Raw genomic sequence first — 111,663 nt, 5'->3', positions numbered from 1 at the left:
ATTCCAGACGCAGGTTCATGGTGTTTCTCGGGTTCCAGGGCATGAACGGCTCCAGGCCAATCACTCGCCCGAAGTGTTACCCATGTCCCCGCACACCTGTTACCCATGTCTCCGGTCCATACACCGCCGCAAAGAAAGTAGGTGCCGCCCCGCACAGGGGCAACGCATGCATACCGACGCGAAAACAAGGAAAGGCCCAAAAAAGCGCCCAACCGGCAAAAAAAGTCAATGCAACGAACCACTAACACCCACCTCAGCAAGCGCAGCACCCCCCTGCAATAGCGCATCGAGATCCGCCAACTGCACCGCATCCTGCCCACTACGTTGCGCACGAAACATAACCGGCGGCACCCCGAACTGCTTGCGAAACTCACGCCCAAGATGCGAAGCATCCGAAAACCCGCAACTAGAAGCAATATCAGCAACGGTGCGATCCGAACTCGTGAGTAACCAGGCGGCCGTCCGCAGACGCAACGCATTGGCAAACGCGCGCGGACTCTTCCCCGTCTCCGCCTTGAAAAGGCGTTCGAGTTGCCGCGGCGAGAGGTTCAGCTTGCAGGCCAGTTCTTCCAGCGGCACGTTGCGGCCAACCTGCTGCTCCATCAACAGTACGGCGCGCTTCACCTTCGGGTGCGTGGCAGGCTCGAGACCGGGCGGATGAGGCTGAGGCGCATTGCCCTTTTGCATTTCGCCGACCAGCAAAATGCGCAGCGCCTTCTGCACAGTCGCATGATCGAAGTGGCGCAGCAAAATGGCAGCGGCGACGTCGATCGACGCGCGGCCGCCCGAGCAGGTAATGCGGCGCCGGTCGATCGCGAACAGACGGTCGGCGACGATGGCATCGGCATTGACGTTGGGGAAGCGCTCGATGAAGTCCCAATAGTGGAACCAGCTCACGCAAATACGGTGACCATCGAGCACGCCGGCGCGCATGAGCGCGAAAACGCCTGTGCAGATCCCGACGACTGTCGTCTCGCCGCCGGCCGCGCGACGGATGTACTGAAGCGTCGCTTCGCTGGCGTGCGGGCCGGAGTGCAGCAGTCCGCCCACGACCACGAGATAGTCGACCGGTTCGGCTTCGGCGAAGGTTTCCCAAGGCGCGATCTGGATGCCGCAACTCGCACGCACGGGTGCGAGCGTTTCGCCGATCACGCGCCACGAGCAGCGCACGGGCTTGCTGTAGTCGCCTTCGTCGGCAGACAGACGCAGCATGTCGACGAAACCCGAGAACGCGGTCAGCGTGAAGTTCGGCAGCAGCACGATGCCGAAACGGATGCGCTCCTTGGAAGCGGCGTCGATGGAAACGGCGGTGGCGAGTGTGTCGGACATGGAGGCACAGGAAAGCGACGATGCGGTTTTAGCCAAGCTTCCCCGATAAGGCCCCGAGGCGCTTGTCGATTTCCGCCATCGATCTTCGCAAAAGCGAAGTTTTGAAGGAATACACGCAGCATGGCGGGGCGGTTCCGCCGCTCTGGCGCGTTCATTCTAGCGGCGGCGCCGCCGCTTTGGTCAACTCCCTAGCGGGCACACGCCCCACGCTGCCCCCGTCCACGAGGCCTGCTGTCATGCCGCGCACCGCAACCGTCGAACTCAACAAACGCGCCTGTCACGGCGACGCCGAAGCCGCGCTCGCCCTGCTGGAGCAGAGCATGGCGCGCGGACACGGGCGTATCGGGCTGCTGCGCTATCTGCAGGCGCGTTGCGTGGGCGCGCCGCTCGCGCAGCGGCATCACGACTATGCAGAGCGGGTGGCGAGCAGGATGAGCGAGGGCGCGTTCGCGGCGCTCGCGGCACAGGCGCAGCGCCGCCACAGCATGGCGGCGTGAACGCTCATACGCTTGCTTACAGTACGACGGTGCGGCCGTCGTTGATGAAGACCCGGCGCTCGAGAAATACGCGCACGGCGCGCGCGAGCGTCACGCATTCCACGTCTCGGCCGACGGCCAGCAGGCGCTCGGGGTTCAGCGAGTGGTCCACCCGCTGCACTTCCTGCTCGATGATCGGGCCTTCGTCGAGATCGTCGGTGACGAAGTGCGCCGTCGCGCCGATCAGCTTGACCCCGCGCACGTGCGCCTGGTGATACGGGCGCGCGCCCTTGAAGCCGGGCAGGAAGGAATGGTGGATGTTGATGGCGCGGCCGGCCAGCTTCCGACTCGTTTCGTCTGAAAGAATCTGCATGTAGCGCGCGAGAATCAGCAGTTCCGAACCGGTCGAATCGAACAAGTCGAGGATGGCGGCTTCCTGTTCACGCCGCGTTTCAGGCGTGACGGGGAGATAGTGAAACGGCAGGTCATGCTGTTTTGCGAGCGGCTCGAAATCGCGGTGATTCGAGGCAATGCCCGCAATGTCCATCTGCAGCTCGCCCATGCGCCAGCGAAACAGCAGGTCGGCGAGGCAGTGTTCGAGCTTGGACACCATGATGAGCACTTTGGGACGCACCCGCAGGTCGTGAATGGCCCAGGTCATTTCGTGCTTGCGCGCGACGCTCGCGAACTCGTCCCGCAGGCCCGCGAGATCGAAGCGCTCGCCCGCGCCGGGCTGCACGACCTCGTGAAAGACGCAGCGCAGGAAGAAGCGCGTGCTGATGTCGTCGTCGAATACCGTGAGCTCGTCGATATAGCCGCGGTGCGCGTCGAGAAAGCCGGCGACCGCGGCAACCTGCCCCGCGGCGGCGGGGCAGGATAGCGTGAGCACGTAGCGGTGCTGCGGGTCTTCGGTGGGCATGCGCGTTCTCCTCGTGTCGTGGTGCGCCCGCTGCATCTTGCGCGTCGTGCGGGGGCGCTGGCTTGATGGCGCAAGTAAGCCACCAATCGGCATGCCGCACATAGAACCCACGCGCTGTATCGAGAGAATGAATACGCCAACCCGGCGCCAAACCTGCACCAGCAACAAGAAGGTCGTTTTTGCCCCTATGGCTGTCGCGTTCCTCCTATCCGCCGCTTTTTTCTCCGGCAAGCATGGGCTGCGGCGATACGGGAGCGGAGATGGAGAGTTATCTGGGTCTGCAGGCTAGGGCGTTGAACGGGCAGTGTGCCGCGCTTTTTCGCGTGCGCACATCGGTCACCGATGTGTATATGTCGGTGAGCCGCTCAAACTACGGCAACGACGAACGGGCCGTGGTCGAAGTCGACTGCGCGCGCTTCCTGAGGCACTGGCGTGCCGACCCGCGCAGCGAGCACGCCGGGCTCGCAGACGGCAATCCGCAAATATGGCGTGCCGACCCGCGCTTCGAACTGGCGGCCGAAGGTTTCAGTTTCGGCGAAGAAGATCCGGTGCCGCTTGCGGAAGTCAGTTGCCCGGCGAGCGCCGCCGTGCCGTATGTTGCGTTCACCGATGGCGTGATGCGGACCCTCTGGCTAGCCGCTTACTCAGCGAAGTCCTTTCCGGTGGAATGCGGCGTGAAAGACGCCGAGGCGCTGCAGCGCCTGGCTGGCACGCCTGGCAGCCGCTGGTTCAGCGTTGCCGAACTCGTTCCGCCGCAAGCCGCTCGAGCCCGGGAATGACGCGATAGCGTCAGTGCGCGAGCGCCCACATGAGCGACACGGAGAAGGCGCCCACCACGACGGACGCGCAGCGCTGGAAGAACGCGGGACGAATGAACGGTGCACGACCGTTGCGCGGCGCGGCGCCAATGGCGATCCACGTCAGGCCGATGGGAATCAGCAAGACCGCGAAGATCGCCATGGCCTGGAACCACGTGATGACGCTCGCGAACGCCGCGGGCGGGAAAATCGAGCCCGCGAACAAAATGGCCTTGGGATTGAGCACCGTGGCGCTGAACAGCGTGCGCGTGCTCACTACGCCCCTGGCCGAGGTTTCGATCGAGTTGGCCGTGAACCAGAGGCGCAAGGCGAGCCACGCCAGATAGAGGCTGCTGGCCACACGCAGCACCTTCGGCAGCCAGCCCAGCGAATGCGATGCATGGGTGAAGCAAAGCCCCCAGACTGTAATCGACACCAGGTAGCCGGCCAGTTCGGCTGCGGTCAGATGCGCGGAGCGGCGCAGGCCCTGCCGCAACCCGGCGGCAGCGAGCAGCGTGTTGGTCGGCCCCGGCATGAGCAGCACGATCGCAGAGCCCGAGACCATCAGCCCGATGGTGGAAATGGAAAGCATGGGAGCGACTGGGGAATAGGGTGTTCGGATGATTGAAAGCAAACTGTAGGGCGTTATGGCAGCCAGTGACGAAAACTGTCCCGCGGCGTCCGCATTCTACGGCTTGCGCCGATATATGCCTATTTCAGCCGGGTTCGATGCGCTAAACCATCGGCCGATATTCGTCATGCTGAGAGCGGCATCTGCTGTGTCCAAATGCGTGCTTATGTCGCGCGCCTAAATGATTGATTTCAATGCATCTCTTGATGCGTAACAAATCATTTCAAAATATTTCGTGCTCCACCCTAAATAACTCGCGATTCCCGCCGTTAAAGTACGCACGAGAACTCTGCCCAGAAAATTTACGGGCCGAGGAAGAATAAACACACGCCGTCCGGGGTCGAGAGCCCGCACGCTGCGGCCGCCGTTATCAACCCCTATGCCTGATTTGTCGTGGACCATGCCCGTGGCGCGCTGGTCCTTCTGGTCTTCCGCATCGGAAAGTGTGCCTGAGGTTGCGTTCGTCGATCCGATGATGCGCCGCCGCCTGAGCGCGCTTTCGCGGATGGCGCTGAAGGTGGCGGGCGACTGCGTCGATGCGCAAACCAGGCCGCGCCTGGTCTTCGCATCACGGCACGGCGAGTTGCGCCGCACAACGGACATTCTGCGCGACATCGAGGCAAACAAGCCCGTTTCACCGAACGCCTTCAGCCTTTCCGTGCTCAATGCGATGACGGGGCTGTTCGGCATCGTGCGGGGCGACCGTTCGCCGGCTACGGCCCTCTCGGCAGGGGCACAGACGCTGGGCTACGCGCTGCTCGAAGGCCATGCGCTGCATACGGAAGACCCCGAAAGCCCGGTCCTGGTCGTCTACGCCGACGAACCCGCCGACGCGCGCTACGGCACGGTCGAGCAGGAAGTGCAGCGCGGCGCGTTCGCGTTGCTGCTCGATGCGAGCGAGGCGCCGCAAGGCCGGCTCGCGTGCTCCATCGCGGAAAACAAGCCGGGCTCGGCAGCACAGGCACGCCAATTCGCTACGCAAAGTGAAGCGCTGCATCACTGCTTGAGCGGCGGCGAAAGCGCCGCGTGGCAGGGCAGCGGCGGCACATGGCAATGGAGCTGGCATGTCGGCTCGGCTTGATTATGGCTGGCGGCTCTTCGCCACCGGCTTCAGTCTCGCGTTTTTCGGCGCGTGCGGGCTGCTCTTCTCGGTGATCGTATTTCCGCTCGCAGCGGTCTGGCCGCATCGCGCTTCGCGGCAACGCGCGGTCACCACGGTCATTCACTGGTTTTTCCGCTCGCTCGTGGCCGCCTTGCAGCGCGCGGGCGTCATGAAGCTCGACGTGGCCGGCGCAAACGCGCTGCGCTCGGGCGCACCCGCCATCGTTGTCGCGAACCATCCCACCTATCTCGACGTGGTGGTGCTGCTCGCGCTCACGCCTTCGGCCTGTTGCGTCGTGAAGAACGCGCACTGGCGCAACCCGTGCTTCTGGGGCATCGTGCGCGCGGCCGAGTACGTGAGCAACGCCGATCCCACAGGCTTCGTGCAGGACTGCGCGCGCCAGCTCGCGAACGGCTACAGCATGATCATTTTTCCCGAAGGCTCACGCAGCCCCGCGCCGAATCGCCTGCATGCGTTCTCGCGCGGCTTCGCGCATACGGCGCTCGAGGCCGGCGCGCCGGTTCTGCCTGTACTCATGCACTGCGATCCGCCCGCCTTCACCAAGCAGATGCGCTGGTATCACGTTCCGCAGCGGCCCTTCCGCATGAGCGTGAACGTGCTGGCGCCCATCGGCGTCCAGCCGCTCGCGCCGCGCGACATGCCTTCCGCACTCGCCGCGCGCAACGTTACGCGCACCATCGAGGCGCAAATCACACAGCACCTGTTTGACTATGGATACTTTAAAACTGGAAATTAAGCGGCTCCTGATCGAGGCGCTCGATCTCGAGCATCTCACGCCCGCCGATATCGACGACGACGCGCCGCTGTTCGACACCGACGGCGTGGGGCTCGACTCGATCGACGCACTGGAGATCGGCATCGTGCTGCGCCAGCGCTATCAACTGACCATCAACGCCGACGACGAAAACGTGCGCGGCTACTTCCGGTCGATCAACACGCTCGCGGCGCTCGTCGCGGGGCACACAAACGAAAACGAGGCGCTGGAAGCCACTGCAGGGAAAGGGGATTGAATCATGAACGAAGCTGAAATTCTCGACCGTATCCGCGAGATCTTTCACGAGAACTTCGATATCGATCCGGCGCGCGTCACGCCGGAGGCGCACCTGTTCGAGGAACTGGATCTGGACAGCATCGATGCCGTCGATCTGGCCATCAAGCTCCAGGAAATGACGGGCCGCCGCATCAAGCCGGAAGAGTTCAAGCAGGTGCGCACCGTGGGCGACGTGATCGTCGCGGTCGAGACGCTGCTCGTGACCCAGGCTTGAGGCGATTCGTGACGGTTCTTCGCGGGCACGGCGCGGCTGAGCCTGCCGGTGCAGGTGAAAGCGACGCAGCAGCTGGCCGGGCACGCAGCAAGTGGCGGTTGCTGGCCAGTCTCGCCTACCCGGTCGTGATCCTCTGCGCGTGGCGCTGGGATTCGCCGCGCTTCGTGGGCTTGCTGCTGCTCGTTCTGCTCTGGATGCAGCGCGTGGCCGGCACGGGCGCGCTCGCCGCAACGCTGCGCAAGCTCACGCCGGTGGACTGGGCCGTTGCCGTCATGCTCAATGTCGCCTCGGTGGCGATCGTCATCACCAATAGCGAACGGCTCATGCGCCTGTATCCTTCGCTCGTGAATATCGGGCTGCTCGTCGCCTTCGGCGCGACCCTCGTGAAGGGCCCGTCGATGGTCGAAAAATTCGCACGCCTGACCTATCCCGATCCGCCCGCGCACATCGTGCGCTATACGCACCGCGTCACGCAGCTCTGGTGTATTTTCTTCGCTTTGAACAGTGCGTTTTCTGCCTGGACGGCGCTTGCCTGGCCCACGCGCGCCTGGTCGGTCTACAACGGCATGCTCTCCTATCTGATCATCGGTGCGCTGCTCGCCGGCGAGTTCGTCTGGCGCAAATGGATCATGCTGCCGCGTGCTGCGCGACGGGAGGCGGTGTGATCGCATTGCACGAGCTTCTCGTGGCGCGTTGCCGCGAGCCGCGCAGCGCCGTTTGCGTCGATGGCGCGACCGTAACGGACTTCGATACGTTCCGTGCGCATGCGCTTGGCATCGCTGAGCGCCTGCGCATGCGGCCGGGCCTGCGCTTCGCGCTCTGGAGCGACGACCCGTATCTGTTCGCCTGCGCTTTGTTCGGGCTGCTTGCGGCCGGCAAGGTGCCCGTGATTCCGGCGAACGCGACGCCGGGCTATCTCGCCGAACTGAGCGACGCGTACGACGCGGTGCTCGACGAAAACGAGCTTGCCGCCTGGTGTGCCGATACCCCTGCGGTTCAACCCGTCGAGCCCGGCATGGCGATCGACGCGAACGCATTGCTCACGCTCTTCACGTCGGGCAGCAGCGGCACGCCGAAGCCCGTACACAAGACGCTCGCGCAGTTCGACGCGGAAGTGCATACGCTCGAAGCCGCGTGGGGCACGCTGCTGGGCGACGCGGCCGTGCTCGCGAGCGTGCCGCATCACCACATTTACGGGTTACTGTTCCGCGTCTTCTGGCCGCTGGCCGCGGGCAGGCCGTTCGCCCGCGCGACCTGTGCCGACCCCGCTCAATTGCAGGCGCGTATCGCCGAATGTTCGGCGCAATGTGCCGCGACTGTCGTCGTCTCGACGCCTGCACAGCTCTCGCGCTGGCCCGATCTGCCGGGGTTCGCGACGCTCGCTGCGCAGCCGCGCGCGTTTTTCTCGTCGGGCGGCCCGCTGCCGCTCGACACGGCGAAGCAATATGCCGCCACGTTCGGCGCCGCGCCGCTGGAGATCTACGGCAGTACGGAAACGGGCGGCATCGCCTGGCGCAGACAAACCGAAGCGCAAGCGTGGACGCCCATGCCGGGCATCGCCGTGCGCGCGGCCGCAGCGGAAGAGGGCGGCGCGCTCGAAGTGCGCTCGCCGCACCTCGGCCACGACGGCTGGCATCGCACCGACGACAAGGCCGCGTTCGATGAATACGGCCGCTTCGTGCTGCAAGGGCGGCTCGACCGCGTGGTCAAGCTCGACGGCAAGCGTGTGTCGCTCAGCGAGATGGAGAGCAAACTGCTGCTGCATCCCGGCGTTGCCGAAGTGAGGGCGGTACTGCTCGAAGGCGGCTCGCGCGAGCGCATCGGCGCGCTCGTGGTGCTCACCGCAGAGGGCCGCGAAACGCTGCGTCGCGACGGCCGCGTTCTGCTCCTGAAAGCATTGCGCCGCCATCTCGCCGCCTGGTTCGACACTGTCGTTCTGCCGCGCCACTGGCGCATTCATCGCGCGCTGCCAGCCGACTCGCGCGGCAAGGTTCAGGCACAAGCGGTTGCCCGCGCGTTCGCGGCCAGCGAAGAAGGGTTCGAGCTGCTCGCTCAATGGGACGACGCAGAAGGGCGGGCATTCGAATTACGCGTGCCGCACACGCTCGTTCATTTCGCGGGCCACTTTCCGGGCCTGCCGATTTTGCCGGGCGTCGTGCAGGTGGACTGGGCGATGCGTTTCGCGCGCGACTGGGTGCCCGGCGTGCGCGCGCTCGCCTCGATCGATCAACTGAAATTCACCATGCCGGTGCCGCCGGGCGTGCTGCTCAAGCTCGTGCTCAAGCACGACGCCGTGCGCCGCCGCGTAGCGTTCGCGTGGCGCGTCGGCGAGCGTGACTGCGCGTCCGGCGCTTTCGTATACAGGGAGCCCGCATGAGCCTCGCGGCCTGTATCGTCATTCCGATCTACAACCACAAGGACGCGATCGGCGGCACCGTGGCGAATCTGATGGTCCACGGCCTGCCGCTCATCGTCGTGGACGACGGCAGCGACGAAGCCACCCAGCAGGTGCTGGCGGACCTCGCGCGCCGCTACGCCGGCAAGCTCACGCTGCGGCGCCTGCCCGTGAACGGCGGCAAGGGCGCGGCGGTGATGGCGGGGCTGCGCGTCGCGCGCGACGCCGGCTATACGCACGCGCTGCAGATCGACGCCGACGGCCAGCACGACGCCGCGGACGTCCCGCGCTTTCTCGCCGCCGCGCAGGCCAATCCGCGCGCGGTCGTGATCGGCCAGCCCGTGTACGACGAGAGTGTGCCGAAAGCGCGCCTCTATGGGCGCTATCTGACCCACGTGTGGGTGTGGATCGAGACGCTCTCGTTCACGATTCGCGATTCGATGTGCGGCTTTCGCCTCTATCCGCTCGACCTCGCGTGCGCGCTGATCGACAGCGTGAAGCTGCCCGAGCGCATGGACTTCGACATCGAGATTCTCGTGCGCCTGCACTGGCGGCGCGTGGCGTTCGTCTCGATTCCGACCGCCGTCACCTACGCGGCCGATGGCGTCTCGCATTTCGACGTGCTGTGGGACAACGTGCGTATCAGCCGCAGCCATACGCGGCTCGTCGCAGGCATGCTCGCGCGTCTGCCGCTGCTGCTCGTGCATAAGGTCCTGCCGCAGGTTCTGGCACGGACGGCGGCTGCGGGCGACGGCAACGACCCGTGGTGGCGCACTGCCGAACGCGGCAGCCGGCTCGGCATGGCGCTGCTCGCCTGGAGTTGCGGCCTGTTCGGGCGGCGCTTCACCGCGCTTTGGCTGCATCCGATCGTCGCGTACTTCCTCGTGACGGGCCGCCCCGCACGGGACGCCTCGCGGCGCTATTTCGACCGGCTGCAGCAGTGTTCTCCGGAGCGCGAGACGCCGCGCCCCGGCTGGTTCACGGCCTACCGCCATATGCTCTCGTTCGCGCAATCGGGCTTCGACAAGCTGGCCGCCTGGACGGGCCGCGTCGGTCCGGCCGACGTGGAGATCGACGACCCACGCGCGTTCGACGCGTTGATCGCGAGCGGCCGCGGCGCGCTCGTGATCGGCTCGCACCACGGCAACCTCGAGATGGCGCGGGCGCTGGCCGTGCGCGGCGCGCAGACGAAGGTGACGGCCATCGTCTACACGGAGCACGCGAAACGCTTCAACAGCGTGCTGGCTACCGCCCATCACGATTTCGCGCAGCATCTCGTGCCGGTGAGCGACTTCGGCCCGCAAACGGCGCTGATGATGCAGGAGCGCATCGAGCGCGGCGAGCTGCTCGTCATCGTCGGCGACCGCACGCCTGCGCGCGAAACGGGCCGTACCACCGAGGCGCAATTCCTCGGCGAGACCGCCGCGTTTGCTCAGGGACCCTATGTATTGGCGCATGCGCTCGCGTGCCCCGTTTATCTGTTGTTCTGCCTGAAAGAGCGCACGGGCTACCGGCTTTACTTCGAGCCGTTTGCCGAGCGTATCGAGCTGCCGCGGCGTGGCCGCGCCGAGCATATTGCGGCATGGGCGCAGCGCTTCGCGTCGCGCCTCGAACACTATTGCCGCAAGGCGCCTTACCAATGGTTCAACTTCTACGATTTCTGGGCGCGCCCCAGTGGGGGAGCGAATGGCAGAGACTGACCTGAAGGATGCCGGAGTCAAGGCGGATGCCGTGGTATTCGGCGGCCGCCATTTGACGATCGAGGACGTCGTGGCGGTGGCGCGTGGCGGCGCCGCCGTGCGGCTCAACGATGACCCGGCCTGGCGCGAACGCATCGCTCGCGGCGCGGAGTTTTTGCGCCGCCATCTCGAAGCCGGTGCGACCGTGTACGGTGTCAATACGGGCTACGGCGACGCCTGCGTCGTCGACGTGCCGATGGCGCTCGTCGAGGCCCTGCCGCTGCAGCTCACGCGCTATCACGGCTGCGGCATGGGCGAGTATCTCGACGACGCCTCGGCGCTCGCCGTGATCGCCGCGCGTCTGAATTCGCTGGCGTTCGGGCTTTCGGGCGTGCGACCGGTGCTGCTCGAACGTCTCGCCGATCTCATCAATCATCGCGTGTTGCCGCGGATTCCCGCCGAAGGCTCGGTGGGCGCAAGCGGCGACCTCACGCCGCTTTCGTATGTCGCAGCGGCGCTGGTTGGCGAGCGCGGCGTGCAGTTTCGCGGCGCGCCCTGCGAGGCACGCGACGCGTGGTTCGCGCTTGGCCGCGAACCGCTCACGCTCGCGCCCAAGGAAGGCCTCGCGCTGATGAACGGCACGGCGGTCATGACGGGCCTCGCCTGTCTCGCGGTCACGCGCGCGGCGCAGCTCTCGCGCCTCGCCGCGCGCCTCACCGCGCTCGCAACTGTAGCGCTCGACGGGCGAGCCGCGCATTTCGACGCGTTCATCTTCGAAGCCAAGCCGCACGCCGGGCAGGGCGAAGCGGCGGCCTGGATCCGCGCTGACCTGGCCGGCCGACCGGACACGCCGGGCCACCGATTGCAGGACCGCTATTCGATCCGTTGCGCGCCGCATGTAATCGGCGTCGCGAACGACGCGCTCACGTGGATGCGCCGCGACATCGAGAACGAACTGAACAGCGCCAACGACAATCCGCTGATCGATCCCGACGGCGAGCGCGTGCTGCACGGCGGCAACTTCTACGGCGGCCATATTGCGTTCGCCATGGACGGCCTGAAGACGGCCGTGGCGAATCTTGCCGACCTGATGGACCGGCAGCTCGCCTTGCTCGTCGACGACAAGTTCAACAACGGCCTACCGCGCAACCTCACGGGCGCGACGAGTGCGCGCGCGCCGATCAATCACGGCTTCAAGGCCGTGCAGATTTCGTCGTCGGCGTGGACGGCGGAGGCGCTCAAGCACACGATGCCCGCGAGCGTGTTTTCCCGCTCGACGGAAGCACACAATCAGGACAAGGTGAGCATGGGGACGATCGCGGCGCGCGACTGCTTGCGCGTGCTGCAACTCACGGAGCAGGTCGCGGCTGCCCATGCGCTCGCCACCGTGCAGGCCGCGCGACTGCGACTGCGCGGCAATGCCGAGACCGTCATTCCCGAGCCGCTTGCCGCATTCATGGAAGACGTGGCCGCGACGTCGCCATTCGTCGACGAGGACCGCGCGCTCGAACACGAACTGCGCGCCATGACGGAGCGAATCGCAACCGGCGAATTCCTCGGGCCGAACGCGGAGGGCAGGCCATGAGCGAATCACGCAAGGTTGCGCCGATGTTGAGCGCGAGCGCGAATGTGGAAGTGCCGTTCCATGACGTGGACGCGATGAATGTCTGCTGGCACGGCCACTATCTGAAGTATTTCGAATTCGGCCGCGCGGCGCTGCTGCGCAAGTTCGACTACGACTATCGCGAGATGCAGGCGTCGGGCTACGTGTGGCCCGTGGTCGAAGCGCATTTGAAGTATGTGCGGCCCGCCGTTTATGGGCAGCAGCTCGAAGTCTGCGCACATCTGCTCGAGTACGAAAATCGCCTGAAAATCGGCTACGAAGTCTACGATCGCGAATCGCGCACGCGGCTCACGAAGGGCTACACGATCCAGGTCGCCGTGAGCGCCGCCACGCAGGAGCTGCAGTTCGTCTCGCCGCCTGTCGTGTTCGAAAAGCTGGAGCGTGCATGGGCGCGTTGAAACGATGCGCGGCGGTGGCCGCACTGCTTGCGCTTCAGTCGATGTGGATGCCGGCGCAGGCCGCGACGGCGCCCGTGAACCTGAGCACGGACGCCGGCGACGCGGCACTCGTCTCGCAGATCGCGTCGCGTCTTGCGCGCGCGAACGGCGTGCGTGCGCATTTCACGCAAACGCAGACGCTTGCCGCGATGAAAGCCCCGCTCGTCAGCACGGGCTCGCTGCTGTTCTTTCGCGAGCGCGGCGTGATCTGGCAGGTCGAAACGCCGTACAGGAAAACGTGGGTCATGCGCGACAGCGGTGTCACCGTGATCGATGCCAACGGTCAACCCGATCAGCGCACCCGGAACGGCGGCGCGCAGGGCGCGCGCGGTGCGGCAGAGATTGCGAAGATGATGCGGGCGATGCTCGGCGGCGACCTGAGCGGGTTGTACTCGCAATTCGACGTAGCGGCGCGCGGCACGCCTTCGCAATGGCAGATGCGCCTCGTGCCGCGCCAGCCGCAGATCGCGCAGGCGCTGCGCGGCATCGAGATGGAAGGCGGCGACTTCCTGCACAGCTTGCGCATCACGTTCGCCAACGGCGACGTCACGCAGTATGACTTTAGCGGCAGCGCGCAGGTGTCCGAACTCTTGCCCGCCGACCAGAAACTTTTCGGAACGCCATAGTGAGTTCCTCGGAGCTTCGCACCGCAACCCAGCCGAGGCGGCAGTGGACACTGCGAGCCGCGTGGGTGCTGCTGGCGCTCGCGGCGGCGTTGTATTGCGCCTGGCGCTTTGCGGGGCCGACGCCCCTGCAGACGAACCTGCTCGCACTGCTGCCGGCAACCGAGGCCGACTCCGTGGCCGAAGAGGCCGTGGACCAACTCGCGAGCGCGCTCGGCAACCGCGCCGTGCTGCTCGTGTCGAGCAGCGACGCGGCGCACGCGAAAGCGGCAGCGGGCCAACTGGGCGCGGTGCTGAGCGCGAGCCACGCGTTCGCCTCGGTGACGGCACAAGTTCCGCCATTCGATCTCGGCCGCATTACGCGTTTCTACCTGCCATACCGCTTTGGCCTGCTGACCGCGCAAGACCGCGCGACTGCCTCGGGGAGCACAGAAACGCTGCGCGGCGCGCTCGCCGAGCGCCTCTATGGCCTGCCGAACGCGGGTCTCGCAACGTCGCTCGCCGACGATCCGTTCGGCTGGCTTCAGCACTGGCTCGCAGGGCTGCCGCTCGCGGCATCGAATCTCACCATCGAGGACGGTTTCCTCGTTGCGCATCGCGGCGACACCACGAGCGTGCTCGTGATCGGCACGCTGCCTGGGTCTGCCTACGAATCCGACGTTCAACGGGGCGTGCTGCTTGCCGTCGCAAACGGCGAAGCGGCGCTCAAGACGTCGTGGCCCGACGTCACGGTCGCGCGCACGGGCGCCGTGTTCTATGCCGAGTCTGCGCGGCGCGCCTCGGAGCGCGACGTCCATGTGATCGGCATCGTTTCGGCCGTGGGCATCGCGCTGCTCATGCTCTGGATCTTCCGCTCGCCTCGGCTGATCCTGCTCGGTTTCGTTTCCACCGCGCTCGGCATCGTCTGCGCGCTCGCGGCCACGATGCTCGTCTTCGGCAAGCTGCATCTGCTGACGCTGGTGTTCGGCGCGAGCCTGATCGGCGAGGCGGTCGATTACTCCATTCAGTACTTCGTCGTGTACCTCGGCACGCGGCACGGCTGGGATTCGCGGCGCGGCGCGCGGGAGGTGCTGCCCGCGCTCACGGTGGCGCTCAGCACGAGCCTGCTTGGCTACGCCATTCTGACGTTCGCGCCGTTTCCGGCGCTCAGGCAGATCGCGTGCTTCGCCATCGTCGGCATCTTCACGGCTTTCGCTTCTGTTGTCTGGCTGCTGCCGAGCCTCTTGACGCAGCCCGCGCGCCGCAGTCCGCATACGCTCTTCGCGGTGGCCGCGGCCTCGCTCGCGAAATGGCAGGCGCTGATCGGCGGCCGTCGCGCGTGGGGCGTCGCGCTGGCGCTCGTTGTCATCGCCGTGCCGGGCTGGCTGCAACTGCGCAGCGATGACGACATTCATCTACTGATCCAACGGGATCCGGCGCTCGTCGCGCAGGAGCGCGTGGTGTCTAGCGCGGTGGGGGCCGACAACAGCGCGCAGTTCTTCGTCGTGCGCGGCGCGTCGCCCGAGGCCGTGCTCGAGCGCACCGACGCGTTGTGCGCGCGGCTCGGCACGCTCACGGGCGCGTCCGCGCTGAGCGGCTGGCAATCGGTGACATCGTTCGTGCCGTCCGAAGCGCGGCAGCGGGCCGATCGCGCACTGCTCGGCGCGCATGTGTTCGCCGATCCCGCCGCCTTGCGCTCGCTGCTGGGCGCAGCGGGCTTTCGTGACGAGGTGGCGCAAACGTGGCTCGATGCCTGGGCGCACTCGCGCGCTTCCATGCTGCACGTGGACGACTGGCTTGCCGAACCCTGGTCGCAGCCGTTCCGCCACTTGTGGCTCGGCCGTTCCGCGAGCACGCCCGGTGCATTCGCGGCGATCGTGATTCCGCAGGGTGTGTCCGCTGCGAACGCGCCTGCGCTGCTCGACGTCGCGCACGCGTTGCCCGGCGTGAGCTTCGTCGACAAGGCGGCGAGCGTGTCGCGGCTCTTCGGCGTGTATCGACAGGACGGCGCGATCTGGCTCGCGGGCGCGCTCACGCTCGTGCTCGCGCTGCTGATGTTCCGCTATGGCTGGCGCGGGGCGATCGCGGTCGCGCTTCCGGTATGGCTCGCCATCGGCGTCACGCTCGCAGCGTTCGGCTATGCGCACGTGCGCATCAATCTCTTCAACATGCTGGCGCTGATGCTCGTGCTCGGCGTGGGTGCGAACTATGCCGTCTTTCTGCGCGAAGGCGCGATGCGCGCTGCCACCGATCGCGGCGCCGTATGGACGGGGGTGCTGCTGTCCGCCGCGACCACGCTGCTCTCGTTCGGCATGCTCGGCATGAGTTCCATGCCCGCGCTCAAGAGCTTCGGCGCCACCCTGTCGCTCGGCATCATGGTGTCCGTCATGCTCGCGCCTATCGGCATAAGCGGAACAAGCGGCATGCCCACGAATCAACGGAGAAAGGCCTGATGGCGCTCCCTGTCTATTTGCATGCGCTCGGCATGGTCAACGCGCTCGGCGACGACGTACCTGCGATCGTCGCAGCGCTCGCGCGCGGCGAGGCGCCCGGCATGGGGCCGATCGCGACACGCACCGGTACGGCGTTCGCGGGCAGCGTGAAGGCGCCGCTCGACATCGCGCCGCCCGCATCGCTCGCCTGCTACGACTGCCGCAACAACCGGCTTCTGCTCGCTGCACTGGCACAGATCCGCAGCGCCATCGAAGCCGCGCGCGAACGCTTTGGCGCGGGCCGTATCGGCGTCGTGCTGGGTACGAGCACGTCGGGCATCAGCGCCGCGGAAACGATGTTCACGCAGCCTGCGCATCAAGAAGCCGCTTCGACGTTCGATTACCGCCAGATGGAGATCGGCACGGCCGCGCCGTTCGCCGCCGCGGCGCTCGATCTGCGCGGCCCGGCGTACACGATCTCCACGGCGTGCACGTCGAGCGCCAAGGCGTTCGCCGCCGCACGCCGTCTGCTGCGGGCGAACCTTTGCGATGCCGTCGTCGTGGGCGGCGTCGATTCGCTTTGCGAACTCACGCTGCAAGGCTTCGCCTCGCTCGAATCGACCAGCCCCGTGCGAACCAATCCGATGAGCGCGCAGCGTCGCGGCATCAACATCGGCGAAGGCGCGGCGGTGTTCCTGATGACCCGCGAGGAAGGGCCGGTGATGCTCGCGGGCGCGGGCGAGTCGAGCGACGCCCACCATATTTCCGCGCCCGACCCGCAGGGCACGGGCGGCGAACTTGCATTGCGCGCGGCCCTCGCCGACGCGGGCATCGGCGCGGCCGCGATCGGCTACGTCAACCTGCACGCAACGGCCACGATCAAGAACGACCAGATGGAAGCGCATCTGATGGCGCGCGTGTTCCCCGACGGCGTGGCCGCGAGCGGCACGAAGCCGCTCACGGGCCATACGCTCGGCGCGGCGGGCGCGAGCGAACTGGGCCTGGCATGGCTCGCGCTCGCTCGCGACGACGTCGCGCTGCCGCGCCATCTGTGGGACGGACAAGCCGACCCGGCGCTGCCCGCGCTCGACCTGATCGAAGGCGTGCGGCATTTGCCGCGCAACGGCGTGCGCCAATACGTGATGAGCAACTCTTTCGCGTTTGGCGGCAGCAACGTTTCACTCATACTCGGACGGTGATCGAGGCCATGAATTCCGCTCTTTCCTCCCCGACGGATGCGTTCCCGCCGATCGAGACGATCATCCCGCACCGCGGCACGATGCTGCTGCTCGATTCGGTCGCCGCATGCAGCGACGAATCGCTCACGGCGCTTGCCAGCGTGCGCGCCGATGCATGGTACGCCGACGAGCAGGGCGCGATGCCCGCATGGATCGGCATCGAACTGATGGCGCAGGCGATCGCCGCCCACGTCGGCCTGCTGTCGATGCGCGAAGGCAAGCCCGCGCGCCCAGGCGTGCTGCTCGGCACGCGCCGCTATGAGGCGGCTCAAGCTGCGTTCGCAGGCGGCGCGCCACTCAGCGTGACGGTTAGCGAACTGCTGCGCAGCGAAGAAGGCCACGGCGCATACGGCTGCAGCATCAATCAGGAAGACAAGCTATTGGCCGAGGCCACCGTGAAGGTGTATCAGCCGCGCGATTTCCAGACTTTCATCGAGGAGAATTCCAGATCATGAGCCGGCGTGTTCTCGTTACCGGCGCGAGCCGCGGCATTGGTCGCGCGATCGCCTACCATCTTGCCGCGGACGGCTTTGCCGTCACCGTGCATTGCCGCACGGGCCGCAACGAAGCGGATGCCGTCACTGCAGGCATCGTCGCACAGGGCGGCACGGCCAGCGTGCTGCAGTTCGACGTGCGTGACCGCACCGCATGCCGCGCGGCGCTGGAAGACGACGTGGCGGCGCACGGCGCCTACTACGGCATCGTCTGCTGCGCGGGCGTGACGCGCGACGCCGCGTTCCCCGCACTGACCGACGAAGACTGGGACATCGTGCTCGAAACGGGCCTCGACGCGTTCTACAACGTCGTCCATCCGCTCGTCATGCCGATGGTGCGTGCGCGCAAGGGCGGCCGGATCGTGACGGTGGCGTCCGTGTCGGGCGTGACGGGCAATCGCGGGCAGGTCAACTACAGTGCCGCCAAGGCGGGGCTGATCGGCGCGACGAAGGCGCTCGCGGTGGAACTGGCCACCCGCAACATCACAGTCAACAGCGTCGCGCCCGGGCTCGTCGATACGGGCATGCTCGACGACGTGCCGCTCGAACACGCGCTCAAGGCCGTGCCGATGAATCGCGTGGGGCAGCCCGCCGAAGTCGCGGCCGTGGTCGGCTTCCTCATGTCCGACGCGGCGTCTTATGTCACGCGCCAGGTCATCGGCGTCAACGGCGGGATGGTCTGATGAAGCGCGTCGTCATTACCGGCATGGGCGGCGTGACCGCGCTCGGCGATCAGTGGGCGCAGGTCGAAGCCGCGCTCAAGGGCGGCGTCAACGCCGTCAAGCGCGTGCACGACTGGGACTATATCGAGGCGCTGCATACGCGCCTTGCGTGCCCGCTGCCGGCGTTCACTGCGCCTGACTATTACCCGCGCAAGAAAACGCGTTCGATGGGCCCGGTCTCGCTCTACGCCGTGCGTGCGAGCGAGCACGCGCTGGCCGACGCGGGCCTGCTCGACGATGCGTCGATCAAGGACGGCCGCATGGGGGTGGCGTACGGGTCCTCGGCGGGTTCGGTCGAGCCGGTGCGCGCGTTCGGCAAGATGCTCGAAACGGGCTCGATGAGCGATGTGACGTCGAACAGCTACGTGCAGATGATGCCGCACACCACGGCCGTGAACGTGAGCCTCTTCTGGGACCTCAAGGGGCGCATCGTGCCGACGTCGTGCGCGTGCGCTTCGGGCAGCCAGGCAATCGGCTACGCCTACGAGATGATCGCGAACGGCAAACAGACGCTGATGCTCGCGGGCGGCGCCGAGGAACTCTCGGGGCCCGGCGTGGCGGTGTTCGACATGCTCTATGCCACGAGCACGCGCAACGACGAGCCGCAACTCACGCCACGTCCGTTCGATGCCGCGCGCGACGGGCTCGTGGTGGGCGAGGGCGCGGCGACGCTCGTGCTCGAGGAATACGAGCATGCCGTGGCGCGCGGCGCGCGCATTCATGCGGAAGTGGTGGGCTTCGGCTGCAATTCGGATGGCGCGCATATCACGCAGCCCACGGCGGCGACGATGGCGGTCGCGATGCGCCAGGCGCTCGCCGACGCGCAGTTGGCCCCCGAAGCGATCGCGTATGTGAATGCGCACGGCACCTCCACGGATCGCGGCGACGTGGCCGAAAGTCAGGCCACGGCGGAGACCTTCGGTGCGCGCATGCCGATCAGCTCGCTCAAGAGCTATATCGGCCACACGCTCGGCGCCTGTGGCGCGATCGAGGCGTGGTGGACGATCGAGATGATGAAGCGCAACTGGTACGCGCCCACGCTCAACCTGACCGAGGTCGATCCGGCCTGCGCGCCGCTCGACTACATCCGGGGCGAGGCGCGCACGATAGACGCCGAATACGTGATGAGCAACAACTTCGCGTTCGGCGGCGTGAACACGTCGCTGATCTTCCGGCGCGCGCGTTGAGCATGCGGACATCGCTATCAGCGCGCAGCTTGCAGCGCGTCGTCGTGACGGGCATGGGCATCGTCTCGTGCCTCGGCAATACGCTCGACGGCGTTTCCTCGCGCTTGCGCGACGGACGCGGCGGCATCACGCGCGTTCAGGCGTGGCGCGACCGTGGTTTCGCGAGCCAGGTGGCGGCCGTGGCTTCGGTTGCGGGCGAAACGCCGTTCGAGCGCAAGGCCGAACGCTTCATGGGCGACACGGCGCGCTTCGCCTGCCACGCCGCACGCAGCGCCATCGCCGATGCCGCTCTCGACGCACACGCGCTGCTCAGCCCTCGGGCCGGCGCGGTGGTGGGCTCGGGCGTCGGAACGATGTCCGCGTACGACGCGGCCATGGAAAGCGCGAACACCCGAGGGGTCGACCGCGTGCCGCCCTATACGGTGCCGCAGGCGATGAGCAGCACGACATCGGCGAATCTTGCGCACGTATTCGGAATGGAAGGCGTCACGTATTCGCCTTCGTCGGCGTGCACGACTTCCGCGCTCGCGATCGGCCAGGCCATGCAGCTGATCCAGACGGGCCGCCAGGACATCGTGCTCGCGGGCGGCGCCGAAGGCTTGCACGACAACATGACGCTGATGTTCGACGCGATGGGCGCACTCTCGCGCGGCTTCAACGACACGCCGGAGCGGGCGTCGAGGCCCTATGACGCGCAGCGTGACGGCTTCGTGATCGGCTCGGGCGCTGGCATCCTCGTGCTCGAATCGCTCGCGCATGCGCAGGCGCGCAACGCGCGCATCTACGCGGAGCTGACCGGCTACGGCCAGTGCACCGACGGTGCGCAGATGGTCGCGCCGCAGGCGGCCGGTATTGCGCGCGCAATGCGCGAGGCGCTCGCCGAGGCCGGCTGCCGCCCGGACTACATCAACACCCATGCGCCTTCGACGCCATCTGGCGATGTCGAGGAGCTGCTCGCGTTGCGCGCCGTGTTTGGCGGCGAGGTGCCTGCGTTCTCGTCGACGAAGGCGCTCAGCGGCCATCCGCTCGGCGCGTGCGGTGCGCACGAAGCCATTTACACGCTGCTGATGATGCGCGATCGCCGGATTGCGGGTGCCGTGGGCATCGAGGCACTCGATGCGGCTGCCGCCGGCATGCCGCTCGTGCGTGAAACGCGCGACGCACGCATCGATACGGCGATGTCGGTTTCATTCGGGTTCGGCGGCAGTTGCGCCAGCCTGGTGTTTCGCGCCTGGAATGCAGTCTGAAGTTTCGGGCAACCCTGAAGATAATGAGGATTCCAATGAAAAAGACTTACCTCACGCTGAGCATGGCCGCGATCGTCAGCCTGACGTTGTCCGCTTGCGGATCGCAGCGCCTCACGCTGCCGATCCAGCCCGCAGCTTCGCTCTCGACGGCGAAAGCCGCGTCCAGCGCGGACCCCGCCGCGAAAATCGCCGTGTATTTCGGTGCGCAGCCGCATCCGGAAGTGGTGCGCCACGTCGGTGATGCCTCGCACTCCTTGCGTGTCGCCCGCGCGACCGACGGCGCCGAGGCCAGCTGCAACAAGGTGCTCGCCATGGCACTCGACAAGCTGCGCGCGGACGCCCACAACAAGGGCGCCAACGCCGTCATCAACGTGACCACGCGCTTTCACGGCAGCGAAACCGGGTCGGCCACCGAATACACCTGCGGCGTGAGCCAGAGTGCAGCGGCCATCGCCGTCACAGGCGACCTCGTGGTGCTGCAAGCGAACTGAACCAACGGAGAAAAGCAATGAAGAAATTGTGGATGTTCGCCGCGCTGTGCGCGGCCTTCGCGACGTCGCACGCCTACGCACGCAATACCGTCGACACCTATTCGGTGGATGTGGCGCTGCAGAGCGAGCCCGGCAAGGTAAGCGACGACATTGCGTTGTACTTTGCGGGCCAACCGCATCCGGCGGTGAAGAAGACGCTGGGCCAGTTCTCCACGAACAAGAAAACGAACGCATTTGGCAAGAGCGACGAAGCGGCCTGCCAGCACGTGTTCCTTTCGGCCGTGCAGGAGTTGCAGGAACGCGCGCGCAAGGAAGGCGGCAACGCGGTCATCAACATCAAGAGCAACTACAAGAACGAACTGCGCGAGAGTGCCACGGAGTTCACCTGCGGCGCGGGCGCGATGATCGCCGGCGTGGCGCTCGTCGGCGACGTGGTGACGCTCAAGGGCGGCAAGTAGCCCGCAGCAGGCGGCGGCGGGCGACCCGGCTCACGCCGCCTTCATGCCGCCTTCACGGCGGCGACGTTGACCAGGGTTTCGCGCCGCTTCCCAGGCTTGGGATGATGCAGGCCGAGGCGCTCGAAGAGACCGAAATCGGCGGCACGGCTCCACCACAGATAGGGCAGCGAAACATTGCGCTCCGAAAAACGGAAACCCGCTGCGCGAATCATTTCGAGGTAGCCGTTGGCGCTCTTCTGCACGTGCATGGGATGGCGGAACAGCAGGCGGATGACCCACGAGCGGATATAAGCTTCAGTGGATTCGGCGAAGAGCAGCACGCCGCCCGGCTTGAGCACGCGGTGGAATTCCGCGAGCGCGCGTTCCTGCTCGACGAGGTGATGGAAAGTCTGGTGGCAGAAGACGATGTCCGCGCTGGCCGTGGGTAACGGCAGGCTCGCGCAATCGCCGTGCAGCAGTTCGAACGCGGTTTGCGTCTGCAATTCGTCCTGGCACGTGCGTGCCGCACGCGCCGCCAGTTCGAGCGACGCCTCGTGATAGTCGATCCCGACGATGCGACGCGGGCGGAAAGCCTCGGCCAGCAGGCGGAACGACTTGCCCTGGCCGCAGCCGACATCGACGATTTCGGGCGCGTCGGGCAACGGCACGTCGACGAGCCGCTTGAGGTCTTTGATCGCCACGCGCAGCACGTGGTGCTCCCACGTATGGGTGCGGAGAAACCAGATACCGAAGGCCGTTTCCGGGACGAACGGCACGTAATTTGATTCGGAAACCGACATATTTTTTCACCCGTTGCGAATGCGGTCATGGACGCGAATGGGCATTGTAAATGCAAGGGCGCAGCGAGGGGTGTCAGAATCACGGTTTCGCGCAGCAAAGTGCGCTTGCATTGGGCATACAGTCGTAACAGGACGTGACAGGACGTAACAGAGCGCGTCAGGACGCAGAGAAGGGAAAGGACTATGGAAAAGAGCATTGGAGAAGCCGTTACGCCGTCCACGCGACGCGAAACCGTCGACGTGGCGATCATCGGCGCGGGCCCCTCGGGCGCGGTCGCTGCGGCCCTATTGCGCAAGGCCGGACGCTCGGTGCTCGTACTGGAGCGCCAGCATTTCCCGCGCTTTTCGATCGGCGAGAGCCTCTTGCCGCAAAGCATGGCGTACCTGGAAGAGGCCGGCATGCTGCAGGCGGTGGTGGAAGCCGGCTTTCAGTACAAGAATGGCGCGCATTTCGTGTGGCGCGACGAGGTATCGTCGTACGACTTCCGCGACAAACACTCAGAGGGCTGGGGCACGACCTACCAGGTCGAGCGCGCGAAGTTCGACGATCTGTTGATCGGCTGCGCCGCGAAGCAGGGCGCCGAGGTGCGCTTCGGCCACACGGTGACGGGCATGCGCACGGGCGACGCGCCGGTGCTGGAGGCGATCGACGAAAACCAGGCGCGCTATGAAGTGCACGCGCGTTTCGTGCTCGACGCGAGCGGATTTGGCCGCGTGCTACCGCGCCTCCTGGATCTGGAGGCGCCCACCGGCATGCCGACGCGTGCCGCGATCTTCAGCCACGTGCGCGACGGGCTGCCGCTTGACGTCTTCGACCGCAACAAGATTTGCATCGCGACACACCCCGAGCACCGCGACGTCTGGTTCTGGATGATCCCGCTCGCGGGCGGGCGCTCGTCGGTGGGCTGTGTTGCCGATGCCGCTTTCCTCGACATGCCGCAAGCGGAACGCGAGGCGCGGCTGCGCGCGCTCATTCGCGAGGAGCCGACACTGAACCGCCTGATCGGCGACGCGCCGTTTCTCATGCCGGTGAACCAGATTGGCGGTTATTCGGCCAACGTCGAACGATTGCATGGCCCGGGCTTCGCGCTGCTCGGCAACGCGGGCGAGTTTCTTGACCCGGTGTTTTCTTCGGGCGTCACCATCGCGCTGCGTTCGGCGCACCTGGCCGTGAAGGTACTCGAGCGCGCGCTCGGCGGCGCGGCCGTGGACTGGCAGGCCGAATACGACGTGCCGCTGCGCAAGGGGATCGACACGTTCCGCGCCTTCGTCGAGCGCTGGTACACGGGCGAGCTGCAGGACATCATTTACTACCCGCGCCAAACACCCTTGATCCGTCGGATGATTAGCTCGGTGCTGGCGGGCTACGCATGGGACGAGAGCAACCCTTATGTAGCGGAGCCCGTGCGCAGACTCACTTCGCTGCATGAGGCGTGCAAGCTGTCGTTGTAACGAGCGAAGAGGGGCGCACTGGGTTGGTCCCGCAGCGGGACGCGGGACCAACCAGGTTATCGCGGTTTCACTGGCCCGGTGGAGGAACCGCGCCCAGCTGGATCATCAGCCCGAGCGTGTCCATGAGGAGGCGGGTTTCCTTGATCCTGCCGTCCTGAAAGCGATCGATGACCATGCCCCAGACCTTGACGGCGCGCCCCGTAGCTTCCACGCCGAGGAACGCTCCCCTGTGCGTGCCCGTCCACTCGAAGCGGGTCAGCACGCGGTCGCCTTCCGTGAGTTGTTCCTCGACGCGCCAATGCATGTCCGGGAACGCGGCTCGCATCCCTCGTACGACATCCTTGAGGCCCTCGATACCGGGACCCTGGCCGGGGAACGGCACCTGCTCGACCATGTCCTCCCAGAAAAACCGCTCTGCGGCGTCGATCTGCCCTTGATTCAGGACTTCCTCGATGAACGCGCGAACCCTATCGCTTGTTTCATGCATGGAATGAACGTCTCCTGGTTGGCGAAATTGGGAAGTGAAAGCCGGTTGCTGCAGAGTAGACGGCCAAGCGCGACGACGTGCGTCGGAGTCACGCGAGAACGTGCGGTGGCGCACATTTCCAGGTTTGACTGTCAATGACTTTCATCAGGCTACGTGGCCGATGGCTGCGTTGCCTGTGAGCTTCGCGCGCCGGCGGACGGCATTCACCTCTTTGGGCGTCAGCCCGAGCGAAGCCAGAAACGCTGCATGCGAGTCGGGGCTTTCTGCCTCGAACTCTGCATGCCACCTGTCCATCTCCGCATCGTCGAAGCCGGCGCTACGCAGCATCGCCACCCACGCGTCTTTGCCACGCTTCCTTCCTCTCCGACGAAACGATGGTTGCGCGAGCAACGTCGCAATTGCATTCTGACGCTGTTTGAGACGCGCGATTTCCTCCGTTAGCACCATCAAATGCCTTTCAAGGATCTGGGCGGCTGCGTCTGCCTCGTTCGCGAGGACGTCGCGTATTGCGGCTAGTGGTAATCCGGCGGCCCGGTACGCGCAGATTGCGCGTAGACGTTCGCGTTGCGTCTCATCGTAGAGCCGGTAGCCCGCGGTGCTGCGTGCGACCGGCACGAGCAAGCCCAGCGTTTCATAGTGCAGCAGCGAGGAACGCGAGAGTCCCGCCTCGCGTGCCAGTCGTCCGAGAGTGAAACGAGCGAGACGTGTCATGACGGCAAGGGAAGTCTATCGGGTGAGAGAAAGAACAAGCGCGCTTCGGGCCGGTTCAGCTTGGCGGGCGAATAGTACGCGGCGACAAGCGCGCGGCAATCGCCGGAAAAGGCTGGTGCGTGTGCGAGAAACTCATCGAACGTGTGCAATGAATCCGATGCGCCGGCATGCGCCATCAGCCGGACCAAGGCTTCCGTAATTGTACGGTGGTATCGGCCCGGCGCGCCGAGATGCGTGGCGTATTGCGCGATACCGGCACAGGTGCGCTCGATCGCCTGGTCCAGCGGGAAGCGCTGCAGGTGTATCCACGCCACGCGCAGATGATTGCGATGATTGAACGCGGCCGGTGGCAACCTGCAGCTTAGAAAGGCTTCGAGGAAGGCGTCGTCGGTGAGATCGCGGGCGGTTTCCATTTCGATCGATACCCTGTCCGTTGAACAGGGTATCGATCGTGAAGGTGACTACGGTAGTCGAGTCAAGCGCCTTCGTGCCGCTTTGGCTCACTGGTGCCGTCGAACGCTCAGGCTCAATGTGTTGCATGAGGCGTGAAAGGCCTTCCAGCCCATCGAAAGGGGCGCATGGCGGATTGTTGGCTGCAAGCGCCCCATGTCTGGTCTGAAGGAGCGATGAAGCTGTATGTCAAGCGGCTCTCGACTAAAAGTTGGTATAGGTCTCGCCAAGAATGTCGGCCTCAACGGCACCACTAAATTTAACGCCGGAGACTGAAACGGTTTCGTGCTTTTTCGAGTCATGCCAATTCGTACCCGCAAAGCAATGGACCTTGGCGTTTTGACTATGCTCCCCCTTATGAGGCTTGAACGCCGGATTGCCCTTGATCGCGTTCTCGATCGCGGCCGCCAATCAAAAATTGCCGAAGAACCCGCGCGCCGCGACCATGCAGAACGGCGCGACGATGTCGGCGTGGTAGACCTGAAGCACTGCGGAAAGCCCACCATCCGTTGCACCACCCTGAACCGCCTGCGCGGCGACTGCCGCCTTGGCCTGAGCGAAGCCAGCTTTGACCGCGGCAAACGGATCGTTCGCGCCTGGCGCCGAGTCGACGTCGAGCACGCTGGTCAGGCCCGGCGCGACGTTGGCGTGCTTCCAGTAGGCCTCCTCGATCGCCGCATTGAAAAAGAACACCATTGGGTCGAGGTGGCCGCCGCATAGCAGCACGGGCGAGCGCGGCACCCAGTTGCGCAGATCGTTGCGCCTGAACGCCTGGCGCAGCGGCTGGGCCGGGCTCGCAGCGGGGGCCATCGCGGCGGTCGGCGTGGGAAAGGCGCCATCGGGATTGGCGATGGCGTCTTCGAGCATGCTCAGGCGATAGGCATTGCGCACGAGATTCGCGGTGCCGAATCCCATCGCGAAGAGCGGCGTCAATTCAGCGGGCGCCAGGGGCGGCGCGAGAGGCGGCGTCAACGAAGCGAACTGTGGCGCAGGCGGCGTGCTGCTGAAGAGCTGCGTTGCGGGCAGTTTGCCTTTGGCGAATAGCGTGTCCATTGACGTGACGCTCGGCAGCAGGTTCTCTATCCCAGGGGCATAGGGCGCCTCGAAAAAGTCGCCCGGCTTGCGATAGATATTGCCGTAGGCGTGCTGGTAGCTCGTGGTCACCAGCACCGTAAAGATCGTCGAGCCGAGGTCGACCTCGCCCTGGACGAGGGCATCGGCCATGGCGCCCAGCGCATACGGACCCGAGCCCGGCGCGGAAGCCGTGACGTTGATGCCGGCCGCCTGCAGCGCGCGGTGGGTCGCGAGCGCCACGTAGCCGCCTTGCGAATATCCAGTGACGAACAGCTTGCCGTTCTCACGCGTCTTGTTTGCCGGGTCGGGAAGGGCCATGGCGAATCGGGCCGCGCGCAATGAGTCGATCATGTCGGCGGATTGCTGGTCGCCGTTCAGATAGGGGTGATACGGCAAGGGGGAGCCCGAGTAGCCGGCATAGTTGCTAGCCACGACGAGATAACCTTGCGCCGCGTAGATCGCCGCCACCGCAATGCCTTCGCCCGCGCCGTCACCGTTGGCCGGGTCCGCTTGAGTAATGTCGGCGATGTTGTAGTTGCGGTAGGTCGTAGTGCCGTGTGCGTACAGCATGAGCGGACGCGGCCCCGTACACGAGGCGCCGCCGCCGGGGATCATCAGCGCGGCGCTCGACATGGTGGGTTCGCCTGCGCCGCCTATCGTGAGGTAGCGGAAGTACTTGATTTCGATGTCGCAGCGCGGCGTGCCGGCGACTTGCAGCAATTGCTGACCCGTTGCGTTCGTGTTTAGCAGTTTCGTGAAGTCGCTTGCGCTCAGGCGCAAGCTTGTTCTCTGCTCGACTAGCTGGCCGCGGAAAAAACAACTCAAGCCGCTGCATGTCGAGGCGGCCTGCACGACAACACTGGCACTCGACAAAAGGAAAGTCAGCAGTAGCCAACCCGTCTTAAGCATCGCTCCTCGCATTTCACGCTCCGTTTTTGCTGGTGTTCGGAAAATGGGTCTGCCTTGCAGAGTCAAACGAGTATAGGTAAACGAATTCGGCATTTGCTACTGGTTGTGGGAACAATTTTCCAGTGAAGTGCTTGATGAAGAGTGTGCGCAGGTGTTTTCCGGATGATTGGGATCCTATGTAATAAAACGTCTATTGTTCATAAAATAAAAGGCGAATTGCGATCCGACGGGCTACTATCTACTCAGAAGGATCACACATTCAACTACCAGGAGATTGGCAATGCCTCTCGTTTTCTCGAACATCAAGACAGACTGGGACAATGCGGTCGCATTAGGCGGAATCCTCCCCGCGGCAGCTACCTACGATGACGCGACAGACGAAGGCGGCACCCTTATTTACTTGCCATTCGAGATTCAGAACGAGGAGTATCACATCACCGTACCGCTCGCGAATGGTGGCGTGGCGAATTCCTGCCACGTAACCGCAGAGCGGCCGGCACCTATTCATCTCGATACCAAAAAAGGGAGGAAAGCCGGGACGACATACACCGTGAAGAACAAGCCGAGCGCGTATTACGATTTTGTTATTAGTGGGGGAGCGGTGCCGAATGTCGTGTTTTCGCACACAAGCAAAGTCGAGATCCTCGGAAAGGGGCCTCAGAAAGTCTTCAGTGCTAGTTTTACAGGCGTCCTGACCAACGCGGTGCAGGATATCATGCGCGCCTTTGCGCTACATATGCTCGGCCTCGGATCGGCGCACGCAACGCCGGGCTGACATTCAGATCGAAGCGAGCGATTTCGGACGTATCGCTTTCCCTTTGGCGTAGCGCCGGGCGTCCTTGCGTCGCCGACCGCGCCCTACGGCACAAGCGTAGTTACCTGCCCCGGCTGCACCACTTTGATCACGCCGCCCCAAATGCAAACGAGCGTACCTTGAGTATCCAGCGCCGGCATGGCGCCCAGCGTCACGGTTGGCGCACCGCCGGGAATCCACGGCGACGGTGTAGCCGGAACGCAGGGCATCGGCGTAAACACACCCAGCGCCGCGGCGGTCGCGGCGATCACTGTGGGATTCGCCGGGCTTTGGCACAGCGCGAACGGCGTGATATTGGCGACGGGAATCGAGTCGGCAATCGTCGCGGCGGGCACGCCGCTCACTAGCACGCGATTGACGGGGAGAACGTTCAGCGTGCCCGGCGCGCCGCCGAACGAGCATTGCAATGTGGCACCGGCGCAGACTTGCGGACTGGTCATGATGTACCTCCTTGTGCGTTGCCTGCGCGAGGATCAGGCCGAAGACGGATTGGCGAGCGACTGCCACCATTGTTTCCAACGCGGCAGCGGCTTGCCGTCCGCCGCTAGCGGGCGGTTGTCGTCGGTATAACGTTTCGCCGCTTCGAGCGGTTTTCCGGCATTGAACGACTGCCGCAGCGCGAGGCAACCATTCGGATGGAATCGTTGCAAGACCCCATGCAGCTTGCCGTTGCGGTAATGCGCTTCTTCGAGCAGCGTGCCGTCGGCCAGCCAGGTGCGCGATACGCCGTGCAGCACGCCGTTCGCGTAGTGCTCCTCGCGCTGGATCTTTCCATCGGGGTGGTAGAAAAGCGCCTTGCCGTCGAGCTTTCCGTTCGCATACTGCACTTGCGCTGAGGAATTGCCCTCAGGATAGAAATAGGTGGCCGGGCCGCTGAGCACGCCGTTCGCGTAACGCATCATCGCGACGGGGCGTCCTTCCGTCTCGATGCGCACGGGGCCGTGCAGCGCGCCGCCCAGCGTCGCGCCTTCAATGCGCGTGTCGTCGCGTTCTATCGTGACCGGTCGAATCGTCTCCATGCTCGCCTCAGTTGATCTTCACGATGCCGCCCTTGACCACCAGCATGCCGCCGCCGTCCACCGTCTGCTGCACGGCGCCCTTGTTCGTCACGCTCTGCGCCTCGTTCGAAAGCGTGCCGTCCGACTTGTTGGTCAGCGACGTCCCGGCCTGATTCGTGAGCGACACGGCGGCCTGATTCGTCAGCGACGCGTCGCTCTTCGCCGTGAGGTTGCCCGTGCTCTGCAGCGTTAGCGTGCCGCTCACCTTGATGGTGAGGTTGCCGTCCACAGTGAGCGTCATGTTGCCCGTCACTGTCTGATCGAGATTGCCGCCCACGGTCCGCGTCTCGTTGCCGCCGGCTTTCACGGTGCGTGCGCCTTTGATGTCGACGGTTTCGTCGCCCGTCTTGACGGTCGTGATGCGGTTGCCCTGTTCGACCGTGAGCGTATCGTTGCCTTCCTTGATCGTATGCGCGCGGTCGTTCTTGATCGTGCTCGTTTCGTTGTGGTCTATGGTCCACGTCGCGTCGTTGATCACCTTGGCGTTCAGGTCCTTTTGCGCCTGCAGGAAGATTTCCTCGCTGTCCTGTTTGTCTTCGAAACGCAATTCGTTGAAACCGTTGCCGCCTTTCGAGGTATTCGTCTTGATGCCGGATTGCGTCTGGTTGTCGGGCAGCGTATAAGGCGGCAGGTTCGCGCCGTTATACACGCTGCCCGTAATGAGCGGCCGGTCCGGATCGCCGTCGATGAAAGTCACCACGACTTCGTCGCCCACGCGCGGCATGAACTGCATGCCAAAGCGCTTGCTCGCCCATGGCTGTGCCACGCGAATCCAGCACGAACTCTGTTCGTCGTTCTGGCCGTCGCGGTCCCAGTGAAACTGAACCTTCACGCGGCCGTACTGATCCGTCCACAACTCCTCGCCGCTTTTGCCCACCACCGTCGCGGTCTGCGTGGGCATGAAGGGGCGCGGCGTGATACGCGCGGGCCGCCATGTCGTCGCGAACGGAAACGCTTCGAAGCGGTTGCGATAACGGTTGTGGTCGGCTTCGTGAATCACGCTGCGTACGACCCATTCGATGTTGGCGTCGCTCGATTCGTGATCGGCCAGCGTAAAGCGGCAACCCGGCGCCAGCGCGCGGCAGTCGCTTTCGCCAATGAGGATTCGTGTGGGTGCACGCAGCGCGTCTACGCGGTGCCTGGAGAGTGTGGAGCCATCGCCACTGGTGGCATAGCGCCCTGGGTACTCGTACACGCTATGCCCGTTCGACGCCGCCTGTGCCTGCGAATAGAGCTGCGCGGTCGGCGTCTCCCACGCGTAGTCGGTATGCGAGAAGAGCCCGGTGGCCGTCTCTTCGACGACCTCGCAATGGACGATCTGCGTCGATTCGCGTGTGCCGCTCGTGCCGCCTGTGTAGTGCAGTGTTGCGTCGCCGGGCAAGGGCGTGAAGGCGTCGTTGCTGTCGGCAATGACGAGCGTATGGCTGCCCGTATCGTGGCGGAAGAAATAGAACCAGCCTTCCTCTTCGCAAAGGCGGCTCACGAACGCAAAATCCGATTCCGCGTACTGCACGCACCATTCGCGCGTAGCCGGCGTGCCCGTGATGGAGATGGAGTAGTCCGTCAAGCTGTGCCCCCCGAATACGGCCTGGATGATCTCCTGCGCGTTTTTGCCCTGAAATATGCGGTTGTTTCGCGAGAGGGTGAGCAGCCACAACCACGAACGCAGTTCCAGGGTGAAGTGGCTGGCATCTATCGTCGAGGGCAACTGCGCGGCGCGCGTGCAAACGGCGTCGATGAGCCGAGGCGATTCGCCCCACGCGAGCGAGAGCGTTGCATGGTTGGCCGTCATGCCCGAGGGCGCGGGCGGCGGCAATCCGCCGTGAGCGTGCAGCGTCAGCGTGGTGGGAGCGTCCAGTGCCTCGCGCGCCTCGAAGCTGGCGGGAAAGAGGGTGCTGAACGCGCTGCCGGTGAGGCTGATGCGCGCATCGGTGTCGGCGGAGATGGGGCGGTTCATCGCGAGGGTAGTGTTTCGTGGCTGGTGGTGTGCATCGTCATTCGAGCGCCCACTGCGCGAGCGTGCCGACCAGCTCGTTCATCAGCACGTTGTCGATCTCGCGCGCACCACCCGCGGCGCGGCAGCGCGCGAGCACGGCGTCGATGATCCTGCTGTCGAAGGCGAACTGTTTGCCCGTCGCATCGCGGTACCGTATGCGCAGTTGTTCGAGCTTCTTTTCGATGATGGCGCGCAGCACCGTGTCGTCGAGCGCCGCATAAGGCACGGCGGTCATGCGCGCGAGAAACGCCGGGCGAAACGCGTGCAGCAGTTCTTCGTGCAGCCGCCGCGCAAAGGCATCGGTGGCAAGCGTTGCGGCAGGCGTATTGAGCAGCAATTCGGCGCCGACGTTGCTGGTGGCGAGGATCACCGTGTTGCGAAAATCCACCACGAGCCCGGTGCCGTCTTCCATGACGCCCTTGTCGAAGACGTTGTAGAAGGCTTCGAGCACGTCGACATGCGCTTTTTCGATTTCGTCGAGCAGGACGACGCTATAAGGGCGCCTGCGCACCGCCTCGGTGAGCTGGCCGCCGCTCGCATAGCCCACATAGCCCGGCGGCGCGCCGCGCAGCTGCGAGACGGCATGCGCTTCCTGATACGCGGCGAGGTCGATCACGATGAGATTGCGCTCGCCGCCATAGAGTGCATCCGCAAGGGCGTAGGCCGTCTCTGTCTTGCCGACCCCCGTTGGTCCCACGAGCAGGAAAACGCCTACCGGGCGCAACGGGTCGGCGAGCCCCGCGCGCCAGGCCTGGATGCGCATGGCGATGCGGTCGAGCGCCGCGTCTTGCCCCACGATACGCTGCGCGAGACGGCCCTTGAGCGTGCGCACGGCGTGCGCTTCGTCAGCGAGCATCTTGCCCACGGGAATGCCGGTCCAGCTTGCGATCACGGCGGCGATGGTTTTCGAGTCCACGCAAACCGGCACCATGGGGTCGTCGTCGCGAATCGCTTCGAGGCCGCTTTCGAGGCGCGCCAGTTCAGCGGCGAGGTCTTCGCGCGGGTCCGCGGCCTCGTTGTTCTCGTTCGCGTCCGCGTTTTCTGGCGGTTCGTGCGTGCCTTCGTTGAAAGCATCGCGAGGCGCCGCGTCGAGGGCGGCCAGACTCGCGCGTACCGCGAGAATCTCACGCACGGTAGCGGCTTCGTCACGCCAGCGTCCCTCAAGCGTCTCGACAAGCGTGGCGTTGTGCGCATGTTCGGCTTCGAGCGCGGCGAGACGCTGCGTGTGATTCGCGCCGAGTACCGTTTCCGTGCGCAGGCGCAGCAGCTCGTCGTCGAGCGCGCGCTGCCGGTGCCTGGCCGCTTCGAGTTGCGGCGGCGTGTCGTGCTGCGCCAGCGCCACGCGCGCGCAAGCGGTATCGAGCACGGCGATCGCCTTGTCGGGCAACTGGCGCGCGGAGATGTACCGGTGCGAGAGTTTCACCGCATCGACGATGGCGGCGTCGAGGATCGTCACGTTGTGATGCGCTTCGAACTTTTGCGCCAGCGCGCGCAGCATCGCGATGGCCGTCGGCTCGTCGGGCGCCTCGATCTGCACGAGCTGGAAGCGCCGCGCGAGCGCGGGGTCGCGCTCGAAGTACTTCTTGTATTCGAGCCACGTCGTGGCCGCGATCGTGCGCAGCTCGCCGCGCGCAAGGGCGGGCTTGAGCAGATTGGCGGCGTCGCTGCCGCCTTCCGCGCCGCCTGCGCCGATCATCGTATGGGCCTCGTCGATGAAGAGCACCACCGGTCGCGGCGAGTGCCGCGCTTCATCGATCACGGCGCGCAGACGCCGCTCGAACTCGCCTTTCAGGCCCGCACCCGCCTGCAGCAGCGCGAGGTCGAGCATGCGCAGCGAGACTTCCGCAAGCGGCGGCGGCACGTCGCCCGCCGCGATGCGCAGCGCGAGACCTTCGACCACGGCCGTCTTGCCCACGCCCGGCGCGCCCACGAGCAACGGGTTGTTCTGTCGCCGCCGCAACAGGATGTCGAGCGTTTGGCGAATCTCCGCATTGCGTCCGATGATCGGGTCGATGCGTCCGGCCCGCGCTTCGGCGGTGAGGTCGAGCGTGTATTGGTCGAGCAGGGCGGGCGCTGGCGCCTCGGGCTTGAGGGCACCGGTCAGCACGGGAAGGCTCGCGCTGTCGTCCATGGCCGCTTCGAGCGGTGCGATCGGCAATGTCGAGGCAAGCGGCGACATCGCTTCGATAGGCGCGAGCCAGACACTCATATTGGCGCGCAGCGCGGCGCTCGCCACGCGCAGCAGCGTGGGCGCCCCATGCACGGCGCGGGCGCGCAGCGTGTCGTTTTCGAGCAGGGCGATAAGCAGCGTCGCCGCGCGCACGCGCGGTTGCTGGAGCACGACGGTGGATTGCACGAGCGCGTCCTGGAGCCACACGAGCAGGTCGGGCGAGAACGACGGCATGCCCGTGTTGCCGCGCTTGAAGCGCGCGATCGTCATGCGGATCTCGGCGCCGAGCGCGGCGCGGTCCACGCCGAAGTGCGGCAGCACGCACGCGAGATCGCCGCCCTCGGGTTCGGCGAGCGCGAGCAGCCAGTGTTCGATTTCGACCACGAAATGCGTCTCGCGCAGGCATTGCTGCGCGGCGCGTTCGAGGGCTTCGCGCGGCTCGCGCTCGAGGCGCGCAACGAGCGTCTTGAGATCGAGCGTCACGGCCCGGTACGCCCCGGAACGTCTTCGGGCGCGAGGCGCGTGAGGCGCGCGGGCGCCGATTCCGCGGCGCCGGCCCAGGCGGTCCAGCCGAGCTTCGGCGGCGCGTGCCGCGAGAGGCGCGCGCGCGGCAATTCGCCCGCGGCGAGCTGCAGTTCGAGATGCACCTTGAGTTCGGCGCCGAACCATTCGGCGGCCAGCGAATTCAGTGCTTCGTGAGCGGGCGCGCCGGGCAGGAAGGCTTCGTACTGCGCACGCCTGAGCGGACCCAGCCGCACGCGTATGCCCTGGTGTTCGTCCCAGATCCTCGTGCCCGCTACGGCATCCTGACCGAGCCGCCGGTTGCGTCCACCGGAGCCGATCGCCGTGCGGCTCGCCGGAGGCAGCGTGCGCCAGCCGCCTTCGAACGGCGTCGAGCGCACGTGCACGCGGAAATGATGCAGCACCATGACGTCGAAACCCGCGATCGAGCGTCGACGGTTCGCGAAGAGGCCCGCGCGCGCCAGCACGGCGCGCAGGTCGAGCGGCTCGGGCGGTATTGCGGCTTCCTGCCCCGCGCGGTTGTACGAGGCGCGCGAGTTCAGCGAGGCGTTGCCCGTCAGCGCGCGCAGCACGACATCGGCCGAGCGCTGCGTCGTGGCGGGCAGCGGCTCGGCGCTGCGGTACTTGCGCTGTGCGCGATAGAGCAGCGCCAGCAGCCGGTGCTGGAAGATGTCGAGAAACGCCGCCGCCGAGCGGTCCTTGCGGCGCAGACGGTCCTGCAGCCATTCCTGCCATGCACCGGGTAAGGGGCCGTTCGGGCCGCCGAGCGCGAACGCGTTAACCTGGAGCTGGGGCGGTCCCGCATGTCCGGATTGTGCGGAAGCTTCTTCGCCCGCCTGAGGCGCAAAAGCGAGCGAGCGCGGTAAGCCGCGCCGCAATGGCCCGAGCGCGCTCGCCGGAAACGCGGGAGACAGATTGCCGCTCAACGCGAGCGCTTCCTGGCCGGGGTCGAGCCCGGTCCCGAGCGGCTGCGCGTGCGGCTGCAACAACTCGAGCAGGCGCACGGCCTGCGTGAATTCGAACGCGTGCGGTTCGTCGAACAGCCTCTGCGTCAGAGAACGAGCGGGCTGCCCATCGTCGGCCGCCATGTGCGGATCTCCCGACCGTCGCGCACGAGCGAGGTCTGTACGAAACGGTTGACGCTCGCATAGAGCGAGAAGAATTGCGCGAGCACGCCGGAAAAGAGCACGGTGCTCGCGCCCACGAAGCTCGCTTCGTCGAGTTCGATCCGCACGCCGAGTCCATTGCGCCAGCCGCGCCAGCGGTCCGTACCGACATGCGCGACGATGGGTTCGCTCGACACGGCCACGAGCCCCGCGATCTGGCGCTGCGACGGGGCATGCGCGCCGAGATTGTGGAGCATCAGCATTTCGCGCAGCGACTGCAGCGCTTGCGGGCCTTCCACGATCGACGTGTGATTGAGGACGAGCTGCGACACGAGGCGCCAGCGCGACGTGCCGTCGAGCGCGGCCACGATCTGCGGCGTGGGCCGATGCGCAATGCGCACGCTCGCCACGGGGCCCGGCACTTCGAACGACAGCGCGGCGCCCGGCGCGAGCCGGTGGGCCAGATGACGATTGGTACACAGCAGATCCGCAGTGAGCGTGCGCGCTGCGGGCGCGGCGGGATTGAAGCGCGTATCGACGAATGTGAGCATGACATCGCTGCCGGGACGTGACGGATGCAGCCCGCTCACGCGCCGCGCGTACCAGTACACAGCCGAATCCGCGCCGTGCATCGAGCCGTACCAGGGCGGCACGTCCGTGACCGTGCGGCCCGCCACGGCGCGCACGTTGCGCACGGCGTAGATCTCGGTGCTCGATTCGCGGTGCGCGTCGGGGCTCACGCGCATTTCACGCGCCGTCCCGTCGGGCCGCAAGGGTTCGGAGGTGCGCGCGAACAGATTGAGCGCGCTCGCGCAGCCGAGCTGGATATCCTGCGTATGCAGCGTGAAGCGCCCGCGCGGGGCGGCCGTGAAGCCGATCACGAGATCGAGGCTGTCGAGTGCATCGGCCGGCGGCTTGAACGGCAGATCGAAGAACGCGAACTTCTCGGGAAAGGCGAAGTACTCGACGAGCAGTCGGCAGGCCGGATGCGCACCGTCTTCGAGCGGCAGCAGCGCGTCTTCCTCGTCGAAGCCAACCGGGGAGGGCAGGCCGCGTTGCGCCTGTAACGTACCCTCGGGGGTCTGCAGCCAGGTGGCGGCGCTGTGTGCGCCGAGCAGGTCGTAGAGCGCGGCGGAGGTGACGGGCGACCCCGTGAGGCGCACGCGCAAGCGCTCGATCGGCAGCGCGCCCAGCTTGTGCGGCCCGATGCCCCGCAGCGTGAGCCGCAGTGCCGATTGCAGCGACGCGTTGCCGGTGAGCGCCTGGGCTTCCTCGGCGTCGAGCAACTGGGCGGCGGCGAGGGTGATCGGCCAGAGCGTCACGTCGCTGCACGTGCGCCAGTGGATCGTCGCGCCGCTCGCGTCCACGTGCATGAGGGTCGTGTCGCGCGGCACGCGATAGCCCGCGGCGATGCTGCCTTGCGTGGGATCGGGCTCGAACTGCACGATCGTCATGGAAGGCACCGGCCGCGACGCGTAGGGATAAAACTGTTCGAGAAGGCCGTCCGTGAGCGTGGTGTATTCGTCGTCGAGCGTGCGCTGGAGGCGAGCGGTTAGCACCGCGAAGCTTTCGATCAGGCGTTCGACGTTCGGATCGGCGCTCTCGCCGGGGCCGAGTTCGAGCCGCCGGGCGATCTTCGGATAACGCTGCGCAAAGCCTTCGCTCGCGCGGCGCAGATAAGTCAGCTCGCGCTGGTAGTAGTCGAGCAGTTGCGCATCAAGCGAGTCGTTCATCGACGATCCCGATGGACTGCGTTTCGCCATCCTGCCCGGCGACATAGGTGACGACGTGCTCCACGCCGTCGCTGCCGCGCAGCGTTCCCCGAATGCGCAGGCACAGCCGCCATGGCGCGGCGGCGTCCGCTTCGATTTTCACGCGCGGCTCGCGAAGGCGCGGCTCGAACGCGCGAATCGCCTCGGCCACTTCGCGCTCGATCACCGCCCGGTCCTCCGCGCGTGCCGCGCTTTGGCCGCTCCAGTCGGGCAGGCCGTAAAGCAGGACGTCCGGCGCGCGCGGCAGGCGTGGCGTGCCGCGGCGCGTGTTGAGAAGGCGCAGCAACTCCGCGCGCACCGACGCGCGCAAGCCGGCCGCGTCCAGTGTGCGCGCGGCGAGCTCGTCGACGGACTCGTGCGCGTCGAAGGGCGCGTCGTCGGCCAGCCGCTCGAAGAGCGGCATGGGCGCGATGGCGATGAAGGCGCGGACGTTCGCCATAGGCGGTGCGCGCTAGGCTGCTGCCTTCACGACCTTGTTCGCGGCCAGGTCCCACGTCGTGGCCGCGGTGCCTTCCTTGGTGGCGTCGTCCTTCTGCGCGGTGAGTTCCCACTTGATCTTCGTGAAGTTCAGCGAGAGGGTTTCCACGGGCTTGCCACCCGCGCCGCCCGACACGCTCACGTTGCTCAGCACGACGTTGTTCAGCGTATAGGTGATGAACGGCATGATCTTGCCGTCGCTTTCGGCGGCGTTGCGGCCCACCACGATGGTCGCGCTCGCGATGGCCTTGCCGGAGCAACAATATTCGTTGAGCGTGGGCGTGGCGACGTCGACGAACTTCGTCACGGTGAATTCGCCGAGATGGGGCTTGCCCGAGGTGCGCTCCGAGTTGCTGACGTCGTTGGTGACCTGCATCGCCACGTTGTGGCTGTACGACATCAACTCGATCTTGTCGGTATAGCCTTCCAGCGTGCACTCGCCTTTGATGTCGCTGCCGAGGTCGAGAATGATCGAATCCATGGTTTGCTGCTCCCGAAGCAGTAAAGAACCGCGCGGGCCGCGTGCGCGGCGCCAGGCGCGTTCAGGGACCAGGGGCGCTCATGCGCCGCCTGGCCGTCGTCTGTTCATCGAATCGCTTTTTTGCGGGTGGATCAGGCGGCCGCCGGCGGCGGCAGCGTCGCCACGAGCCGGATCGAGGCAGTGAGTTCCTCGAGCTGGAAGTGCGGCCTCAGGAATACCGTCGCGCGGTACGCGCCGGGTTTGCCCGGCACATCTGTCACGTCCACGCGCGCCTCGCGCAGCGGATACTGGGCCTTGATTTCCTGTGGCGCGTTGTCGTTCACGAGCACGTAGTCGGCAATCCACGTGTTGAGATAGGCGCGCACGTTATCGCGCGTCATGAAACTGCCGACCTTGTCGCGCATGATCGCCTTGATGTAGTGCGCAAAGCGCGACGCCGCGAGGATATACGGCAGCATGGCCGAAATGCGCGCGTTCGCCGTGGCCTCGGGCGTGTTGTAGAGCGCCGGCTTGCAGGCAGTCTGGCCGCCGAAGAACACCGCGAGCCCTTCGTTCTTCTTGTGCACGAGTGCAATGAAGCCGAGCGAATCGAGCTCCTTTTCGCGGCGGTCGGTGATCGCCACTTCCGTGGGGCACTTCATGGCTTTGTCGCCCGAAGCCGTCTGAAAGATATGGTCCGGCAGGCGCTCGACCGCGCCGCCGCCTTCCACGCCGCGAATCGCGGCGCACCAGCTGTACTGCGCGAACGCGTTGGTGATCCGTTGCGCGAGGGCATAGGCGGAGTTGCCCCACAGGTACTTCGAGTGGTCGGTGCCGTCGACATCTTCGAAGAAGTTCATGCCCTCCACCGGATTGCTGTCCGGATGATAAGGACGCCGCATCAGGATGTGCGGGAGCGTGAGCGCAACATAGCGCGAGTCTTCGCTCTTGCGGAATTCGCGCCAGCGCGCCATGTCGATCGTCTCGAAGACCTTCGAGAGATCGCGCGGCACGCCCAGCTCCGTGAAGCTCGACATGTCGAACAGCTGCGGGTGTGCCGCCGAAATGAACGGCGCGTGCGCGGCAGCGGCCACGGAGGCGAGCTTTTCGAGCAGGCTCACGTCAGGCGTCTGGCGCGTGAAGTAGTAGTCGCCCACCAGCACGCTGAAAGGAAAACCGCCGAACGTGCCGTATTCCTCTTCGTAGATCTTCTTGAAGAGCGCGCTCGTGTCGACGTCGATGGCCTTCTCGAGATCGTTTTGCAGGTCTTTCTTCGAAGCGTTCAACAGGCGCAGTTTCAGGCGCGTGCCCGTTTCGGAGCCCTTCACCAGAAAATGCAGTCCGCGCCACGACGACTCCAGCGCCTGCATGTCGGGGTGATGCAGCACCTCGTTGAGTTGCTCGCTGATCAGCTCGTCGATCTTGCGGATGTGATCGTTGATCATCGCCACCGTGTCGCGGCTGATGGTCATGTTCTTGTCGAGCACCTGCAGCGCGAACTCGGCGAGCAGTTCGCGCGCGTGCTGCTGCTGCTCCTCGTATTGCGCCATGCGTCCTTCGTGCACGATGCGGTCGAGCAGCGTGACCGTACCCGCCTGCGCGGTCGCGGCGGCCTGTATATCGGACATGATTGTCTCCTCGCGTTGGGCTTAGCTGGCCGGCGTGTCACTGGAAGGGCTGGCGGGTGCAGCGGCGTCGCCCGCGGGCGGCGGCAGCTGCGCAGTCGGCGTGTCCAGCGGGTGGGCCGAGCGGATTTCGCTCAACCCCTTCGGGTCATGGACCACTTCCTGGAGCAGCTTGTCCAGTTCGTCGTTGCCGTCGAGCTTGGTGAGGAGGTCGCGCAGGCGCAGCCGCGCGTCGTAGAGCTGTTTGAGCGGGCCGATCTGCTGGACGATGCTCACAGGATCGAAGTCGTCGATATGCTCGAACTTCAGCTCGACGTTGATCTTGCTGCTGTCGGCAGCGAGCGTATTGTCGACCTGCAGCGTCACGCGCGGCCCGATCGACTTCATCACGTCGTTGAAATTGTCGCGGTCGATGTCGACGAAGCGGCGCTCCGTCATTTTCGGCAACGGCTCGACAGGCTTGCCGGACAAGTCGGCAAGGATGCCCACGACGAGCGGCAGTTCACGCTTTTCGATGGCATTGCCCGTTTCGACGTCGTACGTGATCTGGACACGCGGCGGTCGGTTCCGTTCGAACCAGTGCTGGGTACTGTCGGCCATGGTCACCTCGGTGGCGGTCGTTCTTCTATTGCATTGTGTAACGGGAGAGATGCACGTTTGTCGTCAATCTAGCCTTTTCATGATGCGTTTTCTTTAAGACGACAATGCCCCGCAAAACGTAATTAAACGATTGCCAGGTGTATTCCCGGTCCTTCAGAAAAAGCACAGCTAAAGCATGCCCCGGATTCGTCAGACGAGAGCATTCACGGCGTCAGGCGTTCGCGCTGCGTGCGGCTTAACCTTGTCCTTCGTCGCGTACGTCGTGAAGATAGACGGTCACGACTTTAGGACAGTAAACGCGGAATTTCAAAGTATATTTACGGCGCATAGACTCATTTCCTTTCAAGTTTATTTGCGCATTGTTTTTGAATTGATCGATTAGAAAATCGTTATTGCAATTTTGCGTGGGGCGCTTGTAGACTACGCGCGAAACAGCTTGCGCTGCAGAACATGCGCCTTGATTAGAAATACGAACTAGCATGAGCTATCCTGCGCGCGGGCAGGAGGCATCGCGGACAAGAGGCGACGCACACAATGGGGATTGCGCAGTGATCACCACGTTATTCGCCGGCGCGTCGCGCGCCGCGAAGCCGTGCGGCTGGCGTGCCGCCGCGCTGGCGTTCGCGCTCGCGCAGGTGCTCGCGGCGTGTTCGTCGCTGCCCAAGGTACAGGTAGATACCCTGGCCATTGCCGTCTCCACTCAGGCGAATCAGGACACGCCCATTGCCGTGGACGCCGTGCTCGTGCGCAATCAGCAACTGCTCGACGCGTTGCTCGGCCTGCCTTCGGCGAAGTGGTTCGCTCAGCGCGATCAATGGCGCCGCGATCATCCCGAAGACATCACGGTCGTGTCGTTCGAAGTCGTGCCGGGTCAACAGATCGCGGCGGCGCCGTTTCCGTTTGGCGGCAAGCGGGGCGCAGGCGTGGTGGTGTTCGCCGACTACCAGACTCCGGGCGCGCACCGCGTGAGGCTCGATACGGGGCCCGCTCACGCGCTGCTGCTGCTCGGCGACCAGGATCTGAGCGTGCAGGCCGCACATTGAGCAGCCAAACGGTGTGACGCAACGGTGTCATGTAGTGGCGCGCCAACACTGAACGACGAAACGTTTAGCAATAGAAAGCAAACACATCATGCGTACTTCGTTTCCCGATCCGGTCTGCTGGTTCGACGGCATGCCCTTGCTGCCGCAACATTTCCAGACCCAGGCGCTGCACGCGGCGGGGCACGCCGCCTTGCTCGCCGGCGCCGCGCGCGCGCATTACTGGGGCGTGCTCTCCCTGGAGCACGACGCCGCGGGGCTCGCCCAGGGGCTCGTGCGCATCAGCGCGCTCGAGGCGATTCTGGCCGACGGCCTCGCCATTCGCCACACGCCGCACGATCCCGTGCTGGAGATCGACGTAAGCCACGCGTTCAGCGCGCCGGACGAGGAAGTCACGATCTATCTCGCGGTACCACCGCTGTATCGCGGCGGGCAGCTCGATCCGCAGGCCGGGCGCTACACCCAGCGCGAGAGTCCGGATGTTCCCGATCTTGTCTCGGGTGGCGAGCCGGCTTCGATCACGACGTGGACGCCGCGGCTGCATCTCATGACGGATCTCGGCCGTCACGAATTCGACCGCCTGCCGCTCATGCGCGTGAGGCAGCAGGGCGGCGGCGTGGCGATTGCGGACTACGCGCCGCCTTGTCCGTTCGTGCGCGCCGACTCGGTGCTCGGGCAACGCGTCATGCAGCTGCTGCTGCGCGTGCGCGAAAAGTGCGTGTTCCTGGCCGGACGTCTGCAGGCCGCGCAACGCGCGGAAGAGCGCGACGATTCGGCCCAGATCGAGCGCCAGCTTTGCGCGCTCTGGAGCCGTCTGCCCGAAGTGGAGGCGACGCTCGTCACCGGCATCGCGCATCCCGCCGAACTGTATCGCGCCGTTGCGGGCATGACAGGCGCGCTCGCGGCGCTGCGTCCCGCGCGCGGCGTGCCCGCCTTCGCGACGTTCGATTACATGGCGCTGCTCGCGTCGTTCGATCCGCTGCTCGCATGGGCGGACGAAGCGCTCGCGACAATCCGCCAGGGGTATCGCGTACGCGCGTTCACCGAGGAAGGCGGCAGTTTCTGGATTGCGCCGCCGTTCGAAAGTGGCGGCAACGTGGCGCGCGAACTCGTGATCGGTTTGCGCATGCCGCCCGACGCGGGCGAGCACGACGCGAGCGTGTGGCTCGATCATGCCGTCGTCGCGTCGCGGCCCTACGTGCCCACGCTCGCGCGCCAACGCATGCGCGGCCTCGCGCGCCGGCGGCTCGCGCGCGAGGAGCGCGCGGCCTACGCGACGGGCGACGACACGACGCTCTTCGCGGTGGCCGTGGAGGATGCGTGGTTCGACCGCGCGCAGCCGTTGTGCATCGAAGTCCGTACGACCGTACCGGGCCGCGCGCCCTGGGCGGTGCAACTCTTCACGCCCACGGGCGACGCCGCCGACGACGCACGCCAGGGGGGAGCCGATCATGCTTGATGCCAGCGACCCGACCGACGAGCGCCTGCCGCTCATGCGCGCGTTCGTCGTGGCGTTCGCGTTTGCGGAGAACGCGCGCTTGCGCGCGGTTGCGCAGGCGGCGAATGCAGCCAGCGCCGCGAATGCCGCGAGCGCAGAGACGCCCGCCGATCCCCAGCGCGATGCCGACGCGCTCGCCACGCAACTGCAGTCCGCCACACGCAAGCTCGCGCGCGATGCGATGGCCTGGACCGGCGCGGCGGCCGAAGCGGACATCGCCGCCGCGCAGTACGCCTATGTCGCGCTGCTCGACGAATTGCTGCTGTTTTCGGCGTGGAATGGCGCGAGCGCATGGGAAACGCATCCGCTCGAAGCGCGCATTTTCGGCACGCGTGCGGCGGGCGAGCGCATTCCGGCCGCCATCGAAACCTTGCTTGCGCAGCGCGATCCGGCGCAGCGCGATCTCGCCAACGTCTATCTCGCCTGCCTCACGCTAGGCTTTCGTGGCCGCCTGCGCGGCGAGGCGGGCGCCTTGCGTCACGACCAGTTGCGCCACGCGCTGTTCGCGTTCGCCATGCAGCGCGACCCCGAGCCCGACCGGCTTGGCGCGCCGCTCGAACGCGCCGCGCTGGCGCCGCGCGAAACCCGTCTGCTCACGCAGATGTTTCCAGACCGCGCACGGCTCGCGCTATTCGTGGGCGGCGGATTCGCGGTGCTGCTCGGTATCTCACAGTTGCTGTGGCTCTACGCGACGGCGCCCGTGCGGCCATCGCTCGAACAGTTCGAAACGGTCTCGTTGGCGCAAGGGCGTCCGGCGCAGGCGAGCCATACGAGTACCACGGGCATGGTGCTGCCGCGCGCACGGACGGTGCACAGGCTGCGTCCGGTGGTTCCGCCAGGCGACGTTCAGGCTGCCATGCCGCAAAGTCAGGACATGCCCGCGGCGGCTACGGTCTCCATGACGCCGCCCGCCACGCTCGCACTCGCCGCACGGCGCATCGTCACGGTGAGCGCGCAGAACGCCGGCGAAGGCAGCGAAGACAGCCCGGGCGCCACGCCGCGCGGAGCACGGCCATGACGACCACACTCGTAGTGGTCCTGATCGTCCTCATCGCGCTGTTGATCGTGGGGCTCGCGGCCGTGCTCGTCGTGCGCTGGCTGCGCGGGCGCGACGAACGCAGGCCGCTGCGCAACTTCTCCGCGATGATGCGCACGGCGCACAACGCGATGGGCGTGCACGATCCATACTCGGTGCCGCGCGTGCTGGCCACGGGCGCACCGGCGGCGCTCGACGCGCTGGCGCTCAGCTGGCGTCTCACGCCCGTTGGCGAGCCGGCGTGGTTCGGCAGGCTTTGGCATGACGCCGAAGGCATTCTGATCGCAGAGCCAGGCGAGTCGCTCGGTGCGCGTGCGGCCGCCGAGCGCCGGCGCGGCTCGACCGGCGGGCGTTTGCTGCGCGGTCTGCTGCGCAACCGGCCGGGCCGGCCGCTCGACGCGCTCGTGTGGGTGATCGCGCTCGATACGCTCATCGACGAAAACGGGACCGCGCGCGCGGACACCGACGCGGCGCTCGAAGCCTCGCGCACGGTGCTCGCGCTGCAGCGTCAACTGGGCCAGATGCTGCCGCTCTACGTGGTGGTGACGGGCTGCGACGCGCTGCCGGGCTTCGATGCGCTCGCGGCCAGGCTGCGCCGCGAACGCATCGAAACGCCGCTGGGCTGGGCCTCGCCGTATGCGCCGCGGCGCGCCTTCGAAGCCGCGTGGGTGGACGAAGCCTTCGCCGACATGAGCCGCGCGCTCGCGGCGACGGTCACCGAAATGGGCACGCTCGACGGCGCGCTGGACGGCGACGTCTTCCTGTTGCCGCAGCGCATCGACACCCTGCGCGAGCCGTTGCGCGAGCACATCGAGCCCACCTTGCGCGGCGCAGCCGACGGCACCGCGCCGCTCCTGCGCGGCATCTGGTGCGTGGGAGCGATGCCGCAGGCGCAGGAGCGCGAGGAGCCCGCCATCACGAACGCGGCGCGCAGGGAGGCGCGCGCCGCGGTGGCGCCGGCCTTCGCGTCGCGCCTGTGGCACGACTTGCTGATGCCGGGGCAGGGGCTCGCGCTCGCCATTCCGCGCGTGCTGGCGCTGCGCATGCGTCGCTACCGTGTCGCCACGTTCGCAGCGATCGCGTTGGGCGTGTGCTGGTGCGTGGGCCTGGGCGTCGCCACCTGGCACGTGCGCAGCGACGCACGCTTGCTCGCGAGCAGTTACGACGCGCTCGCGCTCGCCAGCGTCGCCTGGCACGAAACGGGCACGAGCAGCAGCGAAACGGCGGCGGCGAACGCGCTGGGCAGCGCGGCGAACGCCTTCGTCAAGGTGCCGCGCTGGCAGCTCGCCACGCCGTTCATGCCGCTGTCGTATTTCGGCCTGCACCGCCGGCTCGACGACGCGCAATACCACGTGCTGAGCGGGCTCGTGTTCTCGCCGCTGCGCGCGCGGCTCGTCAGCCGTCTCGCAGAACTGAACTGCGACGGCGCCAACGAGTCGGGCGACAACGCGAGCCTCGTGGCCGCCGCGCGGCGTCCCCAGGACCTGCCCGAGTACACGCAGGGCACACGGCTCGTCACGAACGCGGCGCAGACCGAGCGGCTGATCACGAACTACAACGAACTAGTGGAACGCGATTCGGGCAACACCGTGATGCTCGCTCAACTCATGCGCGGTGCGGTGGGCGTGAGCTTTTCCCCCGATCATGTGGCCGACCGCGCGGGTCTGGACGACGCCGTGCGCGCGACTGCAGTGGAAGGCGGCGAACTGTCGTTCGACGGCACCGAGGCGCGCGCCGCGCACGCACGGGCGAGCGTGTGCTTCGAGGAGACCTTCGATCGCTGGTTCGACGACATCTATCAGGACTCCTCGCTCACGACGAACGCCGCGCAAATCCAGGCCATGCTCGCCGATCTCAAGGCGCCCGGCGCCGTGCCGACCACCGCCTCGCTCTCCGAACTGGCCACGCGCATCGACGCGCTCGCGATCCAGGTCGACACCGCGGACCACGGCTGGGCGGGCACGCACGGCCAGGAACTCGTGCCGGGACTCACGGCGACCTTCGACACCGCAAAGGGGCTGCGCCTGATCGGCGCGACTCCCGTGGCGAGCGTGCTGGAGCACGAACAGAGCGAACAAAGCGCGTTCGCGGCGCGCTGGCTCGCGAGCGGCAACCTGCCTGGCGTGCTGGCCTCCAATCCCCCCACAGGGCTGCAACTGGCCTCGGACCTGCTGCCGCTGCGCGACGCGTTGCGCACGCTGCTCGGCCAGTCGTTCGTCGCGGGCGAAGGCAGCGCGACGGCCGAAATTCGCGGCGTCGATGCCGGCTCGGCGCAGCGCGCGCTGGCGATCCTGCCCGCCTACAAGCAATACTCCGCAGGGCTTCTTGCGCAGGCGCCCGAGGCGTGGCGCGGCGCGCTGCTCGCCGCGGCGGGCAACGCGACCGTGCACAGCATGGTGGCCGCACTGTCGGCACCTGTTGCAACAGCGGCAACGTCAGCAGGCGGGGCTCGCAACGTCGCCTACGCGCCGCAGACGCAGGGCGCGTCCTTCGACATGCTGCGCAAGAATGCGACCGATCTCGTGGAAGCGTTCGACTCGCTCGGCCGCGCCGATCTCGCGCAAGCCGTCGCCCTGCGCGTGAGCGATGCCGCGCTCGATGTGCTGCGCTCGACCGATGTCCAGTTGCAATCGCTCGAACCGTTCCGCCCGCTGCGCGGCGACTTCTCGGCGTGGAACGGCAACGCCGGCGGGGCGATGCGCGCATTCGGCGCCGCTACGCCCGAAGCGCTGCAAACCTACCTTGCCGCGCAGTCGAGTGCGGTGGCGGACACGGCCACGTTAGCGTCGAGCGCGCTCGACTGGCTGACCACGCAGAATCCGCCGCTCTCCGCTGCGGACGCTCGGCTCGTGGCGCGCTGGAAGGCGCTCTTCGCGGACCTCGCGCAATACCGCGCGCGCAGCCCGGCGAGCGCACTGGTGGCGGTGCCGTCGATCATCTCCAACCAGCTCGACAAGATGGACCTCGACACCTGCAGCGCTTCGCTCGCGCAGGTGGACGTGCCGGGCTCGGGCGATATCGTTGCGAGCGCGGGCATGCGGCTCGTCTCGTCGGCGCGCGAACGCTGCTACCGGCTGCAGATCGGCACCGGCGGGGAGGCCTACGAACAGTTGCGCAACTATTTTGCGCGCTACCTGGCCGGCCGCTTCCCGTTCTCAGCGGATGCAAACGCCCAGGCCGCCGACCTGCGCCAGACGGCGGCCTTCGTGGCGCTGCTCGACGCGAAGCTCGCGGACGCGCAACGCGGCATGAGCGCCGCGGTGGCGAGCGGCGGCCCGCAAGCGGGCGCGCAGCAGTTTCTGGCGAAGCTCGCGCGCGCTAAGCCCTGGCTCGACGCGCTGGTGGCGCGCGGCGCTGACGGGGCGCTCGTGGGTGTGGACGTGGCGGTGGATTGGCGTATCGATCGCGCCGACGAAGCCGGTGCGGACCAGGTCATCCAGTGGTCGCTCGCGAGCGGCAGCCAGACGCTCGCCTGGCCCGCCGCGGCGGGAACGCCGCTGCGCTGGGCGCCGGGCCAGCCCGCCGCGCTGAGCCTGCGCTGGGCGAAAGACGGCCCGTGGCGGCCCATGCAGGACGCGTCGCAGCCGACGCTCTCGGTCGACGGCGAAGCGGTCACATGGGCGGCAAACGACACGTGGTCGCTATTGCGCCTCGTGCGCCTGCATGCGGTGCCGGACGACGGCGTCGATACCGGCACGGGCGCGGGCAACGCGCGTATGGTGCTGAGCGTGCCGGTGCGCGACCGCAACGGCGGCACGCAAACGGCGCGCATGTTCATGCGTGTGGGCATGACGGGCGCGTCGAAAACGGCGCTCGCGTGGCCTGACCTGCCGTATGCGGCGCCGGGCTACAGCGCATACGGCAGCCCAGCGTTCACCTATGGACCGTATCCGTCGAGCACACAAGCGGGGCGCGGATGAACCCGGCATTCGACATCGAAGCACTCGTTCAACCGATACCGGGGGGCGCGCCGGCCGGCGTTTCGCTCCTGCACGACGCCGCCTTCGACGCGATCAAGGCGGCGCGACGCGAGGACGATCCGGCATTGCCTGCGGGCATCTGGCAAACCGCGCTCAAGGTCGCGGACTGGGCCGCCGTGGAAGCGGGCTGCGAGGACCTCCTCGCTCGCCGTAGCAAGGATTTGACGCTCGCTGCATGGCTGGGCGAGAGCTGGCTGCATCGATACGGATGTGTTGCCTTGCCGGATTGCTTCGTCTTGCTGAGTGAATTGTGTGTGCGCTATTGGGACGACATTCATCCGTTGCCGCGCGATGGCGATTTGGGCTTTCGGGCCGCGCCGCTCGCCTGGGTGGCCCAGCAGTTTCCGACCTTGCTCGGTGGGCGGATCGCGTTGTGCGCGGGGCCGGATGGATCTGCGCTGACGCTTGCGCGCTGGCAGGGTGCGCAGCGCGAGGCGGTGGCGGTGAAGGACCGCAAAGACGTGCCGGCCGCGAAGCGCGAGGAGGCTGCACGCGTGGCGCAGGCGTTGGCTCAGGCTGCGCATGCGGCGGAGCCTGCCGCGTTGCGCGATCAGTTGCAGGCGCTGCGCGCGGCGCGGGCGCCCATAGCGAAACTCGATGCGTGGTGCACGCAGCGGCTCGGCGCGGAGGCGCCGTCGTTCGGGGTGCTGCTGGAAACGCTGGAACGCATGGAGAGCGTCTTGCGCGACTGGCTCACGACGCATCCCGAGTGGGAGGACGTACCAATGGTTGACGTTGCAACGATTCAGGAGAATGCGGTGGTCGAGCCTGCAATGATTCAGGTTGCTGCGGCTGTAGGGGTGCCGGAGCCGGCCGTGCCGAGGAGACTGGATGCGCCGCAGTCGCGTGATGAGGCGTATCGGTTGCTCGCTATCGTGGCGGACTATCTCATGCGCTATGAGCCGCATAGTCCTGTGCCTTATATGCTCAAGCGGGCGCTTGATTGGGGCGGGAAACCGTTGCCTGAGTTGCTCGCCGAGTTGATGGCCGGTGAGCGTGGCAGGGCGCTGGGGGCGGCGCTTGGGTTGTTGCCTGAGAGTGGACAAACGCAGTAGGCGAGGCGTGTACCCGATTCATGATTGGAGATGACCGAAATGTCCAAATATGCTGCGCAGATCATCATCAATGTCCTGTCTGGTAACAACGACGGCACCATTCTGAACGGAACCCAATCGATCGTGGCCAAGGGCGTTAGCCAAGGGGTGCCGACTCACGTCTTTACGGCAAACACGGATAGCCCGCAGGCGGTGTCCCAGGCGGCGGCTAACCTGATGCAGCCGTGGCGCCTCTATATACGCGGTCACGGATCCGTTTCGAGGCAAACGCTGGGCGGGGTGGACGCTGCGCTGTTAGCCCAGTACCTTTCGCAATGCGGACTGGCCGGCAACTTGCCGGCCATCGTTTCGGTCACGGCTTGCAGGCTGGCATTGGGAAAGGATCAGGCGAAGGACCAGATTCCGTACGTTGCCTCCGGAAACAGCTACGTTGGCGACCTGCACCGGATTCTCGGTCAAACACACGGAATCTACGTGAGCGCGAGCGGACGCACGATGAACAATGCGGTGATCAATCAGGGGGCGCAGATCGGAAGGAAACTCACGAAGAATCCGGTCACAAACCAGCGGCACCACAATCAGCTCTTTTCCAAGGTCGTCTTCTATTGGGACGAGCAACGCGCGCAGCGCTTCGGATTTGCACGCACGGAAATGGATATCGACGAAGACGCGGACTATATGGATATCGATGAGGACATGATGGACATTGGCTAGGGCCGCCAGGCCTCGCCCTCTGGGAAGGTGTGCTTCTCGAGTGAGTCCAGCTTCATCTCGATGCTATACCCAGGCTTCTGAGGCGGCATATACCGCCCATTCCGGATCACAACAGGATCAACAAAATGCTCATGCAAATGATCGACATACTCGAGCACGCGATTCTCGAGCGAAGCCGAAACACACAAATAATCGAACAGTGAAATATGCTGCACATACTCGCACAGCCCAACGCCGCCCGCATGCGGGCAAACAGGCACACCAAACTTCGCCGCCATCAGCAAAACGACGATGACTTCGTTAAGTCCACCTAACCGACAAGCATCCACCTGACAAAAATCGATCGCCTGCGCCTGCAACAGCTGCTTGAACATCACGCGATTGTGACAGTGTTCACCCGTGGCAACCCCAATCGACCCCAAACGCCGGCGAATCTCCGCATGGCCGAGAATATCGTCGGGGCTCGTCGGCTCCTCGATCCACCACGGATCGAATTCTGCGAGCCGCCGCATGTTCGCCACCGCTTCGTCCACGTCCCACACCTGGTTGGCGTCCATCATCAGCTTCAGGTTTTCGCCGATCTCCTCGCGCAGAATACGCGCGCGCCGCACGTCTTCGTCGAGATTGCCGCCCACTTTCTGCTTGAAATGCGTCCAGCCAAGCGCGACGCCTTCCCGTGCGAGGCGCCGGATCTTGTCGTCGTCGTAGCCCAGCCAGCCGGCCGAAGTCGTATAGGCGGGGTAGCCCTGCGCGAGCATTTCCACTTCGCGCGCGCCCTTGGTCTTCGCGTGGCGATGCAGAATGGCCAACGCTTCGTAAGGCGTAATCGCATCGGTCACGTAGCGAAAATCCAGGCAGCGCACGAGTTCCTCCGGACTCATGTCCGCGAGCAGTTTCCATACGGGCTTGCCAACCGATTTGGCCCACAGGTCCCACACCGCATTGACGACTGCCGCCGTTGCCAGATGAATCGCGCCCTTGTCAGGGCCGATCCAACGTAGTTGGCTATCCGAAGTAAACGCGCGCCAGAATGCGCCCATGTTCGCCGTAATGTCTTCGAGCCGCTTGCCGACGATGAGCGGCGCCAGCGCGTTGACCGCCGTCACGCAGATTTCATTACCGCGCCCGATCGTGAATGTGAGCCCGTGCCCCGTGAATCTGTCTGGAGAATCGGTTTCGAGCGTGACGTAAGTGGCGGAGTAGTCCGGCGCGGCATTCATGGCGTCGGAACCGTCGAGCGAACGCGAAGTGGGAAAGCGGATGTCGCGAACGGATAGCTTGCTGATCGTAGTCATTCGAACTCCCCGGTGAAGGGACGGCTTTCGGTAGGGGAAAACCAGACGTTTGCACGCGTTGACAACGCTGAATCTGCTACCTAGCATGCTAGCATGTCTTCTTAAAATCAAGCGTGCCGTGAACTCTTCATCCGAAATGGCGAGTGTTGGCGATCCTTATGTCGCACTGCAAAAGATTAGAGGCGGCGAGCGCGGCAGCCTGACCGATGCAGTCGAGCACGCACTGAGAGAAGCGATTGTGACGCTCGCGCTGGAACCCGGGATGATGATCGACAAGATGGCGGTCTGCGAACGCATGGGCGTGTCGCGCTTTCCGGTTTCCGCCGCGCTCGCGAAGCTCGCGCATGCGGGTCTCGTCGAGGTTTTGCCGCAGCGCGGCACGCGCGTCAAACCGATCGCGCTCGACGATATTCGCCAGCATCTGTTCATTCGCAGCGCGCTCGAAGTCGAAACGGTGCGCGGAGTCGCGCGCATGAAGGACCGTGCCACGATCGACGCACTGGCAGCCAATCTCGATGAGCAGCGCAAGATTGCCGGTAATGGCCAGCGTCTCGAGTTTCATGAGCTCGATCTGGCGTTTCATGAAATCCTGTTAGACGCGGTGAACCTGCCGCGCGTGAAAGAGATCGTCGCGGTGTCGCGCAACGCGCTGGACCGCGCGAGGCAACTGCTGGCGAGTCCCGAGCGTCTCGTGCACACGCTCGAGGAGCACGAACGGATTTTCGAAGCCATTCGCGCCGGCCGTGCCGACGCAGCGGCCAAAGCAATGCACGACCATCTCGATCAGGTCATCGAGGAATTGCGCCGGTCCGCGAAAGAACGGCCAGATCTCTTTGCACCTTGAGCACTTTGGTCGTACGTCGAGCAATGCCCATCCTTCAACCCCCTTTGTGCAGCGCTGCAAGCCACGCCGCGCACGCAATCAAGAGGCCCCGGTAATGTGTCTGGCTTTTCTTCGCGGATCAGCGCCATGACGCCGCTCATCTCCGTCAACAAGCTGAGCAAGAGTTTTCCCGGCGTGAGAGCGCTTCACGAAGTGCAATTCGATCTCATGGCGGGCGAAGTGCACGCGCTGATGGGCGAGAACGGCGCGGGCAAGTCGACCCTGATGAAGATTCTCGCGGGCGTGTATACGCGCGACTCGGGCGACATTCTCTACGATGGCCAGCCCATCGCGTTCGCGAGTCCGGGCGAGGCCCAGGCCGTGGGCGTCGGCATCATTCATCAGGAACTCCAGCTGATGAATCATTTGACCGTCGCGCAGAACATGTTCATCGGCCGCGAACCGCGCGGGCGCCTCGGGCTCTTTCTCGACGAAGACAAGCTCAATGCGCAGGCGCGCGAGATTCTCGCCCGCATGCACGTGCACCTCGATCCGCGCACCGTGGTCGGCTCGCTCACGGTGGCAAGCCAGCAGATGGTCGAAATCGCCAAGGCGCTGTCGTTCGATTCGCGCGTGCTCATCATGGACGAGCCGACTTCCGCGCTCAACGACGCGGAAATCGCCGAGCTTTTCCGCATCATTCGCCAGTTGAAAGAGCGGGGCGTGGGCATTGTCTACATCTCGCACAAGATGGACGAGCTCAAGCAGATCGCCGATCGCGTCACCGTGCTGCGCGATGGCGAGTACGTCGCCACCGTCGCCGCCGCCGATACGAGCGTGCAGGCCATCATCAGCATGATGGTCGGCAGAACACTCGCCGATGTTGCACCGTACCAGGGGCCGGCGCACCAGGGCGAAGTCGCGCTCGACGTGAAGCACCTGAATGCGGGCCCGCTCGTGCGGGATGTGAGCTTCACGTTGCGCAAAGGCGAAATACTGGGCTTTGCGGGACTCATGGGCGCGGGCCGCACTGAGGTCGCGCGCGCCGTGTTCGGCGCGGACCCGGTCGAATCCGGCGACATCTTCGTGAAAGGCGCGAAGGTATCGATCAAAACGCCGAGCGATGCGGTCGCGCACAGCATCGGGTATCTCTCCGAGGACCGCAAGCGCTTTGGTCTCGCGACCGGCATGGACGTCGAATCGAACATCGTGATGTCCAATCTCGGCAAGTTCCTCTCGCTGAACGTGTTTCTGCGCCGCATGCAAATCCGCAAGACGGCGGCGCATTTCATCAGCCTGCTCGCCATCCGCACGCCTTCCGCTACGCAGCCGGTGCGTCTGCTGTCGGGCGGCAACCAGCAGAAGATCGTCATTGCGAAGTGGCTGGAGCGCGACTGCGACGTGCTTTTCTTCGACGAGCCCACGCGCGGCATCGATGTCGGCGCGAAAAGCGAGATCTACAAGCTGTTGCGGGCGCTCGCCGAACAAGGCAAGGCGATCGTGATGATCTCGTCGGAACTTCCGGAAATCCTGCGCATGAGCGACCGGATCGTAGTGATGTGCGAAGGCCGTATCACTGGCGAACTCTCCGCCAGCGAGGCGACCCAGGAGCGCATCATGCATCTCGCGACCCAGCGCGAAACCCTGCAAGCGGCATGAGCCTCAAGAGGTCGAATCCATGACTATGCAATCGGATACTGCGGCGCTGACCGACCAGAAACGGTCGTCCGGCATCAAGGCGCGCATTTTCTCGCCCACTGCGCTGCAGAAAATGCTCGCGTTCGCGAGCCTGATCCTGCTGCTGATCTTTTTCAGCTTCGCTTCGCCTGCCTTCATGCAGATGGACAACATCCTCGGCATTCTGCAGGCCACCGCCGTGAACGGCGTGCTCGCCATTGCCAGCACGTTCGTCATCATCACGGGCGGCATCGATTTGTCGGTTGGCACGCTGATGACCTTTACCGCGGTGATTTGCGGCGTTTTCCTGACCTACTGGCATTTGCCGATGTGGATCGGCGTACTGGCGGCAATCGGCACGGGGGCGGTGTGCGGCACCATTTCCGGCACGCTCACGGCGAAGATGAAGATCCCGCCGTTCATCGCCACGCTGGGCATGATGCTGCTGCTCAAGGGGCTCTCGCTCGTCGTCTCGTCCGACAAGCCGATCTATTTCACCGACACCGAAAACTTCTACATGATTTCGCAGGACTCGCTGATCGGCTATTTTCTGCCCAGCGTGCCCGTACCGAACGCCGTGTTGATTCTGTTCGTGCTAGCCATTGTGAGCTCGATCACGCTGAACCGAACGGCGCTCGGACGCTATACGTTCGCGCTCGGCAGCAACGAAGAGGCCGTGCGCCTTTCAGGCGTGAATGTCGATCGCTGGAAGATCGCCATTTATGGCCTTGGCGGTGCGATTTGCGGCATTGCGGGACTCTTGATCGCTTCGCGCCTGAACTCGGCGCAACCGGCACTTGGCCAGGGCTACGAGCTGGAAGCCATTGCGGCCGTGGTGATCGGCGGCACGTCGCTGAGCGGCGGCTCGGGCACGATACTCGGCACCATCATCGGCGCGTTCATCATGAGTGTGCTGACCAATGGCTTGCGCATCATGTCGGTCGCACAGGAATGGCAGATCGTGGTGACGGGTCTCATCATCATCCTCGCGGTTTACGCGGATATCCTGCGCCGCAAGAAGACTTAGAAGAGGAGACGGAAGAAGCACGGAGAGAACGGGGAGTAAAACAAGGCTCCCTCAACGGCTGGAGGTCTATGGCCCACCTTAGGAGGAGAAATGTCATGTTGAAAAGAAAACTGATCAGTGCCGTAATCGGAGTGGGCGCGCTCGTGGGCACGTCCAGCTTGGCCTATGCTGAGGAACCCTACATTCCGATCATTTCGAAGGGCTTTCAGCATCAGTTCTGGCAGGCCGTGAAATCCGGCGCGGAACAATCGGCGACGGCGAACAACGTCAGGATCACGTTCGAAGGCCCTGAAACCGAGGCCATGGTCGACAAGCAGATCGACATGCTTTCGGCCGCGCTCGCCAAGAAACCGCAGGCGCTCGGCATCGCCGCGCTCGACAGCAAGGCCGCCGTTCCGCTGCTCAAACGCGCGCAGTCCAGCAAGATCCCTGTGATCGCGTTCGACTCGGGCGTCGACAGCGATATTCCGCTCACGACCTGCGCCACGGACAACCTCGCCGCCGCCGCGCTCGCCGCCGACAAGATGGCGGAGATGATCGGCAATTCCGGCGAAGTCGGCGTGATCGTGCATGACCAGACGAGCCGCACGGGTATCGACCGCCGCGACGGCTTCGTCAACGAGATAAAGACGAAGCACACGGGCATCAAGATCGTTTCCGTGCAGTACGGCGCGGGCGACCACCTGAAGTCGGCGGAAATCGCCAAGGCCATGATTCAGGCGAACCCGAACCTCAAGGGCATTTTCGGCGCCAATGAAGGCTCGGCGGAAGGCGCGGCGATCGGCGTGAAGGAGTCGGGCAAGAAGCTGGTGCTGATTGGCTTCGACTCGGGCAAGGAGCAGAAGGAGGCCATCATGTCCGGCCTGATGGCGGGCGCGATTACGCAGAACCCGGTCGGTATCGGCAAGTGCGTCGTCGATTCCGCGGCGAAGGCGTTGAAGGGCGAAACACTGCCCAAGAAAATCGACACGGGCTTTTACTGGTACGACAAGACCAATATGAACGACCCGAAGATCGCGGCGGTGCTTTACAACTGATTGATATCGGTGTGAGCCATGTGCAGGGAAAAAGGAAGAGCCGAGGCTCTTCCTTTTCGTTTTACGCGTCTGCGGCGCACTTCACTCGGAAACCGCCGCCCCAACCGGCGAGCGCCGGGGAGTACGCGAACCGTCTTTCGAAGCGAACACGTAGTAGGTCAGCGCTGTCGCGACGAGGCCAACCATCCACGAGACATCGGCGCCGCCGACGATCGACGCCAGCGGGCCGTGGAAAAAGCTCTCCGCCATGAACGGCACCTGCACCGCAATGCCGAAGAGATAAATCGCGATGGCCTTGAAGTTGAAGGAGCCATACACGCCGCCGTGGCTGCTCACGATTTCCGCGACGCGATAGCGCCGGTGGTTGATCAGATAAAAGTCGACCAGATTGATCGCGACCCACGGCGCGAGGACGATGCGCATGGCAAAGATCGCCGTCAGGAAGATCGCGATGAAATTGCTCGAGGCCCACAACGCCGTGACGGTAGAGGCGACCAGCAGCGCGCTCGAAAAGACGATGCGCACCGCGCGGCCAGGCACCCAGTCGGGGCGGAAGGTCTGTGCGGCGGTAATGAACGACAGCACCCCGCCATACAGATTCATGCCGTTGTGGCCAATGATGTTGACCAGGAAGAGGAAGATCAGCACATAGCCGAACATGCCCGTTTGCGTGCGGATGGCTTGCATGGCGTCGATGGAATGACCGGTGCTGACCGCGAGCACGCCAAAGAGAAACGCGAAGATGGTGCCGAGCGAGGTGCCGAAATACGTGAACGCAAAGGTCTTCGCAAAGCCCGCCGAGGTCGGCAGGTAGCGCGAATAGTCGGACGTGTAGGGCGCGAAGCTGATTTGCCAGACGGCGCACAGCCCGAACATCGCGAACCAGTTCGACACGTCGAAATGACCCTGCTGCAGGATTTGCGCGTCAAGACCGGGGGCCATCATGATCATGCCGATCAGGAGCGCGCCGCCCATGAACCACGCGCCAATCTTGTTGAAGCGGTGAATGAAGTGATAGCCGATCACGCCGACGAGCGTCGCGAGAATCGCGCCGAGCACGGTGCCTACCGGCACGGGCACCGCGGGCGCGGCGGTGTGAAGCGTCTTGCCCGCGAGGATGATGTTCGAGACGAAGAAGCCGAGATAGATCAGTGTGGTGAAGCTGACCACGAGCAGCGAGCCATAGCGGCCGAATTGCGCGCGGCTTTGAATCATCTGCGGCACGCCGACGAGCGGGCCTTGCGCAGAGGTGAGGGCGTGAAAAATGGCGCCAAAGAATTGCCCGGCGACGATGGCGAGAATCGCGCTCATCACGTCGAGGTGAAAGACCAGGACCGAAGTCGCACCGGATATCACCGCAAGTGGCGCGACATTCGTGCAGAACCACAACGTGAACAAATCGACTGGCTTGCCATGCCGATGCTCGGGAGCGACATACTCGATCGAGTTGCTTTCAATGGTCAGAACGCTGTTGTCGTTCGCCGGGTTTTTCATAGTGTCTCCATCTTTATTGCACAGGCCGAGCCACGCCACGAAGGTGGCGCGGCATGGCCTTGAACGGCTTTGAAGCGGCTTTGGAACGGCTTTGGAACGGCTTTGAAGCGGTGCAGCGGGGAACGGATCAGCGCATCGCGAACGGATCGCTGATCGGTTCGTCCGAGGTGCGCAGCCACACGGACTTCGTCGTCGTGTATTCGAGCGCGGCAGCCATGCCGCCCTCGCGGCCGTGCCCGGAAAGCCCGAAACCGCCGAACGGCACGAGCGGCGACACCGCCCGATAGGTGTTGATCCAGACGATCCCCGAGCGCACGCGCCGCGAAACGCGATGTGCCCGCGTGAGGTTGGTGGTGAAGATGCCCGCCGCGAGTCCGTAGGCGGTGCTGTTCGCCTTCTCGATGGCTTCCTGTTCGGAAGCGAACGTATCCACCGAAAGCACGGGGCCGAACAACTCCGTCGTGATGCTGTCCGCGTTGCTCACGCCCGAGCAGTCCAGAATTGTCGGCGCGTAGTAGTAGCCGTCGCGCCCCAGCGCCTTGCCGCCCGCGAGCACCTTTGCCCCCTGGCTCACGGAACTCGCGACGATCTTCTCGATGTTGCGCAGTTGCCTTTCGGTGCAGAGCGGCCCGTATTCCGTCGTCATCTCGTTGGGCGAACCCACGCGAATGCGCGAGACGCGTTCGACAAGCAACGCGAGGAATTCGTCCTTGACGGATGCCTCGATCAAAAGACGCGAGCCCGCCACGCAGCTTTGGCCGCTTGCCGCAAAAATCGCCGCGACTTGCGCATTCACCGCGCTCTGGATATCGGTATCGGCGAACACGATGAATGGCGACTTGCCGCCCAGTTCGAGCGAGACCTTGGCAAGATTGTTCGAGGTGTTCCTGACGATATGCCGCGCGGTTTCGGGGCCGCCCGTGAAGGCCACCTTGTCCACCCTGGGATGGCTGCTGAGCACCGCGCCGCATTCCGGCCCGAAGCCGGTGATCACGTTGACGACGCCCGGCGGAAATCCTGCCTCGTGCACGAGCCGCGCGAATTCGAGCAACGGGCCGGGCGCTTCCTCGGAAGCCTTCAGAACGACCGTGCAACCGGCGGCGAGCGCCGGCCCGACCTTCACGGCGGAAAGAAACAACTGGCTGTTCCATGGAACGATGGCGGCGACCACGCCGACGGGCTGCCGTTCGAGCCAGACCTGCATGTCCGGCTTGTCGACGGGAATGTGGCTGCCTTCGATCTTGTCGGCGATTCCCGCGTAGTAGCGGTAGTATTCGGCCACGTAAGCGATCTGGCTCGACGTTTCGCGAATGATCTTGCCGGTGTCGTTCGTTTCAATTTCAGCGAGCCGCGGCGCAGCCTTTTCGACGAGCCCGGCCAGCTTGTGCAACAGCTTGCCGCGCGCCGAGGCCGTGAGGCCGGCCCACGCGGAATCGGTCAACGCGCGGTTGGCCGCTTCGACGGCGCGGTTGACCTGCTCCGTGCGCGCTTCGGGCATTTGCGCCCACACGTTGCCCGTGGCCGGGTTCACGCTGTCGAACGTCGCGGCGCCCGGTTCGAACTGGCCGTCGATATACAGCTGAAAATGAAAGTCCATGGAATCCGCCCCTTACCTGAATGCAGGCATGACGTCGTTGATCATGCGCTCGAGTGACGCCTTCTTGCGCTCGAAGCTCATGCCCGTATCGATCCAGAACGAGTACTCGTCGAAGCCGAGTTTCTCGTAGGCCCGCAGACGCCCGATCACTTCCTCGGGCGCGCCGATGACGTTGTTCTTGCGCATCGCCTCGGGCGTATAGAACGGGTGAGCGGCGATCTCTTCCTTCGTGAGGGGCTTGATCATGCCGCGGCTCACAGGGCGCTCATTCTTGAACCACGCGCCGAAGTAGTTGTAGAACGTGTTCACTTCGTCGGCGGCGATCTGCGCGTCGTCCTCGCTGCTCGCCACGTACGTGTGGCGCAGCAGCATGATCTGCGGGCGCGGCACGTTGCTGAACTTCTCGCACGCGGCGTTGAAGTGGCCGACGAGCTTCTCGACTTCTTCGTCGCCGAAATGCAGCGGCGTGACTTGCACGTTGCAACCGTTGGACACGGCAAATTCGTGGCTGTTCGGATCGCGCGCGGCTACCCAGATCGGCGGATGTGGGCGCTGCAGCGGCAACGGCGACGACGTCGTCGAGGGGAATTTCCAGAATTCGCCTTCGTGCGCGTAATCACCTTCCCACAGCTTTTTCACGGCCGGAATGAGTTCGCGCATGCGTTGGCCCGCGCCCCACGCGTCGAGCCCCGGCATCAGGCGTTCGTACTCGAACGAGTATGCGCCTCGTGCAATGCCCAGATCCAGACGGCCGTTCGAGATGATGTCGGTCATCGCGGCTTCGCCGGCGAGCTTGATCGGGTGCCAGAAGGGCGCAATGACCGTGCCCGTGCCGAGCCTCACGTTCTTCGTCTTGTTGGCGAGGTCCGCGATGTTGAGGAACGGATTGGGCGCGATCGTGAAGTCCATGGCGTGGTGCTCGCCGGTCCAGATCGCATGCATGCCGCCGCGATCGGCGATCTGGCACAGCTCGATCATTTCGTCATACAACTGCTTCTGACTGGTCTGATCGGAGACGCGCTCCATGTGAACGAAAAGTGAGAATCGCATGATGGAACCTTTCAGGAATGAAGCGGGCGGACTGTGCCGTTGCTATGGTCGCCGAAGTACATCCCGTAGCTCTTCAGTTCGCTTTCCTTGCGGTAGCGCTGGAGCATGCTGGCAAGTGCGCTGTCCTGGAACGCTTGCGTTTGCACGTCTTCCAGACTAACGAATTGTGCCGAGGCGTCGCCCGCTGCGGCGAGTTCATCCGGCGCGCTGCACAGGAACGAGATGTACTGGTAATGGGTTTCGGTATTGTTGTAGACCGAATAGATGAAGCTTGCCGATGCATCGGGCTGGTACTTCGTGAAGATCTCGGCGAGCGCCTTGTCGGCGCCTTCCTTGCCGATCTCTTTCGAAGGCAGGCCCCATTTGCCGTCTGCGTTTTTCACGAGCAGCACCTTGTCCTCGCGCGCGATGATCGCGCTCACGATGACTTTCGGACCCGCGATGACTTCCGCCGATACCCTGGCCGGCGTGAAATAACCGCCGCGATAGTAGCCGAGGCCAGCGAACCCCGCGGAATGAAACGCCTCGACCCGGCCGACGATCAGCGCGTGGTCGCCCGCGTCGATCACGGCGTGCGTCGTGCAGTCGAACCAGGCGCTGACGTCGCCAATGAGCGGGTTGCGGTTGGCGCTCAATTGCCAGTTCACGTTGGCGAAGCGGTCGTCGCTCGGCCGCGCGAACGTGTTGGACAAATCCTTTTGTCCTTCCGCGAGGATGTTGATGGCGAAGTGGCCCGCAGTGGAAAACGTCTGGTAATTGCTCGACGTCTTCGCAATGCTCACCAGCAGCAGCGCGGGGTCGAGCGAAACGGACGAAAACGAATTGGCGGTGAAGCCGAGCGGCTTGCCGTCGTCCGTCGCGGTCGTCACGATCGTCACGCCCGTCATGAACGCGCCGAACGCGTCGCGCAGCTCGCGCGTGTTGATCTTCGCGGCTTGCGGGTTAACTACCTGGCTCGTGTCTTGGCTCATTTCACACTTCCACTTCGTGGTTTTCCGCCTGCGGCTCCGTCTGCAACCAGGCACGCAGCGCGCGATTGACTTCGTCGGGCGCGGTGAGGTTCACCATGTGGCGTTCGTTTTCGATCACCACGGCCGTGCCGTTGTGCGCGGCTTGCGCCATCTGTCTCGCCATCTCCGGCGTCGAGTTCGGATCGTCGGCGCCGGTCAGGACGAGAGCAGGGCAGCGAATCGTTTGCCAGCCGTCGGCGTACACGTCGTCGCCGCCCGCGAACGCCGTGTAGGCCGTCGCGTAACCCGCAAGGTTCACCGACTTCAGCCACGACTCGACCTTTTGCGCCGCCACTTGCTGGGCTTCGTCCGCGTTGAACCAGCGTCGCAGCGGCGTATCCACGTCGATGGTGCCCGAGCGCAACTCGGCGGCGCGCTGCAGCACGGCTTCGCGCGCCGCTTCGGTACGCCGGTACACACCGTTCAGGACTGCCACACGCTTGACCAGATCGGGACGCGTGACCGCGACGCCAGCCGCGATCAACGAACCCATCGAGTGCCCCGCCAGATTGACGGGACCCACGTGCAGCGCCTCGACGAAACTGGTTGCCCACTCAACGAACTGCGGCAAGCCGGCGCCCGCTTCGAGCGCATCGCTTCGACCGTGGCCCGGCATGTCGACCGAGATCACGCGGAATTCGGCCGAGAGGTCTTCGATCTGCGGATACCACGCGCTCGCCTGCATGCCCACGCCGTGAATCAGCACGAGCGGTTCGCCCGCGCCTTGCTCCAGATAGTGCGCGACGCGCTTATTTGACAGCTGCAGGGTTCTTGACGTCATTTCCGAGCTCTGCGAGGTCTTTGTAGCGATCGCCAATGCGGTGATGCGGGCGGCCACCCGTTGCGGCGCCAATAGCGACCACGAGTTCGTCGGCGGCCGGTGCATCGGCAATCGAGAACTGGAGCGTGAGATAGTGCGAGCGGCGGCCTTCGTCGTTCTTGTCCATCATCGGGATGAGCAGCGGCGCATTGGCCGGGCCACGCGTGTTGTTGAACGCGAGATACGACTTCGCGCCCACCGCCGAGCGATAGATATTGCCGAAGTGCAGGGTGTGGATGAGCGCGGACGCATGCTCCAGTTCGCCCGCAAGACCCACGATGGCGCTCTTGCCGAACGCTTCGACCGCTTCGCCCGAACCGGCTTCGTCGATGATGAGCTTCGTGAGGTGCTCGCTCAGTTGCGGCGCGATTGCGCGAATCTCGGGCGAGAGGTCTTCCACGTAACCGCGGCCCGCCCACGGGTTCTTGATCACCGCGACCGCGCCGATCATTTTCAGCGGCTTCGCAGCGGCCTTGTCGCCGTCTACGAAGACGTTCTCGACATGGAGGATGGATTTGCGAATCAGGCTCATGGCAACTTCCTTCGTACGTTGATTGTGTGAAGCATTTTGGTATACCATGTTACGGCATGCCATGAGTGTTAACCCGATAGCTCACTGTGAACCCCGTCTGCCAAGGGATTGCCGCTTTTTCTTGATGAATCCGACGATGAAAAACGAGGAGGAGAGATGACTGCATACTGGATTGCACATGTCACCGTGCTGGACGCCGCGAAGTACAAGGACTACATGGACATCGCGCCGCTGGCGTTCAAGAAGTTCGGCGCCGTATTCCTCGCGCGCGGTGGTGCGGCGCAGGTGCTGGAAGGCGAGCCGTTTGCGCGGCACGTCGTGATCCAGTTCCCCGACATGCAAACGGCGCTCGACTGCTACCACTCGCTGGAGTATCAGGCGGCCAAGGCAAAGCGCGATGGCCATTGCGTGGCGCAGATCTCGATCGTCGAGGGGCTGGAGGACTGACCGGGCCGTTGCGGCGGGGCGCAAAAGGGGCGAAAGCGCAGGCAGAAGGAAAGCTGGACGTCAGTTGCGTCATAATATGGCATTCCATGTCCGCGTCCTTGTGCGCGGGCTTTCGTCCTTCTCCTGTTGCCGCCTATGCAAGACCTCAAAATCGATCGCAATGCCAAGACCCTGCGTGAGCTCACGCTCGACAAACTGCGCGGCGCGATAGTCCAGGGGTATTTCCGGCCGGGCACGCGCCTCGTCGAACGCACGCTGTGCGACGAGCTTGGCGTGAGCCGCACGGTGGTGCGCGAGGTGCTTAGGCATCTCGAGACCGAGGGGCTCGTCGAGACCGTCGCGCGGCAGGGGCCGATCGTGGCGCGGCTCGATCCCACGCAAGTGGGCGAGATCTACGAGTTGCGCGGATTGCTCGAAGCCAATGCTGCCCGGGCCTGCGCCGAGAACGCCACGCCCGAAGTCGTGCAGCAGCTGCGCGCGATCCGCGCGATCATCGAGGATGCGTTCGAAAAGCGCGACCTGCCGCGCGTGGTGGAGCACACCGAGCGCTTCTATGAAACGCTGTTCGAAGCCGCCAACAAGCAGGTGTCGCTCACGGTCGTCAAAACGCTCAACGCGCGTATCAACCGCTTACGCGCGTTGACCATCGCGATGCCGGGGCGTGGCGGCGACTCCAATCGCGAAATGAACCTGCTGCTCGACGCCATCGAGCGGCGCGACGGCGAAGCGGCCTCCGCGGCGTCGTTCGCGCATATCAAGCGAGTCTCCGAGCTGGCGCTCTCGGCGCTTGCCCAACAAAACGAAGGGCTCAGCGACGCCTGACCCTTTAGCTGACCCGCCAGCTAAAAAAGGCCGCCGGCACATGCCGGCGGCCTTTTCTTTTGTCTGCTCAATTCAGGTGATCGCGCGCGGCCCAAAGTGTGCCAGCGCGCCCGCGAGCGATCTCATGGTATTCCATAATACGCAATAGTTTGTTGTGGGCCATAAGATGGCATACCATAATCTCATCGAACGCGAACTCCGGCGATTTTCCGTATCGCCCGAGTTGCCGGATGGAGCCTGAATTCCATGAAGCCTGCTTTCGCCTCCGAACATGGCGTCTCGCGCGCGCAGCGCGGTCGAACCGCGGGCACGTGCTACAGCGTGTACGCGCCGCAATCGAGCGCCGCGTGCGAAACCGTGGTGCTGATCCATGGCGTCGGCATGAATCAGAGCGTGTGGGCGCCGCAGATCGATGCGTTGTCCGAATCGTTTCGCGTCGTCGCCTACGACATGCTGGGTCACGGCGAGAGCGCGCTGCCGAGCGCACAGCCCACGCTCGACGAATACGCCGCGCAGCTCGAGTCGCTGCTCGATGCCATCCAGGTCGAGCGCGCGCACGTGGTGGGGCATTCGATGGGCGCGCTCGTCGCGCTCGAATTCGCGCTGCTCAATGCGCCGCGCACGTTGAGCGTCGTTGCGCTGAACGCGGTGTACGACCGCACGCCGGCGCAGCGCGAAGCGGTGATGACGCGCGCGGCGAGTCTCGGCGAAGCGCCGGCCGCAAGCGGCGTGGACGCGACGCTCTCGCGCTGGTTCGGCCACCCGATCCCGGGGCATCTGACCCAGGCGGCGCAAGCGGTGCGTGCGCTGCTGCTCGCCGTCGATCCCGTGGGCTACGCGCGCACGTACCGTCTTTTCGCATCTTCCGACGCCGCGCACGTGGGCCGTCTCGCGAATCTGGAGGTACCCGCGCTCTTTCTCACCGGCGAGTGCGATCCGAATTCGAGCGCGCAGATGTCGCACGCGATGGCGTCCGTCGCGCCGCGCGCCCGCGCGGAAGTCATTGCGAACGCGCGCCACATGATGAACGTGACCGACCCGGAACGCGTCAACGCAAGCCTGCTCGCGTTCCTGGCCGTTGCGTCGGCGACGCAGGCAGCCAATACCGCAGCAAACACAGGAGAACGCCATGGCTGAGCCGATGACTGCCCAACCCGCGCAACCGGCTTTCGATATCGCCGAATTTCGCCGCGCGCTGGGCGCGTTCGTGACGGGCGTGACCGTCGTCACGACGATCCAGCCCGACGGATCGCCGCGCGGCTTCACAGCCAACTCGTTCACCTCGGTGTCGCTCGACCCGCCGCTCATTCTGGTGTGCATCGCCAAGACGGCGTCGAGCTATGCGGTGTTCTCGCAAACGGGCCGCTTCGCGGTGAGCGTGCTCGCCGAAGACCAGCAGCAGGTTTCGGGCGTGTTCGCCTCGAAGGCCGCCGACAAGTTCGCGCAAGTGCCCTGGAGCGCGCGCAAAACGGGTGCGCCCGTGATGGACGGCGCGGCGGCGAGCTTCGACTGCACGACGCATGAAGTCGTCGACGCAGGCGACCACATCATCCTGATCGGCCGCGTGGTGGACGTCGTGCAAACGAGTTCGACGCCGCTTGGCTACTGCCGCGGCGCGTACGTGAACTTCAGTCTCTCGCAGGATGCGCTGGCTGCAGCCGGCGTGCGCGCGAAAGTGGGCGCGATTCTCGAGCATCGCGACGGCCTCGTGCTCATCGACACGCCCGAAGGCGTGGCGTTGCCGACGGGCGTCAAGCTCGAACCGGCCAGCGACGCGGCGAGCCTGCGCGGCGTCCTCGCGAAGCTCGGCCTGCGCGCGCATCTCGACTTTCTGTTCGCCGTGTTCGAAGACGGCAGCGGCAAAGGGCCGAGCGAGCATATCTACTACCGCGGCCGCGTGATTCACAACGGCTCGCCCTGGCTCGACAGCAGCATCCGCATCGTGCCGCTCTCGCAGATTCCTTGGGACGAATTGAGCGACGACGCCGTGCGCTCGATGCTCGAACGGTATGTGCGCGAACGCAAGCAGGACGCATTCGGCATCTACGTGGGCGACAGCGAAGCCGGCACCGTGCAGCCGCTCGCCCTCGCGCATTGACGGCACGGCACCGAACACAACCATGAAGAAGCCGACGGGTCTTCCCGCAGCCGGCCTGACGAAGCGACAACCAACCGTATCCCCGGAGATAGCCATGAGCAGCAGAAGCACCTCGTTTATCGCGCCGATGTTCATTGCGTGCGCAGCGACACTCGCCGCAGCACCGGCACTGGCCGCAGACCCCATCGTCTTCACGAGCTGGGGCGGCACCACGCAATCGTCGCAACAGAAGGATTGGGCGCAGCCGTTCACGCAGGCGAGCGGCATCACCGTGCTGATGGACGGCCCGACCGACTACGGCAAGCTCAAGGCGATGGTCGACAGCGGCAACGTGAGCTGGGACGTCGTGGACGTGGAGGGCGACTTCGCCTATGCCGCGCAGAAGGCCGGACTGATCGAGCCGATCGACTATTCGGTGGTGAAGAAGGACGAGCTGGACCCGCGCTTCGCGTCGCAGGCCGCGGTGGGCAGCTTCTATTACTCGTTCGTTCTCGGCTACAACAAGGCGAAATACACGGGCGGGCAGCCGCAAGCCTGGGCTGACCTGTTCGACACCAAGCGCTTCCCGGGCAAGCGCACGTTCTACAAGTGGTCGGCGCCGGGCGTGCTCGAAATCGCGCTGCTCGCCGACGGCGTGCCGCCCAACAAGCTCTATCCGCTCGACCTCGACCGCGCGTTCAAGAAGCTCGACACGATCAAGAGCGACATCGTGTGGTGGAGCGGCGGCGCGCAGTCGCAGCAGCTGCTCGCATCGGGCGAGGCGCCGATCGGCATGTTCTGGAACGGCCGCCTGCACGCGCTCGCGCAAACCGGCGTGCCCGTCGGCATTTCGTGGAACCAGAACCTCACCGCCGCCGACATGCTCGTGATCCCGAAGGGCGCGAAGCACCGCGACGCGGCGATGAAGTATCTCGCCGCAGCGACGAGCCCGCAGGCCCAGGCCAAATTCGCGGCCGATACCGGTTACGCGCCGATCAACGTGAAGTCGGCCGCGCTGATGTCGCCGGCCATGGCGAAGACGCTGCCCGATCAATACAAGGCATCGCAGATCAATCTCGACATGAAGTACTGGGCCGAGAACCGCGATGCGATTGCGAAGCGCTGGTACGCGTGGCAATCGAAGTAAGCGAGTCCCGACGTCGCGAACCGGTTCAAAAGGAAACACCATGCCTAACGTATTGAGTACCGTCGCGCAACCGGCCGCGGCGGCCACGCGCAAACGGCGCGACTGGCGCAGCATGCGGCTGCTGGCGCCCGCCATGCTGCTGCTCGTGATCTTCTTCCTGCTGCCGGTGCTCTCGCTGCTGCTGCGCAGCGTGCTGGAGCCGACGCCGGGTCTGCACAACTACCAGCAGTTGCTCGGCTCGACCACGTATTTGCGCGTGTTCGGCAATACGTTCCTCGTGGCGACGGTCGTGACGCTCGTCACGCTGCTCGTGGGCTTTCCGATGGCGTGGCTGCTCGCCATCGCGCCGCGCAAGGTCAGCGCCGTGTTCTTCGCGATCCTGCTGCTGTCGATGTGGACCAACCTGCTCGCACGGACCTTCGCGTGGATGGTGCTGTTGCAGGAAACGGGGCCGATCAACCGCATGCTGATGGCGATCGGCGTCATCCATGAGCCGCTCTCGCTCGTCAACAACTTGACGGGAGTCACGATCGGCATGACCTACATCATGCTGCCGTTCCTCGTGATGCCGCTGCACGCCACGCTGCGCAGCATCGACCCTTCGACGCTGCGCGCCGCCGCCGTGTGCGGTGCGAGCCGCTGGCAGGCGTTCTGGCGCATTCTCGTGCCGCTCGCCATGCCGGGCGTCGCCTCGGGCGCGCTCATGGTGTTCGTGATGGCGCTGGGCTACTTCGTCACGCCCGCGCTGCTGGGCGGACCCTCGTACATGATGCTCGCGGAACTCATCGCGCAGCTCGTGCAGGAACTCTTGAACTGGGGCCTCGCCGGCGCCGCCGCATTCGTGCTGCTCGCCGTGACGCTCTCGCTCTATGCGCTGCAACTGCGCTTTACGCGCAACGCGCGCGCAAGTCTCGGAGGGCGCTGACATGTTGCTCGATTTCGATCGCCTGGGCGCGCTGCGCTGGATGTTGCTGGCCGTGGGCGGGGCCGTCGCGCTGTTTCTCCTGCTGCCCATTGTCTTTATCGTCGCGCTTTCGTTCGGCGACTCGCAGTGGCTCATCTTTCCAGCGCCGGGCTGGACGCTCGAGTGGTACCGGCAGCTCTTCACCGATGCGGGCTGGATCGACTCGCTGCTCACGAGCGCGAAGCTCGCCGTGATCGTCACGGTGCTCTCCGTCGCCATCGGTTTTCTCGCTTCGCTTGCGCTCGTACGCGGCAAGTTTCGCGGGCGCGGCGCGGTGCAGGCCTTCTTCATCACGCCGATGGTGCTGCCGGTCGTGGTGCTTGCCGTCGCGCTCTATGCGTTCTTCCTGCGCATCGGCATGAACGGCACGATGACGGGTTTCGTGATCGGCCACCTGATCATCGCCTTGCCGTTCTCGATCATCTCGATCTGCAATTCGCTCGCGAGTTTCGACACGTCACTGGAAGACGCTGCGCTCATTTGCGGCGCCTCACCGCTGATGGTGAAGCTGAAGGTCACGCTGCCGGCCATCCGGCTCGGGCTCTACGCCGCGGCGATCTTTTCGTTCCTCGCATCGTGGGACGAGGTGGTCGTGTCCATCTTCATGTCGAGCCCGACGCTGCAGACGCTGCCCGTGCGGATCTGGTCCACGCTGCGCCAGGACCTGACGCCCGTCGTTGCAGCGGCGTCTTCGCTGCTCGTCGCGTTGACAACGTTATTGATGCTGGCGGGCGCTCTCGTGCGCCGCGGCCGCTAATCGAGGTAAACAAGCCATGACTGCTTTCCTCCAAATCCAGCGCCTGCGCAAGACCTACGACGACGTCGTCGCCATCGACCAGGTGTCGCTCGATGTGCGCAAGGGCGAATTCATGACCTTCCTCGGACCGTCGGGGTCGGGCAAGAGCACGACGCTCTATATCGTCGCGGGCTTTCAGGAGCCCACGGAAGGGCGCGTGCTGCTCGACGGCAAGCCGCTGCTGGCGGTGGCGCCCAACAAGCGCAACATCGGCATGGTGTTTCAACGCTATACGCTCTTTCCGCATCTCACGGTGGGCGAGAACGTGGCGTTTCCGCTGCGCGTGCGCCGCCGCCCCGAAGCCGAAGTCAAGGCGAAAGTGGAAAAGATGCTCAAGCTCGTGCATCTTTCCGAGTGCCGCGACCGCATGCCCGCACAGCTCTCGGGCGGGCAACAGCAACGCGTGGCGATTGCGCGCGCACTGGCCTACGATCCGCCCGTGCTGCTGATGGACGAACCGCTCTCGGCGCTCGACAAGAAGCTGCGCGAGGAAATCCAGCTCGAATTGCGCCGCATTCACCAGGAGACGGGCGTGACGATTCTCTACGTCACGCACGACCAGGAGGAAGCGCTGCGCCTCTCCGACCGCATCGCCGTGTTCAACAAAGGCCGCATCGAGCAGGTCGGCACGGGCGAGGAGCTTTACGCGAACCCGGCTTCGCGCTTTGTTGCGAGCTTCATCGGCAATTCGAATTTCCTGCCCGTGAAGGTGACGAAGACCAGCGAAGGCCGCATGAACGGCGTGTTCCCGAATGGCCATGAAATCGCATCGGACGCGTTCAATCCGTCACTCGCCGCCGGCGACGACGGCACGCTGATGATCCGCCCGGAGCAGATGCGCCTCAGCTCGCTGCAAGGCGCAAACGGCACGACAGGCTTGCCCGTAACGGTGCGCGACGTCACCTATCTCGGCGACGCCATGCACTACGCGGTAGCCACGCCCTGGCAGCAGGAGATCTCGATTCGCATGCCAGCGGCGCATCGCCACGACGGCGGGATCATGATCGGCACGCAGGCGCTCGTCGACTGGGACGCGCGCGACGTGCGCCTGTTCGCGCAAGCGTGATGGCGGCTGTCATGAGTGACGCACTGCCATCGCTGCGGGTCGAACGCCCCACGGCCACCTTGCGGGAACTCGCGCTCGAAAAAATGCGCACGGCCATTCTGGAGGCGCACTTTCATCCAGGCGAGCGGCTGGTCGAGCGCTCGCTGTGCGAAATTCTCGGCGTGAGCCGCACCGTTGTGCGGGAAGTTTTGCGGCATCTGGAAACGGAGGGTCTCGTCGACTCGATTCCGAACCAGGGGCCGATCGTCGCCGTGCTCGACTTCGAGACGGCGGCGGAGATCTACGAAATACGCGCACTCCTTGAAGGCGAAGCCGCCATGGCGTGCGCGCAGCATGCTGACGAGAGCATCGTCGCGGATCTCGCCGGCTTCATCGACCGGATCCAGGCGGCCTTCGAAGCGCAGGACCATCATGCCGTGCGAGCACTCACCACGGCCTTCTACGAGCGCATGTTCATTGCCGGGCAAAAGCGCGTGGCCTGGGAGACCGTGCAGTCGTTGACGGCGCGCATCAACCGCTTGCGGGCCCTGACAATCGCTTCCGATGACCGCGGCCGCCAGGCTGTCGATGAAATGCACCGCATCCTGAGCGCCATTCAAGCCGGCAACGCGACCGGCGCACGCGAGGCCGCGATCGCGCACGTGGACAGAGTGGCCGAGATTGCGCGCCAGCTGCTGGCGGAGGGGCACGAGCACGCGTCGTGGCGCCAGGCAGGATAACGCAGCCTGGCTGTACTGACTATTGGCGTGCTCTGCCTGAGTGGGCCATCAACTTTTTATGCATCGAAGGAAAGTCACGTGGAATTGAAGACCCTGTTGAAAGACGCGGCGCTGTTGCGCCATCAAGCCTATATCGATGGGCAATGGTGCAAGGCCGACTCGGGCGCGAGCTTCGACGTGTTCGACCCGGCGACGGGCGCGTCGCTCGGCAGCGTGCCTTTGATGGGAGAAGCCGAAACGACGCGAGCCATCGAGGCGGCCAATGCCGCGTGGCCGGCGTGGCGCGTGCGCACGGCCAAGGAGCGTGCGGCAGTCATGCGCCGCTGGTACGACCTGATGATCGAGCACGCCGACGATCTCGCGCTGATCCTGACCGCGGAACAGGGCAAGCCGCTCGCGGAAGCGAAAGGCGAGATCGCCTACGGCGCGTCGTTCATCGAGTGGTTCGCCGAAGAAGGCAAACGCGTGGCGGGCGACACGCTAGCGACGCCCGCTTCGGACAAGCGGCTCGTTGTCATCAAGGAGCCGATCGGCGTTTGCGCCGCCATCACGCCGTGGAATTTCCCCACGGCCATGATTACCCGCAAGGTGGGCCCGGCGCTCGCGGCAGGCTGCCCGATCGTCGTGAAACCTGCAGAAGCCACGCCGTTCTCCGCGCTCGCATTGGCGGTGCTGGCGGAGCGGGCCGGCGTGCCCAGAGGCGTGCTCAACGTCGTCACTGGCGATCCCAAGGCGATTGGCGGCGCGATGACCAGCAGTCCCGTGGTTCGCAAGCTGTCGTTTACCGGTTCGACGGGCGTCGGGAGATTGCTGATGGCGCAAAGCGCGCCCACAGTGAAGAAGGTGACGCTCGAACTCGGCGGCAACGCGCCGTTCATCGTGTTCGACGACGCGGATCTCGATGCCGCGGTGGAAGGCGCCATCGCCTCGAAGTACCGCAACAACGGGCAAACGTGCGTCTGTACGAATCGCATCTACGTGCATGAGCGCGTGTACGACGCGTTCGCCGCGAAGCTCGCGACAGCCGTTAAGGGGCTGAAGGTCGGGCACGGTACGGAGGGCGGCGTCGCGCTCGGACCGCTCATCAACGAGGCAGCGGTCAGAAAGGTCGAAGCGCATATCGCCGATGCAGTGGGCAAAGGCGCGACGCTCGCCACGGGCGGAAAGCGCCACACGCTCGGCCAAGGCTTCTTCGAGCCCACGGTGCTGACCGGCGTCACCGCGCAAATGGATGTAGCAAGAGAAGAGACGTTCGGCCCGCTCGCGCCGCTGTTCCGTTTCTCGAGCGACGAAGAAGTGGTGAAGCTCGCCAACGACACGGAGTTCGGCCTCGCCGCCTACTTCTACAGCCGCGATATCGGCCGTATCTGGCGCGTGGCCGAGCAACTCGAATACGGCATGGTGGGCATCAATACCGGATTGATCTCGAACGAGGTCGCGCCGTTCGGCGGCGTCAAGCAATCGGGTCTGGGCCGGGAGGGGTCGCACTACGGCATCGATGACTATCTCGTCATCAAGTACCTGTGCATGGCGGTTTGATCGCCGGATTCACATAAAAAAGAATGGGGACACGCCGCCATGAATACGTCGTCATCAAGCAGCGCCGAGGTCACGCTGGAACGCGCGCAAAGCGAAGCGGACTACCGCTTCGATTCCGCTTCCGTTGCGATACCCACTCGCGTGACGGTGCGAGTCGTCGCGATCTGCCTTGCGATGATCCTTGCCGAAGGCTATGACGTCGCGATTTACGGGGCGGTGCTGCCCATGCTCACGCATGGCACCGACTGGTCCTTGTCGGCGCTGCAACTCGGCGCGATCGCAAGCTGCTCGCTGGCGGGCATGATGATCGGCGCAATGGGTGCGGGCACGCTCAGCGACATGATCGGCCGGCGCCGCATGCTGCTCGGCAGTGCGGCGCTCTTTTCCGCGATGATGGCGGCCGCCGCGCTCGCGCCCACGCCAGCCTGGTTCGTCGTCGCGCGGATCGTGGGCGGACTCGGGCTTGGCGGCGTCGTGCCGACCGCGGCGGCGCTCACGGTCGAATACTCGCCGCCTGGGCGCCGTTCTTTCAACTATGCCTTGATTTACACGGGATATTCGCTGGGCGGCATTCTGGTCGCGCTGCTCGCGATGAACTGGTTGCCGACGCACGGCTGGCGGTTGCTGTTCGGCGTGGGCGCCGCGCCGCTCATCCTCGTGGCGCTCACGGCGCGACATTTGCCGGAGTCGCTGGAGTTCCTGCTGGCGAGAAACCGCATCGCAGAGGCACGCGGCGTTGCACAAGCGCTCGGCATTCGACATTCGGCGCTAGAGAACGAAACCGGGGCGCGGGCCGTGCACGCTATGAATGCTGAAAAAGCCGCGCCGATTCGCGCGCTCTTCGACGCGTCCACCGTGCGCGCCACCCTGGCGTTCTGGATCGCGATGTTCATGGGCTTGCTTTTGCTCTACGGCCTGAGCACCTGGCTGCCGCAACTCATGCGCAAGGCCGGTTTCCCGCTCGGATCGAGCCTCGCATTGCTGGTGGTACTCAATTCGACCGCGGCTTTGGGCTCGCTGCTTGGTGGCGCGGTGGCCGACCGCCTGGGTTCGAAGTGCGTGGTCAGCGTGCTTTATCTGCTCGCCGCAGCCAGCCTGTGCGCGCTGCCGTTCGCCCATGGCACGCTGCAAACCTATGTGCTCGTGGGCATTGCCGGGGTAGGCACGATCGGCAACACGATGCTGCTTGGCGCGTATATCACGCGCTACTATCCGCCCCGCAACCGGGCGACGGGCATTGGCTGGGCGCTGGGAATAGGGCGTTTCGGCGCAATCGCCGGGCCGCTGATCGGCGGCGCGCTGGCACAGGCGGGCGCGCCGCTGCCGTGGAACTTCTACGCATTTGCGGGCGCGGGCCTCGCAGCGGCGCTTGCTGTGCTTGCCGTTCCCAGGCAGGTTGCAGATAGCGAGTAACTCAATGCTGAAAGTGAAAAGCGGAGACCGGATTCAATATCCGGTCTCCGCTTTTTTTACCGCTTCAATCGTGCGTGTTACGCCTTGCCTTATGCCGATGCCATTCCGCTCGTCGCGGCAATCGCCCATTGCGGCGCATCCTGCAACGCAACGGGGCGCAGGAAGCGCTCGATGGCCGCATAACCGACCGAGGTGGTTTGCGGCTGCGTCGAAGCGGGCCACGGGCCGCCATGCTGCTGCGCATCGCACACGGCAACGCCCGTCGGCACGCCGCCGAACAGCACGCGACCTGCGATACGTTGCGCAGCGACTGCGAGCGCACGATTTTCCGGCGTATCGGCTTGCGCGCCCCACAGCGTGACCGTGAGCGAACCTTCGACCGCGGCGAGCACGTCGAGCGTCTGCGCTTCGTCACGCACCTTCACGATCAGCGCGGCCGGACCGAACATCTCTTCGTGCAGCGCTACGTTGGCGATGAACGTCTGCGCGTCGGTTTCGAACAGACGCGGCGCGGGCGCTGCGGATTGGTCGTCGTCTGCCGGTGCGGCCAGACGCACGCGCACGCCCGCCTGGCTCGCGATATGCGCAGCGGCGCTTTCGAAGCCGCGGCGCATGGCGGACGTGAGCATGGCATGCGGCTTTTGCGCGGACAACGCTTGCGCCAGCGCCTGGGCGAAGCGCTCGCCGTCGGCGTCGTCGCGCACGACGATCAACCCGGGGCTCGTGCAGAACTGGCCGCAGCCCATCGTGATCGAAGCGGCGAGGGTGGCGGCGGGCGTATCGACGCCTTCCGCAAGGGCTTGCGGCAGCACGACGAGCGGATTGATCGAGCCGAGTTCCCCATAAAACGGAATCGGCCGGCGACGCGCATTGGCCGCGCGCCACAGGGCCACGCCGCCCTGATACGAACCCGTGAACGCCACCGCCGCGACATCGGCGTGACCGACGAGATGCACGGCCGCTTCGCGCGACGCCTGATCGACGAACGCAATCACGCCTTCGGGCAGGCCTTGTTCGCGCAGCACACGCGCGGCGAGCGCATGCACGCGGCGCGACAGTTCGGGATGGCCCGAGTGCGGCTTGACGATCACCGTGCAACCCGCGGCGAGTGCCGAGGCCGTATCGCCGCCGAGCACCGAGAACGCGAACGGGAAATTGCTCGCCGAGAACATCGCCACCGGCCCGAGCGGCAGTTGCACGCGCGTGAGGTGCGGGCGGCCTGCTGGCGGCGCGCCGGGAACGGCCGCGTCGTCGACGTGGCGATTGGCGATGCCTGCTTCCACGCGCTCGGCAAAGCCGCGCAGTTGAAACGCGGTGCGCGCGAGTTCGCCATTCAAACGCGCGGCGCCAAGCGACGTTTCTTCGTCCGCAATGGCGACGAGCTGCGCGGCGTCGCGTTCGAGCGCGTCGGCGAGGCCGCGCAGCAGGGCGCTGCGCACGGCACGCGCAGCCGCGCCGTAAAGGGCCTGTGCTTCACGCGCGAGCGCGGCGGCTTCGTCGATACGCGCGAAAGACGCGTTGTTTTCTGTCTGCATTCCGAATTCACTCCAGATTAAAAAAGACCGCGCTCGGCGAGATTGGTATAAAGAGCGCGCACGCCGAACGTCCACGGTTCGATTTCGGTGCAAAGGCGCACGGTGTTGACGATGGCGCCAAGCGGCGGCGCGCTGATCGTGACCCGGTCGCCGAGGTGATGCGTGAAGCCGCCGCCGGGCGCGTCGCGGTCCTTGATCGGCGAGAACATCGTGCCGAGGAACAGCATGAAACCGTCCGGATACTGATGGTGGCGGCCCCATGCCTGCGAAACGAGGTCGAGAGGATCGCGGCTGATTTCCTGCATGTGGCTCACGCCTTCGAGCAGGAAGTTGTCGTCGACGCCTTCCACGCGCAGAGAGACGCTGGTGGTACGAACCGTGTCGAGCGTGAAGCCTTCATCCAACAGACGAATGAACGGTCCGATCGCGCACGAGCCGTTGTTGTCCTTGCATTTGCCGAGCAGCAGGGCCGAGCGGCCTTCGATGTCGCGCAAATTGACGTCGTTGCCGAGCGTCGCCCCGACCACCTCGCCGCGGCTGTTGACCGCGAGCACGACCTCGGGCTCGGGGTTATTCCACGCCGAGGCGGGATGCAGGCCGATATCGGCGCCGAAGCCCACGGAGGACATCGGCTGGGACTTCGAGAACACCTCGGCGTCCGGCCCAATACCGACTTCCATGTATTGCGACCACGCACCACGGCGCTGAAGTTCTTCCTTCAGCTTGATCGCGGCCTCGGACCCCGGCTTGATTTTCGAAAGATCGGCGCCGATCAGCTTCGTGATTTCGGTGCGCACGTCCTGGGCTTTGGCGGAATCGCCACCGGCCTGTTCTTCGATCACGCGTTCCAGAAGACTCACGGCGAACGTCACGCCACACGCCTTGATGGCCTGCAGATCACAGGGCGCGAGCAGCCAGGGGCGATCCGCGGGGCGATCGCCCGCGAAGCTGTGTTCGAGCAGCGCCTCGGCCGTGCCCAGCGGCTCGCCTGGCGTATGCCGCACGACATCGAGCAGATCGTCGTATTCGAACAAGTCGGCCGTGGTGGGGGCCACCTGCGAAATATCGAAGACCATGCCGCCGCGCACCACGACGACGCACGGCCCGTCACCCTCCGGCGTGGGCCGCCAGACACGGCCGACGAGCAGCGCGCTATCGAGATCGTGCGGGAGATAAGCGGATGTTGAGGACATGGCGGGCGTTCCGGATTGAGCGTGGCGACACGCATCGTAGGGCGGATGCGCGTGCGCGTCCAAAGGAACGCCTCTTTGTCCAACTGGCTGGACGATCGGCCGCCGCGGAAGAATGACCCGGCGGCGGCCCGTAATGCGGGTTAGAACAGGTGCTTGATGCCGGCCGACACCGCAACCTGGTTCGAGGTTGTCGAGGGCGAGAGATAGCCGATGTCCGCGACTGCCTGGCGGCCCCACGAATCGACCCCGCTCGCATGCTGGTAGGCAGCCGTCACATACAGCTCGGTGGCTTTCGAGAGCGAGTAGCCGGTGCCCAGATTCCACTGCTCGTAGCGCGCGCCGCCTGTACCGTTCAAGTTGCCGCCGTTCGTGTAATCGAACGAGGTGCCGACGCGCAGGAAGGGCGTGACCTGGTAGCGCACGCTCGCCCCCACCGTATTGAACGAGGCCGTGCCATGGTAGTTCTGCGTGTTCAGCGCGGCAGTGGCGCCGAGATCGCGGTATTGCGTGTTCGACCAGGCGAGGCCCAGGATGGCGGAGCCGATCGTCCAGGTCGAGGCCACGGCGACCGTCTGTTGCGTGCGGGCGGACGCGAATCCCGAGATGGACGGGTTCGATGCCGGCGTCGTGGCGGACCCGGCGGAGCCGAGATTGTTGCCGGTGGCACTCGCATTCGCATTGGTGCCATAGAGCGAAGTGTTCGGATTGCGCGCGTTGATGATCGATGCCGCGACGGCAACGCTCGGCCCGGTATAGCTGAAGCCCGCGGACCAATACTGATTCTGCGTGAAGTTGCCGGCTATTCCGCCCAGGCTGTACAGCGCGCCGAACCGGAATCCTCCAAAGGAGTCCGAACTGTACTTGATCGCGTTGTTGATGCGGTGCGTGAAATTCAGATTGTCATAGTCGGCCGGATGGATCGCGAGGTTGCCGAAGTACCAGGCATAGAGCAGCGGCGACACATAATCCACCGCGGCGTCCGACTGACGCCCGAGCGATGCGGTACCGTAGTTGGGCGCGGTGACCCCGATCCAGGCCTGACGGCCGAACAGGGTGCCGCCCTGGCCGAGCGTGCCATTGCTGACGCTGAAGCCGCTTTCGAGCACGAACAGCGTCTTCACGCTGCCGCCCAGATCTTCGATGCCTTTCAGGCCCCAGCGGCTCGAACTCGGGCCCGAGGTGCCGCTGTCGAACTGGGCGACCTGCCCGCCGCCTGTGGGCTTGCCACCGGCAGGCGTTGCCGCCGTCTGAACGTTGTTCGTGTACGTCACGTTGCCCGTGACGATCCCGTAGAGCGTCACGCTGCTTTGGGCATAGGCGGCGACGGGCGACAGTGCGATGGTAGTGAGCGCGAGAAGTGTTTTTTTCATGGTTGTGGGCTTGTCAAGCCGTGGTCGAGGCTAAGGCATCGGAAACATCGAAAGAGTTAATGCGGGAAGTAGTCGGGCAGGCGATAGCCCCGGTAGGTCGGATTGCGCAGGATTGCCGCGCGGAATTCATCTGAACGATAGGCCGCGACGATATCGGCCGTTTCCTGCGAATTACGGTTCGCCGATTTGACGACCACTTGATTCACGTAAGGTGTGCGCATTTGCTCGAGTGCCAGTGCTTCGGTCAGACGGTGCCCGCTGGAAATGGCGAAGTTGCCCTGGATGGCTGCGAAATCGACGTCTTCGAGCGCACGCGGCGCCTGTGCGGTTTCGAGCGGGACGATGCGAATGCCGGCGGGATTGGCGACCACGTCACGCTCCGAAACATCCACGGGATTGGGATTCTCGCGAATGCGGATCCAGCCAATCTCTTGAAGAATCTTGAGCGCGCGTTCGAGGTTGACGGGGTCGTTTGGCACAGCGACCGTTGCGCCGGCCTTCACCTCGGAGAGCGAATGGTGGCGGGTCGAGTAGAGGCCCATGGGGGGCGTCGGCACTTGCACGACGCTGACAAGGTCGGTGCCGTTCCGGTCGTTGTATGCCTTCAGATAGACGCTGTGCTGCATCACGTCGGCGGCGATTTCGCCGTGCCACACAGCCTGGTTCGCTTCAAGCCCAGTGCTGAAGTTCACGTACTGGATGGTGTAACCCTTGCGCTTGAGTTGTGGCTCGACGCCTTCCCGGAATTCGTCGGCATACGGTCCGGGAACAAAGCCGACTCGCAGCACGTGCGCGGCATTTTCGGCGGCGTGGGCAGCCGGCGATGGCAGCGCAAACAGCGTGATAATGGAGAATAACGTTTGGATAACTAATCGATGTCGCATGATGTGTGACTTGATGGTTTGGAAAGGCCGATTATGGTTGGGCCCTTTGCGGACGGCCAATATTTAATCGAGATTTACATATCGGCCACGCGCAGGGATTACGAGGCGGCGTGGTTATCTTTAGCGGGAATTAGAAGCGCAGGATTCGATGGTTTTCACGCTGCCGCGCGGCTTATAACATTGGCTTCTTTCTATCTATTGCCGAGGCAGCCACGCATGAACGCACGCCGCAACTTCATTCGAATCTCAGCCGGAGCCGCTGCGCTCGCCGCGTTGCCGGTGCTCGGCGCGCTTCCCGCGCGCGCGGCCAGCGCATCGCGTACGTTGCGCGTAGGCAATCAGAAAGGTTATCTGAGTTTGCTGAAAGGACGCGGAACGCTGGAGAAACGGCTTGCTCCCCTCGGCGTCGCGGTCACATGGACAGAGTTCGATGCAGGCCCGGTGCAACTCGAAGCCCTCAACGTAGGCTCGATCGACTTTGGCGACGTGGGCGAGGCGCCGCCCATCTTCGCGCAGGCGGCCGGTGCGCCGCTCGCTTATGTCGCGGCCACGGTGCCGCGGCCGCAGGCGGAAGCGGTGCTCGTGCCGCACGCCTCGGCCATTCGCAGCGTGACTGATCTCAAGGGCAAGACCATCGCGCTCAATCGCGGCAGCAACGTCCATTATTTCCTCGTCAAGCTGCTGCAGGCGCACAACATTCAGTATGGTGACGTGAAAGTCGTGTTCCTGGCGCCCGCGGACGCGCGCGCGGCGTTCGAGCGCGGCGCCATCGATGCGTGGGTAATCTGGGATCCGTTTCTCGCCGCCGCGCAAAAGACCCTCGATGCGCGCATTCTCGCCGATGCGAGCGGCGTGGTCGGCAACCGCGCCTACTATTTTTCGTCGCTCAGCTACGCAAAACAGAACCCGGATGTCATCAAGATCCTCATCGACGAATTGAGCCAGATCGATCAGTGGGGGCAGGCCAACCGGGCCGCGCTCGCCACGCAGCTTGCGCAAGTATGGGGCTTGCCGAACGACGTGGTCAGCGAGGCGATCGGGCGCGCGCAGTTCGGCACGGGGCCGATCACGAAAGCCATCCTCGCCGAGCAGCAGCAGATCGCCAATACCTTCTTCGACCTCAAGCTGATTCCGAAGCGCGTGAACGTGCTCGAAGCGGCAGCGCCAGGCATCGTTTAGCGTGACGATTTTTCATCAGCCCCGGCCGCTCCCGCGCGCCGGGGCTTTCTCACAGCTCACAAGCCCAGCGCGCGGCGCGCCGCCATGGTACGCAACAAGCTGTTGGACGGCGCGTGAATGCGCGCGCACTGCACGTTGCGGTGATGGCGCTCGAGCGGATTGTGCCGCGCGATCCCATGATTGCCCGCGAGTTCGAGCGCGATATCCACGGCCTGAATCGCATTGTCCACCACGTTATGTTTGACGACGGCGGACAACTCGGCGGGCGCCGTACCTGCGTCGATCGCGTCGGCATGGGTGCGCAGCAGCCAGTCGTTGCTCGCCAGCAGCATCTCGATGCGTCCCATGCTTTCCTGCACGATGGGAACGGTGGCGAGCGCCGCCCCGCCTAGCGCGGCAGGCTTGCGCCCGGTGAGGAAAGTAAGCAGCCAGTCGCGCGCGGCGCGCGCCGCGCCGTCGTAGACCGTTCCGACCAGACTGAAGTACCACGCCGTGGCGTGCGGATCGCGCTGCACGCCGAGATGGGCCGGTCTCAAGCCGACGACATCGTCGACGGCAATCGCCACGTCCGTGAACACCACGTCGTGGCTTGCGCTCGCCCGCATGCCGAGCGGGTCCCAGGTCTCTACGATGCGCACGCCCGCCGCCTCGCGGGGGACGAGAAAATGGCCTAGACGCGGCTCGGGTTCGTCGGTACGTGCAAGCACGTTGATCCACGTGAGCAGGGGTGCGCCCGTCACATAGAGTTTGTGTCCCGTGATGCGCCACGAGGCGCCTTCGCGGCGCGCGAGCGTGTCTGGCAGGCCGCCGTGCGAAGGCGAACCAAGCGCGGGCTCGACCTGGGCCGCGTTGACGAGCGCGCGGCCTTCCACGCTCGCCCGCGTGAGGCGCTGCGCGAGCGCTGCGGGCCAGTTTCCCGTTTGCTCGCGCGCGTCGTGCACGATCATGGCGTGCTGGCTGTAGTGCATCGAGAGAATGAGCGCGACCGATGGATCGCCATAGGCGATTTCGGCGACGATCGCACGCGCCACCGCGAGCCCCGCGCCGAAGCCACCGTCGCTGCGTGCAATATTCGCGCGCAGCAGGCCCGCTTCGCGCAATGCGCGGAATTGCCCGAGCGGCGCGGTGGCATTGCGGTCATGCTCGTCGGCCAGGGCGGCAAACGCGCGGCCGAGCAGCGCCGCGCGCTCGATCAGCGCGGCGGCCTGGTCCTCGTCGCGCGCGAGCGCGGCGTCCGGAGTGAATGCGTTCACGGTGCTCTCCCTGGGCAATTAGCGTTCGCCGCCCGGCGCACGCGGGTCCTGCGTGGTGCCATGGCGCACGAGGCGTCCGAAGAACGGGTGACCGGGGTCGTTGAACCCCGGTGTCGAGGGATGGCCGCTTGCCACGAGCGAATCGACAAATGCTTCGTCATCCTCATCGAGACGATACTGTAGCGCGGGCAGATAGTCGCGCCATTGCGCTTCGGTGCGCGGTCCAGCGATCGCCGAAGTGATATAGCGGCTATTGAGCACCCAGGCCAGCGCGAATTGCGCGGCGGTGAGGCTGCGCTCCTTTGCATGCGCCTCTACGCGCCGCGCAAGCTCGATCGTTTCGGCGCGCCATTCGGTCTCGCTCAGGCGGCGGTCTTGCCGTCCCGCGCGCGTGTCGGCTCCGGGCTGGGCACCGGGCTCGTACTTGCCGGTCAGCACGCCACGCGCGAGCGGGCTGTATGAGATCACGCCAAGTCCATAGTGCCAGGCGGCGCTCAACTGCTCCGCCTCGACCTGGCGATTGGCCAGGTTGTAGAGCGGCTGGCTCGCAACGGGCCGCGGCACGCCCAGCAGATCGGCCACGCGGCTGAACTCGGCAATGCGCCAGGCGCGATGATTCGACAGCCCGTAGTGTCTCAGCTTGCCTGCCGCGATCAGATCGCCCAGCGCACGCACGGTTTCCTCGACTGGTGTGTGGTGGTCCTCGCGATGCAGATACACGAGGTCCAGATAATCGGTATCGAGCCGCCCGAGACTCGCTTCGACCGCGCGGATCACGTGCTTGCGCGACGCGCCGGCCGCGTTGATCTCGCGCGGGTTGCCAACGGGGTTGCCGAACTTCGTGGCGAGCACCCAGCGGTCGCGTTGCCGCGCGGTATGCCGGCCCACCACGCGCTCCGACTCGCCCTGGTGGTAGACGTCGGCGGTATCGATCGAATTCACGCCTTGCTCCTGCGCGGCTTCGATGATGCGTTCGGCCGTGGCGTCGTCGGTTGGTCCGCCGAACATCATCGTGCCGAGCGTCAGCGTGGAGATTTTCAGGCCGCTATGGCCCAGTTGCCGGTAGTCCATGGATTTTCCTTGAGTCATTCAAACAGTGCGACGTGAGCGCGCTCACCGCGACAGCCAGACATCGGCGAAACTCGCGGCCGTGCCGTCGGGTGAAATGGCGTGGTCGCGCACACGCTTCGAGGCGAGCGTCACCCACTGCGGCGACACGAGATTCAGGTCCGGCAGATCGTGCTCCAGAATGCGCTGGATCTGCACGAACTGCTGCTTGCGCTTCGTTTCATCGCTTTCCCGCGCAGCCTGCGCAAACAGGCCGTCGACTTGCGGGTTGCTGTAGTGCGAGCCGTTGGTGAAGGGCACGCCGCGGCGAAAGTTGTCGGTCGTGTACAAACGCGCCACGCCCACCACCGGATCGAACAGATTGCTCATGCCATTCACGGTGAAATCGAATTGCCGGTCGGTATAGACGCGCTTCAAATACGCCGCGAGATCCTGATTGCGGATCGTCACAGCGATCCCCACGCGGGCGAGCGCCGACTTGATGTATTCGCCCGTGCGGGCGGGCAGGTCGCCGATGGGCAGCGGGTCGAGCGTGAGCGCAAAGCGTGTGCCGTCCGCCTTGCGCGGATAACCGGCCTCGTCGAGCAGACGGTTGGCGCGCGCGATGTCGAACGGGTAGGGCGCGGGTGCCGCGTCATAGTAGGGGTTCGACGGCATCAGCGGGCTCGCGGTGGGCGTCGCGTAGCCGTAGTAGATGACCCTGCGGATCACTTCGCGATCGATCGCCGAGGCAATCGCCTGACGCACCTTCAAGGACTTGAGCACCGGATTGTCGAGATTGAACTCGATGCGCGCCACGCCCGCCTGAAACTCGTAGCCGCGTGTCTCGATGCCGAGCTTCGGATTGGCCTTGAGGCGGTCGAGGTCGGCGAGCGGCACGGGCGTATCGCCGCCGAGATCGACCGAGCCGTCCTCGAACGCCACCGCGCGCGCGGCGGGGTCGGCGATGATCTTCACGATGATGCGGTCCAGATACGGCTTGCCGGCGGTCCAGTAGTCGTCATTGCGCGCATATTCGATGTAGCTGCCGCGCACCCACTTGACGAAGCGAAACGGTCCGGTGCCGATCGGCGCGTTGTTGGCCGGATTCGCGAGCACGTCCTTGCCTTCATAGAGGTGCTTCGGCAGGATCGGCGTTTCCGAAGCCGAGAACGCACGTATCAGCCATGGCGTCGGCTCGCTGAGCGTCAGCACGACCGTATAGGGGTCCGGCGTGGCGATCGCGGTGACGTTCGCGAAGGTGGTGCGCGCTCGCGGATGCACGCGGCGCAGCGTTTCGATCGACCATGCAACGTCGGCCGAGGTAAACGGCGCGCCGTCGTGCCATTTCACGCCGTGCCGCAGATGAAACACATAGCGGCGGCCGCCGTCCTCGATCTCCCATGAGGTGGCGAGCAGCGGCTTGGGCTTGAGATCGAAGTCGTAGTCGAGCAAGCCTTCAATCACTTTCGGGCTGACCTTGAGGACATTCACTGCCGTCGTTGCGACATCCACGAGCGCAGTAGGCTCCGGCGTCACCACGAAATTGAGCGTGCCGCCGCGCGTTTGCGCGTGCGCGGCAACGTGAGCGGCCACGCTCGCCATGACGAGGAGCATGAGAACGACACGGCGTGGCGCCGTGCGCAGGAGGTGAGCGATCATCGGTTCGGCAACAGGCGATAAGAGGAAATGGACGCTGGCAGGCAGCGCCGCTTTGGTTATCCTGCGAGCACGCCGGCACGCTCCGCGCGGCGGGCCAGCGCCGCCTCGAGCGGCGCCGGATCGACCCATTGCGCGAAGTCGAAATCGTCCGCGATAAAGCCCTGCTCAAAGAGAAAGCGCTTGAAGTGCGCGAGCGCGTCGAGCGCTGCGGCATCGAGTCCGATCGCGAGTTGCCGGTGCAGGCCCGCGCCATACGCGCGTGTCACCCAGTGCTCGGCGCTGCGCACTTCGCGGGCGACATAGCGCGTGACTTCGCCGGGATGCGCGCCAGCCCACGCGGCCGCGTCGAGCGTGCGAACCAGCACGCGTTCGACGAGATCGGGGCGTTCGCGCAGCAGTTGCGCATCGACCGTGAGCGGGCGCGGCGTACCGTTGTTGGCGTGCGCCCGCCGGTCGGGATGCGCGCTGATGTCGACCAGCACGCGCGCGCCGAGCACGTTGGCGATATCGAGGCCCGTCGCACCCTTGACGAACACTACGTCGGCCTCGCCGCGCAGCAGCGCCGCTGCCTCGCGGGAAAACTCGTGAGCGCGCTGCGCATCGAGCCATTCGCCGAGCGGTGCCGAGTCGTCCGGTTTTGCGTGGGCGAGGCCACGGGGTGCATGCGGCAGATCCACGAGTTCGACCTCGGCTGACGAGACGCCGATGGCTTCGAGCAGCGTATGAAAGCCACGCAAAGCCGTGGCACGATGGAAATCGACGACCCCAGCGGCGGCATTGATCGGTAATCCGAAGCGACGCCCCGCGAGCGAAGCGCGCGTGGGCGTGAGGTGCGAATCGAGCGTGATGAACGCCTGGAACTCATCGACCCAGCTCAAACCGATGAGCCGCGTATCGCTGCCTTGCGCCCGCGCCCATAGCGCCGGTATGTTGCCGCCCTGGCGAAACGACCACGGCTGCGTATGCGTGAAGTGCGAGCGGCGAATGGCCGGGTCGTCGGCGTCCTGCAATGCCTTCACTTCGATGCCGTCGGCAGCGAATTCTTCCTGCAGCAATCCTTGCTGGGCGGCAATGCCGAATGGCGTCGGCGCAGGACAACGGGTGTACCAGAGCAGCGTCATCAAGATTCCTCGGTGGCGAACAAGGCGCATTGCGCACGATCTGTGCGCGGGCGGCATGGAACAATCGATTATCGGCAAGCGCTTGCGGCGAGGTCAAAGAACGAATCGTGAAATAGGTTCGTGCGCGGAAGTGATTTACTTTGGCCGCAACCCCGTGCTGCCCGATTGCGCGAACCGCCGGCCAACGCAGAGATGCGAATAACAAAATGCGAATTCCGTGGTTAGTCGCGGGCAATGCGCTCCCTATACTTTTCCTTTTGGCAAGACGCCCCGTGGCCGCCCGGGAATCAAACAATTCGCGGGCCTGACAAAAAGGAAAACTCAATGTCCGCTCTTCCCACTCAACTTCCGGTGCGCGCTCGCGCGGCCAGTCTGTCGTTGCAGGATGCGCTCGCCGACTTGCCTGCGCTCGCGAATGAAATCGGCAAAGAGGCGGCTGCGCGCGAAGGGCGTCGCGAATTGCCTTTCGAGGGCTTCGACGCATTCCGGCGCTCGGGGCTGGGACGCCTCCGGCTGCCCGTCGAATGGGGCGGCCTGGGTGGCTCGCTCGTGGACGAATTCGACGTGATCGCCACGCTGGCCGCGGCCGACAGCAATCTCGCCCACGCGCTGCGGATTCACTACGACCAGACCGAAGCGCTGCTGCTGTCGGCTCGCACGCCGTTCAACGATCTGCAGATCCAGCGCGTGATCGACGGCGCGATTTTCGGCGGCGCCTCGACCGAACTGGGGACGGCGCGTCCGGGCGAATACACCACGGCGCTCCGGCGCGACGGCGAGCATTACCGGCTCGACGGCCGCAAATACTATTCGACCGGCACGGCCTTTTCCGACTACGCGCGCCTGAGCGTGCTGAACGACGAGGGGCAACCGGTGGTGGCGATCGTGCCGGTGCGGCGCGAAGGACTCACGGTGCTCGACGACTGGGACGGCATGGGGCAGCGCATGACGGCGAGCGGCAGTCTCGTGTTCGAGAACCTGCTGGTGCGTGCGGACGAAATCACCGAACGCGGCTTGGCCACGCTCGCCGGCCGTCATGGCGGCGCGCTGCGGCAACTCCACCTGGTGGCGGTGGCCGCGGGCATCGTTCGCAACGTGGTCGCGGATGCGAAGCGCTACGTGGTGGAGCATGGGCGCCCCGTACTGCACAGCACGGCGCCCTCCGCACGCGAGGATGCCTTCATTCAGCAGGTCGTCGGCACGCTCTCCGCGCACAGCCATGCGATCGACGCGCTGGTGCGCGAGAACGCCCGCACGCTCGATCGATCGGCGCAGGCGATCCGCGCGGGTGCGCCGGACGCGGATCAGCTCGTGCTGGAAGGCGCACTGGCGACGGCGCGCACGCAACTCGTGGTGAGCAAGCTGGCGCTCGAAGCCGCCGAGCGCCTGTTCGAAGCCGGCGGAGCTTCGGCCACTTCGCGCGCGCACAATTTCGACCGGCACTGGCGCAACCTGCGCACGATCTTCAGTCACAACCCGCTGCTGCACAAAGCGCGCGTCGTGGGCGACTATGCCCTGAACGGCGTGACGACCCACCTCACCGAAGGCCGCGTTTTTTGAAACCCACGATCGAGCGAGTGTCCAAAGAATGAGCCGAATTTCGTCGCGCCGCCTGCATTTGAACGTCAATATCCTGCATTCGGGCTTCGTGCCATCGGCGTGGCGTCTCGCCGATGCCGATCCCCGCGCATTCGTGGACGTAGCGCACTATGTGCGGGTCGCGCAACTCGCTGAAAGCGCGAAATTCGATGCGGTCTTTCTTGCCGACAACGCGGCGATCATCGACCAGATCGACTTCCGTCCGATCACGGCGCTCGAGCCCACGGTACTGCTCGCCAGCATTGCGGCGGCGACCACGCTCATCGGCGTGATTGGCACGGCTTCCACGAGCTACAACGAGCCGTACAACATCGCGCGTCGCTTCGCCACGCTCGATCATGTCAGCCGTGGCCGTGCGGGCTGGAACGTCGTGACGACGGCCGATTTGCCGTCGGCGCGCAATTTCGGCCACGACACGGTGCCCGATCACGCGCAGCGCTATGCGCGGGCTGCGGAGTTCACGGAACTCGTCAAGGCCCTCTGGGACAGCTGGGACGACGACGCCTTCATCGGCGACAAGGCGAGCGGCCGTTTCATCGACGCGACGAAGGTGCGGCCTGTCGAACATGATGGCCGCTTTTTCAGGGTGCAGGGGCCGCTGAATCTTCCGCGTGCGCCACAAGGTCATCCTGTGCTCGTGCAGGCGGGCGGATCGGGGGATGGCCGCGATCTCGCGGCGCGTCATGCCGAGGCCGTATTCTCCGCTTCGCAGTCGTTCGAGGAATCGGTGGCGTACCGGCGCGACCTCAATGCGCGCGCCGCAGCATACGGGCGCCCGCAGGGTGTGAAGGTGCTCGCGGGCCTCACGACGATCATCGGCGCAACCGAAGCCGAGGCGCTGCGGCGGCGCGACGAACTCGTCGAGCAGATTCCCTGGCGCTACAGCCTCACGCGTCTGGCCGGCACACTGGGCCTTTCACCCGATCAGCTCGACCTCGACGCGCGCCTGCCGGATAACCTCGCGCTACCCAACGGCGGCAATGGCAATCACACGTTCTTCCATGCCACGATCGCCGAGGCGCGGCGAGGCGGCCACACGGTGCGCGAGTTGATCCGCGCGCTCGCGGGCGGCGGCGGTCATCGCGTGATCGTCGGCACACCTGAGCAGATCGCCAACGATATCGAGCACTGGTTCAAGGGCGAGGCCGCCGACGGCTTCAACCTCATGCCGGACGCGCTGCCGGACGGGCTGGAGGCGTTCGTTGACGGCGTAGTGCCGATCCTGCAACGGCGTGGGCTCTTTCGAACCGAATACGAAGGCAATACCTTGCGCTCGCATCTCGGGCTCGAGCGGCCTGCCGTGGGCGTGGCGGCGATTGGCGAGGAGCTTCAGCGCGTCTGACGTGGGGCTCGCGCGGCGCGCTTCGGGCGCCGCGAGTATGCCGCTCAGCGGCGCAGGCCGGCTTCGCGCAGCAAAGGCAGCACGCGTTCGCCAAAAAAGTCGAGGTCGGGCTGAAAATCGTAAAAGCTCAGTTGCACGCCGTCGACGCCTGCCGCGTGAAGCTCGATGATCTTGTCGGCCACCTCTTCAGGCGAGCCCACGATCGCGATGTTGCCGCCCACCGCGCGTGAGGCGGCCTTCGCACGATCTTCGAAACCGCCGCGCCAGGCATGTGCATCGCTGTCGAAACGGTGAAAACTTCCCTCGTCGGCATGTGCGACGATGGCATCGTGATAGGCGCGTGCCTCGGCGGACGTCTCGCGGCAGATCACCATCGGGTTGATGAGCGTGCGCACCTCGCGCCCATACGCGCGCGCCGCGGCCTTCACGCGCGCGGTGTGCGCGGGCAGCGCTTCCAGCGCGCGATCGATCTGCGGTCCCGCCGGGCTCGTGATGAACACCACGTCGGAGTAGCGCGCGGCGAAGTCGATCCCCGCGTCGGAGCCCGTCGCGTTGATGAGCAGCGGGCGCCCATAGCGCGGCTTGGGCGTGACGTACGCGCCTTGCAGGCGCCAGCTCGAAATTTCAGGCTCGAAACTGAAGTTGTCCGGTTGCGCCCACAACTGCTGCACGGCGTCGAGAAATTCGGCCGCCATCTCATAGCGCCGGTCGTGCTCGATGCGGTTCCAGCCAAACATTTCGTGTTCGACGGCGCGGTGCCCCGTCACCACGTTGACGCCCCAGCGTCCGCGCGAGATGTGGTCGAGTGTAGCCGTGAACTTCGCGAAATGCAGCGGGTGCCACGGCCCGTAGAGCACATGGGTCGTGGCGGCCAGGATGATGCGCTCGGTGCGCGCGGTCAGCGCGGCCAGCGTCATGAACGAGTCGAGCGCATGGCCGTCGAACACACCGCCATAGCCGCCTTTCGGCAGCCATTGCGACAGGGCGAAAACGAGATCGAATCCGAGCGCTTCGCACTTCTGCACGAGCGCGGCGTTGTAGTCGAACGACCAGTCCGTACCGCGCGGCAGCGTCGATGCGCTCCAGCCGCCAGCCTGGATCGGCAGGAACAGCCCCAGCATGAGCGGCTGCGCGAATGCACGCGCCACGGGACTATCGGAGAAGGCGGCGGGGGAGGCTACAGGCACGAAGGGCGTCGACGCCACGGAGGAAGTGCGCGGCTCGGCCACGGGAATTTCGCTCAAGACAGACACCTTGGAGGTCGTTGCGGCGCGGGGCGCCGTGCTAGTCGATTGGTCGATCCATTGATTAAACACGTGCCGCTCGCGAATAACAAAGAAGCTTTTCTGCTTTCCAATTGCGTTGTCGCGCTGCTGCTTCGGCGCGGCGGGTCATATGGATAGCAGCATCGCTTGGTTAGCGCGCGAAGAGGCCGTTGCTACGATTGCAGCACTGTCGCCACGGCGCGAATTTCCCGGCTCGCGCAGATCGCAACGTTTAGCCTCTCGTAGCTTCACTGATATCGGAACGCATCAGCATGTCACGTTTGACCCGTCGTGAGTTTCTCATTGCAAGCGGCGCGGCCGCCGCCGCCGCGGGGTTGCCCGTGCTTGCGCGCGCCCAGGACGCCATCGCGCGCAAGCGCGGTGGCACGTTGAACGTGCTGATCAATCCCGAGCCGCCCGTGCTGGTATCGATCTTCCAGACCACGGGACCGGCGCTCGCCGCAAGCTCGAAGGTGCTGGAAGGACTCCTTGCTTATGACTTCGACCTGAAGCCACAACCGCAACTGGCCACCGCCTGGAGCGTGAGCCCCGACGGTCTGCGCTACACCTTCAAGCTGCGTCAGAACGTGCGCTGGCACGATGGCCAGCCGTTCACTTCCGCGGACGTGGCGTTTTCGGTCGATTTGCTCAAAGCGATACATCCGCGCGGACGCAGTACCTTTGCTAACGTGACGCAAGTGCAGACGCCCGACGCGAGCACGGCCATCATCGAATTGTCGAAGCCCGCGCCATTTCTGCTCAAGGCGCTCTCGGCGGGCGAGTCGCCGATCGTGCCGAAGCATCTGTACGCCACGGGTGACCCGCTCACGAACCCGCACAACAACGCGCCGATTGGCACCGGGCCGTTCCGCTTCAAATCGTGGACGCGCGGCGCGAGCATTGTCTACGAGCGCAATCCCGACTACTGGGACGCTGGCAAGCCGTATATCGATGCGCTCGTCTACAAGGTCATTCCCGATCCGGCCGCGCGCTCGGCGGCGTTCGAAACCGGCGCGCTCGATCTGGGCGGCGAGAACCCCGTGCCGCTGACCGACTTGCCGCGCCTCACGCAATTACCGCAGCTCGTGACGGAAACGCGTGGCTACCGCTTCCTCGAGCCTTTGGCCGAGATCGATTTCAATCTCGATCATCCGGTGTTGAAGGACCCACGCGTGCGCCAGGCCATCGCGCACGCCATCAATGCGCAGGTCGTGCAGAAGACCGTGGCCTACGGTTATGCGGACGTCTCGCCCACCCCCATCACGCCCGCCTCGCCGTATCACGATGCGCAGATCACGCCCTACGCGTTCGACCCGCATGCGGCCGAGGCGTTGCTCGATGCGGCGGGCAAGCCGCGCGGTGCGGATGGCGTGCGCTTCAAGCTGACGCACGATTACCTGCCGTATGGCGACATGTACCAGCGCCAGGCCGGCTACGTGAAATCGGCGCTCGCGCGCGTGGGGATCGACGTCACGGTGCGCTCGCAGGATCTGCCGTCTTTTCTCAAGCGTGTCTACGCCGACCGCCAGTTCGATTTCACGAGCATCGGCGTCAACACGCTGTTCGATCCGGCCGTGGGCGTGCAGCGCCTGTACTGGTCGAAGAATATCCGCCCCGGCGTGCCGTTCTCGAATGCGCCGCATTACAGCAGCGCGGAAGCGGACCGTCTGCTCGAAGCGGCGTCGGTCGAAATCGACGAAAGCCGCCGCGTGAGCCTCTACAAGCAGTTCCAGCAAACCGTTTACCGCGATCTGCCGATCCTCAATCTCGTCGCGCCGCGCATGGTCACGCTCGCCAACCGGCGCGTGCACGATCACACGGTGAGCGCGCAGGGCCTGGAAGGCAACTTCGCCGATGTGTGGCTGAGTGCCTGAGCGCGTGCCAAACGCGCATCGCACCCTCGACGGAGCCCAACGATGAGCCGAAGCGCCCGCTGGCAAACGATCCTGCGCCGCACCGCCTGGCAGGCGCTGCCCACGGTGCTGGGCATCGTGATCCTCAACTTCTTCCTGCTCAAGCTGATGCCGGGCGACGCCGCCGACGTGATCGCCGGCGAAGCCGGCTCCGCGACGACGGAAACGATGACGATGCTGCGCGCGAAGTTCGGGCTCGACCAGCCCTTGCTGGTGCAGCTCGGGACGTACCTGAAGCATCTCGCGCATTTCAGCCTTGGCTACTCGCCGCGTTACGACATGCCCGTGATGCAGCTGATTCTTTCGCGCTTGCCCAACACTTTGCTGCTGATGGGCGTGGCGCTGTCGCTCGCGCTCGTCGTCGGCGTGGCGCTCGGCGCCGTGATGGCGCACTGGGCCGGCAAGTGGCCCGACCGCGTGCTGTCGGTGTTCGCGCTGCTGTTCTATTCGACGCCTGGATTCTGGATCGGCCTGCTCGCCATCATTCTGTTCGCGGTCCGGCTAGGGTGGCTGCCGAGCGGCGGCAACATCACGATCGGGGCGGACCTGCACGGCTTCGCCTACGTCGCCGATGTCGCGAGGCACGTGTTGCTGCCCGCGGCGACGCTCGCCACCTTCTTCGTCGCGATCTACGCGCGCATTACGCGTGCCGCGATGATCGAAGTGCAGCGCCAGGACTTCGTGCGCACGGCGCACGCGAAAGGTCTGAATCCGTGGCGCGTGACCTTGCGGCACGTGCTGCGTAACGCGCTGATGCCGCTCACCACGCTCGTGGGGCTGCATTTCGGCACGCTGCTTGGCGGCGCGGCGGTAACGGAGACGGTATTCAGCTGGCCGGGGCTGGGCCGCCTTGCACTCGACGCGGTGCTGGCGCGCGACTTCAGCGTGCTGCTAGGCGTGCTGCTGCTGTCGTCGCTGCTCGTCATCGTCGCGAACGTCGTGGTCGATCTGCTGCAAGCATGGCTCGATCCGCGCATAGGCTAACGGAGGAACCGCAATGAGTTTCGAATCGCCGGATCTGCCGGTTGACGCACGACGTGCGGCCGCGCGCCAGGGTTCGCCGTGGCGGCGACAGTTGGCGTTCGCGCTGCTTGGCCGCCGCGGCGCCGAGCGCGACAGCGCGCCCGCGCGCCGTGCCGGGCACGCTTTCTGGCGCGCGTTGCTGCGCAACCCTTCGGCCTGCGCTGGCCTTGTGCTGCTCGGGGCATTTGTCGTGCTCGCCGTGCTCGCGCCGCGGCTCTACCCGGGCGATCCGCTCGACATGGTGGGCGGCCCGTTCGAATGGCCGGGCAGCGACCCGCAATTCTGGCTGGGCACCGATTCGCTCGGGCGCGACGTCGCAGCCGGCATCGCGCATGGCGCGCGCGTTTCGCTGCTGATCGGCGCGGCCTCGGCAGGCATCGGACTCGTGATCGGCACGCTCGTGGGCGCCACCGGCGGCTATTTCGGAGGCCTGATCGACGACGCGCTGGTGCGTCTCACCGAGCTGTTCCAGACCGTGCCGTCCTTTCTGCTGGTGATCGTGCTCGTAGCGATCGGGCGGCCCAACGTGGTGGTGATCGCGCTCGCCATTGGCGTTGCCTCGTGGCCCACGGTCGCGCGGATCGTGCGCGCGGAATTCCGCACGCTGCGGCGCTCTGACTTCGTGCTTGCGGCGCGCAGCCAGGGGTTCAGCAACACGCGCATCATCTTCGGCGAAATCCTGCCCAATGCGCTGCCGCCCGTGATCGTCACGGCTTCGGTGATGGTGGCAAGCGCGATCCTCATCGAATCGTCGCTGTCGTTCCTCGGCATGGGCGACCCCAATGTGATGAGCTGGGGGGCGATGATCGGCGCCGGTCGCGATTCGCTGCGCACGGCGTGGTATCTCACGGCGATTCCCGGCGCGGCCATCGTCCTCGCGGTGCTCGCCCTCAATCTGCTCGGCGACGGCCTGACCGAAGCCCTCAATCCGCGGCAGCGGCAACGACCGTAAAGGTGCCACGTGAGCCAACTGCTGGAAGTACGCGATTTGCGCGTGAGTTTTGGGGCGCACGATGCGGTGCGCGGCGTGAGCTTCGACATCGCGGCGGGAGAGATACTCGCGTTGGTGGGCGAGTCGGGCAGCGGCAAGTCCGCCACGGCGCTTTCGCTCATGCAGCTCGTTCCCGAGCCAGGACGCGTCACGGGTAGCGTGCGCTTCGAAGGGCGCGAGCTGCTGGGCTTGCCGCGCGGGGCGGTGCGCGATCTGCGCGGCAAACAGATCTCGATGATCTTTCAGGAGCCGATGACCTCGCTGAACCCCGTGCTCAGCGTGGGCGCGCAGATCGTGGAGACGCTGCGTCAGCACGAGGCGCTGTCGCGCCGGGCCGCTCGCGCGCGTGCCGTCGAGCTGCTCGATCTCGTGCGCATTGCCGAGCCGCAGCGCCGCTTCGACGACTATCCGCACGAGCTATCGGGCGGCCAGCGGCAGCGCGTGATGATTGCGATGGCCGTGGCGTGCCGCCCGCGTCTGCTGATCGCCGACGAACCCACGACCGCACTCGACGTGACGATCCAGGCGCGCATCCTCGAACTGCTCGACGCGCTGCGCCGGGAACTGTCGATGTCGCTCCTGCTGATCACGCACGACCTGGGCGTCGTGGCCGATCATGCGGACCGCGTGGCGGTAATGCTGGCCGGGCGCAAGGTAGAAGAAGCGCCGACGGCGGATCTCTTCGCGCGCCCGCGCCACGCCTACACGCGAGGGCTCCTCGGCGCTTCGCTCAATCTCGCCGACGATCTGCACTACCGCTCGTGGACCTTGCCGGAAATCCGCCACTCGGCACCGGCCGGTCGCGTGGATCGCACCGACGAGGAGGCGGGCTTCGTGGTGGTGCCGCGCAAGGTGCCCGAGTGTACGGCATCGGGCCTTCAGACGACGGACGCCGCGCCGCTGCTCGCCGTGCGCGACCTGCGCGTAGCGTACCCGCAGCGCCATGGCGCGCCGGCACTTCACGCCGTCGACGGTGTCTCGTTCGAGATTGGCCGGGGCGAGTCGGTCGGGCTCGTGGGCGAGTCGGGCTGCGGCAAGTCCACGCTTTCGCGTGCGATCATGCGCCTCGTGCCGGTTGCGGGCGGATCGATCGCGCTTGACGGCACGGAACTCGTCCCGCTCCGCGAGCGCGCGTTGCGGCCGTTACGGCGCAAGGTGCAGATGGTCTTTCAGGATCCCTATGCGTCGCTGAACCCGCGTCGCACCGTGGGTGACATTCTCGAAACCGTGCTGGCTGTGAATGGGGTTGGCGAAGCGGCGGCGCGCCGCGTGCGTGTGCGCTCGGTGCTCGAACGCGTGGGCCTTCCCGCGGCGGCGCTCGCGCGCTTTCCGCATGAATTCTCGGGCGGACAGCGTCAGCGCATCGGTATTGCGCGCGCGCTCGTGCTCGAACCCGCATTGCTGATCTGCGACGAGCCGGTGTCGGCGCTGGATGTCTCGATCCAGGCGCAAATTCTCAATCTGCTCGTCGAACTCAAGCGCGAGCTGGGGCTTTCCATGCTCTTCATTTCGCACGATCTTTCGGTCGTGCGCTACATCGCCGACCGTGTGCACGTGATGCAACAGGGCAAGATCGTCGAGAGCGGCGACCATCAGGACATTTGGCGCGCACCGTGCCATCCGTATACGCGCGCGCTGCTCGCTGCGATTCCAGGGCGCGAGCTGGAGGCCGAAGCGGCCTGAAGCGCGGGGTAGTGGGGCAGCGATCAGCTGCGATTCCGGTTTGGGTGCTTCAATGTGTATTGCACCGCCTTTGCCGGTTGACCGAGGCGATTCACGATGCCGTGCTCCGATCCACTACCGATGCTGGCCCCTATGACGAACCGTACCGAAATCAAGGCCCTCGTATTCGACGTCTTCGGCACCGTCGTGGACTGGCGACGCGGCGTCGCGAGGGAAGCCGCCGCTTTTCTGCAACGCCACGCGCCTCATCTCGACGCTTTCGAGTTCGCCGACACCTGGCGCCGCGAGTATTCGCCTGCCATGGAGGAAATCCGCAGCGGCCGCCGGCCCTACGTGCGCCTCGACGTGCTGCATCGCGAGAATCTCGTGAAGGTGCTGGCGCGCAGCGGTATTGCCGCAGCGACGGACGCCGAGATCGACGAACTCAACCTGGCCTGGCATCGCCTCGATCCATGGCCCGATTCGGTCGAGGCGCTGAATCGTCTGAAACGCCGCTTCATCATCGCTCCCTTGTCGAACGGCAACATCCGGCTCATGGTGGACATTGCGAGGCGCGCCGGCCTGCCATGGGATGCCATTCTCGGCGCCGAAGTGGTGCGCGCTTACAAGCCGTCGCCGCAGGTGTACACGGAAACGGCGGACATTCTGGGTCTCGCGCCCGCCGAAGTATGCCTCGTAGCGGCGCATAACGGCGACCTGGCCGCGGCGCGCCGGCTTGGCCTTTCGACCGCCTTCGTCGTGCGGCGGACCGAGCACGGTCCCGATCAAAAAACAGACCTGAAAGCGGAGCAGGCCTGGGATTTCGTGGTGAACGATTTAAACGAGCTTGCGAGTCAGCTCGATGCCTCGATAGATTGAGGTTTTAAAGGGCATTGTCAAAGCACACGGGCAAGCAGACACCGAGGCGTCTGCCTGCCCGTACTCAGATCGCCGCTAGCGCGGCGTTCACGTTGCGAGCGATCGTCGCGTTAGAAGCGATGGCGGATACCCACGGTCGCCACGGCTTGCGAGTTCGAATCCGAAGCGGAAACACCCATGATGTCCGCGTGAATCTTGCCCTCGCCATCCACGACACGCTGATACGCGGCTTCGGCGTACAGGTCGGTGCGCTTCGACAGCGCGTAGTCGCCTTGCAGCGTGAACTGATGGAACTTCGGATTCACGCCGTCCAGGCTCGCGTTCGTGTACGTATAAGCGGCAGACACCGTGATTGCGGGCGTGAACGCATAGCGGCCATTGAGTTCAAAGTTGCTGAAGCGCGCGCTGTTGCCGGCGAACGACGTCGTCGCACCCGCGTTCGAAGAGTTGATGGCCGTGAGGTTGCTCAGCTGCGTTTGCGTGAACACGAAGCCCACGTTGGCTGCGCCGAAAGCGTAGTTCAGGCCGGCGCCATACGTGCGCTGACGCGATGCGGTGAAGGTGGCGTCGTCGCTGACCGCGCCGCTGCTATTGATCGTCGAACCCGAGTTGTTCAGCTGAAGATAGCCCGCACCCGCCTTGAGACCGCCGAACGAGTATGTGGCGCCGACGCTGTATGCGCGGTTGTTCGCGAAGCCGCCCGCGGCGTTCGAGAAGCCGTACAGCGCATTGAACTTGAGGCCGCCGTAGTTCACGCTCTGGTACTTGAGCGAATTGCTCACGCGGAACGAGTTGTTGAGGTTGTCGTTGTCGTACGGGTGCGCGGCGAGCGTGCCGCCGTACTGCGTGCCGTTCAGCGACAGTCCGCCCAGGTTGTCGACCACGCTGTCGTACTGACGACCCAGCGTGACCGCGCCGGCCTGCTCGCTCGAAAGGCCGATAAACGCCTGGCGGCCGAACATGCGGCTGCCTTGCTTCGCCGCGCCCGTCGAAATGCTGAAGCCGTTCTCGAGCACGAAAATCGTCTTGAGGCCGCCGCCCAGATCTTCGCTACCGCGCAGGCCCCAACGGCTGCCGTTGAGCGCGCCGCTCGACTGTTGCACGTTCGAGCTGCCCGACTGGTTGCTCGTGTACAGGACGCCCGCGTCAATCAAACCGTAAAGCGTGACCGAGCTTTGTGCGTGTGCGGCGCTCGCGAAAGAGGCTGCGGCGACTGCGAGGGCGGAAAGGGTGTACTTTTTCATCGTAACTCCATTGCTTTGTTATTCACTCGAAAGCGAGCGAGCGCGGAGCATAACGCGATATCCGGAATGATTTTCAGGAGTTGTGGCATGCATGCCACGATTATTGGCTAACATTGTCTTACCTGTTCCAGACTATTACATCGGCAGCCTGGAAGATCGAAATATCCGGTAAAACAAGGAACTTTATGCACGCCCATGCGCTGGTCCAAACGCGCTATTTATCGCATTTTTATCGTAATTTCTGGAAAGTTTTTGCGATCCATATTCCTGATTATTACCGTGAATGAATAACGCGAAGAAATACGCGTTGTTCCACGTTTCAAATCGACCGCACCGTTCGTTATCGTGGTTCCCGGCGACATGGTGCGACGGAACTGCGCGGGAGCGGCTGAGGTAAAATACGGCCTTGAGTCCTCATCCATGCATTCGGGCGCGAGCGCCCCGCGTTCCCATGACTGACACCATTGTCGCGCTGCTCGCCCAGGCGAAGCAGCATTTCACCGCCGGCCGCATCGACGCCGCGGAGCACGACCTGCAATCGATCCTGCAAGCGCATCCTGATCACGCGGGCGCACTGGAAGCGATGTCATTTGTCTACGCAACGCGCGAGGATTACGCGGGCGCCGCCGAATTCGCCTGGCGCGCGGCACAACCGGCCGCAACGCCTCAGGAGCAGTTGCAGCAGGCCGCACGCATTTGCCAGCTCGCGCAGCGTCACGCCCAGGCCGTCGCGCTCTACGAACGCCAGCTGGCGCTCGCGCCCGATCACGTCGAAGCGCTGCATGGCGCGGCCATGTCGCTCATCCAGCTGGAGGAGGCCGAGGCCGCACTCGCGTATCTCGGGCGTCTGGCGCGCCGGTATCCGCGTTCGGCGGAAGTGCACTACAACCGCGGCACGCTGCTCGGCGAGCTGGGCCGGTACGACGAGGAACTCGACGCGTATCGGCGGGCAATCGAACTCAAGCCGAATTTCGTCGCCGCCTACGTGAACCTGGGCGTCGCGTTGCGCGACCTGCATCGCTTCGACGACGCGCTGCGCCAGTTCAAGAAGGCCTTGTCGATCGACACGAACGACGCCGGTGCGCGCACCAATCGCGCACAGACCAATCTACTGCTCGGCGAATTCGAGCACGGCTGGCGCGAATACGAATGGCGCTGGCGCGACGGTACGATGACACACGATTTCCCCGACGCGACGCAGTGGAAGGGCCAGCCGCTCGCGGACAAGACCGTGCTCGTGCACGCGGAACAGGGTCTCGGCGACACACTGCAGTTCGTGCGCTTCGTCGACCGCCTGCATGCGAAGGGCGCGAACGTGATCGTGCGCGTGCAGGACGCGCTGCTGCCGTTGCTGCAGAACGTAGCGGGTGCCTCGAGCGTCATCGGCGACTCGTCGCAATTGCCTGCGTTCGACTACCACGTGCCGATGTTGAGCCTGCCGCACGCACTTGCGCTGCGCGAAGCGGATTTCGCGACTTCGGGCGCGTATCTCGACGCGGACGCCGACGCTGCCGCGCGCGCGTCGTGGTCCGATGTGATCGGCGCCGATGAGAATGGCGACCGGCGGCTGCGTGTGGGCCTGGTCTGGTCGGGCAGCACGACGCACGTGAACGATCGCAATCGCTCGATGCCGCTTGCGGAACTCCTGCCGCTGTTCGACGCCGATATGCGCTTCGTGTCGCTGCAAAAAGAGCTGCGCGAGCGCGACCGCGCGTGCATGGACGAACTCGTGCAGCGCGGCCGGCTGATCGACGCCGGCACGCGCCTGACGACGTTTTCGGCAACGGCTGCGCTCGTCGCGCAACTCGATCTCGTGATCGCCGTCGATACGGCGGTCGCGCATCTGGCGGGCGCGCTCGGCAAGCCCGTGTGGATTGCGCTGCCGTTCACACCGGACTGGCGCTGGCAGCTGAATCGCGACGACAGTCCGTGGTACGCCAACGCGCGTCTGTTCCGCCAAACGCGCCGCGGCGAGTGGGCCGACGTGGTGAGCGCATTGCGCACGGCGCTCGATGCGCGGATCGCCGCGCGTTAGGCTGCCCAAGAATGACCGTACCTGGCAGACTGCCGCGCGCCACGGCCGGCCTGTTGGCGATTGCCCAACATCGCCCGGCCAGGTGATGGTCGCACCCAGACTCGCATCGCTGCGATGCACGTGGGGAAGGGCGCCGCGCGGATCGCTCCCGGATGGCATGACATCTGCATAACGTGCTGCAGGCGGCTTGCCGCTTGACCGTTCCGGCATCCGTCGTGCTCAGGGAAACCCCGTCGGCGACGGTTCTACCAACGCTGAGCGCCCAAGGACACATGGGGCGCGCGAGCGCTGCGGATGCAATCGGGAGGCTGACGTGGATCCAACCTGGCTGGGTATGGCTGCCGGCACGATCGTGCTTGCGATCGCTGCGGCCGGCGTGACGGCGCACTACCTCCGTGAGCGCCGCCGCGCCGATTTCCTGCGCAATTTCGATCACCACGCATGGTGGCAGCGGACCCACGGTGCAGCCTGCGCTTCGGGTGGATTCGACACAGGCCGCTGGGCAGTGCAAACAAAAACGTGGCGGAAACAACGAACGGGGAATCAGGCCTCCATCAAGTAATGGAGGCCAGCGGGGGCGCGGGAAAAGTTGCGGGAGCGTATTGAACCTGCGCATCGGTTCAAGCTAGTTGCATCCTACGTGGCAATCGTTAGAGGAACCTCATCATGAAATCCCTTGCTCAAACCTTCGTTATCCTTACCATTCTGTCTGCTCCGGCGGTCTCGTTTGCACAATCGAACAGCGCCGTGACGCCTGAGCAGGTCCGCGCCGAGCTTATCCAGCTCGAACAGGCGGGCTACCGCCCAGGTGACGGCGACAATACCAACTACCCAGCCGACATCCAGGCTGCCGAAGCACGCGTGGCCGCGCAGAACGGCGGAAGCGGTTACGGCGGGATGGCAGGCAGTACGTCGTCCTCTGGCGCGCCCGCCGCCGCTGACAGCATGAAGCCGGTTTACTTCGGTCAGTAAGGCCGGGCGTTGACGAGCCCCTACCTTCCCATCGACGAATCGAGGGGCTCTTTTCGGGCATCAGCCGAGAAATGAGGGCCGGACTTATGAGCCCATTGCATGAAACCTGAAAAATTGCCAGGATTTTATGTCGACCGGGCATGCGGTATGCTGTGCACCTTTGAAAACGTTGAGCCATCGCTCATTTGACTGACATGTGGTCCATGACGCCATCACTGCGCTATTTGAGCGTTCTCGCAATCTGTGCGTTGTTCACAGCGTGCGGACAAATGGCGTCCCGGCAAGCCGCGTGCAGCGGCGAATCCTGTCATATGCGCCACGAGGCGGTCCAATCCGGCGAAGCATCCTGGTATGCGGAGAAGTTCCAGGGCCATGAGACCGCGAACGGGGAACGCTTCAACACCGGCGCATTCACGGCTGCCCATCGAACCTTGCCGCTCGGCAGCTATGTGCGCGTCAGATCGGTGGCAACCGGGAAGTCGGTCGTGGTGCGCATCAACGATCGCGGCCCCTATGTGAGAGGCCGGATCATCGATCTCTCGTATGCCGCGGCGAAAGCGCTGGGGCTCACCGACGCACGGTCGATGCGGGTGCAGATCGAACGTATAGGGAACACGCCGAACGCACAGACGGCGTCGGACGACGACGGAATCCTGACGACAGGAAGATGACGTGAGGGGGCCGTCACATCCTCGCCTTCACCCTTCTACATGGACAAGCCCGCTGCCTCACCCAATGGTTTGAGCGGCGCTTGCGCTGCCCCGCCTGAAATGACCCGGCTTCAGCGCCACGACGGCCACGAGACTGAGCGCGATGCCGATCATCACATAGAGTACCGGCGCCAGCGGCGATCCCGTGAGCACGATGAGCCAGGTCACGAAAGTCTGCGCAAAGCCGCCAAAGATCAGGACGACGACGTTATTGACCACCGCGAGCGAGGTCGCGCGCGTGCGCTTGGGGAACATCTCGGCAAGCGTCGTGCAATAGACGCCGAGGAAGGTCGCACTCACCACGCCGATCACGATCTGCGCGACGAGCAGCCGGGAGACGGACGGCGCCGCCACGATCCACGCATAGAGCGGATAGATCGCCACCAGGTAGGCGCCCAGCGAGCCGACCAGCAGCGTCTTGCGGTCGTAGCGGTCGGATAGCGCGCCCGCGATCGGCGTGACGATCAGCATGACGATGGCCGCGATCATTTGCACCATGAAGCTTTCCGAAACGGGCAGCTTGAGCACCTGTTTCGCATACGTGACGGTGTAGCCGAACGTGACGTAGAACGTGACGGTGCTCGCCACCACCATGCCCATCCCGATCAGATAGTCGGACAGTCCGCGCTTGACGGCGGCCGCTTCCGTCGCGCGGGTGTGCGGCGTTGCGTGGATGCGCGCGTAGGTTTCGTTTGCGTGGCGGCGCAGGTAGATGGTCAGCGGCGCGATGAGCAGGCCCACCGCGAACGGGATGCGCCACGCGCCCGCGAGTTGCTGCTCGGGCGTGAACGCCTGTGTGACCACCATGCCGAGTGCGGCGCCCAGCATCGTCGACATGAGTTGTCCGCTCATCTGCCACGAGCCGTAGAAGCCGGTGCGATTTGGCGGCGCCAGTTCGATCAGGAACGCCGTCGATGTGCCGAATTCACCGCCGATCGAAAAGCCTTGCAGCAGCCGGGCCACGAGCATCAGGACCGGCGCGGCGAGGCCGGCCGTTGCATACGTCGGCGCGAAGGTCATGATCGCGGCGGCCAGCGCCATGATGCCCATGCCGAGCGTCATGGCCGCCTTGCGGCCGTACGTGTCGCCGTAAAGACCGAGCAGCACGCCGCCTACGGGACGCATGAAAAAACCCGCGCCGAAGAGGGCCGTCGTCAGCAGGATGGCGTTCAGATCCGCGCCCGCTGCGCCGTGCGAGGCCGGAAAGAACAACTTGCTGATGATCGGCGTCATCGCGGCGAAGATGGTGAAGTCGAACCACTCCATCGCATTGGCCAGCACGGCGGCCACGATGACAGGCTTGATGCCAGGTTGAGTGCCCATCGGCTATCCCCGGGTTTTGGTTGAAGGGAGGTCCAGCGTTGGTCGGTCAAGGGCGGGTGTCGGCTCGGGAAACACAGGTTCGCCGAGATTGAGCATCAGCCGGTTCGCCCACGCGAAGATGGCAATCGAATGGATCAGGTCGAGAATCTCGGCATCCGTAAGACCCACCTCACGCAATTCGCGCAGCTGGGCCGCCTCGATCTCGTCGGGGTGCTCGGTCAGCGCGGCCGAGAAGCGGGCGATCGCCTCTTCGCGCTTTGTCGTGCCCGCGCTGTGCGGATCGGCGAATACCTGTCGGATCACGTCGTTGCGCTTGGCGAGCTGCTCGAAACGCTGGGCGTGCACCGATGCGCAATACACGCAGCCGTTGAGCCGTGAAACCACGGTGGTCGAAAGTTCCCGTTCCGCGCGAGGCAAGCCGCCGGGCGCGTACATGATTGCGTTGAACGCGGCGGAGCGCTGCCGCAGGATTTCCGGCTGATGGACGAGAAACCGGTAGTAGTCCGATACTTTTGCCTTGGGGTGGCTTTCCTCGAGAACGGCAATTTGACCCGCGGTGGCCTGGTCGAGGTCGACGACGTCGAGCCACGCGTCCCATTCGAGTGATTCGTTCGTGAAGCCGTGCGATCGGATGATGTCGCTCATGATGCGCGCTCCAGCTGCTTGAGGGCTTGCAGACCCGCGACGAGGCGCGTCTGGTACGACAAAAAGGCAATCAGCTGGGCGAGCGCCACCACGGCCGGCGTCGTCAGGCCGGCGGCGGGCAGCGTCTGCAGCGCGGCCTTGTCGCCGGCAACCGGATTTTCGATCAGCGTGCGCGTGAACGCGAGGATCGCGCGCAGGCGCGGCGCAGCGAGATCCTCGGTCGCGCCCGTTGCCACGGCGGCGAGCGTCGCTGCATCGACATCGTGCGCGGCCAGTTCGGCGCGGTAGTGGGCAGCGAGCGCCGGTGAGGGCGCGAGGCGGCTCGCATAGAGCGCGACGAGTAGCCGCTCGATCAACGTGAGGCCTTCCAGCGTGGGGTCGAACAGCGCGTCGTAGCTGCCTTGCGTCGCTTCCACCACTTTGGCGCGCTGGTGCCGCAATGTGCGGGTGGCCGAGTCGGGCGCCAGGTCGGCAACGCGATCGACGATGTCGTCAGTGTCGTATGTCATGGTCAATTCCGGAGAACGGCAGATTCACGCGCTCATTTCGCTTCGCGCTCGGCGAGTGCCGGAGGCGATGGCGCGGGCGTCCATTCGTCGCCTTCGATTTCCGGCTCGGCGAAGGCCGCCATGTTGGCGTAGTGCAATTCGACATCCTCTCGATAGAACGTGGCGGCAAGCCCTTGTGCGAGCCGCTTCGCGCCGTCGCTGACCGCCGGAATATCGCCCGACAGCGCGCCGTGCGAGAGCGTCGCGGGCGCGCAAAAGCAGTGAATGCGCTCGAGCCCCGGGCACGCGCCGGGCGTCTTTTCCTGGAATTCGAACACCGGTCCGAGGTCGGGCGAATCGGCAAGCTCGATGTCGTCGTCGCCGGCTGGCGCCGCGTAGCGGTCTTTCCACGCACGAACGTGGCGGGCAAACGGCGCGAACTCGGGGCGGCTCGTCAGATCGATGCGAAAGCCCGTTGCGAACACCAGGAAGTCCAGTGCGAAGTCGCCTTTCGGTGTGCTGACGTGCAGTTCGTCGTCGACCTGTTCGACACTGGTTATCGGCGCACCGAGGTTGAAGCGGGCGTTGGCGTGGCGCGACACGCGCAGCATACTGCCGCGCGGCGGCGGCACCTGCTGCACGTTGATGTAGTGGCGGATGCGCCACTTCCAGTCGTCGGAGAGCGCGACATGGCCATGTGTGAGGCCCGGGTTGCCCGCGCCCTTGCCCTTGTTGATGCGCGGGATGTCCGCGCGACGGATCAGCAGATCGACCGAGGCCGCACCCGCTTCGAGCGCGGTGGCCGCACTGTCCATCGCCGAGGCCCCCGCGCCGATGACGCCGACGCGCTTGCCGCGCAGCGTGCCATAGTCCATGACGTCGGACGAATGGGCGTAGAAGCGGCGCGGCAGATCGCGCACGAAGGCCGGCACGGCAGGACCGCCCAGGCCGTCGCGGCCCGTCGCGAGGACGACGTGGCGCGCATGGATGGTCTCGCCGCCGGCAGCGCTCGTGAGGGACAGCGCGACGCTGCCGTTTGCGCACGGTGTGATGGCGATGACGCGGTGTTCGTTGCGCACGTCGATGTCGAGCACATCGCGGTACCAGCGCAGATAGTCCATCCATTGCAGACGCGGAATCTTGTCGAGCGCGTCCCACGCCTGCCCGCCGAACTGCGCTTCGAACCACGCGCGGAACGTGAGCGAGGGCAGGCCGAGCGCGGGGCCGGTCAGCTGCTTCGGAGAACGTAATGTTTCCATGCGCGCGGTGGTGGCCCATGGACCTTCGAAACCGCGCGGCGACTGATCGTAAATGACGGCGTCGATGCCGAGATGGTCGAGCGCGGCGGCCAGCGCAAGCCCCGCCATACCGCCGCCCACGATCGCCACGTTGATCAAGGAGCGGCCATCGAGAGTGCGTTCGGGTATCCAGCGCTTCGCGGGCAGTTCGAGCCACGCGAGATCCTCGCGCAGACGGGCTTCGAGCGCGGCGAGACCTGCGGACGATGGGGTGGTCGGATTCATTACGGCAACGATTCCTTGGCGGCGGGCAGATCGCCATACAGCGACTGCAGGACCTGGGCGTGTTCGGCGCTCGCACGCAGCGCGAAATCGGGCAGCACAGCGCGAGCTGCGTCCGCGAGCGCGTCGATGAGCGTCACGGCCGAGGGGGGCAACGCGATGGCATCGCGCGAGATCACGCCGAAGAAATACGGAATGTCGGCGTCGATCGGGCGGATCGCGACACCGGCCAGCGGCATGCCGTAGGCGGTGACGGGTTCGAGCACCGAGATGCCGAGACCGGCGCGAACCGCGGTCAGCGCGTTCATCGACGAATTCGTCTCGATCAGCCCCGCAGGGGAAACGTGTGCTTGTGCGAACGCATGATCGAGCCGGCGGCGCAGGCGATACGGGTTCTGCATCGTGACGATGCGCCGGCCCTCGCAGGCCGACAGCGGCAGCCGCTCGGAGCGGGCTAGCGGATCATCGTCGCGCAGCGCCGCAACGCACGCGGATTGCCCGATCCAGTGCACGACCACGCCGCGATGCTCAAGCGGCAGGCTCGCCACGCCGATGTCGGCCGCGCCGGTGAGGACATCGTGCACGACCTGTTCGGGGGGCAGGCTGCGCAACTGGATCGTCTGCGCGGTGTCACCGACATCGGTGCGCGCGAGCGCGACGGGTACGAGGCCGGCGGCGAGGGCAGAAGTCGCGGCAATGCGCAGCGGCCGGCTTTCGCCGCGGCCGATTTCGCCGGCGCGCTTGCGGATCTGTTGCACGCCCGTCAGCACGTGCTCGACGTCCTCATAGAGCAGGATGCCTTGCTCGGTCGGCGTGACGCGTGGGCCATTGCGCGTGAACAGCGCATAGCCGACCTCGGTTTCGAGCTCCTGGATCAGCCGCGTGATCGCTGGCTGCGAGCGCCCCAGCAGGCGGCCGGCGGCGGTGACGCTGCCGGTCGTGATCACTGCGGCGAAGGCTTCGAGCTGGCGTAGTTCCATCTTCCGGTTGATGTTGGGTGCACGAGAATGCGTAAAACACATTCTGACGCTGTAAGAATACGTTTTTCAAATAATTGATCTTTATATCGTTATTCCGGAAGAGGGGTTTCCCCTAACGACATTGTTCCTGTCGTGGCGTGGGCGGCAAGACTCGGCACCGGTTCTCAACGTGTGCCCGGATGAAGAAGCGGTGGTATCGGCACGATGGTCTTCGCTGAACGCGCGTCCTGCAGTCTTTGAGACGAAGACGGGGTGATCAAGGCTGCATCGATCATGCGCCTGTCACGTTTTGGCAGAACCTTCGGGAGACCGCCATGAAGATCGTGTTGCTGGTGGCTTGCTCAATGATCAGTTCAAGCGCATTTGCGGAATGCGCGACCAACAACCGTGGACAAACTGCAACGTGGGCATACCGCGTGGCGGTTGCCCCGGCAACCGTGCGTCCTTGCCGTGTACAGCAAAACGCGGCTCGGCGGGATATCGGACCAAAGTCTCATTGTTTTTGCCCTGGACGGCTACCACACTTGACGACTACGAGCGCCGTGACAGGACGGCGCCGATACTAACGCGCCGGGCAGCGCTGGTGGCGCTTCGAGCGCGCCGTATGCGCGGCACCTCAGCCAGCGACCCAAAGATCATTCCGATCTTCGCGCGAATCATCGGGGCACGTTGTATCGAAGAAGTCATAACCGGCGTGGGCAATCGTCCGGGAGCGGCAAGTCGGCTGGCCCCGTCATGCTTGAGCCGGCGCCGTGTCCAGCGCAGTGTGCAGATCCTTGCTGATCCAATTCGCGAACAGTGAGAGCGGGCAACGCAGAGGTGACCATGGCGCGCGCGTACCGGGGCGATGCGCAGGTCCGGCGCGTTGCGGGAGGCCATTCATGAGCGGACCGTTCTTTCCGGAGCATCGACCGTTACCCCGGGTTGCGGCACGCCGGGACCGCCTGCCGCTAATCTTCGTCGTCATTGCGCTGACGCTCTTCGCCGGCTGCAAGAAGGCATCGGGGCCGCCGGCGCTCGGCGCACCGGAAGTCACGGTGATGACGGTCACGGCTCAGCACACCCCGGTTCAGCTCGAGTTCACCGCACAGACGCAGAGTTCGCGTGAAGTCGAAATTCGTGCGCGCGTGGACGGCTTTCTCGACCGGCGGACCTATTCCGAAGGCGACAAGGTGAAGGCCGGCCAGACGATGTTCCTGATGGATCCGAAGCCATTTCAGGCCGCGCTCCAGACGGCGCGGGGCGAGCTTGCGCAGCAGCAGGCGCGGCTCACGGTAGCGCAGCAGAATCTTGCCCGCGTCAAGCCGCTCGCCGCGCAACAGGCATTGAGCCAGAAGGACCTCGACGACGCGATCGGCAACGAGAAGCAGGCCCAGGCCGCGGTGATTTCCGCCCAAGGGCAGGTCGAGACAGCGGAACTCAATCTCGGCTACACGACGATCAAGTCGCCGCTGGATGGACTCGCGAGCTATGCAAGACAGCAGGACGGCAGCTATCTGATCGCCAATTCATCCGGTCTCCTTACGTTTGTCTATCAGCTCGATCCGATCTGGGTGAACTTCAGCATTTCCGAAAACGAAATGCTCCACTTTCAGGACGAGATTTCGGCAGGCAAGCTGATCTTCCCGCCGAATAGCGAATTCGTCGTGGTCGTGCTACTTGCGGACGGCACGGAATTTCCGCAGCACGGCGCCATCAGTTTTGCGAATCCGGCGTTCAGCACCGACACGGGCACGTTCCTCGTGCGGGCCTCCCTTGCGAACCCTAAGGGCACGTTGCGGCCGGGCCAGTTCGTGCGCGCGCGCGTGACGGGCGCCACGCGGCCGAATGCCGTCCTCGTGCCGCAACGGGCCGTGCTGCAGGGCGCGAAGAGCCACTTCGTCTGGGTCGTGGACAATGAGTCGAAGGCGAAGCAGCGCGTGGTGGAAGTCGGCGACTGGAGCGGCGACAACTGGTTCATCAACGATGGCCTGAAGGCCGGCGAGCGCATCGTGGTAGACGGCGCGATCCGCGTCGTGCCCGACGTGCCGCTCAAGATTGCCGGAACGCTTCCTTCGACGCAGACCGGCGGCAAGGCAGTCGTTGAGAAGGGCGGGGCGTCAGCGCCGCAGGCGAGTGCGGGCACGCGCGCGACGGCGCCTGCCGCAAGCAGCGGCGCGTCGCAGTAAGGGGCGACTCGATGAACATCTCGCACTTCTGCATCGATCGGCCCATCTTCGCGTCCGTCATCTCGATCGTGATCACGCTCGGCGGCGCATTGACGATGCTCGCGCTTCCCATCGCACAGTATCCGGACGTCACGCCGCCGCAGGTCACGGTCTCCGCGACCTACCCGGGGGCCAGCGCGGACGTCGTGGCGAACAACGTGGCGGCGCCGATCGAGCAACAGGTCAACGGCGCGGACAACATGATCTACATGTATTCGTCCGGTTCGTCCACGGGCAACTACACGCTCAACGTCTTCTTCGGGATCGGCACCAATCCGGAACTCGCCCAGGTCGACGTGCAGAACCGCGTAAACCTCGCGCTGCCGCAACTGCCGCAGCAGGTGCAGTCGCAGGGCGTCCAGGTCCAGAAGAAGTCGAACGCTTTCATGATGGTGATCGCGATCTACTCCCCGGACGACCGCTTCGACCCGACCTATATCGCGAACTACGCAAACGTCTACGTGCTCGATACGCTCAAGCGGATTCCAGGCGCGAACCAGTCGTCGATCTTTGGCACTCCGGATTATGCGATGCGGATCTGGTTGAAGCCCGATCGCATGGCGCAGCTCGGCATTACCGCCGGCGACGTGCAAAACGCCGTGCGCGCGCAGAACCAGCAATTCGCGGTCGGCACCGTCGGCCAGGCGCCAACCGGCAACCCGGTCGAGCAGTCGTTCGCAGTGACGACAACCGGGCGGCTCGCGACGGCCGCCGAATTCGACAACATCATCATCCGCGCAGCGAGCAACGGCGCGGCGATCGTCCGCCTGAAAGACATTGGCCGGGCCGAACTGGGTCAAAAGAGCTATTCGAATCGCACCACCTTCCAGGGCAAGCCCGCGACGATCATCGCGGTCTACCAGCAGCCGGGTGCGAACGCGCTCGACGTTTCGAAGCAGGTACACGAGACACTTGCGCAACTCAAAACGTCGTTTCCTGAGGGGCTCGACTATCAGATCGCGTTGGACACGACGGATTTCACGCGTGCTTCGATCGCAGACGTGATCCATACGTTCTTCGAAGCGCTCGTGCTGGTGGTGATCGTCGTGTACGTGTTTCTGCAGAGCCTGCGTGCGACGCTCATTCCGGTGCTGGCCGTCCCGGTGTCGATCGTCGGCACGGCGATGGGGATGGCGGCGCTGGGCTTTTCGATCAACATGCTGACGTTGTTCGGCATGGTGCTCGCCATCGGCATCGTCGTGGACGATGCGATCGTCGTGATCGAGAACGTCGAGCGCAACATGGCGGTATTCAAGCTCAGTCCGAAAGACGCGGCCAAGCGGGCGATGGACGAGGTGTCGGGTCCGGTCATCGCGATCGTGCTCGTCATGTGCGCCGTATTCGTGCCGGTTGCGTTCCTGGGCGGGATCACCGGACAGTTGTACAAGCAGTTCGCAATCACGATCGCGATCTCGGTGGTGTTCTCGGGCATCGTGGCGCTCACGCTGTCTCCGGCACTGGCCGCCATTCTGCTCAAGCCCACGCACCATGAGAAAAAGGGCTTCTTCCGGTGGTTCGACAACCAGTTCGCGCGGATGACCGCCGGCTACGGGCGCGCCGTGCAGTTCATCATCCGGCGTTACGTGTTGGGCCTGCTCGTTTTCGGCGCCGTGATCGCGCTTGCGGTCCTGATGGGCAAGTCGATCCCCGGCGCGTTCCTGCCCCCCGAGGACCAGGGTTATCTGCTTGGCGCGATCATCATGCCGGACGCCGCGAGCCTCGATCGCACCGCGGCCGTGGGCGACAAGGTCACCGACCATTTCATGAAGCAGGCCGCGGTCAGCAGCATCACGATCGTGAACGGCTACAGCTTGCTCGACAGCCAGAACAAGAACAACGCGGGCACGTTCTTCGTCGGCCTGAAAGGGTTCGACGAACGGTACAAGTTCTCGAACATCCGGGAGCAAAACGCGCGTGCCGTGCTGATCAAGGCTTACGAAACGCTCTCGAAGATTCAGGAGGGCATCGTCGTACCGGTGAATCCACCGTCCATTCCCGGTCTCGGTACCACGGGCGGCAGCGAAATGTGGATCGAAAGCCACGGAGACGGCTCCATTCAGCAGCTCGCTGGCGTCGTGCAGGACTTCATGACGAAGGCGAAGGCGCGCCCCGAACTGACCGGTGTGACCACGACGTTCAACGCAAGCTCGCAGCAGTTGCTCGTGAACGTCGACCGCGACCAGGCGGAGACGCTGGGCGTGCCGGTCGAAGAGGTGTACAGCGCGATGCAGACGATGTTCGGCTCGCTCTACGTCTCGCAGTTCAACAAGGACGCGCGGCTCTGGCAGGTGATCGTTCAGGCCGATCCGCGCTACCGGCTCACGCCCGCCGACCTCGACCAGATTTACGTGCGCAGCCGCTCGAACAACATGGTGCCGATCAAGGCGGTGATGACTTACAAGTACGTCACGGGACCCGATCTGATCACGCGCTTCAACAACTTCCCGGCGGTGAAAATTACCGCGAATGCGGCGCCGGGCTACAGTTCGGGCCAGGTGATCGACACCCTGAAGGAACTCGCCGCGCAGATGCCGCCGGGCTACGCCGTCGGGTGGAGCGGCGAGGCGTTCGAAGAGATCAAGTCGGGTTCGACCGGGGGGCTCGTGTTCGTGTTCGGGATCGTCATGGTGTTCCTGATCCTCGCCGCGCAATACGAGAAGTGGTCGCTGCCACTCGGCGTACTCATGGCGGTGCCGTTCGCGCTGTTCGGCGCGCTGCTCGCGATCCTGCTGCGCGGCCTGAACAACGACGTGTACTTCCAGATCGGGCTCACCATGCTGATCGCGCTCGCCGCGAAGAACGCGATCCTGATCTTCGAGTTCGCCGTCCTGAACCGGGAGACGGGCAAGACGCCGTACGACGCCGCGCTCGTCGCCGCGGAAGAGCGCCTGCGGCCGATCGTGATGACGTCGCTTGCGTTCATCCTCGGCTGCGTGCCGCTCGCCATAGCACTCGGCGCCTCGCAAAACAGCCGCCATTCGATCGGCACCGGCGTGATCGGCGGGATGCTGGGTGCGACCGCCATCGCCGTGTTCTTCATTCCGATGTTCTACTGGGGGATCGAGTCGCTTGGTTCGCGCAAGGGCGGCGGCAAGGAAACGCCCAAGCCGGATAACGAAGCGCCACCACCGGCCTCGGGCGGCCCTGGCTCGCCGACCGTCACGCCGTCCGCGCGGCACGAGGGCGACTGACATGCGTGCCGCAGCCTTCACGCGCGTCGCCGCGCCAGTCCTGCTCATCGGCTTGCTGAACGGCTGTCTGCTCGGCCCCAACTACGAGCGGCCGAAAGTGGAGGTGCCGGCAACGTACCGGTTTGCTTACCCGGACGTGGCCGACGTCGCCAACACCATGTGGTGGGCGCAGTTCGACGACCCGGTGCTGAACGACCTGGTGAAGACCGCGCTGGAAAACAACCTCAACGTGAAACAGGCGGCTGCGCGTGTCGACGAGTTCATGGGACAGTTCGTGAGCACGCGCTCGGCACTGTTCCCGCAGGCGAGTGCCAGTTTCAGCGCGACGCGCGAGCGCGCATCGCAGAACGGGCCGACGCCGATACCGGCCGGCGTCTCGCCGGTCTTCAACGAGTTCCAGCCGAATCTGTCTGCCTTCTGGACCATCGATCTGTTTGGCCAGGTGCGGCGCGAAACCGAAGCGGCACGTGCCAACGTGAACGCGGCCGAGCAGAGCCGCCGCGCGACGATCCTGACGCTCGTCGCATCGGTTGCATCGTCCTATATCACGCTGCGCAGCCTCGACGCGCAGCTCGAAATCGCGAAGAGCACAACGGAGAGTCGCGCCGATTCCGTGCATGTTTTCACGCTGCGCCAGCAGTTCGGGCAGACCTCGGATATGGAACTTGCCCAGAGCCAGTCCGACTATGCGGCGACGAAGGCGACCATCCCGCAATTCGAGCAGCAGATCGCCCAGCAGGAAGACGCGATTGCGGTGCTGCTCGGCAGCAATCCCGAGCCGATCCTGCGCGGTCGCGCACTGGTGGATCTCTCGACGCCGGCCGTGCCAGCGGGCATGCCGTCGGACCTGCTCGAACGCCGCCCGGACCTGCTGCAGGCCGAGCAGAATCTGGTTGCGCAAAATGCGCTGATCGGTGCGGCGCGTGCGCTGTATTTCCCGCAGATCTCGCTCACGGGGCTCTTCGGATCAGTGAGTACGCAGTTCTCCAGTCTTTTCACCGGACCTGCTCGGGTATGGGCGTTCGCCGGCTCGGCAACGATGCCGCTCTTTACGGGCGGCAACATCTACGGTCAGAACAAGCAGGCCGACGCGCGTCAACAGGAGGCGCTGTTCGCCTACGAAAATGCGATAAGGGTCGCGTTCCAGCAGGTTGACGACGCGCTGATCTCGACGCAGAAGTCGCGTGAGCAGCTTGAGATTCAGAACGATCAGGTCGCCTCGCTGCGCAAGTATCTGCGGCTCGCGCGGCTACGCTACGAGGGCGGTTATACGAGCTACCTGGAGGTGCTCGATGCCGAGCGCAATCTGTTCAACGCGGAACTGCAGCAGACGCAGACCCGGGCCGCGACGCTGACAAACCTCGTCAATCTCTACATGGCGATGGGCGGCGGGTGGGTCGTGCAGGCGGAGCAGATGAGCGTGCCGCAACCGGCAAGCGGACCGCCTCCTGCACAGCCCGCTACGGCGCAACCCGTTGCGCAGGTACCGCAATGATCCTCGGAGGGCCTGATGCGAGCGCCGGTCCGTCGCTACGCTGAGGGAGGCGGATCGCGAGGAGATTGGTGCTGGAGACATGGTTATCTTTTATTTAACATAATGCAAATTATCGAACTTTTTGATTGTACGGGCTAAGTTGTAGTGTCCGCTTTGGGGGTGCGGCGGAATTCTTGGACTATTAGGAGCTGGCCCATGTATTCATACGAAGAACGCATCCGAGCGGTCAAACTCTACTTGAAGCTTGGAAAG

At 65.1% G+C, this 111,663-nt stretch carries 99 protein-coding genes and 1 pseudogene; 58 read left to right on the top strand and 42 right to left on the bottom strand.

All coding sequences use genetic code 11. The features are described from left to right. Positions 1–225: 225 nt before the first annotated feature. A complete protein-coding gene (locus AB4Y43_RS21075; RefSeq protein WP_368728705.1) occupies positions 226–1,329 on the bottom strand; it encodes a GlxA family transcriptional regulator in 1,104 nt (367 codons plus the stop codon). Between the two features lie 236 nt (positions 1,330–1,565). Here AB4Y43_RS21075 and AB4Y43_RS21070 point away from each other — a divergent pair, with 236 nt between their 5' ends. After that, positions 1,566–1,826: a hypothetical protein gene (locus AB4Y43_RS21070; RefSeq protein WP_368603515.1), complete on the top strand. Its 261-nt coding sequence runs from the start codon at positions 1,566–1,568 to the stop codon at positions 1,824–1,826. 16 nt (positions 1,827–1,842) lie between these two features. Here the strand turns inward: AB4Y43_RS21070 and purU are convergent, their stop codons facing one another. Next, a complete protein-coding gene (gene purU, locus AB4Y43_RS21065; RefSeq protein WP_368728704.1) occupies positions 1,843–2,724 on the bottom strand; it encodes a formyltetrahydrofolate deformylase in 882 nt (293 codons plus the stop codon). Positions 2,725–2,984: 260 nt separating this feature from the next. Here purU and AB4Y43_RS21060 point away from each other — a divergent pair, with 260 nt between their 5' ends. Continuing rightward, on the top strand, positions 2,985–3,503 hold the full coding sequence (locus tag AB4Y43_RS21060; protein ID WP_368728703.1) for a hypothetical protein: 519 nt from the start codon (positions 2,985–2,987) through the stop codon (positions 3,501–3,503). A gap of 10 nt (positions 3,504–3,513) precedes the next feature. Here the strand turns inward: AB4Y43_RS21060 and AB4Y43_RS21055 are convergent, their stop codons facing one another. After that, positions 3,514–4,113 (bottom strand): LysE family translocator, encoded by a 600-nt coding sequence (locus AB4Y43_RS21055; RefSeq protein WP_368728702.1) that lies wholly within the window; start codon positions 4,111–4,113, stop codon positions 3,514–3,516. A gap of 418 nt (positions 4,114–4,531) precedes the next feature. Here AB4Y43_RS21055 and AB4Y43_RS21050 point away from each other — a divergent pair, with 418 nt between their 5' ends. Genes AB4Y43_RS21050 through AB4Y43_RS20965 form a run of 18 tightly spaced genes read left to right on the top strand, consistent with a single transcriptional unit; the run spans position 4,532 to position 21,546 of the window. Beyond that, a complete protein-coding gene (locus AB4Y43_RS21050; RefSeq protein WP_368728701.1) occupies positions 4,532–5,233 on the top strand; it encodes a beta-ketoacyl synthase chain length factor in 702 nt (233 codons plus the stop codon). Continuing rightward, a complete protein-coding gene (locus tag AB4Y43_RS21045; protein ID WP_368684826.1) occupies positions 5,217–6,011 on the top strand; it encodes a lysophospholipid acyltransferase family protein in 795 nt (264 codons plus the stop codon). Before AB4Y43_RS21050 ends, AB4Y43_RS21045 begins: the two co-directional genes overlap by 17 nt. Beyond that, entirely contained in the window at positions 5,986–6,285 is a 300-nt protein-coding gene (locus AB4Y43_RS21040; RefSeq protein ID WP_069267954.1) for a phosphopantetheine-binding protein, read from the top strand. The genes AB4Y43_RS21045 and AB4Y43_RS21040 overlap by 26 nt, the downstream gene beginning before the upstream one ends. Positions 6,286–6,288: 3 nt before the next feature. After that, entirely contained in the window at positions 6,289–6,540 is a 252-nt protein-coding gene (locus AB4Y43_RS21035; RefSeq protein ID WP_069267955.1) for an acyl carrier protein, read from the top strand. A gap of 8 nt (positions 6,541–6,548) precedes the next feature. Beyond that, on the top strand, positions 6,549–7,205 hold the full coding sequence (locus AB4Y43_RS21030; RefSeq protein WP_368728700.1) for a hypothetical protein: 657 nt from the start codon (positions 6,549–6,551) through the stop codon (positions 7,203–7,205). Continuing rightward, a complete protein-coding gene (locus tag AB4Y43_RS21025; protein WP_368728699.1) occupies positions 7,202–8,917 on the top strand; it encodes an AMP-binding protein in 1,716 nt (571 codons plus the stop codon). Before AB4Y43_RS21030 ends, AB4Y43_RS21025 begins: the two co-directional genes overlap by 4 nt. Beyond that, on the top strand, positions 8,914–10,635 hold the full coding sequence (locus AB4Y43_RS21020) for a glycosyltransferase (RefSeq protein ID WP_368619585.1): 1,722 nt from the start codon (positions 8,914–8,916) through the stop codon (positions 10,633–10,635). Before AB4Y43_RS21025 ends, AB4Y43_RS21020 begins: the two co-directional genes overlap by 4 nt. Continuing rightward, a complete protein-coding gene (hutH, locus tag AB4Y43_RS21015; protein ID WP_368728698.1) occupies positions 10,622–12,199 on the top strand; it encodes a histidine ammonia-lyase in 1,578 nt (525 codons plus the stop codon). Before AB4Y43_RS21020 ends, hutH begins: the two co-directional genes overlap by 14 nt. Further along, positions 12,196–12,636 (top strand): acyl-CoA thioesterase, encoded by a 441-nt coding sequence (locus tag AB4Y43_RS21010; RefSeq protein ID WP_368610389.1) that lies wholly within the window; start codon positions 12,196–12,198, stop codon positions 12,634–12,636. The genes hutH and AB4Y43_RS21010 overlap by 4 nt, the downstream gene beginning before the upstream one ends. After that, the gene (locus AB4Y43_RS21005) at positions 12,624–13,301 is read left to right on the top strand and encodes an outer membrane lipoprotein carrier protein LolA (RefSeq protein WP_368728697.1); all 678 of its coding nucleotides are present in this window, start codon (positions 12,624–12,626) and stop codon (positions 13,299–13,301) included. The genes AB4Y43_RS21010 and AB4Y43_RS21005 overlap by 13 nt, the downstream gene beginning before the upstream one ends. Beyond that, positions 13,301–15,730 (top strand): MMPL family transporter, encoded by a 2,430-nt coding sequence (locus AB4Y43_RS21000; RefSeq protein WP_368728696.1) that lies wholly within the window; start codon positions 13,301–13,303, stop codon positions 15,728–15,730. The genes AB4Y43_RS21005 and AB4Y43_RS21000 overlap by 1 nt, the downstream gene beginning before the upstream one ends. Further along, entirely contained in the window at positions 15,727–16,908 is a 1,182-nt protein-coding gene (locus tag AB4Y43_RS20995; protein WP_368728707.1) for a beta-ketoacyl-[acyl-carrier-protein] synthase family protein, read from the top strand. The genes AB4Y43_RS21000 and AB4Y43_RS20995 overlap by 4 nt, the downstream gene beginning before the upstream one ends. A gap of 8 nt (positions 16,909–16,916) precedes the next feature. Then, positions 16,917–17,402, top strand: a complete 486-nt coding sequence (locus AB4Y43_RS20990; protein ID WP_368728695.1) for a hotdog family protein — start codon at positions 16,917–16,919, stop codon at positions 17,400–17,402. Next, the gene (locus tag AB4Y43_RS20985; protein WP_368728694.1) at positions 17,399–18,124 is read left to right on the top strand and encodes a 3-ketoacyl-ACP reductase FabG2; all 726 of its coding nucleotides are present in this window, start codon (positions 17,399–17,401) and stop codon (positions 18,122–18,124) included. The genes AB4Y43_RS20990 and AB4Y43_RS20985 overlap by 4 nt, the downstream gene beginning before the upstream one ends. Continuing rightward, a complete protein-coding gene (locus AB4Y43_RS20980; RefSeq protein WP_368728693.1) occupies positions 18,124–19,350 on the top strand; it encodes a beta-ketoacyl-ACP synthase in 1,227 nt (408 codons plus the stop codon). The genes AB4Y43_RS20985 and AB4Y43_RS20980 overlap by 1 nt, the downstream gene beginning before the upstream one ends. Positions 19,351–19,352: 2 nt before the next feature. Next, positions 19,353–20,597 carry a beta-ketoacyl synthase N-terminal-like domain-containing protein gene (locus tag AB4Y43_RS20975; RefSeq protein ID WP_368684833.1) on the top strand — a complete coding sequence of 415 codons (1,245 nt, stop codon included), beginning with the start codon at positions 19,353–19,355 and terminating at the stop codon, positions 20,595–20,597. A 35-nt stretch (positions 20,598–20,632) separates the two neighbouring features. Further along, positions 20,633–21,088 (top strand): signal peptidase, encoded by a 456-nt coding sequence (locus AB4Y43_RS20970; RefSeq protein ID WP_368728692.1) that lies wholly within the window; start codon positions 20,633–20,635, stop codon positions 21,086–21,088. Positions 21,089–21,105: 17 nt separating this feature from the next. Beyond that, on the top strand, positions 21,106–21,546 hold the full coding sequence (locus AB4Y43_RS20965; RefSeq protein WP_069267967.1) for an excinuclease ABC subunit A: 441 nt from the start codon (positions 21,106–21,108) through the stop codon (positions 21,544–21,546). A 41-nt stretch (positions 21,547–21,587) separates the two neighbouring features. On the opposite strand, the gene AB4Y43_RS20960 is transcribed toward AB4Y43_RS20965, so the two are convergent. Beyond that, on the bottom strand, positions 21,588–22,325 hold the full coding sequence (locus tag AB4Y43_RS20960; protein WP_368728691.1) for a class I SAM-dependent methyltransferase: 738 nt from the start codon (positions 22,323–22,325) through the stop codon (positions 21,588–21,590). 183 nt (positions 22,326–22,508) lie between these two features. On the opposite strand from AB4Y43_RS20960, the gene AB4Y43_RS20955 reads away from it, so the two are divergent. Beyond that, on the top strand, positions 22,509–23,777 hold the full coding sequence (locus AB4Y43_RS20955; RefSeq protein WP_069267969.1) for an NAD(P)/FAD-dependent oxidoreductase: 1,269 nt from the start codon (positions 22,509–22,511) through the stop codon (positions 23,775–23,777). A 67-nt stretch (positions 23,778–23,844) separates the two neighbouring features. Here the strand turns inward: AB4Y43_RS20955 and AB4Y43_RS20950 are convergent, their stop codons facing one another. The 5 genes from AB4Y43_RS20950 to AB4Y43_RS20930 form a co-directional block, all read right to left on the bottom strand. Next, the gene (locus tag AB4Y43_RS20950) at positions 23,845–24,264 is read right to left on the bottom strand and encodes an ester cyclase (protein ID WP_342946202.1); all 420 of its coding nucleotides are present in this window, start codon (positions 24,262–24,264) and stop codon (positions 23,845–23,847) included. Between the two features lie 144 nt (positions 24,265–24,408). Then, on the bottom strand, positions 24,409–24,975 hold the full coding sequence (locus tag AB4Y43_RS20945; RefSeq protein ID WP_368728690.1) for a MerR family transcriptional regulator: 567 nt from the start codon (positions 24,973–24,975) through the stop codon (positions 24,409–24,411). Continuing rightward, positions 24,972–25,388 (bottom strand): hypothetical protein, encoded by a 417-nt coding sequence (locus AB4Y43_RS20940; protein ID WP_083245546.1) that lies wholly within the window; start codon positions 25,386–25,388, stop codon positions 24,972–24,974. Before AB4Y43_RS20940 ends, AB4Y43_RS20945 begins: the two co-directional genes overlap by 4 nt. Positions 25,389–25,629: 241 nt before the next feature. Continuing rightward, entirely contained in the window at positions 25,630–25,836 is a 207-nt protein-coding gene (locus tag AB4Y43_RS20935) for a hypothetical protein (protein ID WP_368619573.1), read from the bottom strand. Beyond that, positions 25,837–27,408, bottom strand: a complete 1,572-nt coding sequence (locus AB4Y43_RS20930; RefSeq protein ID WP_368728689.1) for an alpha/beta hydrolase family protein — start codon at positions 27,406–27,408, stop codon at positions 25,837–25,839. It abuts the gene before it with no gap. Between the two features lie 280 nt (positions 27,409–27,688). On the opposite strand from AB4Y43_RS20930, the gene AB4Y43_RS20925 reads away from it, so the two are divergent. Beyond that, the gene (locus tag AB4Y43_RS20925; RefSeq protein WP_368728688.1) at positions 27,689–28,183 is read left to right on the top strand and encodes a hypothetical protein; all 495 of its coding nucleotides are present in this window, start codon (positions 27,689–27,691) and stop codon (positions 28,181–28,183) included. A gap of 83 nt (positions 28,184–28,266) precedes the next feature. On the opposite strand, the gene AB4Y43_RS20920 is transcribed toward AB4Y43_RS20925, so the two are convergent. The 11 genes from AB4Y43_RS20920 to AB4Y43_RS20870 all read right to left on the bottom strand — a co-directional run bounded on the left by AB4Y43_RS20920 (position 28,267) and on the right by AB4Y43_RS20870 (position 40,489). After that, the gene (locus tag AB4Y43_RS20920; RefSeq protein ID WP_368728687.1) at positions 28,267–28,662 is read right to left on the bottom strand and encodes a DUF4280 domain-containing protein; all 396 of its coding nucleotides are present in this window, start codon (positions 28,660–28,662) and stop codon (positions 28,267–28,269) included. Between the two features lie 33 nt (positions 28,663–28,695). After that, a complete protein-coding gene (locus AB4Y43_RS20915; protein WP_368728686.1) occupies positions 28,696–29,241 on the bottom strand; it encodes a toxin-antitoxin system YwqK family antitoxin in 546 nt (181 codons plus the stop codon). Between the two features lie 7 nt (positions 29,242–29,248). Further along, on the bottom strand, positions 29,249–31,237 hold the full coding sequence (locus AB4Y43_RS20910; RefSeq protein WP_368728685.1) for a type VI secretion system Vgr family protein: 1,989 nt from the start codon (positions 31,235–31,237) through the stop codon (positions 29,249–29,251). Between the two features lie 37 nt (positions 31,238–31,274). Next, positions 31,275–33,929 carry a type VI secretion system ATPase TssH gene (gene tssH / locus AB4Y43_RS20905; RefSeq protein WP_368619569.1) on the bottom strand — a complete coding sequence of 885 codons (2,655 nt, stop codon included), beginning with the start codon at positions 33,927–33,929 and terminating at the stop codon, positions 31,275–31,277. After that, positions 33,926–35,056, bottom strand: a complete 1,131-nt coding sequence (gene tssG, locus AB4Y43_RS20900) for a type VI secretion system baseplate subunit TssG (RefSeq protein ID WP_368728684.1) — start codon at positions 35,054–35,056, stop codon at positions 33,926–33,928. Before tssG ends, tssH begins: the two co-directional genes overlap by 4 nt. Beyond that, positions 35,020–36,807 (bottom strand): type VI secretion system baseplate subunit TssF, encoded by a 1,788-nt coding sequence (tssF, locus tag AB4Y43_RS20895; RefSeq protein WP_342946192.1) that lies wholly within the window; start codon positions 36,805–36,807, stop codon positions 35,020–35,022. Before tssF ends, tssG begins: the two co-directional genes overlap by 37 nt. Continuing rightward, complete coding sequence (tssE, locus tag AB4Y43_RS20890; RefSeq protein WP_342946191.1) at positions 36,791–37,249, bottom strand: type VI secretion system baseplate subunit TssE; 459 nt, start codon at positions 37,247–37,249, stop codon at positions 36,791–36,793. Before tssE ends, tssF begins: the two co-directional genes overlap by 17 nt. Before the next feature lie 48 nt (positions 37,250–37,297). Continuing rightward, on the bottom strand, positions 37,298–37,804 hold the full coding sequence (locus AB4Y43_RS20885; protein WP_069267982.1) for an Hcp family type VI secretion system effector: 507 nt from the start codon (positions 37,802–37,804) through the stop codon (positions 37,298–37,300). 131 nt (positions 37,805–37,935) lie between these two features. Beyond that, positions 37,936–39,411, bottom strand: coding sequence for a type VI secretion system contractile sheath large subunit (gene tssC, locus AB4Y43_RS20880; protein WP_069267983.1), 1,476 nt, complete (start codon positions 39,409–39,411; stop codon positions 37,936–37,938). A 21-nt stretch (positions 39,412–39,432) separates the two neighbouring features. Continuing rightward, positions 39,433–40,008, bottom strand: coding sequence for a type VI secretion system contractile sheath small subunit (tssB, locus tag AB4Y43_RS20875; protein ID WP_342946190.1), 576 nt, complete (start codon positions 40,006–40,008; stop codon positions 39,433–39,435). A gap of 235 nt (positions 40,009–40,243) precedes the next feature. Continuing rightward, positions 40,244–40,489 carry a hypothetical protein gene (locus AB4Y43_RS20870; RefSeq protein WP_141710855.1) on the bottom strand — a complete coding sequence of 82 codons (246 nt, stop codon included), beginning with the start codon at positions 40,487–40,489 and terminating at the stop codon, positions 40,244–40,246. Between the two features lie 67 nt (positions 40,490–40,556). On the opposite strand from AB4Y43_RS20870, the gene AB4Y43_RS20865 reads away from it, so the two are divergent. From AB4Y43_RS20865 to AB4Y43_RS20840, 6 genes are all read left to right on the top strand, one after another. Further along, entirely contained in the window at positions 40,557–41,051 is a 495-nt protein-coding gene (locus AB4Y43_RS20865) for a hypothetical protein (RefSeq protein ID WP_083245548.1), read from the top strand. A gap of 88 nt (positions 41,052–41,139) precedes the next feature. After that, positions 41,140–42,507 carry a type VI secretion system baseplate subunit TssK gene (gene tssK, locus AB4Y43_RS20860; protein ID WP_368728683.1) on the top strand — a complete coding sequence of 456 codons (1,368 nt, stop codon included), beginning with the start codon at positions 41,140–41,142 and terminating at the stop codon, positions 42,505–42,507. Beyond that, entirely contained in the window at positions 42,500–43,564 is a 1,065-nt protein-coding gene (locus AB4Y43_RS20855) for a DotU family type IV/VI secretion system protein (protein ID WP_368728682.1), read from the top strand. The genes tssK and AB4Y43_RS20855 overlap by 8 nt, the downstream gene beginning before the upstream one ends. Beyond that, complete coding sequence (locus AB4Y43_RS20850) at positions 43,561–47,502, top strand: type VI secretion system protein (RefSeq protein ID WP_368728681.1); 3,942 nt, start codon at positions 43,561–43,563, stop codon at positions 47,500–47,502. Before AB4Y43_RS20855 ends, AB4Y43_RS20850 begins: the two co-directional genes overlap by 4 nt. Beyond that, positions 47,499–48,617 (top strand): type VI secretion system protein TssA, encoded by a 1,119-nt coding sequence (gene tssA, locus AB4Y43_RS20845; RefSeq protein WP_368728680.1) that lies wholly within the window; start codon positions 47,499–47,501, stop codon positions 48,615–48,617. Before AB4Y43_RS20850 ends, tssA begins: the two co-directional genes overlap by 4 nt. 39 nt (positions 48,618–48,656) lie before the next feature. Then, complete coding sequence (locus tag AB4Y43_RS20840) at positions 48,657–49,331, top strand: C80 family cysteine peptidase (protein WP_368728679.1); 675 nt, start codon at positions 48,657–48,659, stop codon at positions 49,329–49,331. On the opposite strand, the gene AB4Y43_RS20835 is transcribed toward AB4Y43_RS20840, so the two are convergent. Beyond that, on the bottom strand, positions 49,328–50,626 hold the full coding sequence (locus AB4Y43_RS20835; protein WP_368728678.1) for an L-fuconate dehydratase: 1,299 nt from the start codon (positions 50,624–50,626) through the stop codon (positions 49,328–49,330). The genes AB4Y43_RS20840 and AB4Y43_RS20835 overlap by 4 nt on opposite strands. Positions 50,627–50,711: 85 nt before the next feature. Here AB4Y43_RS20835 and AB4Y43_RS20830 point away from each other — a divergent pair, with 85 nt between their 5' ends. The 4 genes from AB4Y43_RS20830 to AB4Y43_RS20815 all read left to right on the top strand — a co-directional run bounded on the left by AB4Y43_RS20830 (position 50,712) and on the right by AB4Y43_RS20815 (position 55,190). Then, positions 50,712–51,470 (top strand): GntR family transcriptional regulator, encoded by a 759-nt coding sequence (locus AB4Y43_RS20830; protein ID WP_069267990.1) that lies wholly within the window; start codon positions 50,712–50,714, stop codon positions 51,468–51,470. Positions 51,471–51,596: 126 nt separating this feature from the next. After that, positions 51,597–53,108, top strand: a complete 1,512-nt coding sequence (locus tag AB4Y43_RS20825) for a sugar ABC transporter ATP-binding protein (protein ID WP_368728677.1) — start codon at positions 51,597–51,599, stop codon at positions 53,106–53,108. A 19-nt stretch (positions 53,109–53,127) separates the two neighbouring features. Continuing rightward, on the top strand, positions 53,128–54,153 hold the full coding sequence (locus AB4Y43_RS20820; protein ID WP_069267992.1) for an ABC transporter permease: 1,026 nt from the start codon (positions 53,128–53,130) through the stop codon (positions 54,151–54,153). A gap of 95 nt (positions 54,154–54,248) precedes the next feature. Next, a complete protein-coding gene (locus AB4Y43_RS20815) occupies positions 54,249–55,190 on the top strand; it encodes an ABC transporter substrate-binding protein (protein ID WP_069267993.1) in 942 nt (313 codons plus the stop codon). A gap of 81 nt (positions 55,191–55,271) precedes the next feature. Here AB4Y43_RS20815 and AB4Y43_RS20810 read toward each other — a convergent pair whose 3' ends face one another. The 6 genes from AB4Y43_RS20810 to AB4Y43_RS20785 all read right to left on the bottom strand — a co-directional run bounded on the left by AB4Y43_RS20810 (position 55,272) and on the right by AB4Y43_RS20785 (position 61,693). Then, on the bottom strand, positions 55,272–56,684 hold the full coding sequence (locus AB4Y43_RS20810; protein ID WP_368728676.1) for a cytosine permease: 1,413 nt from the start codon (positions 56,682–56,684) through the stop codon (positions 55,272–55,274). A gap of 127 nt (positions 56,685–56,811) precedes the next feature. After that, positions 56,812–58,281 carry an aldehyde dehydrogenase gene (locus tag AB4Y43_RS20805; protein WP_368728675.1) on the bottom strand — a complete coding sequence of 490 codons (1,470 nt, stop codon included), beginning with the start codon at positions 58,279–58,281 and terminating at the stop codon, positions 56,812–56,814. Between the two features lie 12 nt (positions 58,282–58,293). Then, positions 58,294–59,331: an LLM class flavin-dependent oxidoreductase gene (locus tag AB4Y43_RS20800; RefSeq protein ID WP_368728674.1), complete on the bottom strand. Its 1,038-nt coding sequence runs from the start codon at positions 59,329–59,331 to the stop codon at positions 58,294–58,296. Positions 59,332–59,342: 11 nt separating this feature from the next. Beyond that, positions 59,343–60,302: a flavin reductase gene (locus tag AB4Y43_RS20795; RefSeq protein ID WP_069267997.1), complete on the bottom strand. Its 960-nt coding sequence runs from the start codon at positions 60,300–60,302 to the stop codon at positions 59,343–59,345. Between the two features lies 1 nt (position 60,303). Beyond that, positions 60,304–61,122 (bottom strand): alpha/beta fold hydrolase, encoded by an 819-nt coding sequence (locus tag AB4Y43_RS20790; protein WP_368728673.1) that lies wholly within the window; start codon positions 61,120–61,122, stop codon positions 60,304–60,306. Then, positions 61,091–61,693 carry an amino acid synthesis family protein gene (locus AB4Y43_RS20785; protein WP_254315446.1) on the bottom strand — a complete coding sequence of 201 codons (603 nt, stop codon included), beginning with the start codon at positions 61,691–61,693 and terminating at the stop codon, positions 61,091–61,093. Before AB4Y43_RS20785 ends, AB4Y43_RS20790 begins: the two co-directional genes overlap by 32 nt. A gap of 156 nt (positions 61,694–61,849) precedes the next feature. Here AB4Y43_RS20785 and AB4Y43_RS20780 point away from each other — a divergent pair, with 156 nt between their 5' ends. From AB4Y43_RS20780 to AB4Y43_RS20730, 11 genes are all read left to right on the top strand, one after another. After that, positions 61,850–62,140, top strand: coding sequence for a DUF1330 domain-containing protein (locus AB4Y43_RS20780; RefSeq protein WP_368728672.1), 291 nt, complete (start codon positions 61,850–61,852; stop codon positions 62,138–62,140). A gap of 135 nt (positions 62,141–62,275) precedes the next feature. Next, a complete protein-coding gene (locus AB4Y43_RS20775) occupies positions 62,276–62,962 on the top strand; it encodes a GntR family transcriptional regulator (RefSeq protein WP_368619554.1) in 687 nt (228 codons plus the stop codon). 246 nt (positions 62,963–63,208) lie between these two features. Continuing rightward, positions 63,209–64,099, top strand: a complete 891-nt coding sequence (locus tag AB4Y43_RS20770) for an alpha/beta fold hydrolase (protein ID WP_342946177.1) — start codon at positions 63,209–63,211, stop codon at positions 64,097–64,099. After that, positions 64,092–65,060 carry a flavin reductase family protein gene (locus AB4Y43_RS20765; RefSeq protein WP_342946176.1) on the top strand — a complete coding sequence of 323 codons (969 nt, stop codon included), beginning with the start codon at positions 64,092–64,094 and terminating at the stop codon, positions 65,058–65,060. The genes AB4Y43_RS20770 and AB4Y43_RS20765 overlap by 8 nt, the downstream gene beginning before the upstream one ends. Positions 65,061–65,154: 94 nt before the next feature. After that, a complete protein-coding gene (locus tag AB4Y43_RS20760) occupies positions 65,155–66,186 on the top strand; it encodes a polyamine ABC transporter substrate-binding protein (protein WP_368728671.1) in 1,032 nt (343 codons plus the stop codon). Between the two features lie 40 nt (positions 66,187–66,226). Continuing rightward, entirely contained in the window at positions 66,227–67,111 is an 885-nt protein-coding gene (locus AB4Y43_RS20755) for an ABC transporter permease (RefSeq protein WP_069268005.1), read from the top strand. A gap of 1 nt (position 67,112) precedes the next feature. Then, entirely contained in the window at positions 67,113–67,907 is a 795-nt protein-coding gene (locus tag AB4Y43_RS20750) for an ABC transporter permease (protein ID WP_368728670.1), read from the top strand. A gap of 16 nt (positions 67,908–67,923) precedes the next feature. Further along, complete coding sequence (locus tag AB4Y43_RS20745; protein WP_069268007.1) at positions 67,924–69,012, top strand: ABC transporter ATP-binding protein; 1,089 nt, start codon at positions 67,924–67,926, stop codon at positions 69,010–69,012. 11 nt (positions 69,013–69,023) lie between these two features. Continuing rightward, positions 69,024–69,731, top strand: coding sequence for a GntR family transcriptional regulator (locus AB4Y43_RS20740; protein ID WP_368728669.1), 708 nt, complete (start codon positions 69,024–69,026; stop codon positions 69,729–69,731). 78 nt (positions 69,732–69,809) lie between these two features. Further along, the gene (locus AB4Y43_RS20735) at positions 69,810–71,270 is read left to right on the top strand and encodes an NAD-dependent succinate-semialdehyde dehydrogenase (RefSeq protein WP_368684854.1); all 1,461 of its coding nucleotides are present in this window, start codon (positions 69,810–69,812) and stop codon (positions 71,268–71,270) included. A gap of 39 nt (positions 71,271–71,309) precedes the next feature. Beyond that, a complete protein-coding gene (locus AB4Y43_RS20730) occupies positions 71,310–72,683 on the top strand; it encodes an MFS transporter (RefSeq protein WP_368728668.1) in 1,374 nt (457 codons plus the stop codon). Positions 72,684–72,772: 89 nt separating this feature from the next. On the opposite strand, the gene AB4Y43_RS20725 is transcribed toward AB4Y43_RS20730, so the two are convergent. From AB4Y43_RS20725 to AB4Y43_RS20710, 4 genes are all read right to left on the bottom strand, one after another. After that, positions 72,773–74,218 (bottom strand): aldehyde dehydrogenase (NADP(+)), encoded by a 1,446-nt coding sequence (locus AB4Y43_RS20725; protein WP_368728667.1) that lies wholly within the window; start codon positions 74,216–74,218, stop codon positions 72,773–72,775. A gap of 17 nt (positions 74,219–74,235) precedes the next feature. Beyond that, on the bottom strand, positions 74,236–75,411 hold the full coding sequence (locus AB4Y43_RS20720; RefSeq protein ID WP_368728666.1) for a fumarylacetoacetate hydrolase family protein: 1,176 nt from the start codon (positions 75,409–75,411) through the stop codon (positions 74,236–74,238). A 140-nt stretch (positions 75,412–75,551) separates the two neighbouring features. Then, complete coding sequence (locus AB4Y43_RS20715; RefSeq protein WP_368619545.1) at positions 75,552–76,781, bottom strand: porin; 1,230 nt, start codon at positions 76,779–76,781, stop codon at positions 75,552–75,554. Positions 76,782–76,837: 56 nt separating this feature from the next. Then, a complete protein-coding gene (locus AB4Y43_RS20710) occupies positions 76,838–77,665 on the bottom strand; it encodes a MetQ/NlpA family ABC transporter substrate-binding protein (RefSeq protein WP_368728706.1) in 828 nt (275 codons plus the stop codon). 216 nt (positions 77,666–77,881) lie between these two features. Here AB4Y43_RS20710 and AB4Y43_RS20705 point away from each other — a divergent pair, with 216 nt between their 5' ends. Continuing rightward, positions 77,882–78,844, top strand: coding sequence for a sulfonate ABC transporter substrate-binding protein (locus AB4Y43_RS20705; RefSeq protein WP_368605808.1), 963 nt, complete (start codon positions 77,882–77,884; stop codon positions 78,842–78,844). 56 nt (positions 78,845–78,900) lie between these two features. Here the strand turns inward: AB4Y43_RS20705 and AB4Y43_RS20700 are convergent, their stop codons facing one another. From AB4Y43_RS20700 to AB4Y43_RS20685, 4 genes are read right to left on the bottom strand one after another with little or no spacing between them, the layout of a single operon-like run. Further along, positions 78,901–80,097 carry an acyl-CoA dehydrogenase family protein gene (locus tag AB4Y43_RS20700; protein ID WP_368728665.1) on the bottom strand — a complete coding sequence of 399 codons (1,197 nt, stop codon included), beginning with the start codon at positions 80,095–80,097 and terminating at the stop codon, positions 78,901–78,903. Between the two features lie 18 nt (positions 80,098–80,115). Then, complete coding sequence (locus AB4Y43_RS20695; RefSeq protein WP_368728664.1) at positions 80,116–81,168, bottom strand: aldo/keto reductase; 1,053 nt, start codon at positions 81,166–81,168, stop codon at positions 80,116–80,118. Between the two features lie 42 nt (positions 81,169–81,210). After that, positions 81,211–82,806: an ABC transporter substrate-binding protein gene (locus AB4Y43_RS20690; RefSeq protein ID WP_368684862.1), complete on the bottom strand. Its 1,596-nt coding sequence runs from the start codon at positions 82,804–82,806 to the stop codon at positions 81,211–81,213. 56 nt (positions 82,807–82,862) lie between these two features. Next, a complete protein-coding gene (locus AB4Y43_RS20685) occupies positions 82,863–83,927 on the bottom strand; it encodes an ABC transporter substrate-binding protein (protein WP_368728663.1) in 1,065 nt (354 codons plus the stop codon). Between the two features lie 324 nt (positions 83,928–84,251). On the opposite strand from AB4Y43_RS20685, the gene AB4Y43_RS20680 reads away from it, so the two are divergent. Next, the gene (locus tag AB4Y43_RS20680) at positions 84,252–85,487 is read left to right on the top strand and encodes an acyl-CoA dehydrogenase family protein (RefSeq protein WP_342946161.1); all 1,236 of its coding nucleotides are present in this window, start codon (positions 84,252–84,254) and stop codon (positions 85,485–85,487) included. Positions 85,488–85,515: 28 nt separating this feature from the next. After that, positions 85,516–86,868, top strand: coding sequence for an LLM class flavin-dependent oxidoreductase (locus tag AB4Y43_RS20675; protein WP_368728662.1), 1,353 nt, complete (start codon positions 85,516–85,518; stop codon positions 86,866–86,868). Positions 86,869–86,912: 44 nt separating this feature from the next. Here AB4Y43_RS20675 and AB4Y43_RS20670 read toward each other — a convergent pair whose 3' ends face one another. Further along, positions 86,913–88,103: an LLM class flavin-dependent oxidoreductase gene (locus AB4Y43_RS20670; RefSeq protein WP_256094982.1), complete on the bottom strand. Its 1,191-nt coding sequence runs from the start codon at positions 88,101–88,103 to the stop codon at positions 86,913–86,915. A gap of 302 nt (positions 88,104–88,405) precedes the next feature. On the opposite strand from AB4Y43_RS20670, the gene AB4Y43_RS20665 reads away from it, so the two are divergent. The 5 genes from AB4Y43_RS20665 to AB4Y43_RS20645 all read left to right on the top strand — a co-directional run bounded on the left by AB4Y43_RS20665 (position 88,406) and on the right by AB4Y43_RS20645 (position 94,601). Then, the gene (locus AB4Y43_RS20665) at positions 88,406–90,007 is read left to right on the top strand and encodes an ABC transporter substrate-binding protein (protein ID WP_368728661.1); all 1,602 of its coding nucleotides are present in this window, start codon (positions 88,406–88,408) and stop codon (positions 90,005–90,007) included. Between the two features lie 42 nt (positions 90,008–90,049). Continuing rightward, positions 90,050–91,030, top strand: coding sequence for an ABC transporter permease (locus AB4Y43_RS20660; protein ID WP_368728660.1), 981 nt, complete (start codon positions 90,050–90,052; stop codon positions 91,028–91,030). A 13-nt stretch (positions 91,031–91,043) separates the two neighbouring features. Then, positions 91,044–92,021 (top strand): ABC transporter permease, encoded by a 978-nt coding sequence (locus AB4Y43_RS20655; protein WP_342946158.1) that lies wholly within the window; start codon positions 91,044–91,046, stop codon positions 92,019–92,021. A gap of 9 nt (positions 92,022–92,030) precedes the next feature. Beyond that, complete coding sequence (locus tag AB4Y43_RS20650) at positions 92,031–93,743, top strand: ABC transporter ATP-binding protein (RefSeq protein WP_368728659.1); 1,713 nt, start codon at positions 92,031–92,033, stop codon at positions 93,741–93,743. Between the two features lie 132 nt (positions 93,744–93,875). Next, positions 93,876–94,601, top strand: a complete 726-nt coding sequence (locus tag AB4Y43_RS20645; protein ID WP_342946156.1) for a haloacid dehalogenase type II — start codon at positions 93,876–93,878, stop codon at positions 94,599–94,601. Between the two features lie 110 nt (positions 94,602–94,711). On the opposite strand, the gene AB4Y43_RS20640 is transcribed toward AB4Y43_RS20645, so the two are convergent. Continuing rightward, the gene (locus AB4Y43_RS20640; protein ID WP_368728658.1) at positions 94,712–95,845 is read right to left on the bottom strand and encodes a porin; all 1,134 of its coding nucleotides are present in this window, start codon (positions 95,843–95,845) and stop codon (positions 94,712–94,714) included. Between the two features lie 451 nt (positions 95,846–96,296). On the opposite strand from AB4Y43_RS20640, the gene AB4Y43_RS20635 reads away from it, so the two are divergent. The 4 genes and pseudogenes from AB4Y43_RS20635 to AB4Y43_RS20620 form a co-directional block, all read left to right on the top strand. Beyond that, a complete protein-coding gene (locus AB4Y43_RS20635) occupies positions 96,297–97,880 on the top strand; it encodes a tetratricopeptide repeat protein (RefSeq protein WP_368728657.1) in 1,584 nt (527 codons plus the stop codon). A 313-nt stretch (positions 97,881–98,193) separates the two neighbouring features. Then, positions 98,194–98,442 carry a hypothetical protein gene (locus AB4Y43_RS20630; protein ID WP_141710858.1) on the top strand — a complete coding sequence of 83 codons (249 nt, stop codon included), beginning with the start codon at positions 98,194–98,196 and terminating at the stop codon, positions 98,440–98,442. 104 nt (positions 98,443–98,546) lie between these two features. Next, entirely contained in the window at positions 98,547–98,852 is a 306-nt protein-coding gene (locus AB4Y43_RS20625; protein ID WP_368728656.1) for a DUF4148 domain-containing protein, read from the top strand. A 329-nt stretch (positions 98,853–99,181) separates the two neighbouring features. Continuing rightward, positions 99,182–99,523 (top strand): annotated as a pseudogene (locus AB4Y43_RS20620) (septal ring lytic transglycosylase RlpA family protein); the annotation flags it as partial. A gap of 57 nt (positions 99,524–99,580) precedes the next feature. On the opposite strand, the gene AB4Y43_RS20615 reads toward AB4Y43_RS20620, so the two are convergent. Genes AB4Y43_RS20615 through AB4Y43_RS20595 form a run of 5 tightly spaced genes read right to left on the bottom strand, consistent with a single transcriptional unit; the run spans position 99,581 to position 104,518 of the window. Further along, on the bottom strand, positions 99,581–100,885 hold the full coding sequence (locus AB4Y43_RS20615; protein ID WP_368728655.1) for an MFS transporter: 1,305 nt from the start codon (positions 100,883–100,885) through the stop codon (positions 99,581–99,583). A 3-nt stretch (positions 100,886–100,888) separates the two neighbouring features. After that, positions 100,889–101,530 (bottom strand): peroxidase-related enzyme, encoded by a 642-nt coding sequence (locus AB4Y43_RS20610; RefSeq protein ID WP_368728654.1) that lies wholly within the window; start codon positions 101,528–101,530, stop codon positions 100,889–100,891. After that, the gene (locus AB4Y43_RS20605; protein WP_342946150.1) at positions 101,527–102,039 is read right to left on the bottom strand and encodes a CMD domain protein; all 513 of its coding nucleotides are present in this window, start codon (positions 102,037–102,039) and stop codon (positions 101,527–101,529) included. The genes AB4Y43_RS20610 and AB4Y43_RS20605 overlap by 4 nt, the downstream gene beginning before the upstream one ends. A gap of 32 nt (positions 102,040–102,071) precedes the next feature. Beyond that, entirely contained in the window at positions 102,072–103,541 is a 1,470-nt protein-coding gene (locus AB4Y43_RS20600) for an NAD(P)-binding domain-containing protein (protein WP_368728653.1), read from the bottom strand. Further along, positions 103,541–104,518 (bottom strand): LysR family transcriptional regulator, encoded by a 978-nt coding sequence (locus tag AB4Y43_RS20595; RefSeq protein WP_368728652.1) that lies wholly within the window; start codon positions 104,516–104,518, stop codon positions 103,541–103,543. Before AB4Y43_RS20595 ends, AB4Y43_RS20600 begins: the two co-directional genes overlap by 1 nt. A gap of 881 nt (positions 104,519–105,399) precedes the next feature. Between AB4Y43_RS20595 and AB4Y43_RS20590 the strand changes: the two genes are divergently transcribed. From AB4Y43_RS20590 to AB4Y43_RS20580, 3 genes are read left to right on the top strand one after another with little or no spacing between them, the layout of a single operon-like run. Beyond that, positions 105,400–106,686, top strand: a complete 1,287-nt coding sequence (locus AB4Y43_RS20590; RefSeq protein ID WP_368728651.1) for an efflux RND transporter periplasmic adaptor subunit — start codon at positions 105,400–105,402, stop codon at positions 106,684–106,686. 11 nt (positions 106,687–106,697) lie between these two features. Then, a complete protein-coding gene (locus AB4Y43_RS20585; RefSeq protein WP_368728650.1) occupies positions 106,698–109,916 on the top strand; it encodes an efflux RND transporter permease subunit in 3,219 nt (1,072 codons plus the stop codon). A 1-nt stretch (position 109,917) separates the two neighbouring features. Continuing rightward, positions 109,918–111,411 (top strand): efflux transporter outer membrane subunit, encoded by a 1,494-nt coding sequence (locus AB4Y43_RS20580; protein WP_368728649.1) that lies wholly within the window; start codon positions 109,918–109,920, stop codon positions 111,409–111,411. Positions 111,412–111,663: the final 252 nt, after the last annotated feature.

Source organism: Paraburkholderia sp. BR10872 (genome assembly GCF_040965835.1).
Lineage (GTDB): Bacteria > Pseudomonadota > Gammaproteobacteria > Burkholderiales > Burkholderiaceae > Paraburkholderia > Paraburkholderia nodosa_A.
The sequence above is the reverse complement of the archived record's forward strand: the minus strand, read 5'-3'. Positions and strand labels throughout refer to the sequence as shown.

What these genes read in the sequence shown, in the direction of transcription:
- AB4Y43_RS20985 (WP_368728694.1), top strand. Translation starts at nt 17,399, where the DNA reads ATGAGCCGGCGTGTTCTCGTTACCGGCGCGAGCCGCGGCATTGGTCGC.
- AB4Y43_RS21050 (WP_368728701.1), top strand. Translation starts at nt 4,532, where the DNA reads ATGCCTGATTTGTCGTGGACCATGCCCGTGGCGCGCTGGTCCTTCTGG.
- AB4Y43_RS20850 (WP_368728681.1), top strand. Translation starts at nt 43,561, where the DNA reads ATGACGACCACACTCGTAGTGGTCCTGATCGTCCTCATCGCGCTGTTG.
- AB4Y43_RS20915 (WP_368728686.1), bottom strand. Translation starts at nt 29,241, where the DNA reads ATGGAGACGATTCGACCGGTCACGATAGAACGCGACGACACGCGCATT.
- AB4Y43_RS20785 (WP_254315446.1), bottom strand. Translation starts at nt 61,693, where the DNA reads ATGAGCCTGATTCGCAAATCCATCCTCCATGTCGAGAACGTCTTCGTA.
- AB4Y43_RS20820 (WP_069267992.1), top strand. Translation starts at nt 53,128, where the DNA reads ATGACTATGCAATCGGATACTGCGGCGCTGACCGACCAGAAACGGTCG.
- AB4Y43_RS20830 (WP_069267990.1), top strand. Translation starts at nt 50,712, where the DNA reads ATGCTAGCATGTCTTCTTAAAATCAAGCGTGCCGTGAACTCTTCATCC.
- AB4Y43_RS20730 (WP_368728668.1), top strand. Translation starts at nt 71,310, where the DNA reads ATGAATACGTCGTCATCAAGCAGCGCCGAGGTCACGCTGGAACGCGCG.
- tssG (WP_368728684.1), bottom strand. Translation starts at nt 35,056, where the DNA reads ATGGCGGCCGACGATGGGCAGCCCGCTCGTTCTCTGACGCAGAGGCTG.
- AB4Y43_RS20680 (WP_342946161.1), top strand. Translation starts at nt 84,252, where the DNA reads ATGTCCGCTCTTCCCACTCAACTTCCGGTGCGCGCTCGCGCGGCCAGT.
- AB4Y43_RS20605 (WP_342946150.1), bottom strand. Translation starts at nt 102,039, where the DNA reads ATGACATACGACACTGACGACATCGTCGATCGCGTTGCCGACCTGGCG.
- tssA (WP_368728680.1), top strand. Translation starts at nt 47,499, where the DNA reads ATGAACCCGGCATTCGACATCGAAGCACTCGTTCAACCGATACCGGGG.
- AB4Y43_RS20840 (WP_368728679.1), top strand. Translation starts at nt 48,657, where the DNA reads ATGTCCAAATATGCTGCGCAGATCATCATCAATGTCCTGTCTGGTAAC.
- AB4Y43_RS20810 (WP_368728676.1), bottom strand. Translation starts at nt 56,684, where the DNA reads ATGAAAAACCCGGCGAACGACAACAGCGTTCTGACCATTGAAAGCAAC.
- AB4Y43_RS20930 (WP_368728689.1), bottom strand. Translation starts at nt 27,408, where the DNA reads ATGCTTAAGACGGGTTGGCTACTGCTGACTTTCCTTTTGTCGAGTGCC.
- AB4Y43_RS20645 (WP_342946156.1), top strand. Translation starts at nt 93,876, where the DNA reads ATGACGAACCGTACCGAAATCAAGGCCCTCGTATTCGACGTCTTCGGC.
- AB4Y43_RS20825 (WP_368728677.1), top strand. Translation starts at nt 51,597, where the DNA reads ATGACGCCGCTCATCTCCGTCAACAAGCTGAGCAAGAGTTTTCCCGGC.
- AB4Y43_RS20660 (WP_368728660.1), top strand. Translation starts at nt 90,050, where the DNA reads ATGAGCCGAAGCGCCCGCTGGCAAACGATCCTGCGCCGCACCGCCTGG.
- tssB (WP_342946190.1), bottom strand. Translation starts at nt 40,008, where the DNA reads ATGGCCGACAGTACCCAGCACTGGTTCGAACGGAACCGACCGCCGCGT.
- AB4Y43_RS20870 (WP_141710855.1), bottom strand. Translation starts at nt 40,489, where the DNA reads ATGCTAGTTCGTATTTCTAATCAAGGCGCATGTTCTGCAGCGCAAGCT.
- AB4Y43_RS20720 (WP_368728666.1), bottom strand. Translation starts at nt 75,411, where the DNA reads ATGTCCTCAACATCCGCTTATCTCCCGCACGATCTCGATAGCGCGCTG.
- tssF (WP_342946192.1), bottom strand. Translation starts at nt 36,807, where the DNA reads ATGAACGACTCGCTTGATGCGCAACTGCTCGACTACTACCAGCGCGAG.
- AB4Y43_RS20795 (WP_069267997.1), bottom strand. Translation starts at nt 60,302, where the DNA reads ATGAGCCAAGACACGAGCCAGGTAGTTAACCCGCAAGCCGCGAAGATC.
- AB4Y43_RS20925 (WP_368728688.1), top strand. Translation starts at nt 27,689, where the DNA reads ATGCCTCTCGTTTTCTCGAACATCAAGACAGACTGGGACAATGCGGTC.
- AB4Y43_RS20910 (WP_368728685.1), bottom strand. Translation starts at nt 31,237, where the DNA reads ATGAACCGCCCCATCTCCGCCGACACCGATGCGCGCATCAGCCTCACC.
- AB4Y43_RS20705 (WP_368605808.1), top strand. Translation starts at nt 77,882, where the DNA reads ATGAACGCACGCCGCAACTTCATTCGAATCTCAGCCGGAGCCGCTGCG.
- AB4Y43_RS21060 (WP_368728703.1), top strand. Translation starts at nt 2,985, where the DNA reads ATGGAGAGTTATCTGGGTCTGCAGGCTAGGGCGTTGAACGGGCAGTGT.
- AB4Y43_RS20775 (WP_368619554.1), top strand. Translation starts at nt 62,276, where the DNA reads ATGCAAGACCTCAAAATCGATCGCAATGCCAAGACCCTGCGTGAGCTC.
- AB4Y43_RS20885 (WP_069267982.1), bottom strand. Translation starts at nt 37,804, where the DNA reads ATGGATTCGATCATTCTCGACCTCGGCAGCGACATCAAAGGCGAGTGC.
- tssK (WP_368728683.1), top strand. Translation starts at nt 41,140, where the DNA reads ATGCGTACTTCGTTTCCCGATCCGGTCTGCTGGTTCGACGGCATGCCC.
- AB4Y43_RS21040 (WP_069267954.1), top strand. Translation starts at nt 5,986, where the DNA reads ATGGATACTTTAAAACTGGAAATTAAGCGGCTCCTGATCGAGGCGCTC.
- AB4Y43_RS20970 (WP_368728692.1), top strand. Translation starts at nt 20,633, where the DNA reads ATGAAAAAGACTTACCTCACGCTGAGCATGGCCGCGATCGTCAGCCTG.
- AB4Y43_RS21070 (WP_368603515.1), top strand. Translation starts at nt 1,566, where the DNA reads ATGCCGCGCACCGCAACCGTCGAACTCAACAAACGCGCCTGTCACGGC.
- AB4Y43_RS21010 (WP_368610389.1), top strand. Translation starts at nt 12,196, where the DNA reads ATGAGCGAATCACGCAAGGTTGCGCCGATGTTGAGCGCGAGCGCGAAT.
- AB4Y43_RS20950 (WP_342946202.1), bottom strand. Translation starts at nt 24,264, where the DNA reads ATGCATGAAACAAGCGATAGGGTTCGCGCGTTCATCGAGGAAGTCCTG.
- AB4Y43_RS20635 (WP_368728657.1), top strand. Translation starts at nt 96,297, where the DNA reads ATGACTGACACCATTGTCGCGCTGCTCGCCCAGGCGAAGCAGCATTTC.
- AB4Y43_RS20945 (WP_368728690.1), bottom strand. Translation starts at nt 24,975, where the DNA reads ATGACACGTCTCGCTCGTTTCACTCTCGGACGACTGGCACGCGAGGCG.
- AB4Y43_RS20765 (WP_342946176.1), top strand. Translation starts at nt 64,092, where the DNA reads ATGGCTGAGCCGATGACTGCCCAACCCGCGCAACCGGCTTTCGATATC.
- AB4Y43_RS20615 (WP_368728655.1), bottom strand. Translation starts at nt 100,885, where the DNA reads ATGGGCACTCAACCTGGCATCAAGCCTGTCATCGTGGCCGCCGTGCTG.
- AB4Y43_RS20835 (WP_368728678.1), bottom strand. Translation starts at nt 50,626, where the DNA reads ATGACTACGATCAGCAAGCTATCCGTTCGCGACATCCGCTTTCCCACT.
- hutH (WP_368728698.1), top strand. Translation starts at nt 10,622, where the DNA reads ATGGCAGAGACTGACCTGAAGGATGCCGGAGTCAAGGCGGATGCCGTG.
- AB4Y43_RS21075 (WP_368728705.1), bottom strand. Translation starts at nt 1,329, where the DNA reads ATGTCCGACACACTCGCCACCGCCGTTTCCATCGACGCCGCTTCCAAG.
- AB4Y43_RS20815 (WP_069267993.1), top strand. Translation starts at nt 54,249, where the DNA reads ATGTTGAAAAGAAAACTGATCAGTGCCGTAATCGGAGTGGGCGCGCTC.
- AB4Y43_RS20800 (WP_368728674.1), bottom strand. Translation starts at nt 59,331, where the DNA reads ATGCGATTCTCACTTTTCGTTCACATGGAGCGCGTCTCCGATCAGACC.
- AB4Y43_RS20740 (WP_368728669.1), top strand. Translation starts at nt 69,024, where the DNA reads ATGAGTGACGCACTGCCATCGCTGCGGGTCGAACGCCCCACGGCCACC.
- AB4Y43_RS20710 (WP_368728706.1), bottom strand. Translation starts at nt 77,665, where the DNA reads ATGCGACATCGATTAGTTATCCAAACGTTATTCTCCATTATCACGCTG.
- tssC (WP_069267983.1), bottom strand. Translation starts at nt 39,411, where the DNA reads ATGTCCGATATACAGGCCGCCGCGACCGCGCAGGCGGGTACGGTCACG.
- AB4Y43_RS20585 (WP_368728650.1), top strand. Translation starts at nt 106,698, where the DNA reads ATGAACATCTCGCACTTCTGCATCGATCGGCCCATCTTCGCGTCCGTC.
- AB4Y43_RS20955 (WP_069267969.1), top strand. Translation starts at nt 22,509, where the DNA reads ATGGAAAAGAGCATTGGAGAAGCCGTTACGCCGTCCACGCGACGCGAA.
- AB4Y43_RS20805 (WP_368728675.1), bottom strand. Translation starts at nt 58,281, where the DNA reads ATGGACTTTCATTTTCAGCTGTATATCGACGGCCAGTTCGAACCGGGC.
- AB4Y43_RS20750 (WP_368728670.1), top strand. Translation starts at nt 67,113, where the DNA reads ATGTTGCTCGATTTCGATCGCCTGGGCGCGCTGCGCTGGATGTTGCTG.
- AB4Y43_RS20590 (WP_368728651.1), top strand. Translation starts at nt 105,400, where the DNA reads ATGAGCGGACCGTTCTTTCCGGAGCATCGACCGTTACCCCGGGTTGCG.
- AB4Y43_RS20760 (WP_368728671.1), top strand. Translation starts at nt 65,155, where the DNA reads ATGAGCAGCAGAAGCACCTCGTTTATCGCGCCGATGTTCATTGCGTGC.
- AB4Y43_RS20965 (WP_069267967.1), top strand. Translation starts at nt 21,106, where the DNA reads ATGAAGAAATTGTGGATGTTCGCCGCGCTGTGCGCGGCCTTCGCGACG.
- tssE (WP_342946191.1), bottom strand. Translation starts at nt 37,249, where the DNA reads ATGCCGCTCTTCGAGCGGCTGGCCGACGACGCGCCCTTCGACGCGCAC.
- AB4Y43_RS20695 (WP_368728664.1), bottom strand. Translation starts at nt 81,168, where the DNA reads ATGGACTACCGGCAACTGGGCCATAGCGGCCTGAAAATCTCCACGCTG.
- AB4Y43_RS21045 (WP_368684826.1), top strand. Translation starts at nt 5,217, where the DNA reads ATGTCGGCTCGGCTTGATTATGGCTGGCGGCTCTTCGCCACCGGCTTC.
- AB4Y43_RS21035 (WP_069267955.1), top strand. Translation starts at nt 6,289, where the DNA reads ATGAACGAAGCTGAAATTCTCGACCGTATCCGCGAGATCTTTCACGAG.
- AB4Y43_RS20675 (WP_368728662.1), top strand. Translation starts at nt 85,516, where the DNA reads ATGAGCCGAATTTCGTCGCGCCGCCTGCATTTGAACGTCAATATCCTG.
- AB4Y43_RS20755 (WP_069268005.1), top strand. Translation starts at nt 66,227, where the DNA reads ATGCCTAACGTATTGAGTACCGTCGCGCAACCGGCCGCGGCGGCCACG.
- AB4Y43_RS20960 (WP_368728691.1), bottom strand. Translation starts at nt 22,325, where the DNA reads ATGTCGGTTTCCGAATCAAATTACGTGCCGTTCGTCCCGGAAACGGCC.
- AB4Y43_RS20655 (WP_342946158.1), top strand. Translation starts at nt 91,044, where the DNA reads ATGAGTTTCGAATCGCCGGATCTGCCGGTTGACGCACGACGTGCGGCC.
- AB4Y43_RS20725 (WP_368728667.1), bottom strand. Translation starts at nt 74,218, where the DNA reads ATGCAGACAGAAAACAACGCGTCTTTCGCGCGTATCGACGAAGCCGCC.
- AB4Y43_RS20580 (WP_368728649.1), top strand. Translation starts at nt 109,918, where the DNA reads ATGCGTGCCGCAGCCTTCACGCGCGTCGCCGCGCCAGTCCTGCTCATC.
- AB4Y43_RS20920 (WP_368728687.1), bottom strand. Translation starts at nt 28,662, where the DNA reads ATGACCAGTCCGCAAGTCTGCGCCGGTGCCACATTGCAATGCTCGTTC.
- AB4Y43_RS21005 (WP_368728697.1), top strand. Translation starts at nt 12,624, where the DNA reads ATGGGCGCGTTGAAACGATGCGCGGCGGTGGCCGCACTGCTTGCGCTT.
- AB4Y43_RS20610 (WP_368728654.1), bottom strand. Translation starts at nt 101,530, where the DNA reads ATGAGCGACATCATCCGATCGCACGGCTTCACGAACGAATCACTCGAA.
- AB4Y43_RS20745 (WP_069268007.1), top strand. Translation starts at nt 67,924, where the DNA reads ATGACTGCTTTCCTCCAAATCCAGCGCCTGCGCAAGACCTACGACGAC.
- AB4Y43_RS20640 (WP_368728658.1), bottom strand. Translation starts at nt 95,845, where the DNA reads ATGAAAAAGTACACCCTTTCCGCCCTCGCAGTCGCCGCAGCCTCTTTC.
- AB4Y43_RS20780 (WP_368728672.1), top strand. Translation starts at nt 61,850, where the DNA reads ATGACTGCATACTGGATTGCACATGTCACCGTGCTGGACGCCGCGAAG.
- AB4Y43_RS20665 (WP_368728661.1), top strand. Translation starts at nt 88,406, where the DNA reads ATGTCACGTTTGACCCGTCGTGAGTTTCTCATTGCAAGCGGCGCGGCC.
- AB4Y43_RS20715 (WP_368619545.1), bottom strand. Translation starts at nt 76,781, where the DNA reads ATGAAAAAAACACTTCTCGCGCTCACTACCATCGCACTGTCGCCCGTC.
- AB4Y43_RS21020 (WP_368619585.1), top strand. Translation starts at nt 8,914, where the DNA reads ATGAGCCTCGCGGCCTGTATCGTCATTCCGATCTACAACCACAAGGAC.
- AB4Y43_RS20980 (WP_368728693.1), top strand. Translation starts at nt 18,124, where the DNA reads ATGAAGCGCGTCGTCATTACCGGCATGGGCGGCGTGACCGCGCTCGGC.
- AB4Y43_RS20990 (WP_368728695.1), top strand. Translation starts at nt 16,917, where the DNA reads ATGAATTCCGCTCTTTCCTCCCCGACGGATGCGTTCCCGCCGATCGAG.
- AB4Y43_RS20855 (WP_368728682.1), top strand. Translation starts at nt 42,500, where the DNA reads ATGCTTGATGCCAGCGACCCGACCGACGAGCGCCTGCCGCTCATGCGC.
- AB4Y43_RS20625 (WP_368728656.1), top strand. Translation starts at nt 98,547, where the DNA reads ATGAAATCCCTTGCTCAAACCTTCGTTATCCTTACCATTCTGTCTGCT.
- AB4Y43_RS20600 (WP_368728653.1), bottom strand. Translation starts at nt 103,541, where the DNA reads ATGAATCCGACCACCCCATCGTCCGCAGGTCTCGCCGCGCTCGAAGCC.
- AB4Y43_RS20690 (WP_368684862.1), bottom strand. Translation starts at nt 82,806, where the DNA reads ATGATCGCTCACCTCCTGCGCACGGCGCCACGCCGTGTCGTTCTCATG.
- AB4Y43_RS20685 (WP_368728663.1), bottom strand. Translation starts at nt 83,927, where the DNA reads ATGACGCTGCTCTGGTACACCCGTTGTCCTGCGCCGACGCCATTCGGC.
- AB4Y43_RS20770 (WP_342946177.1), top strand. Translation starts at nt 63,209, where the DNA reads ATGAAGCCTGCTTTCGCCTCCGAACATGGCGTCTCGCGCGCGCAGCGC.
- AB4Y43_RS21055 (WP_368728702.1), bottom strand. Translation starts at nt 4,113, where the DNA reads ATGCTTTCCATTTCCACCATCGGGCTGATGGTCTCGGGCTCTGCGATC.
- AB4Y43_RS20595 (WP_368728652.1), bottom strand. Translation starts at nt 104,518, where the DNA reads ATGGAACTACGCCAGCTCGAAGCCTTCGCCGCAGTGATCACGACCGGC.
- AB4Y43_RS20975 (WP_368684833.1), top strand. Translation starts at nt 19,353, where the DNA reads ATGCGGACATCGCTATCAGCGCGCAGCTTGCAGCGCGTCGTCGTGACG.
- AB4Y43_RS20790 (WP_368728673.1), bottom strand. Translation starts at nt 61,122, where the DNA reads ATGACGTCAAGAACCCTGCAGCTGTCAAATAAGCGCGTCGCGCACTAT.
- purU (WP_368728704.1), bottom strand. Translation starts at nt 2,724, where the DNA reads ATGCCCACCGAAGACCCGCAGCACCGCTACGTGCTCACGCTATCCTGC.
- AB4Y43_RS20940 (WP_083245546.1), bottom strand. Translation starts at nt 25,388, where the DNA reads ATGGAAACCGCCCGCGATCTCACCGACGACGCCTTCCTCGAAGCCTTT.